This is a genomic window from Enterococcus dispar ATCC 51266 (assembly GCF_000406945.1).
Taxonomy (GTDB): domain Bacteria; phylum Bacillota; class Bacilli; order Lactobacillales; family Enterococcaceae; genus Enterococcus_C; species Enterococcus_C dispar.
Window position 1 is genome coordinate 2,068,632 of sequence record NZ_KE136354.1, and the last position, 115,343, is coordinate 2,183,974.

At 38.0% G+C, this 115,343-nt stretch carries 102 protein-coding genes and 1 other annotated feature (2 of these 103 cut by a window edge); of the genes, 27 read left to right on the top strand and 75 right to left on the bottom strand.

Features of this window, described 5'->3' with window-relative positions:
- Together RK01_RS09805 and RK01_RS09810 are read right to left on the bottom strand one after the other, a co-directional pair.
- Nucleotides 1–2,001 carry the 5' portion of an alpha-mannosidase gene (locus RK01_RS09805; protein ID WP_016173123.1) on the bottom strand. It extends 669 nt beyond the left edge of the window, so only the first 2,001 of its 2,670 coding nucleotides appear in the window; its start codon is at nucleotides 1,999–2,001; its stop codon lies beyond the left edge, outside the window.
- Between the two features lie 55 nt (nucleotides 2,002–2,056).
- Complete coding sequence (locus tag RK01_RS09810; RefSeq protein WP_016173124.1) at nucleotides 2,057–3,346, bottom strand: glycoside hydrolase family 125 protein; 1,290 nt, start codon at nucleotides 3,344–3,346, stop codon at nucleotides 2,057–2,059.
- Nucleotides 3,347–3,508: 162 nt separating this feature from the next.
- Here RK01_RS09810 and RK01_RS09815 point away from each other — a divergent pair, with 162 nt between their 5' ends.
- The 4 genes from RK01_RS09815 (at nucleotide 3,509) to RK01_RS09830 (ending at nucleotide 8,583) form a co-directional block, all read left to right on the top strand.
- Complete coding sequence (locus RK01_RS09815) at nucleotides 3,509–4,543, top strand: GntR family transcriptional regulator (RefSeq protein ID WP_016173125.1); 1,035 nt, start codon at nucleotides 3,509–3,511, stop codon at nucleotides 4,541–4,543.
- Nucleotides 4,540–6,684: a GH92 family glycosyl hydrolase gene (locus tag RK01_RS09820; RefSeq protein WP_016173126.1), complete on the top strand. Its 2,145-nt coding sequence runs from the start codon at nucleotides 4,540–4,542 to the stop codon at nucleotides 6,682–6,684. The genes RK01_RS09815 and RK01_RS09820 overlap by 4 nt, the downstream gene beginning before the upstream one ends.
- A 320-nt stretch (nucleotides 6,685–7,004) precedes the next feature.
- A complete protein-coding gene (locus RK01_RS09825) occupies nucleotides 7,005–7,199 on the top strand; it encodes a hypothetical protein (RefSeq protein ID WP_034864759.1) in 195 nt (64 codons plus the stop codon).
- 526 nt (nucleotides 7,200–7,725) lie between these two features.
- Complete coding sequence (locus RK01_RS09830; protein ID WP_016173127.1) at nucleotides 7,726–8,583, top strand: Rgg/GadR/MutR family transcriptional regulator; 858 nt, start codon at nucleotides 7,726–7,728, stop codon at nucleotides 8,581–8,583.
- Between the two features lie 58 nt (nucleotides 8,584–8,641).
- On the opposite strand, the gene RK01_RS09835 is transcribed toward RK01_RS09830, so the two are convergent.
- The 9 genes from RK01_RS09835 to RK01_RS09875 form a co-directional block, all read right to left on the bottom strand.
- Nucleotides 8,642–11,470 carry an endo-beta-N-acetylglucosaminidase gene (locus RK01_RS09835; RefSeq protein WP_374047472.1) on the bottom strand — a complete coding sequence of 943 codons (2,829 nt, stop codon included), beginning with the start codon at nucleotides 11,468–11,470 and terminating at the stop codon, nucleotides 8,642–8,644.
- Between the two features lie 389 nt (nucleotides 11,471–11,859).
- The gene (locus tag RK01_RS09840) at nucleotides 11,860–12,717 is read right to left on the bottom strand and encodes an ROK family protein (protein ID WP_016173129.1); all 858 of its coding nucleotides are present in this window, start codon (nucleotides 12,715–12,717) and stop codon (nucleotides 11,860–11,862) included.
- 110 nt (nucleotides 12,718–12,827) lie between these two features.
- Nucleotides 12,828–14,219, bottom strand: a complete 1,392-nt coding sequence (locus RK01_RS09845; protein ID WP_211212163.1) for a glycoside hydrolase family 1 protein — start codon at nucleotides 14,217–14,219, stop codon at nucleotides 12,828–12,830.
- Between the two features lie 70 nt (nucleotides 14,220–14,289).
- Nucleotides 14,290–15,774: a response regulator transcription factor gene (locus RK01_RS09850; protein ID WP_016173131.1), complete on the bottom strand. Its 1,485-nt coding sequence runs from the start codon at nucleotides 15,772–15,774 to the stop codon at nucleotides 14,290–14,292.
- Nucleotides 15,767–17,494, bottom strand: coding sequence for a sensor histidine kinase (locus RK01_RS09855; RefSeq protein WP_016173132.1), 1,728 nt, complete (start codon nucleotides 17,492–17,494; stop codon nucleotides 15,767–15,769). Before RK01_RS09855 ends, RK01_RS09850 begins: the two co-directional genes overlap by 8 nt.
- Nucleotides 17,487–18,101 carry a YesL family protein gene (locus RK01_RS09860; protein WP_016173133.1) on the bottom strand — a complete coding sequence of 205 codons (615 nt, stop codon included), beginning with the start codon at nucleotides 18,099–18,101 and terminating at the stop codon, nucleotides 17,487–17,489. The genes RK01_RS09855 and RK01_RS09860 overlap by 8 nt, the downstream gene beginning before the upstream one ends.
- A gap of 202 nt (nucleotides 18,102–18,303) precedes the next feature.
- Nucleotides 18,304–19,773: an ABC transporter substrate-binding protein gene (locus tag RK01_RS09865; protein ID WP_016173134.1), complete on the bottom strand. Its 1,470-nt coding sequence runs from the start codon at nucleotides 19,771–19,773 to the stop codon at nucleotides 18,304–18,306.
- Between the two features lie 18 nt (nucleotides 19,774–19,791).
- Nucleotides 19,792–20,718 carry a carbohydrate ABC transporter permease gene (locus RK01_RS09870; RefSeq protein WP_016173135.1) on the bottom strand — a complete coding sequence of 309 codons (927 nt, stop codon included), beginning with the start codon at nucleotides 20,716–20,718 and terminating at the stop codon, nucleotides 19,792–19,794.
- Nucleotides 20,719–20,731: 13 nt separating this feature from the next.
- Nucleotides 20,732–21,676 carry an ABC transporter permease gene (locus RK01_RS09875; RefSeq protein WP_016173136.1) on the bottom strand — a complete coding sequence of 315 codons (945 nt, stop codon included), beginning with the start codon at nucleotides 21,674–21,676 and terminating at the stop codon, nucleotides 20,732–20,734.
- Nucleotides 21,677–21,990: 314 nt separating this feature from the next.
- On the opposite strand from RK01_RS09875, the gene RK01_RS09880 reads away from it, so the two are divergent.
- Nucleotides 21,991–23,577: a C39 family peptidase gene (locus tag RK01_RS09880; protein ID WP_016173137.1), complete on the top strand. Its 1,587-nt coding sequence runs from the start codon at nucleotides 21,991–21,993 to the stop codon at nucleotides 23,575–23,577.
- 274 nt (nucleotides 23,578–23,851) lie between these two features.
- Here the strand turns inward: RK01_RS09880 and recA are convergent, their stop codons facing one another.
- From recA to yfmF, 7 genes are all read right to left on the bottom strand, one after another.
- On the bottom strand, nucleotides 23,852–24,889 hold the full coding sequence (recA, locus tag RK01_RS09885) for a recombinase RecA (RefSeq protein WP_016173138.1): 1,038 nt from the start codon (nucleotides 24,887–24,889) through the stop codon (nucleotides 23,852–23,854).
- 212 nt (nucleotides 24,890–25,101) lie between these two features.
- Entirely contained in the window at nucleotides 25,102–26,343 is a 1,242-nt protein-coding gene (locus RK01_RS09890; RefSeq protein WP_016173139.1) for a competence/damage-inducible protein A, read from the bottom strand.
- A 133-nt stretch (nucleotides 26,344–26,476) separates the two neighbouring features.
- Nucleotides 26,477–27,055, bottom strand: coding sequence for a CDP-diacylglycerol--glycerol-3-phosphate 3-phosphatidyltransferase (gene pgsA / locus RK01_RS09895; protein WP_016173140.1), 579 nt, complete (start codon nucleotides 27,053–27,055; stop codon nucleotides 26,477–26,479).
- Nucleotides 27,056–27,088: 33 nt separating this feature from the next.
- Entirely contained in the window at nucleotides 27,089–28,006 is a 918-nt protein-coding gene (locus tag RK01_RS09900; protein WP_016173141.1) for a helix-turn-helix domain-containing protein, read from the bottom strand.
- Nucleotides 28,007–28,026: 20 nt separating this feature from the next.
- Complete coding sequence (gene ymfI, locus RK01_RS09905; protein WP_016173142.1) at nucleotides 28,027–28,752, bottom strand: elongation factor P 5-aminopentanone reductase; 726 nt, start codon at nucleotides 28,750–28,752, stop codon at nucleotides 28,027–28,029.
- Between the two features lie 2 nt (nucleotides 28,753–28,754).
- Complete coding sequence (yfmH, locus tag RK01_RS09910; RefSeq protein WP_211212165.1) at nucleotides 28,755–30,053, bottom strand: EF-P 5-aminopentanol modification-associated protein YfmH; 1,299 nt, start codon at nucleotides 30,051–30,053, stop codon at nucleotides 28,755–28,757.
- Nucleotides 30,050–31,312, bottom strand: coding sequence for an EF-P 5-aminopentanol modification-associated protein YfmF (gene yfmF / locus RK01_RS09915; RefSeq protein WP_016173144.1), 1,263 nt, complete (start codon nucleotides 31,310–31,312; stop codon nucleotides 30,050–30,052). The genes yfmH and yfmF overlap by 4 nt, the downstream gene beginning before the upstream one ends.
- Before the next feature lie 339 nt (nucleotides 31,313–31,651).
- Between yfmF and mscL the strand changes: the two genes are divergently transcribed.
- On the top strand, nucleotides 31,652–32,101 hold the full coding sequence (mscL, locus tag RK01_RS09920; RefSeq protein ID WP_016173145.1) for a large conductance mechanosensitive channel protein MscL: 450 nt from the start codon (nucleotides 31,652–31,654) through the stop codon (nucleotides 32,099–32,101).
- Between the two features lie 208 nt (nucleotides 32,102–32,309).
- Here mscL and RK01_RS09925 read toward each other — a convergent pair whose 3' ends face one another.
- The 13 genes from RK01_RS09925 to RK01_RS09985 form a co-directional block, all read right to left on the bottom strand.
- Nucleotides 32,310–32,741, bottom strand: a complete 432-nt coding sequence (locus RK01_RS09925; protein ID WP_016173146.1) for a GNAT family N-acetyltransferase — start codon at nucleotides 32,739–32,741, stop codon at nucleotides 32,310–32,312.
- A 116-nt stretch (nucleotides 32,742–32,857) separates the two neighbouring features.
- Nucleotides 32,858–33,103: a Veg family protein gene (locus tag RK01_RS09930; protein WP_016173148.1), complete on the bottom strand. Its 246-nt coding sequence runs from the start codon at nucleotides 33,101–33,103 to the stop codon at nucleotides 32,858–32,860.
- A gap of 132 nt (nucleotides 33,104–33,235) precedes the next feature.
- On the bottom strand, nucleotides 33,236–33,811 hold the full coding sequence (locus tag RK01_RS09935) for a sigma-70 family RNA polymerase sigma factor (protein ID WP_016173149.1): 576 nt from the start codon (nucleotides 33,809–33,811) through the stop codon (nucleotides 33,236–33,238).
- A gap of 97 nt (nucleotides 33,812–33,908) precedes the next feature.
- Nucleotides 33,909–34,436 carry an NYN domain-containing protein gene (locus RK01_RS09940; protein ID WP_016173150.1) on the bottom strand — a complete coding sequence of 176 codons (528 nt, stop codon included), beginning with the start codon at nucleotides 34,434–34,436 and terminating at the stop codon, nucleotides 33,909–33,911.
- 1 nt (nucleotide 34,437) lies between these two features.
- Entirely contained in the window at nucleotides 34,438–35,346 is a 909-nt protein-coding gene (rlmB, locus tag RK01_RS09945; RefSeq protein WP_016173151.1) for a 23S rRNA (guanosine(2251)-2'-O)-methyltransferase RlmB, read from the bottom strand.
- Nucleotides 35,336–35,734, bottom strand: coding sequence for a Mini-ribonuclease 3 (locus RK01_RS09950; RefSeq protein WP_016173152.1), 399 nt, complete (start codon nucleotides 35,732–35,734; stop codon nucleotides 35,336–35,338). Before RK01_RS09950 ends, rlmB begins: the two co-directional genes overlap by 11 nt.
- Nucleotides 35,731–37,143, bottom strand: a complete 1,413-nt coding sequence (gene cysS / locus RK01_RS09955) for a cysteine--tRNA ligase (RefSeq protein ID WP_016173153.1) — start codon at nucleotides 37,141–37,143, stop codon at nucleotides 35,731–35,733. The genes RK01_RS09950 and cysS overlap by 4 nt, the downstream gene beginning before the upstream one ends.
- Nucleotides 37,140–37,670 carry a serine O-acetyltransferase EpsC gene (gene epsC / locus RK01_RS09960; protein ID WP_016173154.1) on the bottom strand — a complete coding sequence of 177 codons (531 nt, stop codon included), beginning with the start codon at nucleotides 37,668–37,670 and terminating at the stop codon, nucleotides 37,140–37,142. The genes cysS and epsC overlap by 4 nt, the downstream gene beginning before the upstream one ends.
- 365 nt (nucleotides 37,671–38,035) lie before the next feature.
- Nucleotides 38,036–38,233, bottom strand: a binding site (T-box leader).
- Between the two features lie 69 nt (nucleotides 38,234–38,302).
- Nucleotides 38,303–39,760, bottom strand: coding sequence for a glutamate--tRNA ligase (gene gltX / locus RK01_RS09965; protein WP_016173155.1), 1,458 nt, complete (start codon nucleotides 39,758–39,760; stop codon nucleotides 38,303–38,305).
- Complete coding sequence (ispF, locus tag RK01_RS09970) at nucleotides 39,757–40,257, bottom strand: 2-C-methyl-D-erythritol 2,4-cyclodiphosphate synthase (protein WP_016173156.1); 501 nt, start codon at nucleotides 40,255–40,257, stop codon at nucleotides 39,757–39,759. Before ispF ends, gltX begins: the two co-directional genes overlap by 4 nt.
- Nucleotides 40,250–41,485: a PIN/TRAM domain-containing protein gene (locus RK01_RS09975; protein WP_016173157.1), complete on the bottom strand. Its 1,236-nt coding sequence runs from the start codon at nucleotides 41,483–41,485 to the stop codon at nucleotides 40,250–40,252. The genes ispF and RK01_RS09975 overlap by 8 nt, the downstream gene beginning before the upstream one ends.
- A 138-nt stretch (nucleotides 41,486–41,623) precedes the next feature.
- A complete protein-coding gene (gene radA / locus RK01_RS09980) occupies nucleotides 41,624–42,994 on the bottom strand; it encodes a DNA repair protein RadA (protein WP_016173158.1) in 1,371 nt (456 codons plus the stop codon).
- A 63-nt stretch (nucleotides 42,995–43,057) separates the two neighbouring features.
- The gene (locus tag RK01_RS09985) at nucleotides 43,058–43,567 is read right to left on the bottom strand and encodes a dCTP deaminase/dUTPase family protein (protein WP_016173159.1); all 510 of its coding nucleotides are present in this window, start codon (nucleotides 43,565–43,567) and stop codon (nucleotides 43,058–43,060) included.
- Between the two features lie 604 nt (nucleotides 43,568–44,171).
- Between RK01_RS09985 and proB the strand changes: the two genes are divergently transcribed.
- Both proB and RK01_RS09995 read left to right on the top strand, forming a co-directional pair.
- Nucleotides 44,172–44,978 carry a glutamate 5-kinase gene (gene proB / locus RK01_RS09990; protein WP_016173160.1) on the top strand — a complete coding sequence of 269 codons (807 nt, stop codon included), beginning with the start codon at nucleotides 44,172–44,174 and terminating at the stop codon, nucleotides 44,976–44,978.
- A 230-nt stretch (nucleotides 44,979–45,208) separates the two neighbouring features.
- Complete coding sequence (locus RK01_RS09995) at nucleotides 45,209–46,456, top strand: glutamate-5-semialdehyde dehydrogenase (RefSeq protein WP_016173161.1); 1,248 nt, start codon at nucleotides 45,209–45,211, stop codon at nucleotides 46,454–46,456.
- Nucleotides 46,457–46,637: 181 nt separating this feature from the next.
- On the opposite strand, the gene RK01_RS10000 is transcribed toward RK01_RS09995, so the two are convergent.
- Entirely contained in the window at nucleotides 46,638–46,931 is a 294-nt protein-coding gene (locus RK01_RS10000) for a hypothetical protein (RefSeq protein WP_016173162.1), read from the bottom strand.
- Between the two features lie 261 nt (nucleotides 46,932–47,192).
- Here RK01_RS10000 and RK01_RS10005 point away from each other — a divergent pair, with 261 nt between their 5' ends.
- Nucleotides 47,193–47,498 carry a hypothetical protein gene (locus RK01_RS10005; protein WP_016173163.1) on the top strand — a complete coding sequence of 102 codons (306 nt, stop codon included), beginning with the start codon at nucleotides 47,193–47,195 and terminating at the stop codon, nucleotides 47,496–47,498.
- Nucleotides 47,499–47,519: 21 nt separating this feature from the next.
- Here RK01_RS10005 and RK01_RS10010 read toward each other — a convergent pair whose 3' ends face one another.
- Nucleotides 47,520–48,725 (bottom strand): MFS transporter, encoded by a 1,206-nt coding sequence (locus tag RK01_RS10010; protein WP_016173164.1) that lies wholly within the window; start codon nucleotides 48,723–48,725, stop codon nucleotides 47,520–47,522.
- A gap of 476 nt (nucleotides 48,726–49,201) precedes the next feature.
- Between RK01_RS10010 and RK01_RS10015 the strand changes: the two genes are divergently transcribed.
- Nucleotides 49,202–50,644, top strand: coding sequence for a global transcriptional activator MafR (locus RK01_RS10015; RefSeq protein ID WP_016173165.1), 1,443 nt, complete (start codon nucleotides 49,202–49,204; stop codon nucleotides 50,642–50,644).
- Here RK01_RS10015 and RK01_RS10020 read toward each other — a convergent pair whose 3' ends face one another.
- On the bottom strand, nucleotides 50,645–53,188 hold the full coding sequence (locus RK01_RS10020) for an HAD-IC family P-type ATPase (protein ID WP_016173166.1): 2,544 nt from the start codon (nucleotides 53,186–53,188) through the stop codon (nucleotides 50,645–50,647).
- 237 nt (nucleotides 53,189–53,425) lie between these two features.
- Here RK01_RS10020 and RK01_RS13765 point away from each other — a divergent pair, with 237 nt between their 5' ends.
- Entirely contained in the window at nucleotides 53,426–53,581 is a 156-nt protein-coding gene (locus tag RK01_RS13765; protein ID WP_016173167.1) for a hypothetical protein, read from the top strand.
- Between the two features lie 365 nt (nucleotides 53,582–53,946).
- Here RK01_RS13765 and RK01_RS10025 read toward each other — a convergent pair whose 3' ends face one another.
- Entirely contained in the window at nucleotides 53,947–54,354 is a 408-nt protein-coding gene (locus RK01_RS10025; protein ID WP_016173168.1) for a DUF4809 family protein, read from the bottom strand.
- 234 nt (nucleotides 54,355–54,588) lie between these two features.
- Between RK01_RS10025 and RK01_RS10030 the strand changes: the two genes are divergently transcribed.
- Nucleotides 54,589–55,551 carry a 2-hydroxyacid dehydrogenase family protein gene (locus RK01_RS10030; RefSeq protein ID WP_016173169.1) on the top strand — a complete coding sequence of 321 codons (963 nt, stop codon included), beginning with the start codon at nucleotides 54,589–54,591 and terminating at the stop codon, nucleotides 55,549–55,551.
- Nucleotides 55,552–55,633: 82 nt separating this feature from the next.
- Here the strand turns inward: RK01_RS10030 and RK01_RS10035 are convergent, their stop codons facing one another.
- The 4 genes from RK01_RS10035 to RK01_RS10050 all read right to left on the bottom strand — a co-directional run bounded on the left by RK01_RS10035 (nucleotide 55,634) and on the right by RK01_RS10050 (nucleotide 60,114).
- On the bottom strand, nucleotides 55,634–56,830 hold the full coding sequence (locus tag RK01_RS10035) for a MalY/PatB family protein (protein ID WP_016173170.1): 1,197 nt from the start codon (nucleotides 56,828–56,830) through the stop codon (nucleotides 55,634–55,636).
- Nucleotides 56,827–58,431, bottom strand: coding sequence for a maltose/glucose-specific PTS transporter subunit IIBC (malX, locus tag RK01_RS10040; RefSeq protein WP_016173171.1), 1,605 nt, complete (start codon nucleotides 58,429–58,431; stop codon nucleotides 56,827–56,829). Before malX ends, RK01_RS10035 begins: the two co-directional genes overlap by 4 nt.
- Nucleotides 58,432–58,716: 285 nt before the next feature.
- Nucleotides 58,717–59,550, bottom strand: a complete 834-nt coding sequence (locus RK01_RS10045) for a PRD domain-containing protein (protein WP_016173172.1) — start codon at nucleotides 59,548–59,550, stop codon at nucleotides 58,717–58,719.
- Nucleotides 59,551–59,634: 84 nt separating this feature from the next.
- Complete coding sequence (locus RK01_RS10050; RefSeq protein ID WP_016173173.1) at nucleotides 59,635–60,114, bottom strand: PTS sugar transporter subunit IIA; 480 nt, start codon at nucleotides 60,112–60,114, stop codon at nucleotides 59,635–59,637.
- Nucleotides 60,115–60,366: 252 nt separating this feature from the next.
- On the opposite strand from RK01_RS10050, the gene RK01_RS10055 reads away from it, so the two are divergent.
- The 3 genes from RK01_RS10055 to RK01_RS10060 are packed head-to-tail and all read left to right on the top strand — an operon-like array spanning nucleotide 60,367 to nucleotide 62,134.
- Complete coding sequence (locus RK01_RS10055; RefSeq protein WP_016173174.1) at nucleotides 60,367–61,392, top strand: YibE/F family protein; 1,026 nt, start codon at nucleotides 60,367–60,369, stop codon at nucleotides 61,390–61,392.
- Complete coding sequence (locus RK01_RS13770; RefSeq protein WP_016173175.1) at nucleotides 61,389–61,553, top strand: hypothetical protein; 165 nt, start codon at nucleotides 61,389–61,391, stop codon at nucleotides 61,551–61,553. Before RK01_RS10055 ends, RK01_RS13770 begins: the two co-directional genes overlap by 4 nt.
- On the top strand, nucleotides 61,553–62,134 hold the full coding sequence (locus RK01_RS10060; RefSeq protein WP_016173176.1) for a YibE/F family protein: 582 nt from the start codon (nucleotides 61,553–61,555) through the stop codon (nucleotides 62,132–62,134). The genes RK01_RS13770 and RK01_RS10060 overlap by 1 nt, the downstream gene beginning before the upstream one ends.
- A gap of 222 nt (nucleotides 62,135–62,356) precedes the next feature.
- On the opposite strand, the gene RK01_RS10065 is transcribed toward RK01_RS10060, so the two are convergent.
- Nucleotides 62,357–62,791: a GNAT family N-acetyltransferase gene (locus tag RK01_RS10065; RefSeq protein ID WP_016173177.1), complete on the bottom strand. Its 435-nt coding sequence runs from the start codon at nucleotides 62,789–62,791 to the stop codon at nucleotides 62,357–62,359.
- 310 nt (nucleotides 62,792–63,101) lie between these two features.
- Here RK01_RS10065 and RK01_RS10070 point away from each other — a divergent pair, with 310 nt between their 5' ends.
- Nucleotides 63,102–63,308, top strand: a complete 207-nt coding sequence (locus RK01_RS10070; RefSeq protein WP_016173178.1) for a hypothetical protein — start codon at nucleotides 63,102–63,104, stop codon at nucleotides 63,306–63,308.
- A gap of 262 nt (nucleotides 63,309–63,570) precedes the next feature.
- On the opposite strand, the gene RK01_RS10075 is transcribed toward RK01_RS10070, so the two are convergent.
- Nucleotides 63,571–64,392 (bottom strand): ZIP family metal transporter, encoded by an 822-nt coding sequence (locus RK01_RS10075; RefSeq protein ID WP_016173179.1) that lies wholly within the window; start codon nucleotides 64,390–64,392, stop codon nucleotides 63,571–63,573.
- 78 nt (nucleotides 64,393–64,470) lie between these two features.
- On the bottom strand, nucleotides 64,471–64,992 hold the full coding sequence (locus tag RK01_RS10080) for an HdeD family acid-resistance protein (RefSeq protein WP_016173180.1): 522 nt from the start codon (nucleotides 64,990–64,992) through the stop codon (nucleotides 64,471–64,473).
- 571 nt (nucleotides 64,993–65,563) lie between these two features.
- Between RK01_RS10080 and RK01_RS10085 the strand changes: the two genes are divergently transcribed.
- Nucleotides 65,564–67,186, top strand: coding sequence for an ABC-F family ATP-binding cassette domain-containing protein (locus RK01_RS10085; protein ID WP_016173181.1), 1,623 nt, complete (start codon nucleotides 65,564–65,566; stop codon nucleotides 67,184–67,186).
- A gap of 152 nt (nucleotides 67,187–67,338) precedes the next feature.
- On the opposite strand, the gene RK01_RS10090 is transcribed toward RK01_RS10085, so the two are convergent.
- Nucleotides 67,339–68,856, bottom strand: a complete 1,518-nt coding sequence (locus tag RK01_RS10090; protein ID WP_016173182.1) for a zinc ABC transporter substrate-binding protein AdcA — start codon at nucleotides 68,854–68,856, stop codon at nucleotides 67,339–67,341.
- Between the two features lie 295 nt (nucleotides 68,857–69,151).
- On the opposite strand from RK01_RS10090, the gene RK01_RS10095 reads away from it, so the two are divergent.
- On the top strand, nucleotides 69,152–69,448 hold the full coding sequence (locus tag RK01_RS10095) for a bacteriocin immunity family protein (RefSeq protein WP_016173183.1): 297 nt from the start codon (nucleotides 69,152–69,154) through the stop codon (nucleotides 69,446–69,448).
- Between the two features lie 435 nt (nucleotides 69,449–69,883).
- Here RK01_RS10095 and ade read toward each other — a convergent pair whose 3' ends face one another.
- From ade to RK01_RS10125, 6 genes are all read right to left on the bottom strand, one after another.
- Entirely contained in the window at nucleotides 69,884–71,620 is a 1,737-nt protein-coding gene (ade, locus tag RK01_RS10100) for an adenine deaminase (protein ID WP_016173184.1), read from the bottom strand.
- Between the two features lie 92 nt (nucleotides 71,621–71,712).
- Nucleotides 71,713–72,354 carry a DUF998 domain-containing protein gene (locus RK01_RS10105; RefSeq protein WP_016173185.1) on the bottom strand — a complete coding sequence of 214 codons (642 nt, stop codon included), beginning with the start codon at nucleotides 72,352–72,354 and terminating at the stop codon, nucleotides 71,713–71,715.
- 155 nt (nucleotides 72,355–72,509) lie between these two features.
- The gene (locus RK01_RS10110) at nucleotides 72,510–73,385 is read right to left on the bottom strand and encodes a DegV family protein (protein WP_016173186.1); all 876 of its coding nucleotides are present in this window, start codon (nucleotides 73,383–73,385) and stop codon (nucleotides 72,510–72,512) included.
- A 467-nt stretch (nucleotides 73,386–73,852) separates the two neighbouring features.
- Nucleotides 73,853–75,244, bottom strand: coding sequence for a dihydrolipoyl dehydrogenase family protein (locus tag RK01_RS10115; RefSeq protein WP_016173187.1), 1,392 nt, complete (start codon nucleotides 75,242–75,244; stop codon nucleotides 73,853–73,855).
- A 19-nt stretch (nucleotides 75,245–75,263) separates the two neighbouring features.
- Entirely contained in the window at nucleotides 75,264–76,205 is a 942-nt protein-coding gene (locus RK01_RS10120) for an ABC transporter ATP-binding protein (protein WP_016173188.1), read from the bottom strand.
- Nucleotides 76,202–77,734 carry an ABC transporter permease/substrate-binding protein gene (locus RK01_RS10125; RefSeq protein WP_016173189.1) on the bottom strand — a complete coding sequence of 511 codons (1,533 nt, stop codon included), beginning with the start codon at nucleotides 77,732–77,734 and terminating at the stop codon, nucleotides 76,202–76,204. Before RK01_RS10125 ends, RK01_RS10120 begins: the two co-directional genes overlap by 4 nt.
- Before the next feature lie 528 nt (nucleotides 77,735–78,262).
- Between RK01_RS10125 and RK01_RS10130 the strand changes: the two genes are divergently transcribed.
- Both RK01_RS10130 and RK01_RS10135 read left to right on the top strand, forming a co-directional pair.
- Nucleotides 78,263–79,258 carry an aldo/keto reductase gene (locus RK01_RS10130; protein WP_016173190.1) on the top strand — a complete coding sequence of 332 codons (996 nt, stop codon included), beginning with the start codon at nucleotides 78,263–78,265 and terminating at the stop codon, nucleotides 79,256–79,258.
- Nucleotides 79,259–79,680: 422 nt separating this feature from the next.
- Nucleotides 79,681–80,721: a DHH family phosphoesterase gene (locus RK01_RS10135; protein ID WP_016173191.1), complete on the top strand. Its 1,041-nt coding sequence runs from the start codon at nucleotides 79,681–79,683 to the stop codon at nucleotides 80,719–80,721.
- A 511-nt stretch (nucleotides 80,722–81,232) separates the two neighbouring features.
- Here the strand turns inward: RK01_RS10135 and RK01_RS10140 are convergent.
- The 9 genes from RK01_RS10140 to RK01_RS10180 all read right to left on the bottom strand — a co-directional run bounded on the left by RK01_RS10140 (nucleotide 81,233) and on the right by RK01_RS10180 (nucleotide 89,462).
- Nucleotides 81,233–81,613, bottom strand: coding sequence for a GNAT family N-acetyltransferase (locus RK01_RS10140; RefSeq protein WP_016173192.1), 381 nt, complete (start codon nucleotides 81,611–81,613; stop codon nucleotides 81,233–81,235).
- A 35-nt stretch (nucleotides 81,614–81,648) separates the two neighbouring features.
- Nucleotides 81,649–82,434: a sulfite exporter TauE/SafE family protein gene (locus tag RK01_RS10145; protein WP_016173193.1), complete on the bottom strand. Its 786-nt coding sequence runs from the start codon at nucleotides 82,432–82,434 to the stop codon at nucleotides 81,649–81,651.
- On the bottom strand, nucleotides 82,428–83,546 hold the full coding sequence (locus RK01_RS10150) for a radical SAM/SPASM domain-containing protein (protein WP_016173194.1): 1,119 nt from the start codon (nucleotides 83,544–83,546) through the stop codon (nucleotides 82,428–82,430). Before RK01_RS10150 ends, RK01_RS10145 begins: the two co-directional genes overlap by 7 nt.
- 156 nt (nucleotides 83,547–83,702) lie before the next feature.
- The gene (locus tag RK01_RS10155; protein WP_016173195.1) at nucleotides 83,703–84,122 is read right to left on the bottom strand and encodes a PTS sugar transporter subunit IIA; all 420 of its coding nucleotides are present in this window, start codon (nucleotides 84,120–84,122) and stop codon (nucleotides 83,703–83,705) included.
- Between the two features lie 4 nt (nucleotides 84,123–84,126).
- Nucleotides 84,127–85,581 (bottom strand): arylsulfatase, encoded by a 1,455-nt coding sequence (locus RK01_RS13840; protein WP_016173196.1) that lies wholly within the window; start codon nucleotides 85,579–85,581, stop codon nucleotides 84,127–84,129.
- 9 nt (nucleotides 85,582–85,590) lie between these two features.
- On the bottom strand, nucleotides 85,591–86,397 hold the full coding sequence (locus RK01_RS13845; protein ID WP_016173197.1) for a PTS system mannose/fructose/sorbose family transporter subunit IID: 807 nt from the start codon (nucleotides 86,395–86,397) through the stop codon (nucleotides 85,591–85,593).
- Nucleotides 86,387–87,199, bottom strand: coding sequence for a PTS mannose/fructose/sorbose/N-acetylgalactosamine transporter subunit IIC (locus tag RK01_RS10170; RefSeq protein WP_016173198.1), 813 nt, complete (start codon nucleotides 87,197–87,199; stop codon nucleotides 86,387–86,389). Before RK01_RS10170 ends, RK01_RS13845 begins: the two co-directional genes overlap by 11 nt.
- Entirely contained in the window at nucleotides 87,199–87,690 is a 492-nt protein-coding gene (locus RK01_RS10175) for a PTS sugar transporter subunit IIB (protein WP_016173199.1), read from the bottom strand. Before RK01_RS10175 ends, RK01_RS10170 begins: the two co-directional genes overlap by 1 nt.
- On the bottom strand, nucleotides 87,690–89,462 hold the full coding sequence (locus tag RK01_RS10180) for a glycoside hydrolase family 35 protein (protein ID WP_016173200.1): 1,773 nt from the start codon (nucleotides 89,460–89,462) through the stop codon (nucleotides 87,690–87,692). The genes RK01_RS10175 and RK01_RS10180 overlap by 1 nt, the downstream gene beginning before the upstream one ends.
- 170 nt (nucleotides 89,463–89,632) lie before the next feature.
- Between RK01_RS10180 and RK01_RS10185 the strand changes: the two genes are divergently transcribed.
- Nucleotides 89,633–90,334 (top strand): GntR family transcriptional regulator, encoded by a 702-nt coding sequence (locus RK01_RS10185; protein WP_016173201.1) that lies wholly within the window; start codon nucleotides 89,633–89,635, stop codon nucleotides 90,332–90,334.
- Nucleotides 90,335–90,476: 142 nt separating this feature from the next.
- On the opposite strand, the gene RK01_RS10190 is transcribed toward RK01_RS10185, so the two are convergent.
- Both RK01_RS10190 and RK01_RS10195 read right to left on the bottom strand, forming a co-directional pair.
- On the bottom strand, nucleotides 90,477–91,769 hold the full coding sequence (locus tag RK01_RS10190; RefSeq protein ID WP_016173202.1) for an adenylosuccinate synthase: 1,293 nt from the start codon (nucleotides 91,767–91,769) through the stop codon (nucleotides 90,477–90,479).
- Nucleotides 91,770–91,866: 97 nt separating this feature from the next.
- Nucleotides 91,867–92,301, bottom strand: a complete 435-nt coding sequence (locus RK01_RS10195; RefSeq protein WP_016173203.1) for a hypothetical protein — start codon at nucleotides 92,299–92,301, stop codon at nucleotides 91,867–91,869.
- A gap of 379 nt (nucleotides 92,302–92,680) precedes the next feature.
- On the opposite strand from RK01_RS10195, the gene RK01_RS10200 reads away from it, so the two are divergent.
- Nucleotides 92,681–93,007, top strand: a complete 327-nt coding sequence (locus tag RK01_RS10200; RefSeq protein ID WP_016173204.1) for a PadR family transcriptional regulator — start codon at nucleotides 92,681–92,683, stop codon at nucleotides 93,005–93,007.
- 204 nt (nucleotides 93,008–93,211) lie between these two features.
- A complete protein-coding gene (locus RK01_RS10205) occupies nucleotides 93,212–94,330 on the top strand; it encodes a permease prefix domain 1-containing protein (RefSeq protein ID WP_016173205.1) in 1,119 nt (372 codons plus the stop codon).
- Between the two features lie 224 nt (nucleotides 94,331–94,554).
- Here the strand turns inward: RK01_RS10205 and RK01_RS13775 are convergent, their stop codons facing one another.
- The 3 genes from RK01_RS13775 to RK01_RS10215 form a co-directional block, all read right to left on the bottom strand.
- A complete protein-coding gene (locus RK01_RS13775; protein WP_016173206.1) occupies nucleotides 94,555–94,722 on the bottom strand; it encodes a hypothetical protein in 168 nt (55 codons plus the stop codon).
- 19 nt (nucleotides 94,723–94,741) lie between these two features.
- On the bottom strand, nucleotides 94,742–95,950 hold the full coding sequence (locus tag RK01_RS10210; RefSeq protein WP_016173207.1) for an MFS transporter: 1,209 nt from the start codon (nucleotides 95,948–95,950) through the stop codon (nucleotides 94,742–94,744).
- 181 nt (nucleotides 95,951–96,131) lie between these two features.
- On the bottom strand, nucleotides 96,132–96,452 hold the full coding sequence (locus RK01_RS10215) for a hypothetical protein (RefSeq protein ID WP_016173208.1): 321 nt from the start codon (nucleotides 96,450–96,452) through the stop codon (nucleotides 96,132–96,134).
- Between the two features lie 224 nt (nucleotides 96,453–96,676).
- Between RK01_RS10215 and RK01_RS10220 the strand changes: the two genes are divergently transcribed.
- Nucleotides 96,677–97,333, top strand: coding sequence for a Crp/Fnr family transcriptional regulator (locus RK01_RS10220; RefSeq protein WP_016173209.1), 657 nt, complete (start codon nucleotides 96,677–96,679; stop codon nucleotides 97,331–97,333).
- Between the two features lie 232 nt (nucleotides 97,334–97,565).
- On the opposite strand, the gene RK01_RS10225 is transcribed toward RK01_RS10220, so the two are convergent.
- Nucleotides 97,566–97,970, bottom strand: coding sequence for a hypothetical protein (locus tag RK01_RS10225; RefSeq protein WP_016173210.1), 405 nt, complete (start codon nucleotides 97,968–97,970; stop codon nucleotides 97,566–97,568).
- Between the two features lie 263 nt (nucleotides 97,971–98,233).
- Here RK01_RS10225 and RK01_RS10230 point away from each other — a divergent pair, with 263 nt between their 5' ends.
- The gene (locus RK01_RS10230; protein ID WP_016173211.1) at nucleotides 98,234–98,470 is read left to right on the top strand and encodes a hypothetical protein; all 237 of its coding nucleotides are present in this window, start codon (nucleotides 98,234–98,236) and stop codon (nucleotides 98,468–98,470) included.
- A 35-nt stretch (nucleotides 98,471–98,505) separates the two neighbouring features.
- Entirely contained in the window at nucleotides 98,506–99,891 is a 1,386-nt protein-coding gene (locus RK01_RS10235; protein ID WP_016173212.1) for a M24 family metallopeptidase, read from the top strand.
- A 46-nt stretch (nucleotides 99,892–99,937) separates the two neighbouring features.
- Here RK01_RS10235 and RK01_RS10240 read toward each other — a convergent pair whose 3' ends face one another.
- From RK01_RS10240 to RK01_RS10270, 7 genes are all read right to left on the bottom strand, one after another.
- A complete protein-coding gene (locus tag RK01_RS10240) occupies nucleotides 99,938–100,708 on the bottom strand; it encodes an alpha/beta hydrolase (protein WP_016173213.1) in 771 nt (256 codons plus the stop codon).
- Between the two features lie 105 nt (nucleotides 100,709–100,813).
- Complete coding sequence (locus RK01_RS10245; RefSeq protein WP_016173214.1) at nucleotides 100,814–101,785, bottom strand: LacI family DNA-binding transcriptional regulator; 972 nt, start codon at nucleotides 101,783–101,785, stop codon at nucleotides 100,814–100,816.
- 134 nt (nucleotides 101,786–101,919) lie between these two features.
- Nucleotides 101,920–105,201, bottom strand: coding sequence for a GH36-type glycosyl hydrolase domain-containing protein (locus RK01_RS10250; protein ID WP_016173215.1), 3,282 nt, complete (start codon nucleotides 105,199–105,201; stop codon nucleotides 101,920–101,922).
- A 12-nt stretch (nucleotides 105,202–105,213) separates the two neighbouring features.
- The gene (locus RK01_RS10255; protein WP_016173216.1) at nucleotides 105,214–107,364 is read right to left on the bottom strand and encodes a glycoside hydrolase family 3 N-terminal domain-containing protein; all 2,151 of its coding nucleotides are present in this window, start codon (nucleotides 107,362–107,364) and stop codon (nucleotides 105,214–105,216) included.
- Nucleotides 107,365–107,400: 36 nt separating this feature from the next.
- Entirely contained in the window at nucleotides 107,401–108,231 is an 831-nt protein-coding gene (locus RK01_RS10260; protein ID WP_016173217.1) for a carbohydrate ABC transporter permease, read from the bottom strand.
- 15 nt (nucleotides 108,232–108,246) lie between these two features.
- Nucleotides 108,247–109,140 (bottom strand): carbohydrate ABC transporter permease, encoded by an 894-nt coding sequence (locus RK01_RS10265; RefSeq protein ID WP_016173218.1) that lies wholly within the window; start codon nucleotides 109,138–109,140, stop codon nucleotides 108,247–108,249.
- A gap of 151 nt (nucleotides 109,141–109,291) precedes the next feature.
- Entirely contained in the window at nucleotides 109,292–110,542 is a 1,251-nt protein-coding gene (locus RK01_RS10270) for a sugar ABC transporter substrate-binding protein (RefSeq protein ID WP_016173219.1), read from the bottom strand.
- Nucleotides 110,543–110,820: 278 nt separating this feature from the next.
- Here RK01_RS10270 and RK01_RS10275 point away from each other — a divergent pair, with 278 nt between their 5' ends.
- Entirely contained in the window at nucleotides 110,821–112,440 is a 1,620-nt protein-coding gene (locus RK01_RS10275) for a glycoside hydrolase family 13 protein (RefSeq protein ID WP_016173220.1), read from the top strand.
- 78 nt (nucleotides 112,441–112,518) lie between these two features.
- On the opposite strand, the gene RK01_RS10280 is transcribed toward RK01_RS10275, so the two are convergent.
- The 4 genes from RK01_RS10280 to RK01_RS10295 all read right to left on the bottom strand — a co-directional run.
- Nucleotides 112,519–113,226, bottom strand: coding sequence for a hypothetical protein (locus RK01_RS10280; protein ID WP_016173221.1), 708 nt, complete (start codon nucleotides 113,224–113,226; stop codon nucleotides 112,519–112,521).
- A gap of 371 nt (nucleotides 113,227–113,597) precedes the next feature.
- Nucleotides 113,598–113,843, bottom strand: a complete 246-nt coding sequence (locus RK01_RS10285; RefSeq protein ID WP_034864752.1) for a GlsB/YeaQ/YmgE family stress response membrane protein — start codon at nucleotides 113,841–113,843, stop codon at nucleotides 113,598–113,600.
- A 186-nt stretch (nucleotides 113,844–114,029) separates the two neighbouring features.
- Nucleotides 114,030–114,920 (bottom strand): SDR family oxidoreductase, encoded by an 891-nt coding sequence (locus RK01_RS10290; RefSeq protein WP_016173223.1) that lies wholly within the window; start codon nucleotides 114,918–114,920, stop codon nucleotides 114,030–114,032.
- 383 nt (nucleotides 114,921–115,303) lie between these two features.
- A protein-coding gene (locus RK01_RS10295; RefSeq protein WP_016173224.1) for an RNA-guided endonuclease TnpB family protein crosses the window boundary here: on the bottom strand, nucleotides 115,304–115,343 show its end. Its footprint extends 1,061 nt past the window's final position; only the last 40 of its 1,101 coding nucleotides appear in the window; its start codon lies beyond the right edge, outside the window; the stop codon is at nucleotides 115,304–115,306.

The window sequence follows — 115,343 nt, forward strand, 5'->3', positions numbered from 1 at the left end:
GTCTTTGGCTTGATTATTCACCGTGGTCGCAAATTCCACCATTTTACTGTTTTTGTTTAACGTAATTTCGGTCACGATTGGATAACGAATAGTTTCATTACTGCGTCCAGCTTTACGGAAGCGGAAGTCGACTACTTTCTTTTGTTCTAAATCTAACAAGGCTGCTGCAGATTTAGGAATTTCCATTTCATGAGTTAAGCGGACTTTTGCCACTAAAGTGTTGTCTTCTACTATTTCAACTTGATGTGGGAAAAAAGTCGATAAAATCGCGTGATCGCCTTCCGGTTGTTTAAAGATATATTCATTGGCAATATCGCCTACATCTTCAAAAACTAACAAATCTCTTAATGTTTTACCTGTTTGCTTATTGGTCAAAGTTAAACTACCGTCTGTTTGAATTTCTGCTTTGACAAAGTCGTTTTCTAAAACTCGTCCGTTTTTTGCCACTAAAGATATATCCATTTTGTTGTCTTGCCCCACCACTAAGGCAAAACTATCCCAAGAAAAACCTTTCATTGCTGCTACATCCAGTGTCACAGTGACATATTTTTCCATATAGGGAATGCGGAAACGATCTTTTGGTAAATCGTAATCAAAACGAATTTGTTCTTCACTAATCACAGCGGGTACAACTTCACCTTCTTGATTGATGACGTGATACGTCTGTGCCGGTTCTTTGGCTAATTTATCGTAGCCGTCAGCAGGATATAATTCAGCAAACGTCACCCGTTTCACTTCGATGTCAAAGCTAGCTACGCCACTTTTAGTTGTGCCGGCGGTATTGAAAACAACAAATGGAAAACTTTCTTTGGGAAATTTTGAAGTATCGATTGCACCTGTTAACGCTTCACTGGCTGCATCGGCCAAATATTTCCCAACTTCATTGGCTTTTTCAAAGCGCGGCATCATTTCCCGATGCACTTCATCAACAGAACAGCCACAAATGCTATCGTGGGGATGATTTTGCATCAACGTTTTCCAAGCATAATCCAATTCATCAAAAGGATAACTGCCGGCAACGTCATAGGCCATTGCCGCAAGAGGTTCTGTCACATTTTCCAATTGCCGACTAACCCGTGTATTCCATTGTTTTAAATAAACACGAGCCGAAGCGGTATTGGCTAAAGTAAACCAGCCATCGGTTTCTTGCGAAGTCAATTCGCCGGCAACTGTACCTAAATCTTTAGGCAAATCCTCTTTGACGGCGGCTAAATAATCGGTAAAATTCGAATGAATAAATTCATAATCAGGATATAATTCATTGGCTAATTTTATCGCTTGGGCCACATCCTTTTGAACCGGTTGATGATCGACCCCATTCATCATTAATAAATGATTTGTAGCCGCAAATTTTTCCGCGTCTGCTAATTTTTGATCCCAAAAAGTGCGCGCCGCTTGTTCCTCGGCGGGAATTTCATTCCCATTTGAATACCAATTGGCAAATAATAGCCCAAAAATATCAGTACCGTCTGGGCCTATCCAATTCATCTCAGAATATTGAGACGTGTAATTGTCGTCTGAAAGCACTTGGTTATCAAAGCCAATTGGTTTGACGCCTCGACCAAAAGCAGCAGCTTCTAAATTCGCTTGTTTCATCATCTGCGGCGTTTGCCCCATATTGCCAAAAGTATCTGGGAAATAGCCCAACATAACCGGCGTTCCCCATTTTTTACTATCTTCCATGCCGATTAACATGTTACGCACATTGGATTCAGAGCTGGTTAAAAAATCATCTTGCAAAATATAAAATGGTCCAATGCGTAATTTTCCGGCATCAATGGCTTTTTGCACCGCTTCTTTTTTCTCGGGACGAACTTGTAAATAGTCATCCAAAATAATGGTTTGACCATCTAAATGAAAGCTGTTAAAGTCCGGGTCAGTTTCAAATAATTCCAATAAATCGTCCATTAACGTAACCAGACGCATATGGTGTTGTTCATACGCCATGTACCATTCACGATCCCAATGACTATGGGAAATGATATATACTTTTTTCTTCATTACTATCGTCTCCTAAAAAATGGCGGCCAGCCATTACGACAGCCGCCTGTTCTGATTATTTTTTCACTTGAATATCAAAATAGTCCATGACCAACTCACAAAACATCATATTGGCCCAAGAAAACCATTCCCTTGTGTATTGATTGGGATCATCCACATCAAAACCTTCATGCATCAAGTGCGTACCAGCATCGGTTGCAACTAATTGATTTAAGATGCGTTCTTTTTCAGCTTTATCAGCCGTTGTCATGCCTTCCATTGCCATGGCGATCGGCCAAACATAATTTTCAGGTGTATGAGAAGAACCGATTCCTTTGGCAAACTTTCCTTCATAAAAATAAGGATTTTCTTTACTTAGTAAAGTTTGACGTGTTGCCAAATATTGGGGGTCATCCATCGTGCCGTAACCCAGATATGGCGCTGAAATCAAGTTGGGGACATTACTGTCATCTTGAATCGTCGCATTCCCTTTTCCGTCGACTTCATAGGCAAAAATAGTTTCGCCTGCTTGATTTGTGGTACGGCCGTACTCTTTAATGCCTGCTTCAATTTGAACTTTTAATTTATGCGCCCAGGCAACAACTTCCTCGTCTTTTAAAACCGTGCTGAAAATTTCTTCTAAATAACCTAAAATCACGACAGCAAACATATTAGAAGGAACTAAATAGCCATAATTACAAGCATCATCACTTGGACGAAATCCTGACCACGTCATGCCAGTTGGCACAACTTCAGCTCCTTTTCCTTCATTAATCAAAGTATCTTCTTTGCGGTCTGTATCGCGCACAAAAGTATAAGGAGAGTTACTGTGATCTTGTTCTGTTGTAAAGACCGTCAATATTTTATCTACTCCAGAAACAAAATCTTCATTGAATTGATCAGTTCTGCCAGTATTTTTATAAAGCAAGTAAGCCAATTGTACTGGATAGCATAAGGAATCGATTTCATATTTTCGTTCCCAAATCCAATCGTTCATTGTAGTATGGTCGCTTTGGTGCCCCGCCCCATTGGCTTCTTCGTTAAACGCGTTGGCATAAGGGTCGATATTAATATAATAAAATTGTTTTTTGACTAAACCGGAAATCATCGCTGCTAAATCTTCATCTTCTTTTGCCACTACTAGATAAGGTCGGACTTGGGCAGTAGAATCCCGTAACCACATCGCCGGAATATCACCCGTTAATAAAAAAGTGCTACCGTCATCATGGCGTTTGACCGTTGTTAGTAATGTGTTGGCAAATGCGGCATTAAAATTTTCCGCCCAGTCAGCATGTTCACTGCCACATTTGGTGGTGATTTCATCCATAAATTGTTGAATCGATTTTGGTATATCTTTATAAGTCATTTTTACTTTCTCCTCTAATAAATGATATATCTTTACTGATGAACTGATTATATAGTACTTATTCTTTTATGTCTACGCTTTCAAAAAAGTTTTTTTAATTATTTACAGCAGAAAAATATGTGCTAAACTACTATATATGATATACCAACTAAGGAGAAAAAAATGGAACCTTTATATTTAAAAATTTTACGAGACTTGGAGTATAACATCACCAGTGGTAAGTTTGCTGCTGGTGACCAATTACCCACGGAAAAAGAATTATCTGAGCAATATAACGTTAGCCGCATTACCTCTAAGCGCGCATTAAATGAATTAGAACAACAAGGCCTAATTAAGCGTACCCGAGGAAAAGGCAGTTTTGTGACTGGTGCAACTTCAGAAAATAATACCACCAATCGAATTTTACTCTTGCTGCCTTTTACAGACGATGTTGCCATTGGAAATTTATCCGGGAGTATTTTACCTGTTATGCAAAACGCGCAATATGAGTTGATGATGGTAACGTATGATTTTTTGAATACCCATACAGCCCAAGATATTAAAAATGAGTTCGATGGCTTAATTTACTACACAGAAGATGAAAATCAACATTTGGATGTGCTATTTGAATTGTCTTTTGCTGATTTTCCCATCGTGCTTTTAGATAAAGAAGTTCCTGATTTAAACTTACCGTCTTTTTTAGCAGATAACTTAGCAGGAGGCAAAGAGGCCTGTGACTATCTCATTAAAGCGGGACACAAAAAAATCGCCTATTTATTTGGGGATCACTATCACCCACAATCGACCCGGCAACGTTACTTAGGCTATATTCAAAGTTTAATGGAACATCACATTTCTTTTCATACATCATTTGAAGAAGACACAACCAGCGAGGAGCGTTTAATCGACTACGTTAAACAACATCAAATTACTGCTTTTGTGTGTGAAAATGACATCACGGCTATACAAGCGATGCGAACATTGCGACAAGCCGGATTTGCCATTCCTCAAGATATTTCTTTGGTGGGATTTGATAATATTCAAGCAGCCATTTTCGTTGATCCACCGCTTACTACCATTTCACAAAACTTTAAAGCTATTGGTGAAACAGCCGGTAAAGCTTTATTAAGTTGGATAAAAACCAAACAAAAACCACAAAGTCAAAAAATTCCCGTGACACTTTTTGTCCGGGAATCAACAAAGGAGATTAAAGCATGATTGAAACAATTGATACACGTCACGGTACCGCCAATCAACACAGCTTTTCAAACGGCAACTGCCTCCCTTACACTGGCGTTCCCTTTGGCATGAATTATTTTGCACCTCAAACAACAGATGCTAAGGGGAGTTGGTGGTTTCATCCAGAAGACCGCACCTTTCAAGGTTATCGTATTACCCATCAGCCAAGTCCGTGGATGGGGGATTTTTCCCATGTCCTTTTCACCCCTATCAGCGGTGACCTAGCAGATGTTTCTTTATTTCACGCCCAAAGTTCTTATCGACCAGAAGAAGCGCTTTTTCGTCCTTTTGAACTTTCTATTCGGCAATTGCGTTATAACATTGCTTCGACTGTAATTCCCAGTATGTATGGGGGCATTTTAGCTATTAATTATGAAAAAACGCAAAATGGGCTAATGCTTACTTTACCTGGTGCAAAAGAAATTACGCAGCCAAATGACCATGAATTACAAGTCAGTGTCGTGAATTTTTCTGGCGCAGAAGATGATAATTTCACTTTTTATCTTTCCATTCACTTTGAAAAACCCATTCACAGTCTAAAAAAAGTCACTGGTGAAAAAACTTTTATTGTCTTGGATTTTGGCAACGAAAAAACGCAAACGCTTCATTTGGGAACTTCATTTATCAGCTTTGAACAAGCAACACGTAATCGCCTGCGAGAACAAGAACTTTCCTTAGCTGATTTTCGCCAGGCTAGTCAGTCTGAATGGGAAAATTACTTTGAGCGGGTGCAAGTTGAACATACCAATCCTGCCCATACCAAAACGTTTTATCATAATTTGTATCGGATTTTCTTATTCCCGCAAACCTTTTATGAGTTAGACGAAAATGAGGAAAAAATTCATTACGATACCTTTAATAAAACTGTCAAACCTGGCGTTTTATACACCAATAACGGTTTTTGGGATACGTATAAAACTGTCTATCCGTTTTATTCTCTTGTGGCCAAAGAAAAATACGAAGAAATGCTGGAAGGTTTTTTAACCAGCTATGAAGAAACCGGCTTTTTACCAAAATGGTTATCACCAGATGAACGGGGGCTTATGCCTGGTACTTTAATTGATGCTGTGATTGCCGATGCAGCGGTTAAAGATATTCGTCCTGATTTGATGCCCCGCCTCTTAGAAGCGATGAAAAAGGGAGCGACAGTCCAAAGCGACAAACAAAACTACGGACGCCAAGGAACATTGGATTATTTAAAATATGGTTATGTGCCAAGTGATTACCACGAATCAGTTAACCACACACTGGATTATGCCTACAGTGATTTTTGTATCAGTCAAGTAGCACAAACATTAGCCGACGAACAAACCGCAACATATTATGCCCAACAAGCGCTGAATTATCAAAATATTTTTGATACCCAAACAGGCTTTATGCGGGCAAAAGACAAAGAAGGGAATTTCCGCGAAGGATTTTCGCCGATTTCTTGGGGTAAGGATTACGCAGAAGGCAGTACTTGGCAAAGTAGTTTTGCGGTCTATCAAGATTTCCAAGGTCTAATCAATCAAATGGGCGGCAACAAAGCCTTCACTGAAAAATTAATTGAATTATGTAACCAATCTCCTGATTTTGAAGTGACTGGTTATGGCTTTGAAATTCATGAGATGAGCGAAATGGCCGCCATTGAATTTGGCCAGTTGGCAATTTCCAACCAGCCAAGTTTTCACTATCCGTATCTTTTTAGTTACGTTGGCAAACCTGAAATGGCCCAACCACTGATTAAAAGTTTACTGACAGAATGTTTTAGCGCCGCCACAGACGGTTATCCCGGCGACGAAGACAACGGCAGTATGGCCGGTTGGTATATCTTTAATTCACTTGGTTTTTATCCTGTCAGCCCCGGTACTGGCGAATACGTAATTGGCATGCCTTTAGTCAAAAAAGCCACTCTAAAATTATCAAGTGGCAAGACATTGACGATTAATGCCACACCAAATCACCCGCAACAACTATTTTTACAAGAAACCAAATTCAATGGGGATGTAACAGAAAAACTTTTCTTCACCCATGAAGAATTAAGTCATGGTGGTACAATTGACTTTACGCTTGGTATCGTGCCAAATCCAAAAGAACATACTGCCTCAGATTTACCTTTTTCATTAAGTTCAAAAAAATAGCATTCACAAAAAAGCAAAGCTCGCCAGATTTTAGCGAACTTTGCTTTTTTATTATCCGTAAAGCTTTATAAACGCGCATAACTCGCTAGTATTAAGATCGAATTTCAATAAATTATCCTTCAAAATTCTCATAATTTCAGCTTATTGTCCCAGCGAGTTAGTTTGGAAAGCTAGACACGGTACACTAAGAAAAGTGGAACAAATTCGACCAACGCTCAAAAAATAGGGCGAAATCTTGATAAATCCCTCTTTGATTTCACCTGATTTTGACTTATTGCCCTAGAAAGCTGGTTTGTGAAGCTAGATCAAAGAAACGCTAAGTGCAGTGGGAACTCTTTGGCATTAAGGAGGAATTATACGAAATTATTCCGCAAATTTCGTATAATTTGGACTTCATGCCGCCAAAAGTTCATTGGCGCAACAAACCAGCAATCATCCCAGTCTATCGCTTTGTTCCTTCTGAAAATCCTATAATTCCTTTGCCTGCAAAAAAATCGCAAAAAGCCGATTTTTGAAAGTTGCCTTTACAGCAAAACACTTTCAAAATTGACGGCTTTTTGCGACCTGTAACAATTGCTGACATAAGATTAAAGTTGCCTGTTTTTTTTAATATAAACAGCGGTAATTCTTGATGCTGTTGAACTCTTTTTTCAGAAGAAAAAAGACAATGCGCAAAGCGCTATGGACAAAACAGCGAACTGTTTTATAACCTTATGTATGAAAAATCTGTGAATTTTGACTTTTACTTTAATCTGCCAGCTTAAAGGAGACTTTAAAATAAAAGTCCGTTTATTTTTATTTTCAGTAAAAAAATGAACCAGCATTTCTCTGCATTCCCACTGCATTGCTGATTTTTACCAAACCCTACTTTTTCATTTTCAATTAAAATACTTCAACTTCCCAAGGCGAATCAGGATACATGCTATTTCCTCCTTTTTTTGTACAAACCAAGACATTTCAACTTTTTCTTACAGTTCTAGTATAATCACATTTTTTGGGCTATACTGTTTGTGTACAAAAATGCGTCATAGGAGAAGCGACATGGAACAAGCACAATTAATCAAAAAATTACGTACCGAACGAGGCTACACCCAAAAGCAACTTTGCGAAGGCATCAGCTCGCGCACAACTCTTTCTTCTTTTGAAAATCGCGGCACTGAACTTTCAAGTGGTATTTTATTACAATATCTTGATCGTATGAACTTACGCGTGGAAGAATATCAACTTCTATTAGAAAATCAGGAAATTTCACCTAAGCGCCGCTTAGCGGCACAGTTTGTCAAAGAATACTATGCCGGACACTTTACTACTGAACTCAAATCAGAGATTTGGCAAAACTATTTAACAGCTCATGATTTTTACTATTATATTTTATGGTTTGAAACAGAAACGATTTTGACTTATAAAAACAATCAATTTGACCCTCAAAAATATCAAAAAGAAATTAACAAAATTTGTGATTATCTATTTAAAGTCGAAGTTTGGCAACATTTTGAAATGACCACCTTCATGAATCTGATGTTTGCTTTTTCGGATGACATGATTTTAGCTTTGTTTGAAAGCTCAAAAGAGACCATGGCCGAAAACGCCACGAATCCTTACTATACCTCTTTGACCACATCTTTTTTTATCAACGGAATTATTCTTGGCTTTCAACGAAAAAATGATCAAATTTTAACCCAATTTTTAACCGGCTTAACCACTGTCGCGAAAAAACCAAAATACATGTATGCCAAAATGATGGCCTTGTATTTTGAAAAGCTATTGCAAGCAAGAGATGCTTCTGACCCTGCAAGTGTTGACTTTACTGATTTTTATCATGCATTGGCGCTCTTTGGGATGATAGAAAAGGCACAAGAACTCCAAGAATTTTATACAGAGATTGTGGAAAATAATTAAATAGAACGCTCTTTTACAATAGTTAGTGTAAAAGAGCGTTTTATTATGGATAATTTTGCTAATTCAGCAAATCTTTCAAACCGTAAACACCTAATTCATATATTCGCACCGCACTATCAGAACCTTGTGTTGGTTTGTCCACTATGATTTTGACATATCGAGCGGAAACGACTTTAAAAGTATCTTGTGTTTCACCGTCGGTATTGGAAATTACCCGCGCAACTGACGTAAATTCCTTGCCATCTTCACTAACTAAAATACTATAAGCTTTTGTATTCATATCAGGTGCTTCTCCCCCAGCTTGGGCATGGGCCATGTGGACTTCACTAACGGTTTGGACAGAACCCAAATCAACTGTAATTTCATGAGGTGGATTGCCAGTAGCACACCATTTTGTTTTTAGATCTCCGTCTACAGCAAATTTTGGTGCCTCGCCATCATTAACAAAAGAAGAAGCTTGGGTTGTTGCATTTTTTGATAATAACGATAAGCCATCGGCAGCTTGTTCACTAACGGTAATAAAACCTTTTGTTTGGCTAGTATCTTCACCAGCTTCATTTTTGGCAACCAATTTTACCGTATAGGTTCCCGGTTTATCATAGGTCACCTTTTGTTCATCTTTTTTACTTTCAGTTATATTTGCGCCTTCAAATTCCCAGCTAACGGATTTTGTATTTGTTGAAGAGCTGTTCGTAAATGTGACTTCTTCTCCTGGTTTAATCAATGTTTTAGATGCTTTGAAGGCTGCTTTCGGAATAGCGTTATCCGGCCATTTGAGTGTGACTTTTTGCGATTCTTTTCCTTTATTGCCCCATATATCTACTGGAACTACAACAAAGTTGGTTTTGTTAGTGTCATCGTTTCGCTCTAAGGCATTAATATAATGATTGGCACTTGGCGTTGCACCAATAAATGAATAAGTTTCATCTTGATTAATACGATAAATTTCATAATGATCCAAATTGTTATCTTTCACTTTAGACCAAGTTAAACGAACACCGGCGTAGTTACTTTCTTCTTCATCAAATAGCTTATCCTCAATTTTTAAATTTTGAACTTGTTTGGAGAAATCTTTTTCCGGTGGGGTAATCGCTATTTGACCTAGTCGTAATTCATAAACATCCGAGCTCTTTTCAGCTGTTAAGTCATAACTAATAGCCTTAATTTCTTTACCCGCTGCTTTTTTGACATCATAAGTCACAGTTGTCCAGTCCGAACCGACTTTTTGATCGCCTTTAAAAGTTTGCTTTTTACCATCTGCGTAAGTTAATACTAATTGCAATGCTGTTTTCTCCGTTGCTTTGGCGGTTGTGGTGAACACGGTATCTGATGCTAATTGCATATCTGTCGCATAAAGTTTTATTTTGCTGGTCGCGTCTTTTTCCATTGTTCCCCGCATTTTTATTGAATTACCACCTTGGTAAGCATCGGCATAATCCATTGTAATGTTTAATTTATTTTCTTTTTCATGTTCTGTAATCCAACGATAAGTCGGCATAATATCTTGTAGACTACGGTTATTCCAATCCATATTGGAAACTTTTTTGCCTTTAATAAAATAATTATAGCCATTCCCTAAGTTGAAATTAGTAACAAAGGGCATTGTGGTAATAGCAGTTTGTTCTAAAGCGTAAGTGGAAACCCCTGGCCATTTGCCATCGGCAACGGGAACGCTTAATTGGGGATTGGCTTGGCTATTTACCCAAAAGGTATTTTCCATTGTTTGATTATCATCTGGTGTACTACTTGAATAGTATGTCCAATCTGGTACGTAAAGTCCTAATGAAGTGTAAGGTTTATTATTTTTATCTGCAAATAAACTCCAACGTACCGGCGTACTAAAGCCATTTTCTTGCACATCGATACCCGCATATAAATCATAAGGATTCACTTTAATTTTTTCCGCTTTTTCTTTTGAAGCTTTTAATAGATCTTTATTCGCTAATTCTTCCGTGTTCCACCAAAAATTTAAAAACATATTATCAGCGACGGGATTCATTTGGGCATCCACTAAATAGGCATCATTTTGATCCGTTAATGCATTTTGCCAATCCATTTTGCCTGCTTCAGTCATAGAGTCATACCACATGATGTCTTGTTTCTCTTTGACTTTTGCTTTGTAGGCTTTGATTAATTCTTGCATCAAAGTGGCGTGTTCTTTATTCAACCCATTTTTATCCGTAGTTTTTTTCGTCTCTTTGCCAGCAGCGACATCTTCAAAACTGGTAACTTCTGTATCGGTTTCTTGATTGATAAACCAGCCGTCAAAACCATAAGCATCTGCTACTGCAATCAATTTATCTACAATAGGAAAATTACCATTCCCATCTTTGGTTAAAAATTCATCTAACCACTCAATTTTACCCCCGTGAGCAGTTTGTGGGAAAAAGACAGTGCCTAAAATTGGGACACCATTTTTATGAGCTGCATCAATAACATCTGCGCTTGGCGGAACAATAATCCCTTCACCAGAAGAACCGCCCCAATAAACCATTTGATCGATGTATTGCCAAGATGAAAATGTATTGGCATCAAAGCTATTGATGCCCCGTGGCGCATTACCACTTGTACTGCTATTCATAATCGACAATGCCACAACTTTCATGTCCGCATCTTGAGTAGGATTACTTTTTACTAACTCCTTTTTAGCTTCTCTTTTTGCTAATGGAATAGTACTCACATTATATTTTGCATCCGGATCTTTTTTAAAATCCCATTTTAATAAGTCTGCTGGAAACCAATACGAGGATTGCGGCTGATTTTCCATACCACGATCCAGTTTACTTTCTTCCGTTACTTTATAATTGATTTTATCTTCTTTACCTGCAGCCATTCCTTTGCCACAGCCCGTACCAGCAATGGTGAGTGCTGCAAGCATTGCAATCATTGCCGCACTTTTGAATCGAATAAATTTCACTTTTTGTCCCCCTCTAAAACACTTTTTCACGTAATACGTCACTCCTAATTTACTCAAACTATAGTTTGAATTTTCCTAATTTGTTGCTTTTTCGCTATTTTTTTACTACTCTGCTATCTTTTTACAATACTTACGATAAAAATATATAATTTCTAATAAAAAATAGTAGTATTTACTTAGCGATAAAATTTTTACTCCTTTCGTTATTTTTATAGCCTATTTAAAGATATCGCTTTCAAATGCGGTTTTATATTAACAAACTATAGTTTTTTTTGAACAAACTAAATAATCACTATCGTTATTTAAATAGACAAAAAACAGCTCATCAAGAACGTGTATGTCTTTGATGAGCCGAGTGATTATCCTTTTAAAACTTCAAAATTCGCCGCAGCACCAATAAGATTGGCATCATTTTTAAATTTGCAGGCGACAACTTCTGGCATAATACTTTCGACACCTTCTGCTTTTAACAGCTCAAAAAGTCGCATTTTAATATTTTCAATCACATCTAGACGCACCGAGATTCCACCGCCAATAATCATAATCTCTGGGTCAATGGAAACTTGCACGTCGTATAAGGAGTGGGCAAGTGCATCGTACATCTCATTTAGATATTTTTGGGCTAACGCATCCCCTTGATCTGCCAACTCAAATAACCGCCGACCATCTACTTTTTGCCCCGTATCGGCGGTAAATTTTCTGGCGGTATTTACCGCTGTCCCAATCGGGCTTAAAATACTTTTACCAAAAGGTTTCATCAAACCGAGTTCTCCGCCGAATAAATGACTGCCTTGATAAATTTTGCGATTAATAAAAATGGAGCCCCCAATACCGGTGCCAATGACGACAAAAACCGCATTTTGCGCTTGTGTTCCTGCGCCTAATTCAATTTCGCTGATGCCCGCACAGTTGGCATCATTTTCAATTGTGACTGGCACTTTAAACTCCGCTTCCAATTGATCAAAAATGGGACGATTGTGTAAATATGTCACCGCACTAATCCCATCTATCCGACGTTCTTTAACGTTTACTGCACCAGGAGAGCTGATTGCCACACCGTCAATTGCACCAATCGTTGCAATAACATTCTTCATTTCGGCTACCATTTCTGCAAAAGTCGCCGGTGTAGCAAAGCTGCCTTGGTTATGTAGCGTTTTATCTTCCCATGTTCCATATTTTACGGCTGAACCGCCAATATCAAAAACTGCAAGTACCATCTAACTTCCTCCTTAGTTAAACTATCACCAATATTTTTAAACGGATTAAAAATAACAAAAAATTTTTATATGCTTGAGGCCATTTATTTTGTTGCCTTTGGCATTGGCAATCAATCCACGTTAATAACGTCATCATAGCCGTTGTTTTTACTCACTTCTTTAAACCATAAACCGCTTTTTTTCAAAGTCCGTTTGTAATGATCGTTTAAATCAACGCGGTAAAAACCGTAGCGGTTGCGATAACCATTAAGCCATGACCAACAGTCGATAAATGTCCATGTATGGTAGCCAAAACAATTACTTCCTTCAGCAATTCCTTGATGGAGATAATTCAAATGTTCCACCATAAATTCAATCCGATAGTCATCTTGAATCATGCCATTTTCGTCCATAAAGCGTTCTTCGTCAGCTACTCCCATCCCATTTTCAGAGACAAACCACGGAAGGTTCTTGTATTCATGTTTCATCATCATCGCCACATCATATAAAGCTTCGGGATAAATTTCCCACCCCCGATAAGGATTAATTCGTTTTTCAGGCCAGTCGTAAGGCGCATATAAATCTTCTGGCATGACCGCTGGAACATGAGGATTTTTTGGTGCTTGGACCCGCCGTGGATGGTAATAATTCAACCCGATAAAATCAACGGTATTTTGCAAAAGCACTTTATCTTCTGCTTGTGTTTCAGGCGTTAATTCGTTTTCAGCTAATAAATCAATCAACCCTTGCGGAATTGTGCCATGCACAGCTGGATCTAAGAAACTTTTGGTATTCAGTAAATCTGAAGCAAGTCCTGCTTTTTTATCCGCTTCAGCGTCACTGCGGGTATAAGTGGGGGTAATATTCAAAATAATTCCGATTTTACCTGTTGGTAATACTTGGCGAAACTCGCTTACTGCTGCCGCATGCGCCAAAAGGGTGTGATAGCCTACTTGTACCGCTTTTTTAAAATCGACAAGCGCAGGATAATGGTAACCGTATAAATACCCCATCTCTACGTGCACAATGGGTTCATTGAAAGTGGTCCAGTCAGTCACCAAATCGCCAAAAGTTTCAAAAGCGGTTTTCGCGTAAAAAGCAAAAGCGTCTACGGCTTCTCGAGCTTCCCAGCCGCCTTTATTCATTAACCACATGGGCATATCAAAGTGAAACAAGTTAATAATCGGCTTGACACCGTTGGCTTTTATTTGCTTAAAATAATCCCGATAAAAAGTGACGGCTTCTTTGTTGACCGTTTTACCGTCTGGCAACAGGCGCGCCCATGAAATAGAAGTTCGATACGAATTCAATCCGATGTCTTGCATTCGCTTACAATCTTCTACATACATTTCATACAAATTCGAGGTATTTTCCGGACCTTCATTGTCATTGAATTTTTCCGGTGCTGTTTCATACCAGTAATCCCATGTTGTCTTTGTCTTGCCGTTTTCTAAACTGTGCCCTTCTGTTTGAGGGGCAGACGTTGCTGCCCCCCACAAGAATCCTTTTGGAAATTGCTTTATTGTCATCGTATTTCCTCCTACTTTCTGGTTATGATACATTTTACTTTTTCTTGTAATGAGAAAAAGTGCTTTAGCTTTGTAAATCAGCATAATCCCCATGATACGCATCACGAAATTCTTTGGGGGTAATCCCATTTAGTTTTTTAAACATTTTGGAAAAATAATTGGTATTGTTATAGCCAATTTCATCGGCGATCTCATTAATATTCAGATTACTATGGAGTAGCAACTGCTGTGCCCGTTTAATCCGAATTTGATTTAAATATTGTGAAAAACTATTGTGCATTTCTTTTTTAAAAACTTGACCGAGATAAACGGCATTTAAGTGGAGCTGGTCGGCGACGAGTTTTAGCGTTAAATCTTGCCGATAGTGATTTTGCACGATGTCGATTACTTTTTGTGTCATTTCAGAAAATTGTTTTTCAACTGGTTGGCGCTTGGCCATCTGCAAAACATTTTCCAGCAGTTCTTTTAACTGATAAACAGTATGACTTTGCCGAATTTTTTCAATTGTTGCTTCATAAATGTCTTTGGTTGCTGTCGGGTATTGCCGCGAAATATCCGTAAAGAGTAAAAAGGCAATATAGCGGGTATTTTCCGGTTGTAATTGCCGCGCGACAGCATCTTCAAAAACGGCATCCAATTCTTGTTGAATCGTCTTTTGATCCCCAATCATTAGCGATTTATTAAAGGCCAAAAATGAAAATTTACTTTCTCTGATTTCTTCTGCCAAATCAGCGGCAAAAGTTGGCAATAAATCCGGATAAAAATCATTCAATTCTTCTATTTGTAAGACTTTTTCATAGCTTTCGTATAAATTTTCCCATTCTTCAATCGTTTCACCAACAAAAATCTTTAAAATTTTAGGATATTGGCGTTTTAAATAGGCCAAAAAGTGTAAAACATTTGCCGATGTCCCGTCAAAAATTAACGTGATTTGCTGGTACTGTTGGGGACCACCGGCAATAATCAGCGGTTGTCCAACTTTTTTGGCTTCTTTTACAATCGCTAGCAAAATGTCAGATTCACTTAAAATTTTAATGACCGTAAACGGACCAAAAGGATTGGTCCCAAAATGATCCATCAATTCATAAAAGTCTGTTTCGTTTAGTTCATCATTTAACCAACGACTCAAACTATTTTCCAACACCAATTGTTCTTGTTCTTGGCGATGAACGGTTTTATCCAGCTCTATCTTAATTTTTTCCACAATTGCTAAAAGTTCTTCTTGATCGACAGGTTTGACCAAGTAGTCTTTTACCCCTAGGCGAATGCCTTCTTTGACGTATTCAAATTCCTGATAACCGGATAAAAAAATTGCCGCAAACTTATCCCCCCGCTGATATGCTTTATCAATCATTTCAATTCCCGTCATTTCGGGCATGGTAATATCGCTGATGACCAAATCTACTGTCGCATCTTTTAAATACGCCAAAGCTTCGGTACCGGTACGGGCGGTCTTAACGATTTCAAACCCCAGTTCGTGCCAAGGTAAAATTTGTTTTAACCCTTCTAAAATCATATATTCATCATCCACTAGCATTACCTTATACAAAATGATGTCCCCCTTTGATTTTAATCGTCAGAGTTGTTCCTTTGCCTAACTTAGAATCGATTGCCATGCTAAACGCTATTCCAAAAGTATTTTGTAAACGAGCATAGACATTGTGCATCCCAATTGAATTTTGCGCTTCATTTTCAATTTGTTTCAGTTTATTTTGTACTTCTTGCAAACGTTCAGGTGTCATTCCTTTGCCGTTATCAATGACGTAAATAACAATATCATCATCAACAAAATGCGCTTTGACACTAATCGCATTATCATTTCTCGTATAGTCAATACCATGAACAAAATAATTTTCAATTAGTGGTTGAATGGTAAATTTCGGGATAACCAGTTCCTCTAAAGCCGGTTCAATCGTAAAGTTATAGGCCACCCGATCGGGGTAACGCATTTGATACAAGTAGACATATTTTTCACAAAAAGAGAGTTCTTTTTTTAATGTGGTCGTTTTTTCTTGCGTGGTATTATTACGCAAAAGGGCTGAAAAAGCGTAAACTACATCAGCTAATTCTTTTTGTTGTTTGCTCAAAGCATACATCCGAATATATTCTAAGGTGTTATATAAAAAGTGTGGATTAATTTGCGATTGTAACGCCTGCATATGGGCATCGCGTTGTTTAATCTCCAACTCATAATTATCCCGAATATATTGATCTAAGCTGGCGATCATAAAATTAATCGCTTCTGATAAATCATACAATTCATCTTGGACTTTGGAAACATCGATGCGCTCTTGTAAATTTCCTTCGGCGACACTGTGGGTAATGCCCACAATCGTTTCAATTTGTTGGAAATAGCGTCTAAAGGTCCGTTTTAATGTGATGAGTAAGACCGCAGCCAGCCCACTGCCGACTAAAATTGCAATCGCAAAAGTGCGCAGATTTTTTTGCCATAGCACCTTTTTGCTGGCCAATAAAACATAGGAAAGATCACGACTGGTTTTTCTTTGTAATACATAATATTTACGGCTGATTTTTTTAGGGATCGGCTGTTTATTTTCTACGGCCGAAACTAATTTTTGATAGCCTTTTGGACTCAATTGATTATGCGTAGTAAACATAGGATTATTGGCGTTATCAAATATATAGGCATCCATCCCATCCGAGACCATCGAATTTTCCAACATCCCCAACACAGCTGCTCGAGAAAAGACGGCGGAAACTTCTCCCACCATTTTGGAGCCATATTGATCTACAATCGGTCGTGTAATCACAAAGCCGCTTTTTGGCGGTATTTTCCCTTGTAGTTTACGGCCATTATGATTATTTTTATCCGCCATCAAATAACTAGATGAGCCATCCAGGGTCACATAAAGCTGCTCCAAATCATTAAAGGCATTAAAAAAACCGTTAATTGTTTCGGAGATACGAGTATCCCGTTGGTAAGCTAACCAAGAATCTTGGGTATACTCAAAATAATCAGCAGCAGATAAATTCAAGTATTGTCTTACATTATCAATGGCTGCATTGGAGCCTGCCAACTCCATGTAAATAAAACTCATCGTATCATTATTATCTTCCACTGAATTCATTACGCGATTTTCCAATCCCGCTAAATCACTGTTCATTTTCCGATAATTGCTATCTGCTGTATAAACGCACAAAGCAGCCACCGTCAGCAGGATAACTCCTACCAACAGAAGGCTGTAAATTTGCATCAAGCGATTCATTAAATATTTGCCTTTATCAAAACGAGCTAAGAATTTAGCCATGTTGCGCCAACTTTCGTGCTACCATAAAACGATTGTCCTTGGTTGCAAAGCCGCTCCAAACCGCGATAAGCGCAAAAGTGGCAAATAACAACAACCCTTTAAAGAACCAAGTAAGCACCAAAATGGAAATGAGTCCAAATAGCACTTTTAAGAAGGCACTGAAATTCAAAAAGACACTGACAAAAGCCAATTTGAATAAATTAAAATGCGTAATCTCATATTTTGTTTCATATTGGGTCACATATAAATAAAAAACAGTTGCTAATAACAAGACAAAGACCAAAACAAAATCAATGACTAACCACAGAAGCCCTTGAATTTGGGCGGATAAATATAAGTTATAGCCCAGGAAAAAACTAATCCCCGCAAAAATCAAAAACTGAACATTGCTTCGTTTAAAGTTTTTACGCCATTGTCCCATAAATCCTTTAAAGGTCACTTGTTGATAATCAATACCATGTTCCATCAACAAATCGGTCATCGTTTGAAAGGCTGGTCCCGCCCCCAAAAGCACACCACCCATTAAGGTAAATAAAACAAAATACAAATTTAATTTGATAATCATCCAGACTACGTAAAAAAGACGCTGAATTCCGCTACTTACCATGTTAAAAACTCCTTTATTCTCATTTTACAAATTCTTGCTTATTTGTAAAAACAACTTTTTTGATAATCACAGCTGAAACAACACGATGTTATTGCCTCAGCTTTAATCATCAATTTTACCATACTTTTCTTATGAGAAAAGCCAGCGACAGCAAATAATTACCGCCGCTGACAATTTCAAAATAAGAATATTTTCAAATTAATTATTTGTTATCTTTCACAAATTGATCCAATTGTTTTTGCATATCTTTTTGAGCGTCATCCCAACCTGCTTTTTTCAATTCAGAAACCATTTCTGGAATCGTTTTTTCTGGGTCGATTGAACCGGTATTTAAGTTTGCTTTGTAGCGGTTCATGACGTTCATGATGCTAGATAATTGGGTTTTGAAATTATCTGTTTTAACGTTGAAACCTAAGATTGGTGAAGTTTTAGCATTTTCAATACTTTCATCACGTTCTTTGATTTGTTCGTCTGTAATGGTATCTTGGGTGTATAAAATCATGTTGTTACCTGTATTCCAAGCGGCCATATGTTCATTTGGTTTGTAGCCATCTAGTAATTTCAACTTGTCATCGCCCACTTTTTCCCAGGCTTTGCCTTCCACACCGTAAACTAAACCATTTAATAATTCAGGGTCAGTGTTTAACAAGTTCAAGAATTCAACTGCTTTTTCTTTGTTTTTAGAAGTATTGGAAACAACAAAGTTTGCCATTTGCGCTTGGCTTGTTGTTTTCAATTGTTGTGTTAACGGACGTGAAGTTAAATCTTGTTGTGCAGCATTACGTAAAATTGTATCGCCGTAATCCATTGGTCCTTGGGTTTCTTCCCGCATAAACCAAGTGTTGCCTTCTAATGGGAAACCAGTTGTGTTAGTAGCTGCATCCGTTGGAATTAAACCTTCTTTGTACCATTCATGCAATGTTTTCAAATTGTCTTGGAATTCTTTGTCTTCGTATTGGTTAATGATTTTTGGTGCACCATCAGCATCTAAACGAACTGCAAAAGGATAATCTTTTCCTAATGGGAAGTCCATGTTAGAAGAAGCGTTAAAGCTTTGACCAATTGCAAAAGCAGCAATATTTGGTTCTTTTTCATGGAATTGCTTCAATACTTCAGTGGCAGATTGATAAGAGCCGTCTACTTTTGAAATATCCAAGTTATATTTTTTCACGTATTGATCGTTAAAAGTTAAAACTTGTTGTGCCCATGCATTGCCATAAACTGGAATTGCGTATAATTTGCCGTCTACTTCATTCCCTTTTTTGTACATTTCAGGTAATTGATCCATATAATCTTTGGCATATTTTTGTGACAATTCGGTTAAGTCAGCAAAAGCGCCTTTTTGGGCATTTGCAACATATTGATAAGCAAACGCAATATCATAACTTTCACCCGAGTTGATGATGGTTGGCATCTTCTTATCCCAATCGCCCCAACCAATATATTGTAAGTCAACTGTCACACCAATTTTTTCTTTGATGCGTTTGTTGGCAATCTTCATTAATTCATCGTAATTTTCTGGCTTGTCCCCAACTTGATACATTAATAATGTTTTTGAATCGCCACTTGTTCCTGAGTCTGTTGAGGCATCTTTTTGACTACCACAAGCAGCTAGCCCAGCTGTCATCAATGCCAATGCACTGACACCTAGCACTTTTTTCCACGTTTTCATTACTTCTCCTCCACTCTATTATTCTTTCACTCCGCCGATTGTCAATCCGCCGACAAAATATTTTTGGAAAAACGGATAGGTCAATGCGATCGGTAATGTTGAAACCACAACGATTGCCATGCGGGCAGATTCAGAAGGTAATGCGGCAAGTCCACCTTGGATTTGCGCTCCCATGCCCGCGTTTTTAGCTAGAAAATCCAAATTGCTTTGAATTTTCATCAATAAATATTGTAAAGGTACCAAGTTGTCATTTTGAATGTAAAGTAATGCGTTAAACCAGTCATTCCAATAACCTAATGCGGCAAATAAACTAATCGTCGCAATCCCTGGTACTGCTAAAGGTAAAACAATTTTTGTAAAAATTCGTAATTCTGTTGCCCCGTCAATCCGAGCAGATTCAATAATACTATCTGGCACTGTTTTAATAAAGAAGGTACGCATCACTAAAATATTAAAAGGTCCCAATGCCATTGGTAAAATCAATGCCCAAATTGTATCTTTCAAATACAGCATGTTGCTGACAATTAAGTACGTTGCTACCATCCCTGGTGTGAAAAGCATCGTCACTAAAGCAAAAACGGTAAAGAAACGGCGGAAAGGAAAATTTGACCGCGAAATCACATACGCATAAAGTGATGTCATGGTGGCATTTACCAGTGTCCCTAAAACCGTTACAAAAATCGTTACGCCAAAAGCACGGAAGATTTTTGAACTCATTTGGCCGGCAAAAATGTAAGAATACGCCGCGGTTGAAAATTCTTTGGGCCAAAAACGATAGCCCAATTCCGCTAGTGAATGTTCTTCTGTCAGTGAGATCATCACGACAAAGAAAAACGGTAACACACATGAAATCGCAAATAACGCAATCAAGATATTGAAGATAATATTAACTGTAGGACTAAAGGAACGAATTTCCACTTTTGAAACTTTTTCTTTTTTACCCATGTGTCGCTCCTCCTTAGAATAATGCTGAATCTGGTTCGATCCGACGAACCACAAAGTTTGTGCCTAATAATAAAATTGCTCCGACCACTGATTGATACAAACTAGCGGCTGAAGACATCCCAATGTCTCCGGTGGCGGTTAAGCCGTTATAGATGTAAGTATCCAAAACTGATGTTACTTGATACAAGGCGCCGTTATTTCGCGGCAAGTTATAAAACATCCCAAAGTCTGCTCTAAAAATACCGCCGATGTTTAAAATCAACAAGACCATCATCATTGGGACAATTTGCGGAATAGTAACATTTTTAATTTGTTGCCATTTGGAAGCTCCGTCCACCATTGCAGCTTCATAATACGTCGGGTCAATTCCCATCACAGAAGCATAGTAGATGATACTGTTATAACCTAAGCTCTTCCAGACATTCATCACGACAAAAATCAGCGGCCACCAGGTTGGATCTGTGTACCAGTTAACAGGATTCTTACCGTTATTGGTCAACCATAAATTGAAAATCCCTTTGTCTGGGCTTAAAAAGGCATATAAAAAGTAACCGATTACAACCCAAGATAAAAAATAAGGTAAAAGAGACATCGTATGGTAAACTTTCACCAATTTTTTATTGCGTAATTCACTCATAATAATTGCAAAAGCAATCGCAAAAAATAAATTGAATGCTAAGAAAACTACGTTGTAAGCAATAGTATTACGGGTAATTAACCACGCATCTTTTGAAGCAAATAAGAATTTAAAATTCTCAAAGCCAACCCACTTACTCGTTACCAAACTATCAATGAAACCATTGGGTGAAATGTGAAAATCTTTAAAAGCTACCACATTGGCAAACACCGGTATATAAAAGAAAAAGATAAACCAAACAAATCCTGGCAATGCCATTAAAATCAAAGCTTTATAACGCCACACATTTTGCCAAAAGCTCACTTTTTTTCTTTTCTTCATCTTTAAACCTCCTTTAATTTTTCTACTAACAGAAGACTTGGACTACGCCTCCCTGACGTAGTAATAATACCGCTTTCAATTGTCTGAAGTAAGAAACAAACTTTAGATAAGATGCAACAAATTTTAGAAATGGTATATCTTTTTTCATATTTTGTTCACAATAAGAAAAGCTAAATGAAGATATATCTTCATAAAGATATATCTTCTCTATAAATATAAAAACAACAAGTGAACGATTTTTATTTTCCGTCTTTTTAAAGCAGGTATATAATAACAATTGTTTTAAAAATAAAATAAAGGTTGGCGTTAAGAAAATGAAAAATAAGAAGATCTTTTTAGGAGGATTGGCGTTATTAATCCTGCTAAGTCTTGCTCCTATGTCAACTCAAGCAAAGACAACAGAACCAACCAGTAGCGATGCTCCCTCTATCCAATCTAGTACTACCGATTATAATGATACTTTTGAAAGTAGCGCTGTAGTAAGAAGCAGTTCTATCCCACAGGCTGTAATTTCTGCTACAGGACAAATGACAGAAAGTTCTATCAGTAAAGAAGAAGTCAGTCCACAAGGTAGAACAGCGACAGTAATAGAAAATGAACCACAAAAAACCAGTACTACAAAATCCGGTGCTAAAAAGACAGCGGCAAATACCCCCATCAAAGCAAAAAAAGCAAATTTTTATATTCAAATTACTAATAAAAACTACACTATTTGGTCAAATTTTTCTTGGCATAAGCGGGCTGTTAGTGCCATTTATATCAATACACTATTGCATGTAAAAGTGGTGTATCTCCACCAAAACGGAGCGACCTACTACTCTTTATATAATAATCAAGATAAATGGGTGGGCTATTTGAATGCTGGCGCAACCAAAACAGTCCCCATACAAGGTTTATGGCATGCTACCACAAAATACGTCACCGTCACGAAACCGTCTTGGACAATATGGAATAACTTTAACGGTCAAGCCAAATACAAAGCCGCTACACTTAATAATCGCGTCGTAAAAGTAAGTGGCTACTACAAACATTTTAACGGTGCAACTTACTACTCACTTTATGATAATAACAATAAGTGGTTAGGCTATTTGAATGCTGGCGGCGTGAAAGAAGTAGTACCGCAGGGTTATTATCATAGTTTAAATAAATACGTTAAAATTACTAAAAATTGGACAGTCTGGCGCAATTTTAGTTGGCAATTCAAAAGTTCGGCCAATAGTATTGCTAAGCAAACAATTCTCGCTAAAGGTTATTATCACCATTTTAATGGGTCAACATATTATTCTTTATACAATACAAAAGGAAGTTGGTTAGGCTATATCAATAGTGGTGCTACTGCAATTACAGCTGCTCCGAAGCCTGGTAAAGTAGTTTTATTGGGTGTCCCTTATATTAATCAAGGTAATACTATGTTATGCGAAGGCGCTTCACTGTTAGAATCCCTACATTATAAAGGGATCGCAACCAAACAAAATTTAATGACTTTTGTGAAGTCGATGCCAGTTTCTTCTAACAACAATCCCAATAATGGCTTTTCTGGCGAATGGCGGCATAACGTTAATGGTACGTATCAGGGAATGAATCCAGCACCCGTAGTTAAATGGGGCAATAAAAACGGTGGCAAATTAGTAAATCTGACAGGTGCTACCGTTCAAATGTTGAAAAATGAAGTAGCCAACGCAAATCCGGTTATCGTGTGGGTTACTTATGCTTTTGAACCAGCGGAACATAAACACTTGTTTTGGGGTGATGCGCTTTGGAATCGCCATGTTGTCACAATGGATGGTTATAAAAATGGCTTTTATCATGTCGTTGATCCCGTCTTCGGGCCAAGTTGGATTACGGCTAAAAACTTTGAAACTGCATATAACGTTTCACATTTAGCTGTTAGTGTACGCTAAATATCAGTATCTTTACCTGAACTATTTTTCATAAATAAATTCTACTAAAAAGATGTCATAAATATTTGAAACATCAAGACACACGTTCTTGAAAAATACTATTAAAGCCAAAAAAAGAGGTTGTGATAAAAATTTATCACAACCTCTTTTTTTCAAATAAACGGTGTTCCAGAAGCAAATTCTTCAGAAATAAGCCAAAAATTTGTACAGCAATTTTCTTAAATTCCTTCTTATTTCTTGAAACTAACTACTTCTGTCACAACCTCTTTTTTCATTAATCTAAAGGTAATTCTTCTTGCGCTTTTTCAGGAACTTCACTACCATCGCCAATCCCGTAAGCTTCTCTGACACGCGTTGAGATTTCAGCTTTCATTTCAGGATGTTCTTTCATGTAGTTCTTCGCGTTGTCACGACCTTGACCAATGCGATCGCCTTTATAAGAATACCAAGCACCACTTTTATCAACAATATCTTGTTCAGATGCCATATCCAACAGTTCGCCTTCTTGAGAGATACCTTGGCCATACATCAAGTCCACTTCAGCGACTTTAAATGGCGGAGCGACTTTGTTTTTAACAACTTTGATTTTTGTCCGGTTCCCAATAATATCGGTACCAGATTTTAATTGTTCTGCCCGGCGTACTTCTAAGCGAATGGTTGCGTAGAATTTCAGAGCCCGGCCCCCAGGAGTTGTTTCAGGGTTCCCAAACATGATACCAACTTTTTCACGAATTTGGTTAATAAAGACAGCAATTGTTTTGGTTTTATTAATAGAACCTGAAAGTTTACGCAACGCTTGAGACATCAAACGTGCTTGTAGCCCCACATGGGCATCTCCCATTTCGCCATCAATTTCTGCTCGTGGTACTAAAGCGGCAACAGAATCGATTACAACGATATCAATCGCACCACTGGAAACTAAAGCATCAGCAATTTCTAATCCTTGTTCTCCTGTATCTGGTTGCGATAATAGCAATTCATCAATATTAACGCCTAAGTTTTGTGCATATAACGGGTCTAAGGCATGTTCTGCATCAATAAAAGCAGCAGTTCCGCCATTTTTTTGCACTTCGGCAATAGCATGTAAAGCTACTGTTGTTTTACCAGAACTTTCAGGGCCGTAGATTTCAACAATTCGGCCGCGGGGATAGCCACCCACACCTAAAGCTACGTCTAACGCAAGTGAGCCACTTGGAATAGTCGAAATTTGTTGGTCGGCTTTTTCTCCTAATTTCATTACGGCACCTTTACCGTAGTTTTTCTCAATTTTTTTTAATGCAGCATCTAAAGCTGATTTGCGATCATCTGCCAAATAAATTCCCTCCATTATCTTTTCATCTATCTATCAAAAGCCTCATCTTTTGAAGCGAAACGGTATCCATCCATAAAAACATAGTGACTTCTTAAGAGAAATTATCTCCTAACTACTGTTTAATAATAGCCTTTCTAAGTCAAAAAAGCAAGAAAAAGCGAACGTATTTTCGCATGTTAAAAGATATTAATCTTTTGTTCGCTTTTCTACTTTTATTTTTTCAAAACAGCGTGGCGCAGTAGGTCTAGCCCCGCCATTACGGCACTATGGCGTACATAACTCCGGTCGCGGGTAAAGTGATACAAGTAGGCAACTACTTCTTTTTCGCTCGCTAAACCAATCCAAACAGTTCCTGCAGGCTGACCTTCCAATTCATTTGGACCAGCCACACCGGTGAAACTTAGGGCATAATCAGCGCCGATAATTTCTCTAGCATTTTGAGCCATGGCCTTGGCACAGGCTTCACTGACCACGCCATGTTCTGCCAATAAATTTGGATTAATTTGCAATAATTTTTCTTTTTGTTCTTTAGCATAAGTGACAAATCCGCCGCTAAAAATTTGGGAAGCGCCACTCACATTGGCAAGGGTGGCTTGAAAGAGTCCAGCAGTTAAACTTTCAGCAGCAGTTACAGTGCAGCCCTTGTCTTGTAATAATTTTACAACGACGGCTTCCAGAGAATTTTCCTCGCCGTAACCGTAAAAATATTCCCCCACCTCCTCTTTAATCGCAGCTTCTGTTTCATCCAATAATTTTTGGCCGCTCTTTTCATCTTGGGTCTTAACCGTTAATCGTAACGTCACCTCATTGGGTTTAGCATAAGGCGCAATTGTAGGATTCGTCTGATTTTCAATTAGTTGCGCCAATTGAGTGACTAATTTCGACTCCCCAATGCCATAAAAACGTAAGACGCGGGAAATTAATTGCTCTTGTTGGGGAAATTTTTCTTGTAATAACGCTTTGCCATGGTGTAAAAACATCGGCCGTAACTCAGATGGCGGTCCTGGCAAAAGTAAGAAAGCAGTGGTCGGGCTTTGGTAAAAAATACCAATTGCCAGCCCAGTTTCATTGGGCAAAGCATTCCCGTCTTCAAAAACCAGTACTTGTCTTAAATTATTGGCTGTCATTTCCCGCTTAGCGCGCGTGAAAAAAGTTTCTAATTCTTTACGCCCGGCTGCATCTTCGACTAAACGTTGACCAACATGAGCGGCGACAACATCTTTGGTTAAATCGTCTGTAGTAGGTCCCAACCCTCCACATAAAACCACTAAATCGCTCCGCTGATCAGCTGTTTTTAATAGACTTTCTAAACGTTCGGGATTATCTCCTACCACGCTATGGTAATAGACTTCAATCCCAAGATCTGCTAATTCTTCTGAAAGAAAAGTCGCATTGGTATTCACAACTTGACCCAATAAAATTTCTGTCCCAACCGCAATAATTTCTGCTTTCATTGTGTCTCCTCACTTTCATATACGCATTTAGGTAAAAAAACAACGAGGCACTGTAAAATAAAATTCATTTCACAGCACCTCATTTTGAAGGGGTTCAATTTGAAATAAAAATTTCCCCACTACTATTTCGCTTTTACATAGAACCTTTAAAGACAGCGGTATTTTTGGCAAAATAATCAATTCCTGAATAAATTGTAAAAATCAAGCAGGCATAAAGTAAAATTTGATCCACGGGAATACCGATTAGATTAAAGGGAATATTATTTAAAAATAAGAAAATAATCGCTAGCATTTGGGTAGCCGTTTTAACTTTTCCTGGCCACGCAGCAGCCATCACTTCGCCACCTTCAACCAGTAACAAACGTAAACCCGTGACTGCTAACTCGCGACAAACGATAATGGCCACAACCCAGCCTGGGGCTTTGTTCAAGTCTACTAATAAAATAAAAGCAGTCATTACCAACATCTTATCGGCCAAAGGATCGGCAAATTTGCCAAAGTTGGTCACTAAACCACGGGCACGGGCAATATGGCCATCTAACCAGTCGGTAAAACTTGCTACCGCAAAAATAATAGCAGCTACTAAATGCGTGGTTGGCAACATCGTGTCCCCTACTGTTAGCGTGCCAAAATCCAAAGGTAAAACTAAAATCAAGATAAAAATTGGAATCATACAGATTCTAATCACCGTCAACTTATTGGGTAAATTCAATTGAAAAAATCTCCTTTTCTAATTCAAGACTGTCTAATCCGCTTTTTGATACGCAATGTTCAACGTTACATTTTTACGTAAGGCCGGAATGTTAGGAACCGTATAATTTAAGTCTTTGCCGTTAGCCTTAATCGTCAAATTACCACTTGCTCCTAAGACGATAGTGGCATTGGTGGCGCCATCAGGTAACGTGGTTGACTGTGACTCACCCGCTTGCAGGGTATATTGGTAAACGTAACCATTATTCACTAAAACCCCGATCCAACAAGGTCCATTGGCACTACCGACAAAATCTAATTTAACGGGTGTTTTCGCATCGGTCAGACTAAAAACAGCATCACTTTGCGTATTGCTATCCAATTTAACCGCCATTTCTTTTTCTTTGGTGGACTCTTTCGTGGATTCTTTCGTCGTACTTTCTGTCTGCTTTTTTGACTCTGAGGTAGACTCTGACGCTTTGGTGGAACTTTGCGTTGCGACCTGTTCCACTGTGACAGAGGAATTGGCTGCAATCAGAGAATCTTGGTTGTTACGATCTTGCCATGTCATATAAAATACGATGACAACAATTACCAGGGCGACTAACCCAAAGAAAATAACCGGTAGTAGTCGCATAATCGGATTTCCGGTTTGTTCTTCAACATGTAGCGATTTTCTTGATCCTTGAACGGTTTCAGGCTGGGGTCTTTTGGGAGGCGGTGGTGTTAAAGATTCTTTGCCTGCTAAAACGGCAACCAGTTTTTCACCATCTTCACCAACTGCTTGGGCATATTGCCGCACAAAAGCCCGTTCGTAAAAAGAGCCCGGCAATGCATCTAAGTCCCCACTTTCAATGGCTTCTAAATAACGTTTTTGTATTTTAGTTATCTGTTGTAATTCATCTAATGAAATATTCTTATTTAAACGGGCTTGCCGTAATCTTGCGCCGATAGTTGTTGCTTCATTTGCCACTTACACATTCTCTCCAGTCTTTATTGCAGCCAGCCTCCTGTTACAGGGATAGTCGCACCAGTAATATACTGGGCGTCTGGTTGAAACAAAAAAGCTACGGCTGCCGCGATTTCCTTGGCGTATGCTAGTCTTCCTAGCGGGATTTCATCTGTTAATTGTTTTAACTCAGCAGGCGACCAACCTTCGTTCATCTTCGTTGCTACAGCTCCTGGTGCGATACAATTGACGGTACAACCATTAGCGGCGACCTCTTTTGCATAGGCATTCACAAAACTTTGTTGGGCCCCTTTAACTGCACTATAAACAGTCTCTAAGCTACTGCCAGACAAACCGTAAACAGAGCCGACAAAAACGATTCTTGGTCGGCTAGAACGCCGTAATTTTTCTTCCAAGCCCTGCAAAATCAGCAGCGGTGTTTCCAAATGAATTTGCCACAACTGACGCATATCTTGTTGTGTATGTTCACAAAGCAAACCATATTTGGTAAAACCGGCGGCAAAAACAATGCCATCTACTTGAAACAAATCCGCCAAAAATGACGGAATATCGGGGGTTTCTAGCATATCTAAGCATACCATAAAAAAATCTTGCTGGGGATAGGTTTCCTTTAAGTCGCTAACAAATTTTAATACTTTTTCTTCGTTGCGATAGTAGTGGCAATATAACGACCAGCCATCTTGGGCTAAAGCGCGGCAAATTGCCTCACCAATATCACCGCTAGCTCCCATAACAAGCGCACTTTTCATGATTAATCCTCCTTGGGATACATGAAAAATTCACTCATTGCGTCTTCATTTATCAAGCGCTGTCCGCAAACATAAATATCCTCTAAAGTAATCGACTGAATAATTTCAGGTAAATCAAAGAGCGTTAAATCACCAAATAAATTTTGATTGAATTGATTGGCAATGTATTCGAGAGAATTTAACGACTGGAAGAATTTTCCCATCATACGTTTTTTCAATAAAGTTAAATTAGCCTCATTGATTTCAGAATCTTCGCCGTAATTGATTAAAATAGTTTGTACAGCTTTTGTCAGTTCCTGTGGTTCATCACTATCCCCGCCAAAATCAGCAAAACAAAAAGTGCGGTCTAAATTAAACTCATACCCAAATGTATCGTCAATGATACCTGCGTCATATAAGCGCAAATAGTTTTTAGAAGTCGAACCTAAAAGCAGTTGCCAGAGCAAGCTGGTAGCAGTTTTAAAGCGCAATAATTCACGGTTATCTGCTGGTAAATCAGTGGTTAACATTTTGATCCCCAAAATTCCTTTAGCCCGTGTTACCGGCATTTCTAAACAATCAGATTTTTTAATATCCGTCAGTGTTTCAGCCGGAAATTCCCGTTTGATCGGTTGCGGAACAGGAAAATCTTTAGCAGCTTGATTTTCTTTAATAAGTGTCATCATCTCAGCAGGATCAATATTGCCTACCACAAATAATTTCATATTGCTGGGATGATAAAAAGTGTTGTAACAAGTATATAAATCTTCTGCTGTAATCTCATCAATACTTTCCACCGTTCCGGCAATATCGATGTGTAGCGGATGTTCGGGATATAAATTGTTAATAATACCAAAAAATTGCCGCCAATTGGGATCATCTTGATACATTTGAATTTCTTGACCGATAATTCCCTTTTCCTTATTGACACTTTCAGCGGTAAAATAAGGAGCTTGGACAAAATCCAGTAAGGTCGTCAGATTTAAATCAATATTATCCGTCGCAGAAAAAAGATAGCTCGTTTTGGTGAAACTTGTAAAAGCATTTGCTGAAGCACCTTGTTTACCAAAGTCTTGAAAAACATCCCCAGTTTCTTTTTCAAACATTTTGTGCTCCAAAAAGTGCGCTATGCCATCAGGTACCGTGATAAATTCTTTTTGTCCCCGCGGGATAAAGCGGTTGTCAATTGAGCCATAATCCGTGGTAAATAATCCATACGTTTTGTGAAATCCCGGTTTTGGCAATAAATAGACTGTCAAACCATTGGGTAAAACTTCGCTATATAAAGTCTCATTAATTTTTTTATATTCTTTTTTCATTATGCCTCACTCCTTTCCAAACAGTAAATGGCTTTTAATTCCATTGCCAGAGCAATTTTCTGCACAGACTCAACCGTTACTGTTTCAATGCCTGTAATAAACTGATCTTCAGACATTTTGGTGTGGGGCAACCACAAATTCAAATAAGCATTTTCCATCAAAGCTTGGGGATTATCGAGTGAAAGTAAAAATTGGTTTTTTAACATTGCTTTTGTTTGGGCCAATTCTTCTGTTGTCACTTCCCCTTTTCTTAAGCTTTCCAGTTGCGCGTTAATTAAACGCAAAACATCTTCTCTTTTTTCTTGGTCAATTCCGGTCTGGACCTTTAACATCCCCCGAAATGAGTCAAAAGAAGAAGAGGCGTAATAGGCCAAACTCTCTTTTTCTCTAACGTTCATAAATAATTTGGAGTGAGGAAAGCCGCCAAATAAACCATTAAAAACCATTAATGCAAACCGGCTGGGATCCCCATAATAAGTGTCTATCTGATAAGCTAAATTCAATTTTGCTTGAACAACTTGGTCATATTCGACATGCTCGTTGATAATATTGCTATGGTTTTGGGTAAAGAAAATTTCCGGTTTTACTCGCTCGCTATTTTCAAAGGGCAATTTAGCAAAAATTGCTTCCACGGATTCCGGTTGCACATCACCAATTACAAAAATATCAATCTGATCTTCTGTCATCATATTTTGATAAATAGAAACTAATTCTGTGGCTGTTAAATCTTGCGCTGTTGCCACTGTTCCAAAACTTGGTACTTTTTGATCGGCATCATTTTGGAAAAATAGTTCTTGGACACGTAAAGAAGCATAAGTTTGCTTATCTTCTTTCATACTCTTTAAATAAGCAATCAAATTTTCTTTTTCAGTAGCAAACGTTTTTTCATCAAAAGCACCTTCTTTAACATTGGGTGCAAATAAGATTTCTTGTAAAAAAGTTACGGCTTCATTTAAAAGATTTTCTTCGCCAACATAACTGCCGTTAACAATAGACATGCCCACATTCACTTGATGAATATTCCCTTTTTTAGCCACACTTACACCAAAACTAGCCCCATAAAGCTCAGCTAAACGGGTGCTCAAATCATTTTGGGTAGGATAATTTAAACTGTTGGTTTCTAACAAGCTAGTTAACAAGGTACGGGCTGCTGCCGTTTTTTCACTGTGGCGAGCAGAAAAACGGATTAAAATCCGGGTTGTCTTATACTTTTTGGTGGGTATCACTTCAAGATTGATACCTTTGCCTAATTCAAATGACATATAGATGCTCCTTAAAAAAATTTCAGCTCTTAAGCGCTGATACACTGCAATTTATTATTTTGATTCACTTTGTGATCAAAAAATTCCATATTTGCTTTTAAAAATGGAATGTTTAGCTCCACTGGGTGTCAATACGACATCATTATAATTATAGCATAGCCCTTAGATAACCATTGATTTTAAGCCTATTTGCTCCTTAGTTTCATATTATTTCAAATATTTAAAAATCTTCGTTATACTAATTTTAGTAATCCGCATTTTCATGCAGATTTTTCATGACAAGTGGAAATTTTTTTCCATCATTTTTGATGCGGGTAATAACAGAAAGGAGCAAAACAGATGATTAAAGAATTTAAAGAGTTTTTAATGCGTGGCAATGTCTTAGACTTAGCCGTTGGGGTAGTGATTGGAGGTGCTTTTACAAGCATCGTGAATCAGGTTGTGGAAGGTTTAATCACGCCACTTATTGGCCTGGTTGTTTCTTTATTTACTAAAAAAGGCGACTTGGATTCTGCTATGAATGTTCTAGATGTGAAAATTAACGGTGTCAAATTCGAATTTGGCAATGTCATCAGTGCTATTATTACCTTTATCATTACTGGTTTCGTTTTATTTATTATTGTAAAATTTGCCAACCGTGCCAAAGAGTTACGCCATACAGAAGACGTCGAAGAAGAACCAGAAATTACTGCAGAAGACTATCTAAAAGATATTCGCGATTTGTTAGAAGCTCAAAGCGGACCCGTTGCTAAAAAAGCGCAGGAAGATTTAAATAACTCGCAATATTAAGTCCTCTCAAAAAAGAAAGATACATCATATCTTTAAAAAAAGACTATCGAACGTTTCTCCAGCATAAAAAAAAACGCTTAGGAAGGAAAATGCAGTGGCACCGGTAAGTTAGATATCTTATCTAACTCTTGGTGTCGCTTCAAAATCCGTTTTAAGCGTTTTTTTCGCTATATAAGTTCACATTCGATGTTCCTGAAATGAAAAGTGCTTACAAGGCCATATCAATATGGGGAATATCGTCTTCTAAATACACTTCTGAAATTGCTTTAAAGCCAAAGCCGCCATAAAAGTCTTGTAAGTAAGCTTGCGCACCTATCACAATTTTTTGATCAGGAAATTTTTCATGGATTACTTCCAAGGTCTTTGCTACAATTTTTTTGCCTAAACCGGTGCCTCGAAATGCTGCCGTCACCAAGACACGTCCAAAATGGACCGTATCATTATCACTATAAATCCGCGTATATGCTGCAATTTCTCCTTTTTCATCAAGGAAATAGGTATGCAATGCAACTTCGTCTGTTTCATCGATTTCTTGATAAGGACAATTTTGTTCCACAACAAACACTGCTACGCGTTCTTTGGCCAATTGATAAAATTCTTTCGTACTTAATTCAGCAAAACTTTTCACAATATATTCCATTGGTAACCTCCTAATAATAAAAAATCTTTCATTTTACCCAGCGCTAATTTTTGAAACTCATTTTGTGTCTGCATATTAAAAAAAATACGAAAGCTCATCTGAGCCTCCGTAATTTTTTATATTGTTTCTCCTAAAAATTCGATTTCGACAGTTCGAGTTAAAACATCTGAATAGCTATATGAAACTCGTTCGAAGGAATTTTCTTCTGGATCTAAATCGACCACGAAGACAGAAGGGTATGTTTCAGTCAAAATCCCTTTGCGTTCAGTCTGACGTTTACGACCAGTTTGAGCTACCAGCATAATTTCACTGCCGATACGACATTCTAAATCTTTTTTGATAGAAGCTAAAGTTGTTGGCATCGCATTCACCTCATCCACCATTATATCACATTTTACCAAAAATATCAAGTTTATCATAATTTATTTGTCGTTTCAACAGTCAATTTTTCGTTATTTTTTTGTTTTTTAAAAAGTTCGCTTTCCCCAAAAAATTCACGGCATTACTTTTATTTGCTTCCGTATTTTTCTTCTGGACCGCTCTAACGCACAACGAATCTTTTGATAACTGAGGGTCGTTTTATAGGCATAATATTCCAATTGCTCACCGCTTAAATAAGCCCCTAATACATCCGCTTCCAATCCTGATAATAAACGAAAAGATGCCCACAGCTCTTCTTCTAAAAGAATCTGTTCTTCGGCCAAAACCATGCTGTAATTGTAGTCTACTAAAAAATCCGGCCCTTCTTGCGCGATTTTTTCTTCCAACGAGACGGCTTCGACCATACCTTTTCTTTTATAAGCGCCTTGTTTTCGCAGTTCGCTTTTTATTTTATTTTCAAAGTTATTTTTGAAGAAGGTACCAAAAGACACACCCCGACCTTCTTCATAAGAACACAAGGAATAAAAGAAACTAATGCGGCCTTCTTGCAACCAATCATCCGAATCGAAGTCACGTAAATAATAACGTCCCATTACTTTATAGATAACCGGTCGATAATCATAAAAAAGCCTTTCAAAAACTTCCATCTGGGTCAAAACTGCTTGGGGGTTAAAATCTGTCCAACTCATTTTAATGCCTCCTCCCAAATTCTCTTGCTTTTTGACTGTACCATGAAAAAAAGCCCAACCAGTTTCATCTGGTGGGCTAATTATCATTACAATTTTTTTAGTTCTTTTTACTTAGTTCTTGTAGTTTTTGCTGCAAATCAGAAAGTTGTTCTTCATTCCAAGGTGAGTTGCGGCGAAAATCACGAAATTTCAAATCTTCTTGATGTTCAGAAATTAATTTCTTCGTTTTTTGTACTGCCTTGTACAATTCTCGGGCGGAAGTGCGTAAAGCCCCTTGGGAAAAGACGACCCATTGTTCTGCTAAGTCACTTGTAGCTACCGTCACTTGCGTTAGCGCATTATTCAACTCACCGGCGACGCGTTCAATATAACTATCCGCTGTTTCCCCTTCTTCGGTGAAAATAACTTGTAATTGATATTTGGTATAGCGCTGGGTAATTCCAGGTACAAATTGGGCATCAAAAACGACGATAATTTCCAAACCTTCATATTTGGCATAATTAGACAATAGACTCAGCAAGGTTTCTCTGGCATCTTCTAGCTTTTCCGCGTTTTTTAAAGAGACTAATTCTGGCCAAGCTCCAATCATATTGTAGCCGTCAACAAGCAACAGTTGTTTTTTCACCCTATTCACCTGCCCGCTGGCTGAAAGCTTGGTAAATCAAAAGGCCACTGGCAACGCTGGCGTTTAAACTCTGAACGTGTCCCGTCATGGGAATTGTTAAAAGTTCATCCACGGCTTTCATTAAGCCTGCACTCATCCCTTTGCCTTCATTGCCAATAATTAAGGCAACTTTCCCTTTGGCGTTCCACTGGCGGTAATCCGTTCCTTCCATCGCAGTGCCGAAAATCCAAAAACCAGCATCTTTTAATTGTTGGACAGCTTGGCTTAAATTCGTGACACGCGCAATTGGCATATACTCCACTGCACCTGTCGAGGTTTTCACCACAATTGGCGTAATACCTACTGCACGATGTTTAGGAATAATCACCCCATCTACCCCGCCAGCGTCGGCTGTCCGTAAAATGGAACCAAAATTATGCGGATCTTCCAAGTTATCTAAAATCAGATAAAAAGGATTTTCTTTGGTTGTGGTTTCCAATAATTCTGGTAGAGACAGATATTCATAAGGTGTGATTGCTAAAACCATCCCTTGATGAACTCCGCTGTCACTCATGGTATCCAGCTTACTTTTGGGGACCCATTTCACTGGGACTGCTTGCTCTGTCGCTAATGTTTTCAATCCTTCGATTTTATCGCCTCTGGCATCTTCAGCTAAAAATAATTTGTTACCCCGTCCTGCTTTTAACGCTTCTACTACTGCATGATGTCCAAAAACAAAATTTTCATTTACTTCTGTTGCAGCTTCGTTTTCAACGTTATCCTTTTTTACAGGAGCTTTAAAATTATCGTGTTTTTTGTGACGGGGATTACTTTTTTCAGCGAAGTTTTTACCTCGACGATTTTTATCTTTTGCACCATAGTTCGTACGATTCTGATTTTTATCAGCTTTGTCTTCCCGTCTATTTGCCATTTGTGTCACCTACTTTCTTGATACACCAGTCTATTAGCTCTTCTAAGCGTTCTTGTCGTTTGGTTAGATGAAGATAACCCATCAACGCTTCAAAGCCTGTCGCAATCCGATACGTGGTAATATCGGCATTTTTGGCGCTGGTATGGCTTTTACTATTGCGTCCCCGGCGATAAAACAGTGCTTCATCTTCTGATAAAATCCCTGCAGTTAACATTTCATTCATTAAGAATGCTTGGGCTTTTGCTGAAACATAGTGGGTCGCCTGTTTGTGTAACTGATTGGGACGTGTCAGGCCAGTGGCAACCAAATAATCACGAATATAAACTTCGTAAATCGCATCGCCCACATATGCTAGTGCTAAACCGTTTAATTGTGTGTAATCTCTCATGCTTCTCGTCTCCAACGGGTACCTTGGGCTGTATCTTCCAAAATAATCCCTTGTTCTTTTAATTGATCGCGAATTTCATCACTACGGGCAAAATCTTTATTTTGGCGGGCAGTGATTCTTTCGGTAATTAATTTTTCAATTTCTTCGTCTAATAACTCATTGCTGACAAAATAAATACCAAAAACAGTTAGCCAAGCATGTAATTTTTCAATAGCAGCATTTAAAACCGCTTGAGATACTTCACTTTGTTCGGCATAAGTATTCAGCCATTTTGCCAATTCATAAAGTACAGTCACACCATTTGCTGCATTAAAATCATCATCCATTTCTGTAACGAAACGATTTTCCAACTCTGCTAATTCGGCTAACTTCACCTCATCATCTGACAGAGTCATTTGAGCGGTTGTTAAACGGAAGTTCGCATTTTCACTGGCTGTTTTTAAGCGTTGTAAGTTATTGGCGGCATCTTGTAATGTTGCTTCACTGTAACGAATCGGGCGCCGATATTGCGTGGTCGCCATAAAGAACCGCAAAACTTGTGGATCAACTTTTTGAATTAAGTCATGAACCGTCACAAAATTTCCCAAGGACTTACTCATTTTTTCATCGTCTTCTCCAATTGTCACGTAGCCGTTATGCATCCAATAATTGGCAAAGGTGTGTCCCGTTTTGGCTTCACTTTGGGCAATTTCATTTTCATGATGGGGAAATTCCAAATCTTGACCGCCCCCATGAATATCAATGGTATCTCCTAAATGTTTTGTCGCCATTACCGAACACTCGATATGCCACCCTGGACGTCCTAATCCCCAAGGAGAATCCCAAGCAATTTCTTCTGGCTTGGCGCTTTTCCATAAAGCAAAATCTAAAGGATCTTCTTTAATATCTTGCTCTGCACCTGTTCTTTGACTTGCCCCCACTTCTAATTCATCAATCGACTGATCACTTAGTTTACCGTAATTTTTAAACTTACGGGTTCGATAATAAACGTCGCCATTTGCTTCATAGGCAAACCCTTTTTCCACTAAAACGGAAATAAAGTCAATAATATCAGGAATATGGTCCATTACCCGTGGATGTAACGTAGCGGGTTCGATATTTAAAGCATTGGTATCTTCTTCAAAGGCATGGATAAAACGCTCTGCTACTTCTGGAGCAGTTACACCCAACTCTTTGGCAGCGCGGATAATTTTATCATCGACATCGGTAAAATTAGAAACGTAATTGACGAAAAAACCACGGTATTCAAAATAACGCCGAATCGTATCAAAAGCAATCGTACTTCTGGCATTGCCGATGTGGATGTAGTTGTAAACCGTAGGGCCACAAACATACATCCGTACCTTGCCCGCTTCAATTGGTTTAAACTCTTCTTTTTCTCGTGTCATCGTATTGTATATCTTAATCATGACTCAACCTTCTTTCCTGCAATTCGCACAACTTTGGCAGGAACGCCTACCGCGGTTGCTTCATCTGGGATATCTTTTAAAACAACAGCACCAGCACCAATCTTGGCATTTTTGCCAATCGTCACTGGCCCTAAAATTTGCGCATTGGCCGAAATCATCGCGCCGGTTTTCACCGTCGGATGACGCTTGCCTGCATGTTTACCGGTCCCCCCCAGCGTGACACCATGAAACAAAACGACATCATCGCCCACTTCAGCCGTTTCTCCGATCACAACCCCCATGCCGTGATCAATAAAAACTCCTTGACCGATTGTGGCGCCAGGATGAATCTCAATGCCCGTTAAAAAGCGCTGAAACTGGGAACTGATTCGTGCCCATAAAAACAGCTTGTGGTTGTATAAAAAATGTTCAAATCGATGCCAAAACAGCGCATGTATACCCGGGTATGTCAAAATAATTTCCAATGTGTGTCGGGCCGCCGGATCATTTTCCTTGGCCGCTTGAATTGCACGTTTCCCCCATCCCATTATGTCGTGTCCCTCCTATTTAAGATAGTTTAATAGAGCTTTAAAAAATGAGCTGCAAGACAAATAATTCTTAATGTCGTTTTTTTAATGTTGAACTATCAAATCATTTTGAACTCGTTTTATAAGTATTTACTAGCTCCTAATAAATTATTAATAAGAAAAGCTAAAGGCAGCGGTAGCTCTTTGGAAAAATCTCAGAAATTCGTCTGCTGGTGATCTTTACCAGAAACTAATTTTTAAATTTTTTCCGAAGAGTTGCTGCATGCGCCAGACATCAAAAAAAGCGGTATGCCGACCCTATTCCTTATAAAAATCAGATAATCCTTTTACCGATAAAAAAGCGCCCTTTAAATAAGTTTCCTTATTTAAAAGACGCTTTTGGCGTGGTTCCACTTTCATTTGAACCAATTCAAATTCCTTGGCTCCTCCTGAGTGGGTAACGTCCACAAAACGGCTTAAAGCTTGCTCATAGGTGCATTTCCTGCTTTGTTTCAGCCACTTTCCACCAACTGTAGCCTCTCTTTAGAAACATCCGCAGTACTTCGTCTAATCACCGCAATCATATTCAATTTGTAAAAATAATTCACTGTACGTATTATGACTGTTGCTAATCGCTTTAGTTTTATATTAATTTATAAAACTTGTTCCAAATGAGCCAATGCTTTTTCTTTACCTAAAAGTTCCACAGTTTCTGGTAATTCTGGGCCGTGGGTTTGGCCTGAAACAGCCACACGAATTGGCATAAATAAGTTTTTCCCTTTGACGCCAGTTTCTTTTTGTACTTCTTTAATTGCAGCTTTTACGCTTGGCGCTTCAACAGTATCCATTGCTTCTAGTTTTGCTTTAAAAGCAGCTAATACTTGTGGTACTGTTTCACCGGCTAAAACTTCTTTTGCGGCATCGTCTAAAACAGGATGTTCTGTAAAGAATAGTTCTGATAATTCAACGATTTGAGCAGCATAACTCATTTGTGGTTGATACAAGGCCACAATTTTTTTCACACGTTCTAACTCTTCGGCTGATAAATCTTCGGAGACGCGACCTGCTTTTTGTAAGTAAGGTAAGCACATTTCTACTAAAACATCCAAGTCCATCGCTTTGATGTAGTGGTTGTTTACCCATTCCAATTTCTTGGCATCAAAAGCAGCCGGTGACTTACTTAGCCGGTTTGGATCAAACATTTTAATCAATTCGTCTTGACTAAAGATTTCATCTTCTCCTACTGGTGACCAGCCTAATAAGGCAATAAAGTTGAACATAGCTTCTGGTAAGTAGCCTAATTCACGGTATTGTTCGATAAATTGCAGGATTGATTCATCCCGTTTACTTAATTTTTTACCAGTTTCTGAATTAATGATTAACGTCATATGGCCAAATTCTGGTGCTTGCCAACCAAATGCGTCATAAATCATTAATTGTTTTGGAGTGTTGGCAATATGGTCATCACCGCGCAAAACATGGGTGATTTTCATCATATGATCATCTACAGCCACTGCAAAATTGTACGTTGGCATGCCATCGCGTTTTTGAATAACAAAATCCCCACCGACATTATCTGATTCAAAAGAGATTTCGCCTTTGACCATGTCGTGGAATTTGAATTCCGTATTTTTTGGTACGCGGAAACGAATAACCGGTTCCAACCCTTGTGCTTCTTTTTGAGCTTGTTCTTCTGGTGTTAAATGTGAACATTTACCAGAGTAGTGCGGCATTTCGCCACGCGCCCGTTGCGCTTCCCGTTCTGCTTCTAATTCTTCTGGTGTGCAGTAACATTTATAAGCACGATTGGAAGCTAGTAATTGATCGATTAATGGTTGGTAGATATCAGCTCTTTCGGATTGACGATAAGGCCCATATTCACCAGGATTTGCTGGAGATTCATCCCAGTCCATTCCTAACCATTTCAAATTATCTAACTGGCTTTTTTCTCCATCTTCAATATTCCGTTTGGTATCCGTATCTTCAATGCGGATAATGAAATCTCCACCGTTGTGGCGGGCAAATAAATAGTTAAATAGCGCTGTTCTGGCATTACCAATGTGTAAATGTCCAGTTGGGCTTGGTGCATAACGCACGCGAATTTTCGTCATCTAATCGCTTCCTTCGAATTATTTTCAAGTAGGGTAACAGCCAGTGCCGCAATTGCTTCATTGCGACCAACAGGCCCTAAATGTTCCATTGTTGTGGCTTTAATACTAAGCAGATTTTCTTCTAATTGACAAATTTCACAAAGCACTTGCCGCATTTTGGGAATAGAGTCCGCAAGTTTCGGCTGTTCAGCTAGAATTGTACAATCAATATTGTGAATAGTAAAGCCAAGCGACCACGCTTTTTGTAAAACCGTGGCCAATAAGTGAGTAGAATTGGCATTTTGCACCGTTTCATCAGTAGCCGGAAACATTTGGCCAATATCCCCTAAGCCTGCGGCACCTAAAATGGCATCGATAATCGCATGGGTCAAACAATCGCCATCGGTTACCCCTGCTAAACCAAGTTTTTTAGGATGGGAAAGTGTAACACCTCCTAAAATCAAGGGGCGGTGCAACACTAAAGGATGCAAATCATAACCTTGACCAATTCTAAGCATGCTTACGGCCTTTATCTTTATTGCGATTTTTTGAATTGCCTGATGAATTGGTAGTGGATTGCGTTTGATTATTTTGAGGATGGTTATTTTCAGCATCCGCATCTTCTTCGGTTGGTACTTTCACATCATCAATACCACGACCAGAGTGGGCAGGTTTAGCAAAAATCATGCGGCCCGCTGCTGTTTGGAGAGCACTGGTCACCACAACTTTGATGCGTTCATTCATATAATGTTGCCCGTCTTCGACTACGACCATGGTGCCATCATCTAGATAGGCTACCCCTTGTTGACGCTCCGTGCCGGCTTTTACTAATAAAACATCCATTGTTTCTCCGGGAATTACGACAGGTTTTACAGCATTGGCTAAGGCATTAATATTTAAGACGGGAACGTTTTGAAACTCTGCGACTTTATTTAAGTTGTAATCATTCGTAACGACAACGCCATCTAAAAGTTTGGCCAACTTCAACAACTTACTATCTACTTCTTGAATATCTTCAAAATCACCTTCGTACATTTCGACGGAAATATCTTCTTCTTTTTGTAAAGCGTTTAAAATGTCGAGCCCGCGACGTCCCCGGACGCGTTTTAGACTATCACCAGAATCAGCAATATATTGTAATTCATACAAAACAAAATTTGGAATTAAAATGGTGCCTTCTAAAAAGCCGGTCTTGGCAATATCATAAATACGTCCGTCAATGATGACACTCGTATCTAAAATTTTGTAACGGTGAAAAGTGTCACCAGCTTTTCGTTCTAAAAGCTGTTGTTGGGTTTCTTCATTTTTTTTCGATTTTGGTGTGAAAATCTTCTTCCACTCATCAATGCGCGTCACCCCGACTTGAAAACCAAAATACCCCAGTAAAATCATTACAAAAAAGGGCATAAAGCTTGTCACAAAAGGAATGTTTAAATTGTACAATGGAATAGAGATAATCATCCCAATCATTAGACCAATAATGGTTCCAATCGCACCAAAGAGCAAATAGGTCAAACTAATTTCGCTCAGTTTTTTCTCAATATAAGACAATCCTGCTGAAATATAACGCTCCAATACCAACGCGAATAAAAAGAAAATAATTGCGCCAATCAAAATGTTGGTAAACGGATTGTTCAGCCACTGATTGCCAGTCAAGCCAATCGTATCCCACGCCATGGGTAAAAATGAAGCTCCCAAGCTTGCGCCGGCTACGACCATTAAAACAATAATGATCCGTCGTTGCATACAAAACTCCTCCGATTTTTTTGCTGCTAGAAGAAAAGATAACTTGGAAAATCGCTAAAATTTATAATTTTACCCAAGATATCTTATCTATTCCTAGCGCGGTAATCCTTTATAAAAACATCCGTGCTAACTTGCAAGTTAGCCAAAAACTTTTTTTAATGTTTCGGCCAGTGTCGCCACACCGACAACTTGGATGCCTTTTGGTGCCTGCCAGCCACTCAAATTATTTTTAGGCAAGTATACCTTTGTGAATCCCAATTTTTGTACTTCTTTAACTCGTTGTTCAATATTTGAGACGCGGCGAATTTCACCAGTTAAGCCGATTTCACCGATAAAACACTCGGTGGGACTGGTTCCTTTTTCTTTGTAACTAGACGCAATGGCTACCGCTACGGCTAAATCAATCGCCGGCTCATTTAATTTTACGCCACCAGCAGCTTTTAAATACGCATCTTGATTTTGCAAAAGCAGCCCCGCCCGTTTTTCCAAAACAGCCATAATCAGCGAAACCCGATTAAAATCAAGCCCTGTGGTCGTGCGTTTGGCGTTACCAAACATAGTTGGCGTGACCAGGGCCTGAATTTCGACTAAAATCGGCCGACTGCCTTCCATGGCAACGACAATGGCCGAACCCGTGGCCCCTGCTAAACGTTCTTCTAAAAAAACTTGAGAGGGATTAGCCACTTCATGGAGGCCATCTTCATGCATTTCAAAAATGCCAATTTCATTAGTGGAGCCAAAGCGGTTTTTTACTGCCCGTAAAATCCGGAAAGTATGGTGTTTTTCCCCTTCAAAATACAAAACAGTATCCACCATATGCTCTAACATCCGCGGTCCGGCAATGGAACCTTCTTTGGTCACATGACCGACAATAAAAATTGCAATACCATTTGATTTGGCAATCTTTAATAATTCAGCGGTGGTTTCTCTCACCTGTGAAACGCTGCCGGCCACACTGGTAACATCTGGCTGGGTCATAGTTTGAATGGAGTCGATAATGACATAGTCCGGCGCCAAATTTTCAATCGCGCGTGAGATTTCATGCATATCCGTTTCGGCATACAAATAAAACTCGGTTTTAATGGAGCCTAAGCGCTCAGCCCGCATTTTAATTTGTTCGGCGCTTTCTTCACCGGAAACATATAAAACTTTGCCGCCTGATTCTGCCAATTGTTGGGAAACTTGTAACAGCAAAGTTGATTTCCCAATCCCAGGATCTCCTCCGATTAACACCATTGAGCCAGGGACAACCCCGCCACCTAAAACACGATTTAATTCCGCGAGTTTGGTTTTAACGCGTGGTTCTTTTTTAGGAATGACATCGGCAATTTTTGTTGGCTTGGTTTTTTCACCAGTTAAACTCGTGCGGACGCGGCGGTCTGTTGTATCTTGAATCACCACTTCCACCATGGAATTCCAACTGCCACAGTTGGGACATTTCCCTAGATATTTTGGTGAGATATAGCCACAATGTTGACATTCAAATTGGACTTTTGGCTTTTTTGCCACAAATATCCCTTCCTTTATTTTAGCACACTGCCTGCATTTCTAAGCTGTGTAAACCGTGTACTTTTATTTATTCGATGAACCAAAACCACCCGTGCGCAGGGCATTTGTCGTATCTTGATCCGCTTTTAAAAATGGCAAGAAAATTCCTTGACCGATTCTCTCTCCTTTTTTAATCGTTACATCAGTTAACCCGAAGTTGGTAAATTGGAACATAATATGGCCTTCGTTATCTGGATTATCATAATAATCACTGTCGATAACGCCAACGCCATTGGTTAAAACTAAGAAACGTTTTAAAGGATTACTGGAACGATTAGCTAGTTGTAAAAATTCATCTTCTCCCATATAAGCTTTAATTCCTGTCGGCACGAGCACCGGTTTTAAAAACTTGCTCTCATCTTTTGCTTTTAATGCTTTTAAACCTGTCAGTAGTCCCTCATGCCAAATACTTGGAATGACCACGTCACACGCCGCTTCAAAATCATAACCAGCAGCATGATTGGTTGCACGTTTTGGTAAATGAATTTCTTGACTTAAAAATTGTGAAACGACTTCAAAACCTCGTGTTCGCAAACAAATACCTCCTAAAACAATTTCAAAAGAAAATTGTTATTTCACTAAACTTTAAAAAATTTTTTCCAGCATTTTTATATTAAAAATGTTTTCAAATAGCAGAAAATATACTTATTTATATAACACTATTTTAGCATAAGTACGCTTCTTTTTTGTGGATTCAAACTAATAATACGAAAAATTTCGTAAAATCCATACAATCTTCAAAAATCAGCAACTAAACTTACTTTTTTCTTATTTTTCATGACCAAAAGAAGTTACTTTAACAGCATCTCCTCCAATTTGTTTTTCTGTCACAAAATACGACAAAAAAACAAATTGAAACGCGCGCAAGTAGCTTTCTATCAATCAGTAGGTGAAAATTCTGCCAAAACCAAGTACAATGAAGGCAAACTACCGACAAATTCGTCCTATTAAACAGAAAGCCCCGCAAACCTTAAGAAACGGTGGCTTTTTCCGAAATTTTTCTAAAACTAATGAAACGAAAGCGTGTAGAGAGTAGAAAGGTCACAAATATCAGCCTCTCAAAATTTGACTGGGAAAAGTCAGAGTTGCTTTACTACTATTTGCCCTGTTGCTTACACGCCAAACGAGGAGTACAGATATGGAACGTGAATTTTTAAAAACAGCCCAACGCATTGTCATTAAAATTGGCACTAGCTCCCTTATTTACCCCAATGGCAATATCAACTTAGCGGGCATTGATCAACTGGCTTTTGTATTAACCGATTTAAAAAATCAGGGAAAAGAAATTGTATTGGTGTCTTCTGGCGCGATTGGTGTGGGCATGAACAAATTACACTTAGAAAGCCGCCCCGCCACTATCCCCGCCCAACAAGCCGTAGCTGCCGTAGGACAAGCAGAGTTGATGAATATTTATAATCAGCGCTTTTTAACCTACAGTCAACAAACTGCCCAAGTCTTATTAACTCGCGATATTGTGGAGTTTCCCGAAAGTCGCAAAAATGTAGTAAATACCTTGGAACAGTTGTTACAGATGGGGATTATTCCCATCATCAATGAAAATGATACCGTCGCAATTGATGAATTGGATCACCAAACCAAATTTGGTGATAACGATCAGCTTTCGGCTATCGTAACCCAGTTGGTCAAAGGTGATTTATTAATCATGCTATCTGATATCGACGGCTTTTATTCTGGTAATCCCGCCAAAAATAAAAATGCGATTTTGTTTCATGCTATCCATGAAATCACGCCCCAAATTTGGGACTATGCGGGAGATAAAGGCTCAAAATTTGGTACCGGCGGAATGGTTAGTAAATTAAATGCAGCCCAACGCATTTTAACAACAGATAGCGCGATGGTTTTAGCCAATGGCCAACAACCACAAGTTATTTTTGATATTTTAGCCGGCAAACAAATTGGCACTCTTTTTTGCCAAGAAAATTAAAAAAATTTTCTTAACACCGCTTCATAAAGTAAAAAAAAGTGCAAAACGCGGGCTATTTCATGAAAAGTTTAATGGAAAGTAAACTTTCTCGCGTTTTTAAAAAAACGTCCTATAATTAAAAAGAAATGTAGCCAAGTAAAGCATTCGTTATAGGTGAAAATTGGTAGGCTGCTTTATTGTATTTCATTGAGGAAAAGGTCTATTTAACCACAGCCATAAGGAGGAAAAATATGTTTGATTTAACAGTTTTAGGGCAACAAGCAAAAAAAAGTGCGCGTGAATTGGCATTAATGTCCACTACCCGCAAAAATGAATTATTAGCCTTAATGGCTCAAGCCCTTTTGGACAATGAAGAAAATATCTTAGTTGCCAATCAAAAAGACTTAGCTCAGGCTAATGACAACGGTATTTCGACTGTAATGCAAGATCGCTTACGGTTAACGCGTCAACGGATTGAAGAAATGGCAGTGGGAATGCGCCAAGTAATTCAATTAGCCGATCCGATCGGTGAAGTGGAAAAAATGTGGAAAAATCCAGATGGTTTAATGATTGGCCGTCAAAAAGTCCCATTAGGTGTGATTGGCATTATCTACGAATCTCGTCCCAATGTGACTACAGATGCTGCTAGTTTGTGTTTCAAAACAGGTAATGCTGTTATTTTACGTGGAGGAAAAGAAGCGTTTTATTCCAATCAAATTCTAGTTGCAATTTTGCAAAAAACGTTAAAAAGTGCTGGGGTGGATGAAAACGCCATTCAATTTGTCGCAGACACCAGCCATGAAGTTGCCAATCAAATGATGCGTCTCACCCAATACTTAGATGTTTTAATTCCCCGCGGTGGTGCCGGTTTAATTCGTCGCGTCAAAGAAACAGCAACTGTCCCTGTGATTGAAACAGGAACGGGCAATAATCACATTTACGTCGATAAAGATGCCCAATTGGAAATGGCAATCAGAATTACCGACAATGCAAAAACACAGCGCCCTTCTGTTTGTAATGCTGCGGAAACTTTATTAATTCATCAAGACGTAGCTGCGGAATTTTTACCAAAAATCGCGGAAAAATTAGCCGAACACAATGTCGAACTTCACGCTGATGAACGGGCAATGCAATATTTGCCAGATGCTGTGGCTGCAGTAGAAGAGGACTGGTCGACAGAATATTTGGATTACATCATGGCTGTAAAAGTAGTCGATTCCATCACCGAAGCCATTGCACATATCAATTTTTACAATACCAAACATTCAGAAGCGATTATTACTGACAATTATTTTGCTAGCCAAAAATTCTTAAACGAAGTGGATGCTGCGGCGGTTTACGTCAATGCTTCCACGCGCTTTACAGATGGCTTTGTTTTTGGCTTTGGTGCGGAAATTGGGATTTCCACTCAAAAACTCCATGCCCGCGGACCAATGGGGCTAGAAGAACTCACTTCGACAAAATATATTATTTATGGCGATGGTCAAATTCGTGAATAACAGAAGCGATAACAACACAAAAAACACAGAAATCCTGTCTTGGCGCGACAGGTATTTCTGTGTTTTTTGTGTTATCTAATTTTAGCTAAAAAAGCAGCAAACTGGAGTCGATTAGAGCAAATTCCCAACTTTTTCAACTTTCCTCGCCCACTGTCAGCAGCCCAGTCCTCAAAATCGTCATTTAATTTTTGCGCTGGCGCCACATTGCTAAAAATGCCAAAATACTTCCTAATCCAAAAGCAAAAATATTACGTATTCTTTTACTAAAAGTTTGATTATCTGTTTTTTGATTTAGATCGGGCTCAATATTTACGGCATTTGGAGCGGGAAGCTTGGTAACAGAACCCGTACCCTCTGTTTTTAATTCACTGGCGATTACAAAATTGGTTGGAGCAACAGAATTTTTATAAAAGACACCCGTTAGACTACTGCCAATTGCTAAGATAACCAACCATCTTATAACGAATTTTTTCATGCCACTCCCCCAATATTTTTTCTAAACAAATTATAACAAAACAATTAGATTTTTTCTAATAATAATACAGCTATTTTCACTTCGTTTTTTTTAAAGAAATAAAAAATATTGATTTATTCAACATCAACTGCAAAAAACTTATCCATATTTTTTTAATCCTATTTTTAAAAATTTTTATAGAAAATACTCTCTCTTCGTAAATTTACTTAAATTACGCTAAAATTGTTTCATGTGAAACATCTTTTAAGAAAGGAAATATCAATGACCTATTCTATCACTGAAGGTTTATTCGTTATTTTGCTAACTTTATCTGGTATGGGAGTGCTTTTATGGTTGACCCGCAAATATCCTTGGCGCAAAAGCGATACTTTTTTACTAATACTTACGGGAATTTTTTATCTTCTCGATACAGTGTGGTGGTGGTTTAATCTGCATTTTTGTTGGAGTGATGTCTATTTTACTTTTGGCAAGCATCGCGAACAATTGACCATCTTTTTTATTCTGGCTGGTATTAGCTTTGGTACATTGCTTTTTTTACGTATTAAAAGAAAAACCCGTCAGCACTAAAAACTGACGGGGTTAATTATTTTATTGTTGGGTTAAAACTTCTGATTGGGGGCGCATTTTCTTCAATCCAGGTAAAGTCAACATTACGACTAAACTAATCAGATAAATTGCCGATAAGAAAATAATGACGGTCATTAAAGAATAGTGATCCATCAAAAAACCGATGATAACGGAAGAAAAACCACCAATTGCCCGTCCGACATTCATAATGAAATTATTCGCTGTGGCACGAATGGTGGTGGGATAAAGGCTACTAATAATCGCACCATAACCACCATACATCCCGTTAATGAAATACCCTACAATAACGGCCGCACCTAGTAATGTCCATTTATCATGAGCCAGAACAATTAAGAAAACAGAGGCTGCAGAACAGATTAGAAAAACACCATAGGCTAAGCGTGGTCCTAATTTATCCATTACTGTCCCAAAAGTCATCATACCCAGACACATACCCAAAATGGTACTGATCATCCATAAAGAAGAACCTGAAACCGATAAATGCAATTGCTTTTGCATGATAGAAGGCAGCCAGTTCATTAAACCAAAATAGCCAGCAATTTGCACAGTCACCATTAAACTTAAACCAATTGTTTGCCACGCCGTCTGTTTATCGGCAAAGAGTAATGAAAATTTTCCGGCCAGTTTGTCATTATGATTTTTAGCAAAAGATTCTGGTTCTTTTAACCCGCGGCGAATATCTAAAACTAACAATACCGGAATTACACCGATAACATACAACATCTTCCAACCCAGTAATGGAATAATCAAGGAAGCTAAAATCGCAGCTAAAATTGCGCCCACTTGTGCGCCGATCGCCGCAGTAGACGTTGCGCGCCCCAAGTGTTTTTTTGAAAATGTTTCAGAGATTAAAGACATACATGCCCCATATTCCCCACCGGCGCCAATACCGGCAATAAAACGGAAAAGATAAACGAGATAAATGTTAGAGGCAAAAAACATTAATAAAGAAGCAATCGAGAAGATAATAACGGTTTGGGAGAAAACTTTTACTCGACCATATTTATCGGCTAAAATACCAAAAATAATCCCACCGACTAACATGCCAAGATTGGTAACAGTAGAAATAAAACCTGCCTGCGTTCCCGTAATGCCAAAGGTTGTGATAATAGTAGATAAGGAGAAAGATAAGAACATAATATCCATATTCTCAAGAGCAATCCCCGCTGAGGTAGAAACTAACACTTTGCGCTGATATTTTGACATAAAGAACACCTTTCTTCATCCCACGATTTTTTTCAGCCATTTTTAGTACAAAAACCAGTTTTTGGGCAAAAAAAATTTGGGACACTTTTTGGTGTCGGCAAATTTCCCTTCTCATACCTCAAATGGGCAAAAAATATTTCGTAGGATTTTTAAAAGATTTTACCCTTATCCAAAAGGAATTCAAGGAACTCCTGACATATTCATGTTAGGTTTCGTTTTTCTACGTAAATCAGTTTACGTCCTAACAGAGAAAACTTTCAGAAAATTATCGCAGATAACACATAGTAAAAATCTCATTAAACTTTTTTTCTTCTAATGAAAAAAACGGCAGTTATTTCTCAATTTGTGACAATTTGATCATTATTTTAATTTATCACTTTTCCCAGTGGTGCCCTTTCCTATTAGCTCACTAAATAACGGGTTGCTTGACGGGAACTTTTTTTCTCCGTATGCTAAAAATTAAAGGGGGGATCACAATGTATACGCTGCTAAAGAGAATTATCACAGAAAAAGATTTACATCGTCAAATACGTTTATTAGAACAATTGCTACACCAGCCACAAATTACCGCCAAAGAACTGGCCCACCAAATTCAAACGACGGAACGAACGGTTTTTTCCGATTTACAAATTATTAAAGAGCAGTTGCCAAAAAATTGGCAAATCAAAACCGACAGTAGCGGTATTGCTCTACTAAGAAAAAAAGATGCTTTAACCAATGATTTATGGGACGCTTTTTTGCCCCATTCTCTTAGCGTACAATTAATGAAAGCATTGCTGTTTCAACCAAATTTAGCCATTAAACCATTTTTAAACGCCACTGGTGTTTCTTTTGAAACACTAAAGCGTCATACCAAAAAGATAAATACCCAATTACTGGATTATCATTTACAAATTAAATTAACTGCCACTAACGCCAAAATAGTCGGATTAGAAAGCAATATCCGCATTTTTTATCATCGGCTCTTGGTCCCTTTCACCCATAACAATTACTTTTTTAGCGATTATGCGGTTCATGAGGTTCATTATTTTCAATTTTTAAAACAAATTCAAAAAGCGCAAATCCAAGCGGAGACAGAAGAGATTTTTGGTGTTTGTTGGTTTTTCATCAATACCATCCGCAATAAAACCCGCTGTTTACTGCCTGAATTTTCATTTAAAGAAGATGCTTTGTTTCAATTATACGCCCCTTATCTAAAGGCGCTTTATCAAAAAGAAGGAGTATATTTACAAGGAAACGAATTATTTTTTGCTTTTTTCTGTTTTTTAGAAAGCTGGAATTACAATAATCAATTTGGCCCGCAGTTAGAGCAGGTATTTGTCCACAATTATCATGATTTAACAGTCCGTACCCAACAGTTTGTCTTGCAATGGAGCCAAGATTTTCAACTGCCGGCTTTAGCAGATACCCATTTAGCAGAAAATTTAATGCTCTTACTTTTGAAATATAATGAATCCCCCGATTTGGCGGATAAATTTGAAGCGGATTATCAACAATCGCCCCCTCAAAAGGCCACCTTTGCAACCTTGCAAGAAGATAACTTGCGATTATTACAGCAAGATTTTGCTGAAACTAAGGAAAACAAGCCGGTTTATTTGCTTCATTTGATTATGTTATTGCAACAGCAAGCCTTTTTTTCACTGGAACAAAAAACACGCACTGTTTACTTTCTGTTTCAAAGTGAACCCGCCTGGAAAGCTTTTTTAGAACAAGAATTAAAAGACTACTTAGGCAAGCGCATTGCATTAAAGACGATTGAAGTTACGGATTTGCCCCACTTAAAAGCCAATCATAAAGATCTAATCGTTTCAAATTTTCCTTTAGATCAAAGTGACTTGCCTATTTTTTATATTTCTACTTTTCCAACTAAAAATGAGCTCCGCCAATTAGCCGAGCTCACGTTTGAAACTTATTTGTAATTAGTTTACTTTTTGAGCAGAAACTCTTTTAGAAAAGCGCCGTGTAACCCACTTTTCTGCTTCCACGATTGCAAACAAGATGGCTACATGTCCCAAGACCAGAAGTTGTTGCATCATATTTAAGGTTGTTGTGCCGATGAGATTTTGTGCAATCGGTGTGAATACCACAATTGTTTGCAGTAGCAGCAGCAATCCTAATGAAATGAACAACGCTTTGTTTTGTAACATCCCTTTATTTAACGCCGGCTTTAATAGTTCCCGACAATTTAGCATATAAACAGCTTGAGCCATCACGATTGTTTGTAGTAAAATTGTTTGCTGTAATGCCGTTCCTTCAAATTGTAATGCAATAAAGTAAGCTGGCAATACGGTAATTAACGAGACATAGACTATCCGAAACAAGCTATAGCCTGACAATATGCCTTCATTAACTGGTCGTGGTGGCCGCGTCATCGTATCTTTACTAGCCTTTTCAAACCCTAAAGCGTAAGAAAGCGTAATGGTTGTCACCATGTTGACCCATAAAATCTGCACCGGTGTTAGAGGCAAGGGACGATTTAATAATAGCGCAATCACTACAATCAAACCTTGTGCTAATGCTGATGGTAAGAAGAAGTTGATAGTTTTCTTTAAGTTATCAAAAATTCGACGTCCTTCTTTGACAGCTTTAGCAATCGTGTGGAAATTATCATCGGCTAAAACCATATCAGCAGCTTGTTTGGTTACTTCACTGCCTTTTATCCCCATCGCAATTCCGATATCGGCTTTTTTCAAAGCCGGCGCATCGTTCACCCCATCACCAGTCATACCGACTACTTCGCCATTATTTTGCAGTGCCGTGACAATTCTTAACTTGTGTGCAGGCGTGGTGCGGGCAAAAATATCTACTTTTTTAACCGCTTGCGCTAACTCGTCATCGCTTAATTGATCAATCTCAATTCCTTCTAAGACTTGGGCGGTATGCTTTAAACCAATTTCGCTTCCAATCGCTTGGGCTGTATCTTTGTGATCTCCGGTAATCATTTTCACAGCAATTCCTGCTGCTTGGGTTTCTTTTATCGCTTGAATTGCACTTTCTTTGGGTGGATCAATAATACCAACTAGTCCGATAAATTCCAAATCCGTTAAGATTTCTGGGCTAAGTGCTGTGTCAGAGGCAACCTTTTTAACCGCAAAGGCTAAGACGCGCTGTCCTTTTTTGGCAAAGCTTGAAGCACGTTGTTGCCAAGACTGCATTTCAGCAGCACTTAATTTAGCTTTTGCCAGTAAAACTTCCGGTGCTCCTTTAATGAAAATACTATTACCAGTGGCTTCCTTGTGCATCGTCGCCATATATTTCGTACTGGAACTAAAGGGAATTTTACCAATTTGTTTTTTTAATGGTAATTTTTCTTCTGCTACATAATGTAAGAGCGCCAACTCGGTCGGATTGCCCTTTAATGTAGTGACATCTTCGTTATCTTGCAATTTTAAATCTTGACAGTTATTCATAATTTCCATTAATAAGGCTTTATTTTCGGTGGCGGTATTCACAACTGTCATTTCATTTTTCGTTAACGTACCGGTTTTATCAGAGCAAATGACTGTCATCGAGCCTAATGTTTCAACAGAAGGCATACTTTTGATGATGGCATTTTCTGTCGCCATCTCTTTGACCCCAAGGGATAAAATCATCGTTAAAACCGCCGGCAAACCTTCTGGAATCATGGCAACAATTAAGGCAATCATGGCAGAAAACAGTAAGTTTAATTCCATACCATAACGGAACGTGGTAAAGAAAACTAAAAAGAGAATTAAAACGAGAATACCGCGAAAAATTTGCTTATTTAACTGATGCATTTTACGTACCAGTGGTGTAGTAGTTTCCGTTACTGTTTGCAGTGCCTGATTAATTTTCCCAATCTCTGTGTCACTCCCAGTTGCAACGACAACTCCTGTAGCAGAACCCGCTTGTACGAGTGTGCCGGAAAAAGCCATGTTTTTTTGATCGCCGGCCATTGCTTCTTGTAAAATTTCGGTGGTATTTTTTTCAACCGCCTCGGCTTCACCGGTTAAAATTGCCTCTTCCACCACCAAATCGTGAACTTCCACTAAGCGGACATCTGCTGCCACAACGTCCCCGGCTTTCAAATATAAAATATCCCCGGGAACAATGGAGGTTGTTGGGACTGTTTCTTTTTGCCCATTCGTTAAAATCACTGCTTCTTGACTCATCATCTGCTTTAAGCCATCCAGTGATTCCTCGGCTTTTCGTTCTTGCCAGTAGCTAACCAAGCCATTGACCACAACCACGAGTAAGATAATACCCCCTTCTACCAAGTCACCGGTCATAAATTTTAAAATAGCGGCAAAAAGTAAAACGAGCATTAATAAATCGGTAAAATGCTTTAAAAATTTGCGCCAAGGTTTCACCTGTTGTTTTTCGGCAATTTTATTTTCACCATTTTCCATTAAACGTTCTTGTCGTTGTGTTTTGTTTAAGCCATCTGTTTGGCTTACTAATTTTTGTAAAACTTGCGTTGTCTGTAACTGATACCATTTCATAAGCATGTCCTCCTAATTTGTTGATACCCTTATTATAGGGAGGATAATGTTTTAAAACGGCCGATAATTTCAGTGCACCCTGAAAAAAATGTGGCTACTAAAGCCGTTAAAGAATAAAAGACACTTGACGAGAAGCGTTACATTTGAAAATTTTCTGAAATAGCTGTATGCTAACAGTGGAATTTCGTTATCGACTTAGTTGCCTTTCGTCAGCAAAACAAAGAAAGGAGAATGAATATGACATTCTATAACACAAAAACAAACGTACCTTATCGGGTAACGTTGGACACCAAGTTGAACTTGTTTATCGTTTTTGACCAACGCAACAGTAATCACTTTGCTACCGGTGTAACGATTGAACAAGCGGTTCAAGAATTACAAAAATCTGCGTAAGGAGTAAACTCCCATGGAAGATTCCAGTTATTCTTAAAAAGCATCTGCGAAAATAGTCAGCAGATGCTTTTTTGTTGTCTTCATTTTTGATAACGCAAAAAATTAGCCGGACGCCTTCTGCTCTCAAGTAAGAAGATGAAATTTTAATAACCTGCGCTTACATTTCTTGCGATTTTAGCGTATTCTTGCAAAAAGCACGTACATGAAGCTTTTAGTCCTCAGGAAAATCATATAATTGATTTTCATACAAAAAAAACACGCCTGCACTTGTGAGGGGCAAACATGTTTTTTTATTCTATTAGTTTTTTTACCAATAACTATTACTGACAAGTCATAAACTTGGCTTCACTTACATAATGCTTTTCTTACTTTTCCAAAGGTTTGACTTCAAAATCTGTATTTTCTAAATGGAAAAGTTCTTTTGCAATTTCATTTACTCGTGCAAACAAAGCCGTTAAGTCACAATCTTTCTTATCAAAAGTTTGTTTTGTGCCCGCTTTTTCAAAAGTAATTTGGCGGGGTGTCTCTTTTACTGCAATCTTCGTCGTTTCTTTTTGGTAAATGAGAATATCATCAAAATCATCTTCTTCATAGGATTGCCGCCACTGATTTTTTTGGGCCAACGCCATAATTAAGGAAGGAATATCGAGTTCCTCTAATGAAGTTGTCGTTCCATCTTCAAAAGTTAAATCATATGTCGCCATCGTAAAAGGTTGGCATGCATTGCAGCCGCCTTCGGTATAAAATTCTTCACTGGTGATAATTGCTTTCATTTCTATTACTCCCTTTTTACAAATTTTCAATCCATAACCTATGTAATTTTGCTCTATTATACCGCCCATTAGCGAAATTGAACACAAAAAATTGGTACCGTTTTAATATTTTTCTTTATTAGACCAAGTTGCGGGAAAAAAGGGTGTAGCAATAAATTCCCAACATAAAATTCAAAGTTTTCGACTTATTTTAGCGAGAACTTTACAATTAGAGTAAAGATAGGAGGGAAGGATATGACACAAATTTATATTTCAGCCCAGATTCCCCAAAAAGGAGTCCAACTGTTAAAAGAGAATGGTGTAACCTTTGAAATGTACACCGGAAAAGATGTAATTGATCAAGCGACATTACAACAAAAAGTACCAGAGGTTGAAGTTTTAATTACCCCACTTTCGACAACTGTTGATGCAGCGATTATCGATGCGGCCCCAAAATTGAAATTAATTGCCAACTTTGGCGCCGGCTTTAATAATATTGCCACTGATTACGCCAAAGAAAAAGGAATCTTCGTTACCAACACACCATTTGTTTCTACTGATGCCACCGCAGAACTTACTGCCGGCTTGATCATTTCATTAAGTCGCCGTATTGTAGCAGGAGATCACTTAATGCGCACGACTGGTTTTTCCGGTTGGGCGCCCCTGTTCTTTTTAGGTCATGAATTAAAAGATAAAACATTGGGCATTATCGGAATGGGCCAAATCGGCCAAGGCGTAGCGACGCGCTTGAAAGCCTTTGGCATGAAAATCATTTACAGCCAGCGCCACCAGCTCCCAAAAGAAGTAGAAGAAACTTTAGGGGCAACTTATTTAACCCAAGCAGAAGTTTTAGCCCAAGCAGATATTATTAGTTTGCATACACCTTTAACCAATGGTACGTATCATTTAATTGACCAAACAGCCTTTGCGCAAATGAAGCCGGGCGCGTTTTTAGTCAATGCCTCTCGAGGTCCAATTGTATCAGAAGCGGATTTAATTACTGCCTTACAAACAGAAAAAATTGCCGGCGCCGCTTTGGATGTCTATGAATTTGAGCCAAAAGTTAGCGATACTTTAAAACAAATGCCCCAAGTGATTTTAACCCCTCACATTGGCAATGCAACCGTCGAAGCAAGAGATGCCATGGCTGTTATTGTGGCCAACAATGCCTTAGCCATCTTACAAAATAAAAAACCGGATTATATTGTTAATTTGTAACAATTTTTTTTACATTCCGGTAGAGAATTAGATAAAAAGCGCGTAAAAAAGCTGTGCCAATAATTGGACACAGCTTTTTTTGCTATTTGTTTTGATCGACAAAATTTTTAATTCGATTTAAAGCTTCGACTAGAATCGGCTTAGGGGTACCAATATTCAAGCGAACAAAGTTTTCACCGTCGCTGGCATAATTGGTGCCGGGTTCAATAATCACACCGCCTATTTTTGCCAATGGTTCGACAATCTCCATAGCCGTTTTACCGGTTTTTGAAATATCAATCCACGGCAGATAAGAAGCTGTCATGGCCATTAATTGCCAATGGGGCAGATTTTTTTCGATAAATTCTTGGGTATAACGATAGTTTTCCCGAATATACGCCGTCATAGCATCGAGCCAATCTTCACACTCGTTGTAGGCAGTAATAATTCCCACTACCCCAAATAGATTCGGTGAAGTAATTGAATTCATTTCCAAACGGTGGCGGAAAATCCGACGTAATGGTTCATGGGGAATAATTGAATAGGAAGTTTTTAAGCCGCCTAAATTAAAACCTTTATTAGGTGAAGTCAATACAATCAAATTCTCGTGGTATTTTTTAGGCAATTGCAGCGCCGAAACAAAATTTCCACTTAAGATAATTTCAGAATGGACTTCATCACAGACAAAAATTGTCCCGTATTGTTGACACAATTGCGCCACTTTTTCAATTTCTGCTAGCTGCCACACCCGACCCGAAGGATTGTGGGGGGAGCAAAATAGAAAGACCCGCGGCCGTTTTTTTCGTAACTGTTCTTCTAATAGTTCATAATCAATTTCGTATTGTCCGGCCACTATTTTAAGAGAATTGGCGACAACATTAAGCCCATTGTGTTCTGCAGCGTAACGAAACGGATCATAGACCGGTGTATTCATAATGACACAATCATTAGGCTGACAAAAAGCTTGGTACAAATAATGAATAGTTGAAACAGTCCCATATGATAACGTAATCCAATCTTTTTCTACCTGATTATTGTGACGCCGTTTATGCCAATGAATAACCGCTTCATAAAATTCATCATACGCATACGTATAGCCATATGCCCCATTTTGTGCAATTTTCATAAACGCTTCATTAATAGGCGGCGCTGCTGGAAAATCCATATCGGCAATCCACATCGGAATACAGTCTTTTGGTGTACCGGGATATTTGCTTTGAATAATTTTTTGATCCCATTTTCTGGCATGATCAATTCTTCGATCCGCCATTTGATCAAATTGATAGTCCACTTTCATCATGCCGGACTCACCATCATTTCTTCAATACCGTTTTTCACGGTTTGTACTTGTGCGCCGATAACGACTTGAACATTGTGTTCGTCTAATTCTACAATGGCTAACGCTCCAGCTTTTTTCAAAGTTGCTTTGTCCATTAAGCTCTTGTCTTTTAATTGTAAACGTAAACGCGTCACGCAATTGTCTAAGCTGGTAATATTGCTCGTTCCACCTAGCGCTTCTAAAATAATCCCTGGATCATAAATGCCATTGCCTTTTGTGAATGTTTTGGGTTTAGCAGTAACGCCATCAGCTAATGCCAATTCGTCTTCTTCTTCCCGTCCTGGTGTTTCCAAATTGTGTTTTAAAATATACCAACGGAAAACAAAGAAATAAGCTGCAAACCAGACAATCCCAACAGGAATCAACAAGTACCATTTTGTTTCATTTCCCTGCATAATACCAAAAATCAACCAGTCCAAAATCCCACCATCGGTATTACCGATATTAACTCCGATCAAGCTCATCACCATTAAGGCTGCGCCAGACATTACAGAGTGGAATAAGTATAAACTTGGTGCTAAGAATAAGAACAAGAACTCAGTCGGTTCTGAAATACCTGTCACCACTGCTACCAAGACTGCAGAAATTAAAATCCCTTTGATACCGGGACGGTTTTTCTTATAAGCAGTTAAGTAAATAGCTAAACAAATCGCTGGTAAACCAAACATGAAGGTAGGCATGAAACCTTGTGATAAAAAGGCAGTCGCTTGATGTGAAATTGGCGCGCCGGCATTTAATTCGGCATAAAAAATATTTAAAGCGCCAGAAATTGGTTTGCCGTCTACAACTTGTGTACCGCCAGCTTCAGTAAAACGAACCAACGCCAGTAAGATATGGTGCATCCCAAACGGTTTCAATAATAAAACGCCTAATCCATATAAAAATGGTCCAAAAATCCCCGCACCTTGAATACCATTGCCTAAAGCTTCAATACCAGATTGTAATACCGGCCAAGTAAAAGGTACGATCAAACCGACTAAGCCTAAAACCAACACACTAATAATTGGAATAAAACGAATCCCGCCAAAGAATGAAAAAGCATCTGGTAAGCGAATATCTTGGAATTTTTCTTGTAAAACATAGACGATCAAGCCCACGATAATTCCGCCTAAAACCCCCATCTCAATACTTTGAATTCCTAAAACCATGTTTTGGCCAGCAATTTTCATATTTTCAGCATCGGCTAGTTCTCCACGATAATTGAGTAAGAAATTAATCGATAAATTCATTGCTACATAACCGGCAAAAGCAGCGATTGCCCCTACCCCTTTGTTGCGTTTACACATACCAAATGGAATTGCCATCGCAAACATTACCGGTAAATAAGTAAAACCAAAGCCACCAACTGTGTTCATAAAACTAAAAATAAATTGAATAATATCATTGCCTAAAAATGGTAACTTTTCAATCATCGCTTCTGAAGTTACTGAACTCCCTAATCCAACTAAAATCCCCATAAATGCCAAAGTTGAAACAGGAAACATAAAGGTTTTTCCTAATTCTTGCAAAAAGCTCAAAACTTTTGTCCGTAGTGATCGTGATATTGTCGCTGCGTTGCTCATTTTCTTTCCTCCTAATTTAAGCTAGCCAAAAAGATGACGCCTGTGGCAATTTTCTCCATCTTTTTGCACTTTCTTTTGTGGTTGCACTTTTTCAATTTTTTGGTAATACCAAGTTTTTAACGGCTAAAGCTTCCCTTATAAAATGGCATGCAACAAGTTATAAGTAAACGCTTTAAAAATTAAAAAATATAAAAAGACCTAGTCAGAAGGTAGCCTAAAGACAGCAGTCGTCACTGCGTTTTAGAAACCCTTCTGACTAGATCTTGCCTACCGAATAGTAACACTCTAGTTTTGAAGAATACGATTAATATGAATGGTCAAAAAGACCTTTTCTTCTTTTGGTACCTGATGGCCAAAAAATGTCTCTAAGTAGATGGCAATTTTTTTTGCACCAGCATAAGCTTGCGGAAAATCTTGAATTACTTGGTCAAAGTAGCCGAAATCATCTACCCTTACTTGTTGCTGCATTCCAAATTCTCGCAAAAGAAAATACTTCAGATGCGTCACCAAGCGATGATAATTAATGCTATCTTGCTTGAAATCTCGTTGAAAAGTTTCGTTTAAAATCGCAATCAAGTCGTTGATAATCTTATTAAAATCCTGCTCAGAGTGTGTGTCTTCTCCACGCCAACGGGCATTAATGATGTGTAAGGCAATGAAACCTGCTTCATCTGCTTGTAAATTAACCTCTGCTCTTTCATTCAAAAGTAAAACCGCCCACTCGCCTAAGCGATATTCCGCCGGATAAAACATCTGAACTTCATGGAGCACCGCATTGGGAAGATAAACCCCTGTTTTGGCTCGTTCAATGGCAAAGCTGATATGGTCGGCTAAAGACAGATAAATCAAGTCATTTAGCGGATAATCCAAGTTTGCTTTGAAGTGTTCAATAATTTCAAACGCCAATGTCGACTCTTCATAACTAATTTTTTCAAAAAGTTTTTGAAATTTTTCATCGATTTGGTTGGTATTGGCAACAAACTTACGTTCAACTTTGATTGCGTCAATTTCATCACCGCTTTTTTTGCCAAAAGAAAGGCCATTGCCAATCACGATTGCTTCATGATCGCCGTCTGAGACGATTGCCGCACTATTATTTAGCACTTTAATAACTTTCATGATGGTCCCTTTCTTTGCTGCATGCTCAATTTAACAGATTTTGAAAACGGTGTCAACATTATTTTTATAACTATATTGGTATTTTTATTTTGTAACCACCGTGCCCAATTCTGTTGCGTGCAACGAGTCTCCTGTTATTTTTAAATCAATTGATTTAATTGCATCCATGTTGGTAAAGATAATCATAACATCACTTTCTTTTTCCTTTTCCGCTAAAAGGGGTAAATTGATGGTGGCTAATTGCGTTTCAGGAGTGACGGCATCGCCTTCTTTTACAAAAATTTCAAAAGGCGCTCCATTTAATTCTACTGTATCAATCCCAATGTGAATTAAAACATCTAAGCCCGTTTTAGTCGTAATACCTACTGCATGTTTAGTGGGAAAAACACTTGATACTGTGCCGTTGACAGGTGAATAAAGGACACCTTCTTTGGGAATTACAGCAAAGCCATCTCCCATCATTTTTTCTGAAAAAACCGGATCACTTACTTGTGCCAATTCTTTTAAAGTCCCGTTAATTGGGTTGTAAATTGTTTCGTTTTTTTTCTTTTTATTGAAAAACATTCCATTTCCCTACTTTCTTGAAAAGTTCGTAATCAGTATAGTATGCGGTTTCAGATTATGCAAGCTAAAAATGGTGTGTGTTTTTTAATTTTGTTAAATTTATCACAATATCGTTAAAATCATTTATAAAATAACTAATAATAAGTTCTGCATAATTCAAACTTCTCATCAAATGATAATGACCACATTTGTAACCTCCCAAAACGAGGTGTATATTTTTAATAACAGTTTAAAAGAATGAGGTACATTTTTGTGAAGAAAAAAAACATTTCTCTATTTCTACTCGTGATGGGCGCTATCCTGCTGGGCTTTGTCGTGCAGCGCTATAGTGGTATTTTGTATCAAACGCCCATTTTAACAGTCGAAAAAGTCCAAAAACAAGCAGATCAAATTACAATTGCGGGCAAATTAGTAAATCACCAGCAAGAAGCTGTCACCCTTAAAACGGATGCGCATAGTGTAGCCGCCCTGACAATTTCCTTTAAGGAAGGACAGCAACTTTTGCTTAATCCTACCAAAGAAGAAATCATCACTGAAAAACAAGATGGCGTGGTTTTTTCTATTATTTTTATCTTTTTGGGATTCGTATTATTGCTTGGCGGAAAAAGCGGCGCTATGGCACTTTGGGGGCTCGCATTAAATTTAGCACTTCTTTTTGCGTTGCTAAAACTAGCTGCCGTTTGGTCTGCACTCCCAACGCTTGGGTTAATGTTGATTTATGGTGCCGGCTCTATTATCATCACTTTTTTAGCCAACTATGGTATAAAATCTTTTCGGATTGATCTAATTTTAACGACTGGCGCTATCGTATTAGGCGGCTTTTTAATTTGTCTGGCAGCGCTAAAAGCATTTGAAAATAACGGCATTCGTTTTGAAGAAATGCAATTTCTAACCCGGCCTTATTTGGGGGTTTTTTATGGCAGTTTGCTAATTGGCGGTATTGGTGCGGCCGTCGATATGGTGGTGACACTAGTGTCTTCTTTAAAAGAACTCGTCTATCAACAGCCTACTATCACGCAAAAAGAATTGTTGCACTCTGGTCGCCGCATTGCCCAAGATGTAACTTCTTCCATGATGAATGTGTTATTACTTGCCTATTTAAGTGGGGCAATTCCAATGCTGATTTTCTATTTAAAAAACGGCTGGCCCTTTGTTGCAACCTTGCAATTACATTTATCATTGGAGTTATTGCGAGCTTTTTGTGGCGCCTTTACCATTTTACTTTCGATTCCCGCTAGTCTTTTATGCGTTATTTTAGAAAGGAGGAAACAGGCATGAATGTTTTGATCTTCCTTTTTTTCATTCTTTGCCTTTTAAGTTTCATTATTTTAGGCAAACCTGCTTTTTATTTCATTACCGGGCTTTTTATGACATTGGTGCTTTTTTTAGCAGCCATTTATTTCATCAGTCATAATTTTGCCGTAGCTCCGGTTTTTTAGTGGTACTCCTGGTACTCACAAGTATTATTTTATTTTATACCAATGGCTATAACGAAAAAACAAAACTCGCTTTTTTCTGCGCAATAATGACTTTTCTTTTAACGCTTTTCTTTGTCCCTTTTTTGACAAGAATAATTGCGATTGCAGGTTTTACACCTGAAGAAATTGACGAATTGGCGACGATGAATTTTTCAGTTGATGTACCTTTTCAGATGCTCACAACGATTTTAATTATTCTGAGTATGGCAGGCGCTGTGATTGATGCCAGTATAGCCGTGGCTAGCGGGCTATATGAACTGCGGTACAAAGGACAAGTTTTAAACACCAAAGACCTTTTTTACTCCAGTATGAAGGTAGTTCAAGAAATTTTAGTCTCGAGTATTCATACCCTCTTTTTTGCTTTTGTGGCAAATAATTTGGCCCTCATCTTTTGGTTTAGTGATTTGCACTACTCCTTTGAGACATTAATCAATGCCAAAGCTTTTGTGGCTGAAATTGTAGTGAGTTTTTTAGCTGGAATTATGACTGTGGCCACATTACCATTTACGGCTTATCTCGGAGCAAAATATTTTACCCGCTAAAAAAGGCTGTGGCTCAACTGTTCCACTTCTAAAAAGATAGCAGCTGTCTGCACAAAAGGCCGTGACAAAAAATTTGTCACGACCTTTTGTGGAATAGTCGGTGTTTTAGCAGCAACTTCTTCTTAAATACGCCAAAATTTTGCCAAAATTGGAGAAGTAATTTTTGGAAATTTCCGCTTATTTCTTGAAGCCAATCCCTTTGTCACACCCTCCTTTAGCCAATCATTTTACGAGCCTTTTTTCCAAAGATTGACAAGGAACGCCATCTTCATAATAGATATCTGAGCAAATAGTGTACCCAAGCTTTTGATAAAATCCTACTGCCGTTTGTTCCGCATGGACTAATGATTGAACATAGCCATTTTCTACGCCATAATTTTCAATTGCTGTCATAATTTTCGCGCCTAAATTTTGTTTGCGATACTCTTTTAACGTAGCAATACGCGTTGGCCGAATTGTTTTTTCATCTTCAATAAAAATCCGGCCGGTAGCTACTGGCAAATCCTCATCATAAATAACAGCATAAAACCGTTCAGGCGTATCCTGGGCATCAAATTCTTCTGCTAAAGGAATCCCCCTTTCCAAAACAAAGACCTCCATGCGAACATAACAACTAGCAGCTCGCTGAAAATTTTCATTGCCCATTTTTAATTCCATGAAATTCCCTTCTTTCTGTCCAGATTTTAAATTATTACCCACATACGCTAAAACAGAGCATCCTTTGATTAATTTAAGCATAGCAAAAAAGATGCTAATCACAAAATGGGAACCTGATTTTATCACTTCCTTTAAAAAATCTACCGCTAGGCGGAGAGAAATATCGGACTTGGGGCTGATTAAAACAGGCGTTATTCTTGTTATGATAGTTTTATAGAAAAAGCAGGCTACTTTTAAAACAGGAACAAAGGAGCATATACTGTTCCTTTTGGCAGCAGTCGTTGGCTTTTAAATAAATGGAGGAGTTATCATGGAAAATAATTCAATGTTAATGCGCATCTTGATGTTTATTGGGTTTCTTTTTGTCGCAGGGATCATTTTGAATTTAGTGTTGGGAATTGCAGGTTCCTTAATCGCGTTCGTCTTTCGCTTTGGGATTCCCCTATTAATCGCAATCGTACTTGTACGTTGGTTAACCGGCGCTTCAACAAAACGCAACAATCGTCGTTACTATTAATTCTCTAGCCAAAAATACCAGACGCAGCTGATAGTGTTAGTTTTTACTAATCTATCAGTACGTCTGGCTTTTTTTAGTTAGAAAAATTCTATTTTTTCACAAAGAATAAGTTTGATATCCCACGTTTCTTGCTGTCTAACACATATAGCAACTCTTCGGCAAAAGTTCAAAAGTTGGAGAAATTAAAGCGCAATTTATCAACATTCCGTCTTATTACTTGAGAGCGCAACGCGTTCATTCCCCTTTTTTCTCTACCGCCACATTAACCTAATGCCACGTCTAAAATCATCATAATCATAAAGCCCAGCATCGTACCAAAAACAGCAAAATGACGATGGCTCGAACTTTCTTGCTGGGCCTCTGGAATTAATTCTTCCACCACAACATAAATCATCGCACCGGCAGCAAAAGCTAACGCATAAGGTAAAATTGCGGTCATGCGTGAAACTAGAATTGCGCCGATAACACCGGCAATCGGTTCGACAATTCCGGAAGCTTGTCCGTACACAAAGGCTTTTGTCCGACTTAATCCTTCTTGGCGTAAGGGAATGGAAACAGCCGCACCTTCTGGAAAATTTTGAATACCGATTCCTAAAGCCACCGAAATAGCAGCTAATACTGCTGCGGTTGGATTATCTGCGCTAGCTGCCGCACCAAAAGCAACCCCTACTGCAAGTCCTTCTGGAATATTGTGTAACGTAATCGAAAATACCAATAGAATGGTCCGTTTCAAATGCGTTGGCAGCCCTTCTTGTTCATGGTCCGGGCCAAAGTGCATATGGGGGATCGTTTTATCCGCCAAATATAAAAATAATCCACCTGCCCCAAAGCCAATCGCCACTACTAGCCACGGAAATTGCGAACCATTTTCTTCTGCGCGAGCAATAGCAGGATCTAACAACGACCAAAAACTTGCCGCAATCATGACCCCTGACGCAAAGCCAAGCATTAAATTTAACACATCTTTTTTAATTTCCTTAAAGAAAAAAACTAATGCTGCACCAAGGGCTGTCATCAAATAAGTAAAAGCCGTCCCCGTCAGCGCCTGTTGCCACGGCTGCAACAGTAAAATCCAATCCAGCACAAAAAAACCTCCTGCTCTTTTTATTTAACTGTAGCATAAAAAGAACAAGAGGGCGACTATTTACTTAGGTGCACCTAATTATTTGCGGAAAGCATACACGATTTGGGTAATCCCCCACATCATGAAATAAAAACCGACTAAGAAACTTAGCGTTAAGGCTGAAGAAATTGGATTAAATAACAGCATAAATCCAACAATGATTCCCAATATATCAATAATTAATGAGAACCAGAAATAACCATTGCTGTGTTGACGGGCCAAATCCAAATTAAACAGACCAAAAATGGAGTCCACGATAAACCAAATCGCAAAGACAAATGGCAATGCCAAAACACTCGCATTCATATTCCAAAGTAAGAAAATCCCGATAATAATATCTAAAATCCCCACAACCAGCGGCATTTTTGCCTTATACCCCGTCAAATCTTTAAAACGATTGCGCAAGAAAATTTCAAAAATTCCTTTTAAAATTGCAAATACACCAAAGACAATCACAATTGCGACTAAATTCCCAACTGGATCTTGGAAAGACATCAGGGCTACAATCACAAATAAAATTCCTAAAATCAGCGAACCCCAGTCAAAACCTCTTTTTTCCATGATAAACCACCTTCTTATAATTTTTCGAAAATCTCATGCATTTTTTCATTCGGATAAATCATCCCCTGCATTCATTTTCATCTACACTCAATGGTACCCTCATGGTAAATTTTGGTCAAAAGTTACGCTTTTTTTTGAGTAGTTTGCTGATAATATTCATTTATTCCAATTAATAAGAAATTTAGTTGACTAGAATTCCTTTTGTCCATTTATCCTCCTTATTTCCTAACAAAATCTTTGATTTTGCATGAAATGTCCAGATAAGGTTGCAACTTCGCACAGAGGCCTATATAATGCTATAAGATTGCATATATTTTTAATATATATAGTAGGAAAAATTGAAAAAACGCGACCCCTTCTTTATTTTGTGTTCCTTTTGTGTGCAAAAAGTAGAAGTTATGTGGCCGCATCTTTTTTTGCCCGCCGAATTTTAGTTTGGCAGCTTTGAGAATTTATTTTAGTCCCTGCTTTTGCAAAAAAATTTTATCGCGTCTCACTTTTTCACAAGACTCATTTTTGTGAAGCACATTGTGAGAGTTAGTGGTAAGTAAATCAAGGAGGATTATTTTTTATGATTACAGTAAGTGACGTAAGTTTACATTTTTCAGACCGTAAACTTTTTGATGATGTGAATATTAAATTTACACCGGGAAATTGCTACGGCTTAATTGGAGCAAACGGTGCCGGAAAATCAACTTTTTTAAAAGTCTTATCGGGTGAATTGCAGCCCTCAACCGGAAATGTTTCTTTAGGTCCGGATGAACGGATGGCGGTATTAAAGCAAAATCACTTTGATTTTGAAGAAGTTACTGTCATTGAAACAGTGATTATGGGACATAAACGTTTGTATGATGTGATGAAAGAAAAAGATGCGATTTACATGAAAGAAGATTTCAGCGACGAAGACGGCATTAAAGCTGCCGAATTAGAAGGTGAATTTGCCGAGTTAAATGGTTGGGAAGCTGAACCAGAAGCCGCAGTCCTATTACAAGGTTTAAATATCCCGGATGAATTGCACCATCTGCAAATGAAAGAATTAACGGCTGGTCAAAAAGTGAAAGTATTGCTTGCTCAAGCTTTATTTGGAAAACCGGATGTACTTTTACTAGACGAACCTACCAACGGCTTAGATATTCAATCGATCAACTGGTTAGAAGAATTTTTAATTAACTTTGAAAATACAGTTATCGTCGTTTCCCATGACCGCCACTTTTTAAACAAAGTCTGCACCCACATGGCTGATTTGGACTTTGGCAAAATTCAACTGTATGTTGGGAATTACGATTTCTGGTTGGAGTCAAGCCAATTGGCAACAAAACTACAATCCCAACAAAATGCGAAAAAAGAAGAACAAATCAAAGAGTTACAAGACTTTATTGCCCGCTTTTCAGCGAACGCTTCAAAATCTAAACAAGCAACTTCAAGAAAGAAAATGTTGGAAAAAATCACATTGGATGATATTAAACCATCTAGCCGCCGCTATCCTTTTGTTGGTTTTAAACCGGAACGCGAAATTGGTAATGACTTATTACAAGTAGATAATGTCAGTGTGACGATTGATGGTAAGAAAATTTTAGACAATATCAGCTTTACGTTAAATAAAGATGATAAAGTGGCGTTTGTTGCCAACAACGATATAGTTACCACTACGTTATTTAAAGTTATTATGGGGGAAATTACGCCGGATACAGGTTCTGTCCGTTGGGGTGTAACAACCACCCAATCTTATTTACCAAAAGATAGTAGCAGTGAATTTGCCAGCAACTTAACAATTTTGGATTGGTTACGCCAATATGCTTCAAAAGAAGAAGACGACAATACTTTCCTACGTAGTTTCTTAGGTCGGATGTTGTTTTCTGGCGACGAAGTGTTAAAACCCGTCAATGTTTTATCCGGGGGAGAAAAAGTTCGTTGCATGCTTTCAAAATTAATGCTTTCAAAATCTAATGTCCTGGTACTAGATGATCCAACCAACCACTTGGACTTGGAATCAATCACAGCTTTAAATGATGGCTTAATGGCTTTCACTGGTTCATTACTCTTTGCTTCTCACGACCATCAATTTATTCAAACTTTGGCAAATCGCATCATTGCGATTTCAGATAAAGGGGTTGTGGATCGGGCTGAAACAACGTATGATGAATTTTTAGAAAATCCCGATGTCAAAAACCGGATGGCAGAAATTTTCGCTTAATTTTGAGTTATCGGACACCGGTAAGTTTATCCCATAGTCAAAAAGAAGCTATGACAAAAATTGTCATAGCTTCTTTTAACGTCTAAATCCTATTTTTCAATACATTATGCGCTTTATTTCTTCGTGCCACAACTTTTGTTACCGCTACTTTTTTAATGGGCCATCATCTCTTGGGCAATGGCATGATCTGATAAATTAGCGGGATAATAAGTCGGCCAGTTGTGCATTTCTTCTAGTAAAGTATTCTGACTTTCGCCTCCAAAATAAATATGAAAATGAGCCGTTTTAGTCGGTGCAATATTGTGATCGCTAAATTGTACATATTGGAAACGGCCGGCATCTTCTTTTGCTTCAAATAAAAAGCGTACCCCTCGATTGCCTTTATCATAGGTTAAAATCTGGTAACCTTTTGCAACGTATTCATATTTATGATGTTGACCATTCACTACAAAATCCATCGTATTAGCGGTAATATCAATTTTTTCCACATCGGTTTTGTAACCAGTCGTATAATATTCTTTGTATTGGGCTGCAGACATATCTTGATTTAGCTTGGCTTTGTAATCAAAGACTTGATCCAACGCACCTTCTGTTAGTAATGGATAGACCGACTGCCATTTACCAGTAAAATCACTTAATTGTCGCTCTTTGACTGCACTATTAGCAAAATAACCGTTCGCAACTGTCTTTTCTTCTGTGGCAGCAGCTTCTGGTTTGACTTCTTTTCCCGCCACCTCTGTTGTTTTTTCCAAAGCTTGCAAGTTTTCCTTCATGACAGAAAGATAACTTTCTCCGTTCGCAATTTGTTCTTTGGTTAAACTTTCCAATGGATTTAAAACCGCCATCTTCACATCTGCTTCATTAGCCAGTGTTTTAGCGATTTTATCGCTGGTATTTTCTTCAAAATAAATATAGTGGATGCCGTTATCTTTCACATATTCTTTCAATTCCCCTAAACGGCTGGCAGAAGGTTCCTGTTCTGGTGAAAGTCCCGAAATCGCAACTTGATTTAAGCCGTAATCTAATGCTAAATAACCAAAAGCCGCGTGCTGGGTAACAAAACTTTTTTGTTTGGCATTGTGTAGACTTTCACTGTATGTTTGATCCAACTTCTTTAATTCTGTTAAATACTTAGCGGCATTGGTTTCAAAGGCTTTTGCTTTTTTGGGATAAAGTTTTTGTAACTGTTCTTTAATAGATGTCACTTCTTGAATGGCACGATAAGGTGAGACCCACGTGTGGGGATCTAACTCGTGATGATGATCTTCTTCACTATGATCGTGATCATGTTCTTCATCGCCCCCAGGTAAAAGAACCATATTTTTGGTGCCTGCCACGACATGGGGTTTCTCTTTTGCAAAACTCTTCTGTGCTTTTGGTACCCACGTTTCCATATTTTCATTGTGATAAACAAAAACGTCTGCATCGTGAACAGCCGCCATATCCTTTGCGGAAGGTTCGTAGTCATGGGGTTCAGAACCGGCAGGAATCATTACCGTGACATTGGCTTCATCCCCGACAATATTTTTAGTAAAATCATACATCGGATAAAATGTGGTGACAATTTCTAACTTATCCTTTTTATTTTCAGTGGAATGCGCACTTGTGCCACAAGCACTCAACAATCCTAAAGCTACTAGAGTTGCTAATCCAATCCCAATTTTTTTCATTAATCTTATCCTTTCTCTTCGAACAAATTGCATACCAGCTTAAAACGAACAAAACGAAATAATTACGATTTACTCCATAAACAATAGCAAGTCTTTTTCTTCCTGTCAATATAAAAATAACATGAATTATAATTCAAATGAGCATGCATTCATTTAAACCGTTGCTATTAAACAACAAATACCATTTCTACAAATGAATAATAACAAAAAGGAGGAAGTGTTTTGTTTTAAACAACAAATGTCATTGCAAAGTAAAGCGGAAGCGTGTAGGCTGTGAAAAAGGGAGTGAAAAGAAATGAAAGAGATAAAATGGTTTAGTGGCGGTACCGAACGCGCAGAAGTCGCCTTAAGTGAAATTTCGATAATTTTAGGTTTGATTCCTGCAGAAACCAAGACCAATGAATTACGGCAACTACTTTTTGATTACGCCCAAGAAATTAACGAAGGTGTAACCGCCGTCCCATATATCTTAAGCCGCATGAGCATTGCGGTATCCAATTGTATGACAAAAAATAAAATTACAATTTCTCCTGAAGCCTCTGTGCATTTAAAAAAATTATTTGCTCTTGGGGAAATCCGATATGGGTATTGAGAAGTTTTTTTAACTTGTTAAATTCGCTGGTAAGAAAAGTGAAATAAATTAAATCAATTACCCACCAAGAACCAAATTATCGCAAATTGAAGTACACAACAAAAAACATCTTTCTTCAGCAAGTTTCCGTAATTTCTACGGTTACTGACTGAAAAAAGACGTTTTTATTTTTTTGTTTAAAGGAAACGTGAACAAGTAGTATGGGAACTCCAAAAACTACAAGTATACGTAAGAACTGATGACTCCCATTAAGCCAAGGTTTGAGCGTGAATAATAAGACGATGAACACACAACTATCTATAAAAAAAGCTGAAGACTTTAAATAGCTTTTTACTTTTTGATTTCGCATTTTATTGCCTGCCTTTTTCTGATATTTCTAATTTTTGCATTCAGCGTAAATCTTTTATTCATCGTAATTATAACTAAATCAAATAATTAGTCTGCTACTGAAACCGGCACAATTTCAAATTTAGTGACATCGACTAAGCCCAGATCCGTAATTTTCAAATTAGGAATCACCGCTAAAGACATAAAACTTAAAGTCATAATCGGATCTACTTTTGCTGAGATACCTAATTTTTCATGAGCTAATTGATTAAGGGCTTCTTCTTGTTGCGCTACTTCTTCACCGGTTAGTTCACTCATTAAACCGGCAATCGGGAGCGCCATACTACCAATTACTTGGCCTTCATCGACTAAAACGACGCCACCTTCCTGGTCTTTAAGTGCGTTTATCGCTACTGTCATATCGGCATCGTTTGTTCCGGCTATAATTAAATTATGGGAATCATGGGCAATCGAAATGCCAATTGCGCCTTTTTTCAACCCATAATCTTTCAAAAGTCCGACAAAAACATTCCCCGTATTTCGATGACGTTCCACGACGGCAATTTTGATTACATCTTGTGTTGGCTCATAGATAAATTCGTCATTTTCATCTCGTTTGATTGTAATGATGGCTTCGTTTGTCAACGCTTCTTGGGGAATGACTTCAATGGCACGGGCTTTATCACTCGTCAATTTTAGTTTTAATTGGTCTTTAGCAAACGCCTCAATATGAACACTGGACTGAACGGCGGTGGTAGACATCCGTTTTACTTCAGGCAAATAGACATTCTTCCTAGCGACTAATTGTCCGGCAATATAAGTGGCTTCAATTTCTGGTGCCGCTAAATCAGAGAAGACAACCAAATCGCCCCGCAGCCCTGGTGCAATTGCGCCCCGATCAGTTAGCTGGCAACATTTGGCCGCATTAATCGTTGCCATTTGAATGGCGCGAATTGGTGCAATTCCTTCTTCGATACAAATGCGAATACTATTATCCAAATGTCCTTTAGTCAGAATATCTTTTGCCTGTAAATCATCAGCAACTAATACACAGCGTTGGTAATTGTTGTCCGTGACACCTTTTAAAAGTGTGCGTAGATTTTGCGTGACAGTCCCTTCCCGTAATAATACGTACATACCACGGGCAATCCGCGCTTTTAATTCTGCCACTGTGGAACACTCATGATCATTTTTTATCCCGGCGGCCACATAAGCATTGAGCGCTTTACCTGAAACCATTGGCGCATGTCCATCAATTTGCAGGCCATAGTGTTTGGCTAGTAAGAGTTTATCTAAGACATCCTCTTTTGCTGCTATGATACCAGGAAAGTTCATAAATTCGGCCAGACCAGCTACCTGTTGCCTTTCAAATGCAGGCACCATATCTTCAGCAGTAACGACGGCACCGGAATTTTCCATGTCAGTCGCTGGCACACAAGAAGGCATCGTGTAGCGGATATCTAAGGCCGTTTCTTTTGCCGCTGCAATCATATAATCTAAGCCTGTCAGCCCTAACACATTTACAATTTCATGGGGGTCAGCAAGTACGGTTGTGGTGCCGTGGGGAACTAAAAGTCGACCAAATTCTTCTGGGGTCACATAAGCCGATTCGACATGAATGTGCGCATCAATAAAACCCGGCGCCACAAATTTTCCTTTTAAATCAATACTCTTTTTACCTTCGTATTCTCCTACACCTGCAATCAAACCATCTACAAGCGCAATATCGCCTTGGATAATTTCAGCTTGATAAACGTCAATGACTTGCGCATTTTTTAAAACAAGATCTGCCGGTTTGCGGCCAGCAGCTGTGTCAATCAGTCGTTTTAGCACCTCTTTATGCATAAATTCTCTCCTTTGGTGTCTTCTGGGTAACAACCATTCTAGTTCAAAATCTTGTGTTAAATTGTAACACGACTATCGTGTAATTTGTGGGGCTATTTTTTTCTTTTTTGTCGGATACTAACTGCCAATATAATTAAAGGTAAATATAAAAAAGCTAAAGAAATCCGCTGTACTACACCTTTATAAGTAAAAGCAAAGAGTTGTGCTAAGCCGTTAGCTGCCGAAGTAAGGAGTGCACCATAAAAAATGAACCAACAAATTTGGGCAATCTTTGGTTTTGATTTGGCAAAAATGCGCGCCATCAGCCACGGCGCAACAAGCATCCCGAAAATTCCAGCTCCTGAACCTAAGCCGTGGATAATCGTGTCCAAAGTCAAACCACTCGTTGTATGATTAATGGAAAAAACACCAGTAAAAATACAGTCACCAATTGCAAAAGCAGTAATACTAAAAAGCAGCAAATTAATTTCTTTGCGTTTCTCTTGGAAAATTTCACCTGCATTGAAAAAATAATATTGCACAGGTGGTAATGCGATTAATAACAAGCTTCCCGTCATGATTGACCCATGTTCGAAATAGGTTTTAACCGGACTTGTCACACTTCCCAAGTCACTGACAACCTGCTTGGTCTGACTAAATCCATCCCATAATGTTCCTAAAACATAGGGCATCCCCCCATCACAAAGAACAAATAAAATTAAGAGAAGCCAGCCATAATTGCGATAAAATTTCATTAATCTACCTCCACTCATCATAAATCTGTACGGGGTAATTCTAATCAATTAGCTGAATACCCCACCATAATTTATTTTCGCTGTGGCAAGTTTGCCAAACGAGTTAAAATTACAAAAAAACTCTAGCCTTTTTTAACAGGCTAAAGTTTTATTCATTATGCTTCTTCGTTACGATTTTTACCAAAAGTGAAAATCGCTACACAACCCAAACCGGTATGAGCTGAAATAGTCGGACCGAGGGGTAAACATGCAATATCTTCTATTGCAACTTCTTCTACAATTCCCGCTAAGACGGTTTCTGCTGCCGCAACATCACCGGAATAGGCAATATAAACAATTTGATCTTCCCGTGAAGTCAAATGGGCTAATGTTTCATCAATAATTTTTTGTAAGGATTTATTGCGTCCCCGCACTTTATCTACATTTTGCAATTTCCCATTTTTGTCGACATGAATAATTGGCTTGACCTTCAATAAACCACCTAAAGTCGCTTCCGATTTCGAAATCCGCCCACCGCGCTCTAAATGTTTCAAATCATCTACCGTTACCCAAGATTGCAATAACATTTTTTGCTCATCGACCCAAGCGATAACTTCTTCAAAATTCTTGCCTGCATCTTGTTGTTTTTTTGCTCCTAAAACCAATAAACCTTGGCCCAAACTAGCAGCCAATGTATCCACAACAGCCACTTTGGCATTGGGATAATCTTCTTTTAAGACTTCCACTGCTTGCAATGCACTATAATAAGAGCCACTCATACCAGAAGAAAAAGATAGATAAATAACAGGAATATCTTTTTTAGCATAGGGTTCAAAAAATTCTAAATAACGCCCCACATTAATTTGTGAAGTTGTTGGCATTTGTTTGTCTTTTAACGCTTTGTAAAAGAACTCCATATCAAATGTTTTCCCCAAATCATCTTGATATTCTTTGCCGTTGATCTCTACCAGCATTGGTAAAAATGCGATGCCTGCTTCATCTAAAAATTGAAACGGGATATCACAACAAGAATCCGTTACGATTTGAAACATGGCTTAACCCCCTAAATTTTTTCTTTCAAATTTCACAAAGTTTTTGTGACAGAAAAGTTTTAATTTTTTTCAAACTATCTACTTTGTTATTTTACCACAAGGGCAACAACTTTGAAAAATTAAAAAAATAGGTAAAAATAAAATAACGAATATTTGCATAAGAGAACGGAAATTTTCACAAAAAGAGGTCTCCACGCTCAATTTTCTCCTGTTAAACTAAAATTACCCTACATAGCTTTTACAATAATTAAAGTGAAAGTATTTGTATGAATAATAATAAAAATTGAACGAAATCTTTCAGCTCGCAAACATTAAGATCGATTTTTGGCTTAATGGCGTCAAGAGTTTGTTTAGATACTGAAATCAAAGAAAAGTATATCCGCTTTATTTTTTCTGTAAATTTTATAATTCTTTTGCCCATCGAAAAAAGCGTGCCGCAAGTTTTGCGGCACGCTTTTTTTAACTTTTTAATAGTAATACTGTAAATCGCTTCCCACAGAAGGATACGCCATAATGAGGTTTTGCAACTGCTCTTTTTTAACTCCTAAATTAATTACCAAGGTCATTATATTAATCCATTCATCGGCCTTTTGATTTAATGTTGCTGCACCGACAATTTCGCCGCTGTCTTTGTTGTAAATAATTTTAGCAAAGGCCACGGGATCGTTGGTACGAAAATAGTTATACCATTGGCTCATATCAAACCATTCTACTTTATAGCTAGCAGGATCTTTTTTAGCCTCGCTACTGCTTACGCCAACCTGGGCTAATGTTGGTAAGGTAAAAACAGAAGTAGGTACTTGTGGATACTTAATTTTTTCTGTTGTTTCCCCTAGTAGTAGTTGCTTCAAATACCGCCCTTCAAAACTTGCTACCGGGGTCATTTTCGGTTCTTTTTTTGCGATGCAATCACCCATGGCATAAATATTTTTTTGACTCGTTTTTAGGTGGTCGTCAACTGTAATGCCCCGTCCGCTAGCTTCAATACCGAGTTCTTCTAGACCTAAGTTTTCAACATTGGCAATGCGACCGGTAGCACAGACAACGCTGTTGGTTTCATAGCTTGCTTTATCGGTAGTAACCGTCAAAAGCTCTCCGTCATTTTTAGTAACACTTTGGATATTTTCATTAAAGACAAATGTGACGCCGCTTTTTGTAAGTTCTTGTACCAAATGCTGCGCTAAATCTTGATCAAAGCCCCGCAATGGTGTGTCATTATGATGTAAAATAGTGACTTCAGCGCCGCAGGCATTGGCAATTGCCGCCAATTCAAAGCTGATATACCCGGCACCAAGAAAAATCATTTTAGCTGGTAATTTTTCCAGTGCTAAAAAATCGGTACTCGTTAAGAAATACTCTTGCCCGGGAATGTCTAATAAGCGGGCTCTCTGGCCTGTGGCTAACACAATTTGCTCAGCTGTAAAGCACTGCTTTTTTTCTACCATGGATTGGGTGTCGTTATCCACCGTATTTTCCAGGCGGGCAGTGACAGCAATTTCATTAGCGGAAATCAGCTGCCCATGACCGTGAAAATGTTTGATACCACTGGCGTCAAAGCCGGCAATTTGTTCTTTTGAAACGGGATCTGTATACGTTTTTTTATAAGCCATTAAATCTGACCATACCACTTGCGGTACGCTGTTTTTTGCAAAACCTTTGCCAATTAATTGTGCTACTTGACTACGGGCTTGTTCGGCTGAAAATAAAATTTTCTTTGGATCACAACCGGCATTGGGACAGGTGCCGCCAAATAAATTTTCTTCTACTACGGCGACACTTTTGCCTGCTGCTTTTAGATCATACGCTAGTGACAAACAAGCAGGTCCGGCACCTAAAATCGCTACATCAAAATGTTCCATTATTTCCCCTCCATTGTCTTTATGCTTGACTATCGGCTAAAAAGCTTAATAAATTCGCCGCTGTTAAAATTTTATCTTTTGCCACACGGAAGTTACTTTTTGCTAACAGTGGCAAACTTTCTTCTACTGTCATGTTCAGGTTCATTTGGGGATAATCAGAAGATTGGTCTTCGGTATAAAATCCCGCTGCCAAAACTTCCGTGACAGGCACTTGTAATGGCTGCCAGGTGATCTCTGCTCCTTTAAAGAATTCAGCGACAAAATCATTTTCGGGATGGGCTGCAATTTCAGCGGGGGTATCACATTGAATGAGACGCCCTTCTTTCATCACCGCAATGCGATCGCCTAATTTCATCGCTTCTTTCATATCGTGGGTAACAAAAACAATCGTATTTTTCAAATCCTGGTGCAAACTTAACACCAGATTTTGCAACTGTTCTCTGGAGATTGGATCAAGGGCACTAAAAGGTTCATCCATTAACATGACATCGGGTTTCGCGGCTAATGCCCGTAATATCCCGACCCGTTGTTGCTCACCACCTGATAATTCACTGGGCATTCGATTGGCATACACTTCTGGATCTAATTCCACCGCTCTTAATAATTCAAAAGCACGTTCTTTGCGCTTTTCTTTGCTCCACCCTAACATTTCAGGAATAACTTCAATATTTTCCAACACCGTCATGGTAGGAAAAAGCGCAATCTGTTGTAAGACATAGCCAATTTGCCAGCGCAATTTTTGTGTATCATAGTCCTTGATTTTTTTATCTTTAAAATAGATGTCGCCACTGGTGGGAACATGTAAAGCATTTATCATTTTCAAAGAAGTGGTTTTGCCACTCCCAGAAGAGCCGACGAGGACAAAAATTTCACCCGTTTGGATGCTAAAAGAGACATCTTCTAGGGCCGTACTTGCGCCAAATTTTTTACCCACATGATCAAAGACGACTAATTCACTCATTTGTCCTCACCTCCTAAAAGCCCTTTTTGTTGTAGATATTCGCGGGCGACTGTGGCCGGTTTTTTCCCTTCCACGTTAACAGCATAGTTCATCGTCACCATTTCGGTTTCAGTGATTTTACCTTGCAATTGATTCAAGCTTTTCACTATCTCTGGGTGTTTGTCAGCAAAATCCTGCCGCATTAAAGGTGCCCCTTGATAAGGCGGGAACAGGTGTTGATCGTCTGCTAAGGTCATTAAATCATATTGCTTGATTTCACTGTCGGTAGAATAAGCATCAATCACATTGACATCCCCATTATTAATCGCGGTGTAGCGTAAGGCCGGTTCCATTTGGCTTACTTTCAAATTTAAGCCATATAATTTTTTCAACCCTTTATTGCCATCATTACGATCATTAAACTCTAAAGTAAAACCGGCGTGCACTTGGTTTTCAATTTTTTTCAAGTCACTGATTGTCTTTAAATCATGTTCTTTTGCAAATGTTTTTTTCACCGCCAAAGCATACGTATTTTGATATTCCATCGGCGGTAAAAATGCTAACTTTTCTTGTGTGGTCAATAATTCCTTGGCTAAAGTATAGGTTTTAGCCGCTGAATGCTGACCGGCATCTTCTTTGGGAACTTTAACCAATGATTCTAAAACTGTTCCCGTAAATTCGGGGTAAATATCAATTTGATCATTTTTTAAGGCGCTAAATAAGAATGTCGTTTTACCAAAGTTCGGTTTTAATTCCACATTGACGTCACTGTCTTTTTCAATCAGTTCTTTGTACATATTGATTAAAATTTCCGGCTCTGCTCCTAGTTTGCCGGCAATCGTCACCGTTTCCGGTTGGAAAAGAGAAGATTGCGCTAAGCCAATGCCGCCAATCACGAGAAAAACAGCCGCTAAACTCGCTAAAATAACCCGCGGCCGCACTTTTTGTAATAAACGAATCGCCGTACTAAAAATAATTGCCAATAAAGCCGAACTAATGGCACCAATCACAATTAAACTAGTATCATTGCGATCAATTCCCAATAAGATAAAAGTCCCCAATCCGCCGGCTCCGATTAAAGCCGCCAATGTCGCTGTCCCAATAATTAAAACTAACGCAGTTCGAATGCCTGAAATAATCACCGGTAATGCAATCGGCAACTCCACTTTTCGCAACTTGCGAAAACGGCTCATTCCAAAGGCATCTGCCGCTTCTTCTAGTGAAGGATCAATCTCACTTAACCCGATATAGGTACTTTGAAAAATCGGCAACAACGCATAAATAACCAATGCAATAATGGCCGGTACCGTGCCAATTCCCACTAAAGGAATCAATAATCCCAACAGTGCCAAAGACGGAATTGTTTGTAAAACCCCGGTAATTTGTAACATAATTTCGGCTAATTTTTTATATTTAACCAACCAAATGGCTAAGGGTATTGCAATCAACATCGCAAATAATAAAGCCACCAGCGAAATGCTAATATGTTCAATTAATGCTGAAACCAACTCGCTCTTTCTTTCCAAGAATGTTTGTCGCAACGCTTCCATAGATTCCCACCTTTCTGCTGCTAAAAATTGCCAAAACAATTTCTATCCAACAGTATTCTTCCTACTTTCATTGTAGCGTAAGGGGAAAAATAACTCGAAAGATACGCATAAAAGACGGAAAAATAATTTCTTGTCTGTCTTTTTTAGCTGTTTTAAATCAGGGGAAATTTGACGAGCAAGATAGCGTTTTTTGTTGCTGTTATGTTTTATTTATCTCTCTGCGATGCTTCTTCTCAGTAACGTTTTGTAAAAACAATTTTGGGATTAACGCAAGCAAGATGCTGGTATCCCATGACACAGACTCATTTCTTGAATACTCTAAGTTTTAGCATAAGTATAAGTAACATGATTTCTGAAAAAAATTATTTACCTGAAGCCGCCTTTAAATGGTATGCTTGAAGAAAGCCCTAACAAAACGTGTCTTAGTTTAGCTAATAGGACCGCTAATATTTTGAACCAGGTTGTATGCAACAACTGGTCATACTTTTTTCGCACTGAATTTGTTAGGAATGAAAGTGAGGTCTTTTCATGTATTGTGCAAATGAACACCGCTATGAAAAAATGCAGTATCGCCGTGTCGGACGCTCCGGTTTAAAATTGCCGGAAATTTCTTTGGGCTTTTGGCATAACTTTGGGGATGTCGACAACTTGGCCAACCAACGGGAAATTATGCACACCGCCTTTGACAATGGCATTACCCATTTTGACTTAGCCAACAATTATGGTCCACCCGCTGGATCGGCTGAAAAAAACTTTGGCCGTATCTTTAAAGAAGATTTTGCCAACTATCGCGATGAAATCATCGTTTCCTCCAAAGCAGGTTATTATATGTGGCCTGGTCCATATGGGGAGTGGGGTTCTAAGAAAAATCTGATTGCCAGTTGTGATCAAAGTTTGAAACGAACAGGATTGGATTATTTTGATATTTTTTACCATCATCGCCCAGATCCAGATACACCTCTGGTTGAAACAGCCCATGCCCTTGATTTATTGGTAAAACAAGGAAAAGCGTTGTATGTGGGTGTTTCTAATTATTCTCCTGCAGACACAGCCGCGATTGCCAAAATATTTAAGAACTGGCAGACACCTTTTATTATCCATCAACCTTCTTACAATATGTTTAATCGTAAAATAGAAGAAGGTTTAACCGATGTATTAGCCACAGAAGGTTTAGGTGCCATCGTCTTTAGTCCCTTGGCCCAAGGACTGTTAACCAATCGCTATCTAAAGGGTATCCCCGCTGACTCGCGAGCAAACCGCTCGGATAGTCCCTTTTTATCCTCTGAACAAGTGGAACAAACTTTAGCAAAAGTGCGCCAATTAAATGAAATTGCGTTAAAAAGAGGCCAAACATTAGCAGAAATGGCCCTCGCGTGGAACTTACGGCAGCCTACTGTTGCCAGTGTCCTGATTGGGGCTTCCCGCGTCAGCCAATTGGAAGATAATTTAAAAGCTTTGGATAATACCACATTTTCTAAAGCCGAATTATCAGCAATTGATACTGTTTTAAATAAAAAAAGCTAAAGGCAGTAGATAGCTATTTGGAAAAATCTTAGAAATTCGTTTTTGGTACTCTTTACCAGAAACGAATTTTTGAATTTTTCTCGAAGAGTTGCTGCATGTACAAGCTGAAGGAATGTGCTTAACCCTTTTTGTATTTGTATTAAGGAAGAATTGTACAAAATTTTTCGCCAAATTTCTTATAATTTTGACTTAACTTCATTTAAAAAGAACCACCTGAAAAATTTCAGGTGGTTCTTTCTTGCTATCAAAACTAGGCGCAATGGTGTAGTATTACTCTGATGAACAAAGGAAACGCCAGCAGCGAATTTCAATTTGTAAAAGACAAAATACAGTTCACAATTACGGCAATTACGCTAATTTTTCGCCAAATTTGTGATACCTGAATTTCATCACTACCAGCGATTAGAAAGTAGGCAACAAACATGGAAAACAGAAAAACACTAATCAAACAATTTTCTCATACCGACTTAGACGGTGTGGGCTCCGCTTTATTATTACAAGCGATCTTGCAAGAACAAAAAGGATACATGGCCGCAAATTATCTACCAGTGGGCTACTCTGAACCCGGAGTAGATGGTACCATTGACAAACACGTTTTGAACTTCATCCAAACCAATGAAGAAGACATAACCGAACTTTACATTACAGATATTTGTCCCTCCGATGAGGTAATTGAAAAACTTGCAGCTTATTGTGAAGAACGAAAAATCAATTGGCACATTTTTGACCACCATGTGACTTCTGTCCACGTCAATGAAAAGTATCCTAAAAATGCCGCTATTATCGTGGCAGATGATACAACTGGACTAAAACATTCCGCCACCAGTGTCTTATTTAAAATTTTAGTGGGAAAAATGCCTACTGCGTTATTTGACGATGAAAAATGGCAACGTTTGGCCAATGTCGCGGATATTATCCGCTGTTATGACTGTTGGGACTGGCAATTAAATCCCAATGCCGCTTACAAAGAATCAGCCGCTGAATTTAACAATCTTTTCTATTTTTATAGTTGGGATAAACGCATTGAACTAATGGGGAGCGTCATGGCAGCCGGGCTTTCTTTACTCGATGATTATGCAGAAATTATTGCCGCTTTAAACGAAAAAGAAGCGGATTATGTGCGCCGCAAAACCTTAAAAGCGCAATTTGGTACCCTCGACGGTAAAACTTTTGCCTATACTTTTGGGGAACAATACACTTCGGTTTTAGGCAATGCCTTGGCCCGCCTGGAACATCCTGAAACAAAAAAAGAAGTCGATTTTAGCCTAGTGCTAATTGGCAAAGGCGTTTCTTTACGAACAAACAATGACGCTATTGACCTTTCTGTCCTAGCCGCTCGCTATTTTAATGGCGGTGGCCACAAACGCGCTTCTGGCGGTGCTTTTGCCGAGATTCAATACTTCATTTCCGATAGTGAAAATCCCGAGCAGGAATCCACTCTCTTTTTAGATTTAAAACGGTAAATAAGAAAAGCTTCATGAACGTGCCCAACTCTTTAGCATTAAGGCGGAATTATACGAAATTGTTCTTCAAATTTCTTATAATTTCGACTTAATGTCGCTAAGAGTTCGTTCGTGAAGCTGGATTATAAGAAAAGCTAAACGAACTCGTTTAGCTCTCAAGTAATAAGATGGAATTTCAAGAAATTGCTCCTCAAATTTCTTCAAATTTCAGCTTATTACCGTAGAGAGTTAGTTCATTTTGCTAGACACCGAGAAAAGCTAAAGGCAGTGGGCAGCTCTTTGGAAAAATCTCAGAAATGCGTTTTCTGGTGTTCTTGACCAGAAACTAATTTTTGAATTTTTCCCGAAGAGTAGCTGCCTGTGCGAGACAATAAGAAAAGCTAAACGAACTCCTTTAGCTCTGCGGATAGCCAATTTTTCTAATCACGCAAATTATCGGCTGGTTCTTTGATGGGCAATTCCTTTCAAATTGGTATTTTAACTTGGTTCGGACAATGTATCCCACACAAGGTTAAAAATCCACTGAAAAAATGGACCCTTCGCGAGAAAATCCCTGCTTTTGATAATAAACGTCCACATCACTCATAACATACACGTCAGCTTCTGGATAATCATATTTTACTTGCTGCATCAATGCTCGACCATATTGCTTGCCGCGATACGCTTTTTCAATAAGCAAATCATAAATATAGATACCAAATCCGTCGTCATCTCGACAGCGACAGTATCCGCATAAATTTTCATCATATACCACATACGTAATCGAGTTGACTAGTGCTTTTTGGTAGTGCTCTTTACGAGTATCATAATATTCTGCCCAACCAGTACCTTCTTTTTCAATCAATTTAAATAAGGCCACTTCATCTTCTAATTCATATTTCTTTATAAACATCGGATTCTCCTTTGCCAGACGGTTTCACTATAAGTTTATTTTGCCAAGATTTGCCAACCATTATATACATTAATTAATAATACAAGTGCAATCACAGCTTGAAATACCAAAGTCACCTTTTTTGGTGAAAGCAAATGATTGAATCGACTGCCCAAAAGTCCCCCCAAAATTGCCGCCGGAATAACAAAAAATAACATTGTTAAATCATAACGGCCAAATCCCATACCAAATGCAATGGTTACAATTTTAGCAAGTTGTGAGAAAAAAATAGTCGCAATCGAATAGATTGTCGCTTCTTTAATAGGAAACGAAAACAGTAACATTAATAATGAAACATTAATAGGTCCGCCGCCAATACCGAGTAAGCTAGCCAAAAACCCTAAGACCAATCCCGCTAAAAAATAACTGATCAAAGAGTTAAAATGATAATTTTTCCAATCAAATCGGGAATATAAAAATGCAAATACGAGGGTTACAATAGTCAATGAAATTTGAATCAGCTGCACCAAACTTTCGTCAGCTAAAAATAAAAGCAATCTCTCAAAGACAACGTTTCCGCCAATGCCACCTAAAACTGATCCTGCTGAAATAAAAGCCACCAAGCGCCAATTTAACGAAATACCATCTTTTACTTGTCGCCAAGTCGAAACAAGGGACATTGTAAAGACGGCTACTGTTGAATAAAAGGAGATGGCTGCTACAGAATCTTTTGCCAACAGATCCAAGACAGGTTTAATGATAACGCCCCCGCCCATACCCGAAATTGCTCCAATTGTATTCGCCAATACAATGACTAGAAAATAGATAATTCCAATTAGCATACAGGCACTTTCCTCACTTCTTCTAAAATTTGCGGTATCTGTGGAATCAATGCCAGCAACAATTCTTTGTAACCACAACGATTACTTTTTTCATCCACATACATTGCATTTTTCATGCGTTTGCAACCACCACGACAAAATTTCTTCACTTCACAATTCTGACATTGCACAACTAATTGATCGGGTGTGCAAAGAAATGTCGCAGTAATTTCTTTTTCAAATAATTGTTTTAATGTTTCATCTTGAATATATCCCATCCGATATTCATCCAATACGTAAAAATCACATGGATAGACGCTACCATCAGCTTCAATGACATATTGCACTTGACAATTACCTAAGATCCCACAAGCTGTTAATTGTTGATTTACTAGTAGGTTGATTATATCATCAAATAATTTCACACTGATGTAGTTGCCGTTTGTTAACTCTTTTAGCCACAACTGTAATAACTCCTGATAAAAAAGGGAAAAATTATCTGGAGTTAAACTATAATAACTAGAGGCGGTTGCATTTAAATCATCCAGACAAGGAATGAACTGAATAAATTTGATAGATTCTTTCTTTAGAAAGCTAAAGACTTGTTTCGCTTCTTTTGCTAACTGGTTGGTTAACACACATAAGATATTGTATTCAATTTCAAACTTATCAAATAGCATCTTTGTTTGTAGCACCTTTTGAAAAGTTCCGCTCCCTAAATTATCAACACGATTTTGATCATGGTAAGCAGGTAGTCCGTCAATCGATAGTCCCACAAGAAAATTATTTTCTTTTAAAAATTCACACCACTGGCTATTAATTAAAATTCCATTGGTCTGCATTGCATAATGGACCTTAATATTTTTAGTCTGTCTATTTATCAGTGCGATAATTTCTTTGTAATATTTCAAACCAACTAACGTCGGCTCTCCTCCTTGAAAAGCTAGTGTTAACTCGTCCCCATCAGCTAAATCAACAAAAATATTGTGAATCATCTTTTCTGCAACTTCTTTTTTCATTCTGCCATAAGACCGAACTTCTCTTAATGAACTTACATTGGCATAAAAACAATACTTGCATCTTAAATTACATAAGGATGAGGCCGGTTTAATTAAAACTGAAATATGCTTCACATCTGAACCTTCTTTCACTTTACCTTTAAGCTATGTCAGTTATCTTTCCTCTTAGAACTATTCTACTATTGAAAATGTTGCAATAATCATTATTTTACAAATAGCTAAAAGGGAAAAAAGCCCATAGTGTTTTAAATAAACACTATGAAGCTTTTATCAGTCCATTTCGTCTTCAATATCATCTAAATTTTCAATATCAGCGCGCGTCAACTGTAACTCGGGCCGTAACAACCGCTGATAAACTTCTTCTTCTGTTTGACTGGAAAAGTCCCCCATTAATAATTCTAAAGCAGTAGGAACATTGACTCCGGCAAAAAGAAAAATATTCGTAGGATTATTCGATTTTATGCGATAAGCAACATTAAAAGGTGTTCCCCCCTTAATATCAGTCAAAATAATGACTTTTTCTCCTAGTTGAGCAATCTTTGATTCCATTTGCTCACTAAATTCCTCAAGAGAAATTGTCCCGTTAAAATCTAAAGCCGTTAAATCCGAATTTTCGCCTGCAATCAGAGCTAAATTTGACATTAGACCCGTGGCAAATTTACCATGTCCACTAATTAAAATTTTTGTCATTAATCTATTCCTCATTCTTTAGAAAGGAAAGTGTCAACATGGTTTCATTTAATTTAACCAACCGATTGTTTTGCACGAACCCTTCTTCTCGATTTTGTAATTCTTCAATAAGAATTTCGCGAAGCTCGCTAGTTTTCTTCTGTTCAACTTTACTAATCTCCCTATTCTCATGGGGATCTTCTTTTAAATAAAATAATTGTTCTTCTCCTCTAACCGGAAACCAGATATACTTCCAATCTTTGGTTAAAATATACTGACTAGAATCTTTCCCAAAACTATGTTCTCCATGAATATAGGATCTTAATGGATGAGTGGGATTGGTTAGCATTGGCTTTATACTTTTTCCATCAATCCCATCGACGTTTTCCGAAGCAGCAAAATCTATTAGTGATGGCAAGACGTCACGTAATTCTACGAGTTCTTCTATTTTTTTATTTGTCCCTTTTAGAATATTTGCAGGATCATATACAATAAACGGGATATGAATACTCCCTTGATATGGGTATGCTTTACGGAACAAATGATGTTCGCCCAGTTGATCGCCATGATCTGATAAAAATAAAATGATAGTGTTTTTATCCATCCGGTGTTCTTTTAAAGCGATTAAAAAACGGCCAATTTGATGGTCAATATGGGTTATCGCACCATAATAACCTGCACGCATTCTATTTAGTTCATGTTTTCCATATTGTCCTTTTACAGCAATGGTCGAGTAATCTTGATCAAGTCCAATATCTTGGGCCCATTCTCCCACCTGAATTTCAGGTAGGTCTTGGATTAAATCCATATACATATCAAAATAATATTGCGGTGGATCCAGTGGTGAATGGGGTCTGGTAAAGGACATTTTCAAGAAAAACGGAACGGTAGGATCATGTTTTTTTAGAAAATCAATTGACTTCGTTACTACCCAGTTAGTGGGATGCAGTTCTTCTTCATACATCCAAGGACGGGCTACCCAAGAATTACAGTCTAATCCATTATCCATCAAATCAGCATGAATCCCCTTATGCTCTTTAAACCAAGACAGATAGTCATCTGTATTTTCAAATTGCGTCCCATAAGGGTTATCATATTTTCTTGCTGCATGTAAATACCCGTCATGTAATTCTACGTGGTCAAACCCCAGCCGATTTCTTTCAGGGTAAACATGCATTTTTCCTATAACTTCTGTTTGATAGTCCAAGTTGGTAAATTCAGAACCCAAAGTTTTTTCGTATTTCCAAGGTACCCGATCTTCGTATCCAACTCTTCCATGATGAGACTGGGATAATCCAGTCATCAAGGCTGCCCGAGACGGGATACAACTTGGGACAGCAGTATAGGCATTTTCAAAATTGTAACTTTGTTCCGCCATCATATCTAGGTTTGGAGTGGAAATAATCTCGTTGCCGTTTGCCCCTAGAGCATCAAAGCGCATTTGATCGACCATCATTAATATAATATTAGGTTTTTCCATTTTATTCACCTATCCCAATAAGTGCAAATTATAAAGAATAATCGAAAGAATCATCATAAACCATATTACGCGGGTTGAATTCATCTTTTTGAGTCCAAGTAACCAATAAGCCAGAGCAACTAATAAAACGGGAATCATTGCTGGTAAGATTTGATCTAACATATCTTGCATCTTTAAGACTACATCACCAGATTTATATTCTAACGGCATTTTGGCAGAAACAACGGTAGGAATCAACGCGCCTACTACAGTAATACCCAACAGTGTTGCTGATTCTGTAATCGCTTTTAAAGTATCGCTCATAGTAGAGACTAACTTTGTTCCTTGCTTGTAGCCAATAAATAGTAATGGATAGCGTAGGAAAACAATCGCAATACTCAAAATGAGCCACATAATTGCTCCAATAGGACTACCTTCTAATCCCATATAAGCCGCCACAGATCCCATAATTGTTGGGATAATCGCACCAAATAGTGAATCGCCAATAGCCGCAAAAGGCCCCATTAAACCGGTTTTTAATCCAATAATGGTATCCTTTGATTTTATTCCTTCATCTTCTTCAATAGCTAAATCGATACCCATAATCAAAGTGGCCAAATGTGGACCCGTATTGAAAAATTGAAGTTGAGTTTCTAGCATCTCTTTTCTTTCGCTCTTATTCGGATATAACTTCTCTAATGCAGGTAACATCGCCCGAGTATAGGCAATACTCATCATTCTTTCGTAGTTCCAACCAATTTGTCCTGCTAGTAAATAACGCCAGTTGACTCTTTGCAAATCTTTTTTTGTTAATTTCTTTGTTGTATCAGAGTTCATCTTCATCATCTCCCACTTCAAACTCATTTTCTGCCATTTGAGATCCAGTAGTCACCACGTGTTGCGGCTTAGGAACAGAAATTACTTTGTAATAAATTAATGCCATCGCAGCACCCAAAATTGCTGCTCCCATCATAGGTACATTTATGTAGGCAGCTGTGAAAAAACCAACCAATAAGAATGGGAAAAATTTCTTAACAGGTAAATAACGTAACAAAATAGCGATCCCTACTACTGGCAACACGCCACCGGCAATTTTTAGCCCCCCCATCAACCAATCAGGAGCAAAATCAACAATTGTTTTTACTAAACTATCACCAAAAATCAACGCAAGTCCTACTGGTAATGCGCGTGATAAACCAAACGGAATCGTACTTAAAATTGCTTCTCGATTAATCGCTTTGATATTATCAGCTTCAACGTGTTTTTCAATTCGATGTAAAAAGAAAACCGTAACAAATCGTGCTAAAACATCTAATTGAACTAACATTAATCCTACGGGAACTGACAATCCAATCGCAAATTCTAGTCCTTTTCCACTCAAGACACCGAAAACTGTTCCGATAATGGCACCAGAAGCAAAATCTGGAATAGAAGCTCCACCATAAGTTCCAACACCTAAAACCATCAATTGCAACGTTGCACCAACTAAAAGACCCGTTTGAAGATCCCCCATGATAAGTCCAGCAAACATTCCAGCAATGATGGGTTTGTTGGTTTGTAACATCGCAAACAATGGATCAATTCCTGTAATATAAGAAAGCAAAACTAAAAGAATTAGCTGAACAACTGATAATTCCATTATTTACCTTCCCCCTTAATCAAAAGTTCATCAAAAGAATATTTGGGTTCATTGGGAACCATCTGAACGACTACCGTAATTTTTTCATCTTGGAGAGCCTTTAATGCTGTTATATCTGTTTCGCTAACATTTACGGATTTGGTAAGTTGTTTGGTATCGGCTTTTTTTGACATGTTTCCTACATTAACAGTTGGTAAGTTCACGCCCATTTTGACTAATTCCAGCAAAGTTTCTGGCTTTTTAACAATCAGAAAAACCCGTTGATTTTCATAACGTCCACTTTTAATATTTGCTGCTGCTTTTTCGATTGGTAGAACACTCAAAGCCACTCCTGCAGGTGTAGCTAATTTTAAGGAAGACTTCGCAATATCACTTTTTGCCGCCTCGTTATCGACTACCATTATGCGCGTTGCTTGCAAATAATTGGTCCACATATTTGCTACTTGACCATGTATCAATCTTTCATCGATTCTAGCATTTTCAATTCCCATTATTCTTTCTCTCCTATCTCAATATAGACTGGTTTGTTTGAAAACTTGAGTTGCGTGTTGAACTTGCCTTCTGTTTCAAATACTATAATTTCATTTATTCCCGCTTTTAAAAGTGGCGCTGGTACGTATAGATAGCCTGTTGGCCCCACTTCCCAGAAACGACCTAAATTAAATCCATTCACTAATACACAACCTTTACCCCAGTTGCGGCAATCAATAAAAGTATCCGCGGGACAATCCACATTTACTTCAAATTTATAAAAGGCAGGTCCTGTTACTGATGTTTGCTCATAATCCAATTGACTCGATTTTTCTAAATCAACACTATAATGTGTCCATTCGGAGTGAAAGTGTAAATCAAGCATAACACCACCACGAATACCTTTTCTTTGGGTTGGTGCTAATAATTTTGATCCATAATTCACCCGTCCCATATTTTCCACAAGAATTGCCAACTCATTATCCTTCTCGTAGGGTAGATCCAAAGACAATTCCGTTCCAATTTCTTTTTTATATTGTGTGGCTACCTCTTCATTATTGACGTAAACCTTTGCCCGATCACTTGCTTCAATTATTCTCACTTTGTCCACATGTCTTTTTTTGCCAATATTAGATTTATACACGATATAGCCGTAGCCTTGATTCAATTTCTCCATTGATAAAGGCCATTTATTTTTTGAAACTTTACTAACCTGTTCGAGATTTTGAAATAAAGCTGCAGCACCGATATATTCAACCTCTTCAAATGCTTTTTTAGGGTGATTCTCATTTACAGCGACTTTTTCCTGTTGGGAGAATACCGATTGCAATAGTTCAAACTTCTCTGTGGTATCACCCCACTCAGTTAAGACAGCATCATAATCATATGAAGTTATTTGATGTAAATCATTCGTTCCTCTTGCAGAACAGCCATTCATAAAGCCAAAGTTTGTGCCACCTTGAAACATATAAAGATTTAAGCTCCCAAGATTATACATTTCTTCTACTGCGTTTTTTAGCTCTTCGGGATTTCGACGAATGATTTTTTCGTTCCACCGATTAAACCAGCCATCCCAAAATTCCATACACATAACTGGCGCTTCAATTGCATTATTGCCCATAAATTCAACTAAATTATTCACGTTATCCGTTGCCTTTGATCCAAAGTTTCCGGTGGGAAAGATATTTTCACCAGATAAAAATCCAGCTGTTAAAGCTTCATCCCACGCTCCATCTGATGTAAAGATAGGTACATCAATATGCTTACGCATAATTCGCAATATCTCTGACAGATACTCTTTATCATTTCCATAGGAACCGTATTCATTTTCCAATTGCATCATAATCACGGGACCATTTTCCGTCCATTGATATTTTTTTAATTTTGGCAATAAAATATCAAAATATCTTTCAACATATTCAATAAATAACGGATCACTGGAACGAATTTTACAGTTTTTTTCCAATAACCAAAATGGTAATCCCCCAAATTCCCATTCTGCGCAAATATACGGAGAAGGCCTCAAAATGACAAATAGATTTCGTTTTGCTGCGGCTTCAATAAATTTGCTAATATCATGTCCATAAGATTCAAAATCATATTTTCCTTCGTTTGTTTCATGATAATTCCACGGAATATACGTTTCGACCGTATTACAACCAACTTCTTTTAAGCGATCTAATGCATAACCCCAGTATTCTTCTACAATTCTAAAATAATGGACTGCACCTGAAACAATTTTTATCTTTTCTCCATTTATTATAAAATCTTTTTTTATTTCAATAGAATTCATAAACTCTCCTTACTTCACATCTTAATATATTAAGATAATAACACGCGAATGAAACGTTTACAATATAAAAAAATAAAATAATGTATCTCCATTAAAGAATATGTTATAATCTTAATATATTAAGTTAATAAAAATAAATAAAATAACGAAATCTTGCGAGGTGAAAGCTTATGCAGCCTAAATATTTGAAAATTAAAAGTGATTTGCTTCAAAAAATTCGTCAAGGTGAATTTGAACCTGGCGAGCAATTTTATTCTGAATCTGAATTAATCAAAATGTATGATGTTAGTTCAATAACCGTTATACGTGCATTGAAAGAATTAGTTAGTGAAGGGTATCTATTTAGTATCCAAGGAAAAGGCCGATTTGTTTCAAAAGGAAAATTGGGTCAAAATGTGCACTTTACCGATATCGAGATGTTTCCTGATCAAGAAACAGCCGTAGAAGTGCTATCTATTTCAAAATCAAATGATGAAAAGATAAAGACAAGATTAAATGTTTCAGACACTGAAACTGTCTACTGTTTTGAACGGCTAAGAAAAAGCAACGGTGTTCCTTTTTTCTTACAATATTCCTACCTTTCGTCTCGCTACATCAGTGAAGATGATGTCAAACACCCAGAACGGTTTATTTCTATTTACGATAAAATGCGAGAAGATTATGATCTTCATTTAACGACAGCCCCATCGGTTGAATATTATAAAATATGTTTTCCTACACCCAATACGGTAGCGCAACTATTAAATATCGATACCAAAAGCCCAACTAGTTTTGTCGAGCGTACAACTTTTATGGAAAATGGTAAGCCCATTGAGTTCATTCAGTCTTACAAAAGATGGGATTATTATTGCAGTAAAATCGATTCTTTATAAAGATTAATTAGAAATAGATTATGTATTGAAATATTGGTAGTAAAACTTTTATATTCAAAGTTTCACTAAAACAAAACAAACCCTTCACTATACCTATCGACTAGGCTTAGTGAAGGGTTTGTTTAAGCGGTTAAACTCACTTTTAAATCTGAGCCCAAACACTTTCTAAAATATTGGTTTGGTTGCGGTCTGGACCGACAGAGAATGTTGAGATGCGAACGCCGACTAATTCTGAAATACGACGCACGTAATTACGCGCATTTTCTGGTAATTCACTTAAGTCTTTGCAATTTGTGATATCTTCAGACCAGCCTGGTAATTCTTCATAGACCGGTTTGCAACGGTTCAACTCTTTTAGGCTGGCTGGGTAATGATAGATTAATTCGCCATCTAATTCGTAAGCAGTACAAATTTTAACTGTTTCAAGTCCGCTCAATACGTCAATGGAGTTTAAGGATAGATTGGTGATCCCGGAAACGCGTTTGCTGTGACGCATCACCACAGAGTCAAACCAACCGACACGTCTTGGACGTCCTGTTGTCGTGCCATATTCACGACCAATCTTGCGAATTTGTTCGCCTGTTTCATCAAATAATTCAGTTGGGAATGGGCCATCACCGACACGAGAAGTGTAAGCTTTACATACGCCGACTACTTTATTAATTTTAGATGGGCCAACCCCTGAACCGATGGTAACGCCACCGGCAACTGGATTAGATGAAGTTACAAATGGATATGTTCCTTGGTCAATATCTAACATAACCCCTTGGGCACCTTCAAATAATACGCGTTTACCCGCATCTAAAGCATCATTTAAAATGACAGAAGTATCGGTCACATATTTTTTAATTTCTTGACCGTATTGGTAATATTCTTCAAAAATAGCATCAAAATCCATGGCTTCACTGTCAAACATTTTCGTAAATTGACGGTTTTTGTCTTCTAAATTAATCCGTAAACGTTCTGCAAAAATTTCTTTATCTAGTAAGTCGGCAATACGAATCCCCACTCGGGCTGCTTTGTCCATATAAGCTGGCCCAATACCTTTAATCGTGGTACCGATTTTATTATCGCCTTTTGCATCTTCTTGCAATTGGTCTAATTTAATATGATAAGGCAAAATTACATGAGCACGATCTGAAATACGTAAGTTATCGGTTGCTACCCCATGTTCTTTTAAATATGCTAGTTCTTGCACCAATGATTTCGGGTTGACGACAACGCCGTTTCCGATGACACTGATTTTTTCCCGATAAAAAATACCTGAGGGAATTAAATGTAATTTATAAGTCACACCATCAAATTTAATTGTATGACCTGCATTATCCCCGCCTTGGTAACGGGCAATAACTTCTGCATTTTCACTTAAAAAGTCAGTGATCTTTCCTTTTCCTTCGTCGCCCCATTGTGTTCCCACAACTACTACTGATGACATACGAACACCTCATTTTCTTTTATTCAATCCTGAACTATTGTATCAGGTTAATGGGAATTATTCAACTTATTCTCGAATAATGATTTTAATTTTTTCTTCAAATCGACCAAAACACGAACATTAAAATGGTGTTTGCCATTTTTAGTATTTTAATTACGGCATCATTCTTCACATTTTCATTTTTCTTCAAGCGACATAAAATCACGAACCCCAGCTGGCGAACTTTTGCCAAATAGCGCCTTTTTAATAGCAGCCACTGATGCAAGCTAAAAAAATGTTTCAAATCACCAAAAAAGCGTAATTGCCACAGGCTCCATTTTTCTTTTTGATAAATCTGCGTTAATTCTGCTTGAAAACAAGCACTTGGAAATTCAGCTGCTTGGTTTAAGCGTGCTCTTAATTGAAAACATTTCAATAGTTGTAAATAAATCGTTTCATCAAAACGTTCATCTTGATAATAGTTTTTCATGCGTTTGGTTAGCGTTTTAGCCGTTAAGCCAAAAACTTGTTTATCATTAAACGGAATATACATCGCTTTTTGCTCCTTTTTTTGATCTGTATTTCATCGTTTAGTGTAACGTTGTTGCGCTTTTTTTGCGTAATAAATATTACGCAAAAAAGCACACCAATGATTTTAACTATCTCCCACAAAAAGCTGACCCGATTTTCTAATCCTCACCTTAACAACGAAAAAAGCAGCAGTTGTGTCAAAAAACGCTATAAAAGAGGGCAACTTTTTAATGTCAAAGTAAAATTGCCGAAATTATTCCGCCAATTTATTCAAATTTCTTTCGTAAAAAATCAGCCTTGCGACTGATTTTTACTAAAATACTACTTTTTACTTCATCTGTCGTAGTAAACATGCTATTATTATTACGACAGATGAAGTAATTTTAAAAGGTGGTGACACAATGATTTCAAGCGATGGCATTCGCGGTTATAATGACGCGATTATTTTGACGATTTTGGCAGAAGGAGATTCTTATGGCTATGCGATTTCAAAAGAAATTAAGGCCCGCACCGATGAAATTTATGTCATCAAAGAAACGACGCTCTATTCCGCTTTTACCCGCTTGGAAAAACAAGGTCTCATTACCGCTTATCCCGGGGAAGTGACCCATGGCAAAAAGCGCACTTATTACGCGATTACTGCTGCCGGAAAAACGGCTTTAGCAGAAAAAATTGCCGAATGGAGTCAGACAAAAAAAGTAGTCGATCGCTTTTTAATTGGTTCATAACACAAGCACTGCCTAATTTTTAACACGTCTGAAAATATATTGTCACAAAATGACTTCAATTTGAGCTGGAAAATAAAAGGTCCCCTGACTTCACATCAGAAAAACTCCTTAAAATACAGCTTTAACTTGAAATATGTACCTTGTTGTTAGCCTGACAAAAATTTTTCATTCTAACTAACAACAATCAAACAAGGAGGAATAAAAATGAAAATTATCGTGGAATATTTAGATAGTTTGTTTTTAAATGTCCCCGTCACGCCGGAAACAAAAAAAGCAAAAGAAGATTTACTGGCATTGATGGAAGATCATTATAACGAATTAATTGCTGAAGGAAAAAATGAACATGAAGCAATCGGGGCGGTAATTACCGAATTTGGTTCAATCGATGAATTACTTGATGAGCTAGGTGTACAGCGGGAAATGCCACAAGCTACTTCAGAGAAAAAGATAGCCCAAGAACATGAGCAACCTCAAAATAGTTTAGATGACGATTTTAATTTTGATGAAGAAGATTTTTCAAAAGCAGCTTGGCGGGCCAACCACGAAAATTTCGACCAACAAGATTGGGACACTTCAGATTATGCCAAAGAAGATTACGCCAAAAATTACGCCGAGCCGATTACCCTAGACGAAGCTGAAGATTACTGGCGCATGATTCGCCAGTTTGCCGTTTTCATTGCCAGCGGGGTCTTATTGTGTGTCGTAGCGATTGCTTCACTGATTTTGTTAGCTAATAGAGGTGTAGAAGGTATAGGGTTAGCAAGTTTCTTCTTATTAGTGGCAGTAGCAGTCGGGATGTTTATCACTGCTGGGATGAAATTCACGCGTACCCATAAAGCATTAGATGATCGACCAATTAAAGAAGAAGTCCGTGCCACCGGTAAAATGTACGCTCAACAATATCATCGTAGTTTTAGCTTGTCACTTGTAGCTGGAATTTTTCTTTGTATTGTGTCGTTTATGCCGATTTTCATTTTACAATATGCCGAATATTTTGGCGTTGCCTTGTTTTTGATTATCGCCGGCTTAGGTGCTTTTCTAATTATTTATGGCAGTATCGTGCAAACTTATTACAAGCGCTTTGATAATGGTTCGATTTTCATTTCCGATGAAAAAGAACCCGGACCAAATGCTTGCCAACATCTGTATGGCAAAAATGCGCCCATTGTCGGAATGTTTTCAACCATTTACTGGCCGGTTGTCGTTGTGATTTATTTTATTTGGTCCTTTGTGTTTCATGGTTGGGGATATTCTTGGTTAATTTTTGTTATCGCTGGAATTTTTCAAGACAGCATTTTAAAATATTTCAAAAATAAACGGTAATGTTGCCTTCTTCTGAACTAAATTCTACATGAAAAAGCAAAATTATGTGAACTTACTTTTTATTTTCATTTTATTTTATTGTTTCATAGCGGTACAATTAAGCTTACTTCTGACAAACAAAAACAGTTACAGGTGCGCCTACCTCATTGCTAAAAGGGGTAATTTAGGCTAACACTTGCAACTGTTTTTTATTTTTAGCTACCTTTTTTTAAAAAAATGGGCAACTACATGACGTTATTGTTTTGAATTACTTCTTGAATGGCGCAAAGATATTTTTCAGTGCTTTTTACGTGGGCAGCTTCATGCGCTTTGATTTCAGCCAAACGTTGATCGGTTTCTTCTAATTTCACCAATACTTGTTGTAATAATGTTGTGATTTGTTCGTTGTTCATTTTTTTATCCCCCAGCTCTTTAGTCTTCCACCGGTAATTCGCTTTTTTTGCTTTCAACAGTTTTGACGCGGTAAAAAATCCCATATAAAATCGCACAGATAACTGGTAAAAAGCCTGCTACTAAATAAATCCCTTGGAAAGATAACATGCTGCGTAATTCCCCTAAAATAAATGGTCCAATCCCAAGCCCTAAGTCAAGACCAATAAAGTACGTTGATAATGAAATCCCGATACGGTGGTCTTCACTGACTTTTAGACAAATCGCTTGGCCATTTGACATGAATGTTCCATAGCCTAAGCCGATTAAAGCCCCCGCTACAAGCAACATCCAGCTGGCATTGGTAATGCTCAAAAGAAATAAGCCGCCAGTTAAAAATAAATAACTTGGATACATTACGTAGTTTTCCCCGCGTAAGTCAAAAATACGACCAGACATTGGACGCGTGAAAGTAATAATAAGAGCGTAAACCACAAAGAATAGAGAACTAGCACTCACTAAATGAATTTCTTTGGCATAAGAAGAAAGGAAAGCCAAGACACTTGAATAAGCCAAACCCATCAAAAAGCCAATAAATGAAATAAAGACTACTTTTCTTTCCACAAAACTATCAAATGTCCATTTTGTTAATTGTTCCCGATGTTCAGGGGTTAAGACAATATTTCTGACTGGAAAAGCAAAGCAGGCAATTGTCGTTAATAAAATTAAAACAATGGAGAAAATAATAATGAAATAGAAATTGGTTGTATTTAAAAGTACCATCCCGATTAATGGGCCAATCGCAGCCGCTAAACTAGTTGATAACCCATAATAATTAATACCTTCCCCATATTTTGATTTGGGAATATAGGCGGTCACAATTGCGTTAGTCGCGGTCGAAACAGTTCCATAAGCAAAACCGTTTAACAAGCGAATCAGATACATCATGCCAATAGTTGGCATATAAAGATACGCAATCATCGTAATCAAGTAAAATAATGCACCGTAGCGCAGTACCGCTTTACGTCCCCATAATTCAAGGGTTTTACCAATAATCAAACGGGCTAATAATGTACCCAAAATATAAATACCTGTTGCCATGCCTGCTTGCCCTAACGTCGCATGGAGATTGTCTTGGGCGATGACGGCCATAATAACCACTAACAAATAATAAACCAAATAAACAATAAAATTAATGAGGGTGATACTAATAAAGCCCTTATTGAATAATTTTTCTTCCTTGTGTTCCAATGAATTTCCTCCTAGAATTTTGCAGTCCAGTTATTGCTAAAGCGAAAAAACGACTGCCCGAAATGTTTATAGCATAATAGTTTTAGATGACTGTGACTATCCGCTACTGATAATGCCTGCTGCTGAAAAAAACAATCTTCCTGTTTATAATTGCTTTTAAAAAAATGCTTACGTAAATGAGTTAAGCAAAAGATTCTGCCAAATTGGGGGCAAATGCAACTTCTACTGAACTGCCATTCCGCAGATTTTCTAATTTTGCTTCTACTTCGCGATAATTTGAAGGGTAGCGATCAACCAAAAGACTAATAAATAAATCCCGTACCGCCATAAACTCTTGCATAAATGCCGTGAATTCTTGACTTTCTTCTTTACTCACTTCCATCTTCCAAAATAAAGCATCTTGATAAGCATCATTTAAGAAAATTAGCGCTTGATCTTTTTCAAACCGCGCATTATACGCTGCATCCAAGCGCTCAAAAATCATTTCTTTCCATTCTTTCATGAAAATTTCCTTCTTTCTTTTCCTTGTGGGACTTAGTATAGCCACCAAAGCCAGAGAAAAAATGCGAGTTTGTGGTAAAAAAAAGTTTAAATTATAGTGCAAAAACAAAAAACATTAACATTTGTTATTGTTTTTCTGTCTTTTTTCAGTTTAAATAAGTCTATCTGTGTTTTCTGAAAATAAATGAAAGTTACGCAAAAAGAGGGTAAGGAGCGTTTACTTAGATGGATAATCGCGTGTTGGAGGACTATTTACAAGCTCATGATTTTCCGGTAGTAGTCAAGGAAAAGAAAAAATATTTAACGTATGAAGGATTGCAAGATTCAAATGTCTACATTTTAAAAAGCGGCACAATTAAAACCAGCGTCATCTCCCGAGATGGCCGAGAATTTAATTTGCGCTACATCAATAGTTTGGAGATTGTTTCATTGTTAAAAGATGAGTATTCGCAATTTATTGACGCCCCTTTTAATATTCGCGTAGAATCATGCAAAGCCGAGCTTTATCAAATTGATCGGGTGCAATTTTGGAAAGATATCAACCAAAATTTAGATTTACAACTTTTTGTCAAAGATTATTACCGTGTGCGGCTGTTACACTCCATGAAACGAATGCAGCAAATGTTAATGAACGGCAAATTTGGGGCTGTATGTACGCAAATATATGAACTATACGATACTTTTGGTGTGAAAACGCCAGATGGTTTGCTGATTGATTTTGTCGTCACCAATGAAGAAATTGCCCACTTTTGCGGCATTGCTTCTGCCAGCAGTGTCAATCGCATGATGCAGCAACTCAAAGATATGGGCGCTATTACAATAAAAAAACGTAAAATCCTCATTTTAGATCTGGAAATCATTAAGGATAATATTATTTTTTAGCTCATTTATGGCGAACTTTAAGACATGGATAGATAAAAGCTGAAAGGAGCTGTTTTTCTTTCAAGCGATATACCCATAATATTGGTATATCAGACTTATTCCTTGTGAAAATTATATAATTTCTTTATCAATGCAAAATCCGCTAAACATCCATTTACTTGATGTTTAGCGGATTTTTATTTTGTTCCATTTTTTATCCATTATAAAACTCATAAAATCAGCAGCCTGCTTATTAGTTTTCTTGCAACTCTTTTGCGATTGCTTTTGTGTCGTCTTTTTTATCCCCGGCGTTTTCCGCTGCCCGCAAAGCTTCCAAGTGCTCCAACTTAACGTGCAATTCAGCAATTTTATCGGTTAATTCTTGATGCATGTCTTCATGACGCCGCTGCATTTTATCCATCCTGGAACGGACTACAACACCATTTCCCGCTGCAATTGAAGCCCCTACCGCACTTAAAACATTGGTATAATTGCCCAAAATCAGTTGCACATTATTATCAGGTGACAAGGAATGAACTGCTGGTACTACCTTTGTGATAAAGGCAAAAATAACCAGATAAAAAAACAAAAACAAATAAATAAAAATCGAAATTTTACTCGCTAATAATGCCGGAATTTTTTGCAATAATTTTTCCATCATACTCTCCTTTTATAGCTATATTTTAAGTTTAGCAGAAAATATTCCAACTGCTCTATTTGAACACTTTTTAAAAAGAACGAATGCACCCCTCTTTTAAAAATAGTATACTGAAGTGAAAGACTTGCTAGCACATTTTACTCGAAAAATATTTTTATTTTTAGCAAAACGTTTGGTGTTTAGTCCTAAAGTATTGGATGCTAGGAGATATTTTTTTACCAAATGGTGAGTAAGCCACGACAAAAATTGGAGCTGATTTTTTTATGTTATCGCTGGTACTTGGAATTCTGATATTATTTTATCCCCTTATTCAAATCCCCAAGATGATACAACGCAAACGCACAAACGGACACTATTTTTCAGAAGATAAGCGGATTCTTGTAGCCAAAAGTGAAAATATGGGCAACAACCTGAACATGCAAAACAAATATGGTTTTTTTATCAATCTTTTTGCTGCGTTATTTTTAATAGGCTATGGTCTTTATTTAATCCTGCACTAAATGACACTATTTAAACCTGAGAAAAGAGGTCTTCTATGCCAAAATTTAAATTAAAAAAAGTGACGCCGCCGCTACGAGACAATGAAGCCAAAATTTATCACCTAACAGATGAAACAATGGCCGGCCGCAAAGAAAAAGTCTTAGAAAAAATGCGGACAGAAAAAATCGACAGTATCGTTATTTATTGTGATTTGGAACACGGAGGGAATTTTGCTTATTTAACGGGCTTTGTGACCCGTTTTGAGGAAAGTTTACTCATTTTACATCAAGATGGCACTGCTTTTTTTGTGGCCGGCAATGAGAATTTGAAGATGAATCAACATAGTCGCATCCCAGCGACACTACTTCACTATCCTCAATTTTCCTTACCTGACCAACCAATGAAGGGTGAAAAAACACTGGCTGCTGTTTTACAAGAGGCAGAAATTTCTGATGAAAAACAAAACATTGGTCTCATCGGCTGGAAAATGTTTACCACCGAAAATGAAAATAATCGCAAAATTTTTGATGTCCCACATTTTATCGTGTCAGCAGTCACCGAAGTAGCTCCAAACAGTAAGATTGAGAATCGTAGCGATCTTTTTATTCATCCTGAAAATGGCGTGCGAGTAAAAAACAACGCCAACGAAATAGCCTATTATGAATTTGGGTCAAGTTTAGCCTCTGACTGTGTTTTAAACGCTCTCGATGCGGTTAAGATTGGCCAAAGTGAAATGGAAATTGGCAGCAAATTAACCCGCTACGGTCAAACACCAAACGTCATGCCAATTGCCGCCACCGGTGAACGTTTTTCCCACGCTTTTATTTCACCAACTGATAAAAAAGTGCACTTAGGCGATAAGATGTCGTTAACGACCGGTTTTAGAGGTGGGCTAGCTAGTCGCAGCGGCTACGCTGTTCATAACGAAACCGAATTACCCCAAGGACAAGCAGATTACTTAAAAAAAGTCGCGCAACCTTATTTCAACGCTGTGACAACTTGGCTAGAAAAAATTGAGTTAGAGATGACGGGCGGTCAGCTGTATCAAATAATTGCAGACGTCTTACCAAAAGAAATTTATCATTGGCATTTAAATCCCGGCCACTTAACTGCCGATGAAGAGTGGATGTCCTCGCCTATAAAGCCAAACGCCGCAGCGCCTCTTGTATCGGGTATGTTATTGCAAATAGACATTATCCCTTCTGTTCCAGGCTTTGCTGGTGCCAGTTGTGAAAACGGCATTGCCTTAGCTGACAGCACATTGCGCCAAGAATTAGCTGCAAAATATCCTGCTGTATGGCAGCGCATAAAAGTGCGGCAAGAATATATTCGTCAAGAACTTAATATTGCCTTGCCTGATCACGTCTTACCACTATCGAGTGGTGTTGCCTTTTATACACCTTTTTTCTTAGCCAAAGATTTGGCTTTTGTGAAAGAGTGAGAAAAGAAAAAAACAACTTATCTTTAAATGAAGATAGGTTGTTTTTTTAATACTTATTTTTAGTTTTCCTTGTATAAATCTCCGCGAAGCGTTGTAAAACGACAGCAATTGCTTTTTCCCAATAGGCCCAGTCATGATTTCCTGGGCTTTCTTGATATTCAAAGAAAGGCAATACATTTTGTGCTCTTTGTAAAAAATTTTGATTATCCTGATAAATAAAATCCTCTGTCCCACACATTTGCAAAAAGTAAGTTTCCTCAATAGATGCAGGCATTTCATGAGGCAATAGATTGAATAAGTTATTGTTGCTTTTTGATAGTATCCTGATGTCACCAAAAATTGCTGCCAGCTGTTTTTTTCGCTCTGATCTTCGCCACAAGTTAACAACATCCAGCGCTCCTGAAAGTGAAGCTGCGGCATTAAACTGATCTGGATATGTCAGCGCCCATTTAAAAGCGCCATATCCGCCCATGGAAAGCCCAGCGACAAACATTTTTTCTTTGACAGCCTCAATTTGGAACCATTGCTTCATTTTTTGTGGGAGCTCTTGGGTCAAAAAGGTAAAATAAGCACCGCCTGCGGCCATATCTGTATAATAACTTAGGCCCACTTGCGGCATCACAATAACAAAAGGATACTTTTGTGCCTGACGTGCTAAATTCGTCTGATTGAACCAGGCATTACAATCGTCTGACCATCCGTGGAGTAAATAAAGGACGGGTGCCTCAGAAATATCAACTGTATCTGGTAAATAAATTTTAACACTGGTACTTAAATCTAAAATTTGTGATTTAAAATTCAGCTGACAAATTGTCATTAACAACACTCCTTTATACACAAACCATCGTGCTATTCAACAATAAAAAAGCCAGCTCACAGTTGCTAAAACCTCATTCTTAGCAACTGCTCAACTGGAAGTTTTTCAATGTCCTAATGAGCTCCCGGGTACAAATGTTGTATAAATTGCTTCATCTTCCACCTTTTCGCCTTGGATTAGACGGATAATTTTTTCGGCAGCCACCATGCCCCAACGATGTTTGGAATAAGCAATTGTTGCCAGTCGCGGTGTTAAAAAGGAGCTGATTTCAATATTATCAAAACCGACAATACGAATATCTTGTCCAATTTTTTCTTTTCTTTTGGCAAAAAACTTATAAATCCCCACAGCCATTTCATCATTAAAGGAAAAAATATCCAAAGGAAATGTCGCCAAGCCCTGATCAATTTTTTCAGCAATTTTTTCAGCTGCGGCATAGCCGGAAGGTTCAGTAAAATTTCCCGCGATAATCTCGTACTCAATACCAAAACGGGTCAATTCTTTGGTACTAGCCGATAGTCTTTGGGCGTTATCATAGCCCATTGAACCGGTTACCAAATAGACGTGTTGCGTTTTTGCCGCTAGAAGTCGTTCTACCGCTAAAGTAGCGCCGCCTTTATTATCAAGTAAAACCCGTGAAATATTATCTTTGGCAATTTCACGATCTAAGACCACCATTTGATGTCCTCGATCCGCTAACATTTCGATTTCTTGAGTCTTAAACGTCCAATCTAAGATAATTGCACCGTCGACCATTCTTTCGGGAATGAATAAATGGGATTTTTGTCCACTGCAAACAATCATTTCATAATCATAGGCTGCTAATCCGCGTTTAATTCCATCCAATAGTTCACCATAAAAACTGCCGGCATAGTCGGCTAAATATACCCCGATAATATTTGTCTGTTGCTTTTTCAACGTGCGGGCAGCCATGTTGGGAACATAGTTTAACTCAGCGGCAATAGCCATGATACGTTGACGGGTTTGTTCAGTTACTTTAGTGCTGCCATTTAAAGCATATGAAACTGTTGAAATTGATACCCCTGCGGCTTTTGCTATATCTTTAATACCAACCATGTGCCTTACCCTCCTATTCTCATTCATTACTATCTAAGTTTGTTGCTATGTAAAATGCAACTTATCTTTTAAAATTTTGACAATGTGACCAAAATTGCTGTCACATCGTCAAAATCTTTATTCTTACTGTTTAATTAGCAATAAATATCAATTTGATTGCCATGTTTCAGATATTCTTTAAAGTCTGCTTTATTCAAGATAAAACCACCCTTACGATAAGGATTAGATTCTAATTTTGTTGCTACCACTTTACCATTGATTACCAATTTACGCTCCTCTTCTGTTGCAATATGAAAAGTAAGGGCCACAGGTATATCCCCTAATGCGTAAGTTACATTTAACCCGTCAAGTTCTGCAGGTAAAACAGGGTCCAAGACGATCGTTTTACTGTCTTCTCTTAGGCCCAAAACGTTTGTTAACAATTGATTTAAATAAATTCCCGGCCCGCTAGAATAGATGCGCCAGCCCCCTTTAACGTCAACGCTTCCATCTCTTAGTTTACCAAAATTTTCTTGGGCTTCATATCTTGTTTTGAAATCGCCATCAGAACTACTGAAATAAACGTTTGATTGACGTAATTTGGCATTTTGTACGCGTTCTTTTAAATTAATGGGATTAATCGTCTGCAAGGCACGCCATGTTTCCTCCGATTTACCTAATTTTGCCATTGCTTCGGTAAAACGAATATGGGCATGGACATACTGCAAGCCAATTTCACGCCCAAAATTAGCAGCTTGTTCAGCTCGTTTAAAATTGGTGCTAACGCCACCAGCGTAGTGGGCGGGGCGATTCATCAAGCGTACACCATCAGGAAATTGCAAATTTTCTTTAATAATAGCCAAGTGAGCTTGGGCTTGTTCTGGTGTTAATAATTCCGCAATCATACTTCGCGTCATTGGTAAGAGCCGATATTGAATGCCCGTCTTTTTATCCGTTGGATGAATCATCAACTCTGGCGTACCATCTTCTTCCATATAAACAAAGCCGGGAATAACATCTGTATCTAAGATATACTTATTAAAGTCTGCTTTAATGCCAGTGACAAGTTTTGCTAGATGCTGGCTGTAATCTTTATCTTCACCAGCTAAAACATCGCTAAGTTTTTTTAATACTTGGTAAGTTAATGCCACCGTCCAACTTGACGCCATGTGTTTTTTCAAGCGACTATCATAAGGTTGCAATGTATCATCCCAATCGCCATCACCATAACAAGACAAATAGGTGCCGGCTAAGAAATTATCTTCAATATACTGTACTTCTTTTTTCAAGTGTTCAAAAAGAGTATAGTTTTTGGTCGTTTTATGGAAATCACTCCGACGAGTGTATGGCAACTCTTCTTTTAAAACGCTATAATCACCTGTTTTGGCTAAATAATCAGCAATAATTTTCATGGGCCAAACAATCACATCGCCATGACTTTCGTCAGCTTTTTGTGTTTCATAGCGATCAAACATAAACCATTGTGGCCAGTTACCATCGTCATCAAATTGGTTGGCATAAACTTTTTTGATAATGTCTTTGACGACTTCAGGGCGATTGATGGCAAAGAAAAATTCGGTTGGTCCTTGGGAAACATCCCGCGTACCCCAAGCAGCGCCTCCATACTGTTCTAAACCATGAGGAGATAGATAATGCACCAACATGTTGTGCGCATACCAGCGGCTTAAATAATTCATGCTACTAACGTCCACTGTTTCATGATCCAATTTGAAATGATGCAATAAGCCATCAATAAAATCAAGATACGCTTCATCTTCTGCAATCAAATCCGTATTTGTTGCAACAAAATTCTCACCGGACAAAGTTCCTTGAATAACACTTTCAAATCCAGAAACATCTTCTATAACTAAAATATTTAATTCACTTGTCTCAACACCAAAAAGACGTTCATCAGTCATACTAAAACCAGTATCAACAGTCATATAATAAGTTAAATCAGGATATTCGCCATTTACAGGTGAATCTGCTGCTGGTTTGATTGTCATTTGATTTCCGACTTTACTTATTTGATAAGTCGGCGTTTCTGTGGCTCCCATCAAAAGCTGATTTGTTAACGCAAAAGTATAATTTTTACCAACCGCGCTATGACAATTTAAGCGAATCTCGCGACCATCTGCGACAGTATAAGTGGTAATCGTCAATAAATCATCAGCCAATTGATAATACCAAGTTGCTGAATTTAACCCCATTTCAAAAGCAGAAGGCATTGTCAACAGCCGCCAATTTTCCCCTTCTCTAACATATAAGCGTTGACCAGATTGTTTTAAAACATTCAAGGCATTACGGCTATTACTCATTAGTTTATTCATAGAGGTATTCCCTAATACCACTTGAGAGTTAAAAATACCATACATATAAACAGTAGTAGCAAGTAATGGCTTATCAACTGTTAAATCGGTTCCACTAAGTAAAATATGACCAGTTGCCCGTTCCATTTGTTTTTCTTTTTCTTGTAACACAACATGGTGATAATTCGTTGTAAAAAAAGATAACAGGCCATTTTCATCTGTTTCAACTTGTTCTTTTTCGGGGAAGAGTGCATTGATTTCTGTTGGTGTAAATTGGCGTCCTACTAAAGGTGCACCTAATTTTTTTTGACTCGTTTTTCCTTCACGGTTGGTTAAAACGGTCGGTTTAAGATATGCTTCTTCTATTTGTTGCTTATTAAAAATTGGGGCTGTTACCGCTTGGGGATGATTAGCTTTGAACCCGCCATAAAAAACAATTTCAGCGGAACCTTGTAAAGTTAATTTCTCCGATTGTAAAACAGGGTAAGCAAATTCATATTGATAGACTTCATTTTCAAATTGATCTTGTGCTAGAGCTTCAGGTACATTGGTTTTTTTGAAAGTTGTTCCAAAAAATTGATAACCGTCTGTCAAAAAGCCGCGATTTTTCGTTAAGCTGCCATGTTCGACTACTGGAAATTTTCCGTCTTGCGGTTGATTTTGACGTGAAGTAATCGTATAGCCATTTTCACCTTCTGTAATTTTGTGATCAACATATTGGGACATGTAAGCTTCATTAGACTGAACCGCACCTTTTGTTGCATTTCCCAAGTCTTGCGCAAAAACGACATCAACAATTTGCCCTTCTCCTTTTAATGTCACTGTCCAAAACCAGATATCCTTTTGACTTAAAGTAAAGTCTACTTGATAAGAAATATTCCCCACACTTCCTTGCCAAGTTACCCCTTTTTCATTTTTGGAAAAAGTGCTGTTACTATTTGAACCGATTAATGGTGTCGCCGTTATTTCGTGATCAAAATTTCGCAAATAAATTTGATTCACACTACCATCTAATGCATTGCCGTTTAATTGGTTAATCATGATCTCATTACTGGTTAGTTCGTATAAATCCCCAGTGGGTAAAAACGTCGCTTTGACATCTGTTCCTTTTAAAATAATTTGTGTCATTGTCTTAACTCCCTACTTCACTAAATTAAATCTTACTGCGGTTAAATCGCGACTATTGGGTCCTACCATTGCTAAGAAGGTGCCCTTATCACTAGTTACTGCTTGATTTTTATGGACATAACGCAACATATCTTCTGTAATGGTAAAAGAAACTTTACGACTTTCTTTCCCTGCTAATTCTACTTGTTGAAAAGCCTTCAATTCCTTAATTGGACGAACAACTTGTCCAACTAAATCTTGAATATATAATTGGACTGTTTCAGTCCCTGCTGTTTCACTGTTGTTGGTCAGCGTCACGGTAGCTTTAATTTGACTGTCCTTAGTTAATTCTGTTTGATCTAAGACAAAATCTTGGTATGAAAATTGACTATAACTTAAACCAAAGCCAAAAGGATATTTAGCATAATTGGAAACATCCAAATATTTTGAAACGTATTTCTCTTTTGGTGCGCTTTCATAAGGACGCCCGGTGTTATCACAGTTATAAAAAATTGGTACCTGACCGACACTTTCTGGAAATGACATGGATAAACGAGCAGATGGGTTATAATCCCCCCATAAAATAGCGGCCAAAGCATTACCGGTTTCGGTACCTCCAAACCAAGCTTCTACAAGCGCTTTTGCACTATCAATACCATTTAAATCTAGCGGCCGACCATTGTATAACGTCACAATAATCTGGTCATTTACTTTTTTGATATCTTCAAATAACGCAATTTGGGCGGCAGGCAACGTGATATCACTACGACTAGCAGCTTCTCCGCTCATCCACTCGGTTTCCCCTAATGCCAAGACTACTTTATCCGCTTTAGCTGCAAGTAAAATAGCTTCATTGATTGCCGCATCACTTGGTGCAAAATAATCAAAAACTTCTTTGCCTACTAATAAGTGTTGACTATAGACTTGCGCACCTTCTACCAGTGAAACTGCTTCTTCCATTTTTCCTTGCCAAGACCATGCCCCTAAAACATCGTGGCTATTTGCCGCAGGTCCAATAATCGCCACCGTTTCCGTCGCACTTAAAGGCAAAATATTTTCGTCATTTTTTAACAAGACCATCGATTTCTTGGCAATTTCTTGTGCAGCCTGACGATGCTCTGTCGATAAAATTACTTTTTCATCTGCGACGCTGGCCCCGCGATAGGGATTTTCAAAGAGACCCAAGTCATTTTTCAGCTCTAAAATACGTAAAACCGCTTCATCTAATAAAGATTCATCCACACTGCCTTCTGCAATTAGTTCAGCTAAATAATGCGTATAGCAAGTCGTCATCATTTCAATATCGACGCCAGCTTCAATTGCCAGCTGAGCAGCCTCTTTTTCATCAGCTGCCACACCGTGAGGGATTAATTCTTTTACTGCCCCCCAGTCTGAAATTACAACACCGTCAAAATCATATTCCTCTCTTAACACGTCACGAAAGAGCCATTTATTGCCCGTAGCCGGAATCCCGTCAATCGTATTAAAAGACGTCATCACTAATTTTGCACCAGCATCTAAAGCTGCTTTGTAACCTGGTAGGTAACTTTCTCTAAGCTGTCTTTCCGACATATTCACTGTATTGTAATCACGACCTGCTAATGCTGCGCCATAAGCGGCAAAGTGTTTGACACAAGCGGCCACACGGCTGAAGTCATTTTTTAAATCGTCCCCTTGATAACCTTTAACAAAACTCTCAGCAAAACGAGCGTTCAAGTAAGGATCTTCTCCTGTCGACTCCATTACTCTTCCCCAACGTGGATCGCGTACCAAATCAACCATAGGAGAAAAAGTTACATGTAGACCCGAAACTGCGGCTTCTTTAGCGGAAACCTGAGCCATTTCTTCGGCTGCTGCTAAATCCCAACTACTACCAAGTGCTAATGGAATCGGAAAAATTGTCCGAAATCCGTGGATAATGTCTGCCATTAATAAAGTTGGAATTCCCAAGCGGTTTTTTTCCATATATTCTTTTTGAATTCGCTTTGCTTCACTTGCACCTGACAACCCTAAAATAGTACCGGCATTTTGAATATTTTCATCTGTTAAGCCCATTTCTGTCATCGGACCGGTTTTTTCTTCGGCGGCCTGTGAGTAAAAATCGGCGGCTAATTGTAAAAGTTGATCGACTTTTTCTGTCAATGTCATTTCTTGTACCAATGCGGCTAATTTGCTTTGTTCCATTGCTGCATCCTCCTTTAACTGGTGTAAAATCTAACTTTATTTATTACCGGAAACGTTATATCCATCTAAAATATACTTTTGTAAAAACATGAATATGATTAAAATCGGTACAACCATGAACGTTGAACCTGCCATTTGTAAAGAATAGTTATTGGCATATTGACCCTTTAACAATTGAAGTCCCACTGATAAGGTGTAATATTTTTCATCATTTGCCATAATCAACGGCCATAAGAATGAGTTCCAGCCGCCGATAAATGTGGCAATACCTTGTACTGCCAATACTGGTTTAGAAATTGGTAAGACAATACGGGTAAAGATAAACCATTCACTAGCACCATCTAATCTCGCTGCTTCTAAAAGCTCATTGGAAATCGCAGAAGCAAATTGGCGAAATAAGAAAATGCCGTATGCACCAACTAATCCGGGTAAAATAATCCCCGCCATCGTGTTTGTTAATTTTAAAGAGTTCATAATTAAATAAACGGGAATCATTGTTACTTGTCCTGGAATCATCATAGTTGCTAATACCAAGTAAAATAATGGTTCACGACCTTTAAAGTTATACTTGGCAAAACCAAAACCTGCCATTGCATTAAAGAACATTCCTAAAAAGGAAAACGCCACTACAATTAATGTATTTTTCAAATAAACGATAAAGTTAAATGCCTCAAACAACTCTTTGAAATTATCCATAGAAAAATGTTCTGGTAAAATTTTTGGAGGAAATTGCATGATTTCGGCATCGGTTTTAAAAGAAGAAAGGATCATCCATACAAAAGGAATCATCCAAATAATCGCACCAATCGCTAAGGCAACCCCGATTGCAATTTTGGCACGACGGTTACTTTGCATTTCTTTTGTCATCTTTGATTACCTCACTTATAATTGATTTTCTGCATTTTTACGCTGCATTCTAAATTGCAACAATGTAACAATGATGATAGCTGCAAATAAAATGAATGAACCTGCTGCTGCATAACCAAATTTACTCAATTGGAAGCCGTTACGGTAAATAAATAGTGCCACTGAAGTCGTAGAGTCTAATGGTCCACCATTGGTTAAAACAAAAGGTTCTTCGAAGAATTGCAGCCAACCAATTAAAGTGGTTACGGTAACAAAGAATGTTGAAAACCGTAAAGATGGAATGGTAATGTACCAAATTTGTTGGCGTTTTGATGCGCCGTCTAAAGAAGCAGCTTCATATAATTCTTTAGGAATACCTTGAATAGCAGCTAGAAAAATTAACATATTGGCTCCAACTGCCCGCCATACTCCCAAAATGATTAAAGAGACTTTTGCCATTACTGGGTTGGTCAACCAGGGAACAGCATCAATATGTAGCAAAGACAGCAAATAGTTTAAGAATCCAAAACTTGGATTGTATAAATAAGCAAATACAACAGCCACTGCTACCACATTGGTAATTGCAGGTGTGTAAAAAATCATTCGAAAAGCAGAGAAAATTTTATTTTTTCCAAAGTTGATCATTAAAGCCAAGCCCATTGATAAAGCAATGACAACCGGCACCCCGAATACAACATAAAAAATGGTGTTTTTAATGCTCTTTAGAAAAACTGGATCTGAAACAATGTCTTGATAATTTTTAAAGGCAACAAATTTAATTTGTGACCAATCGGCGAGTCCAACCAGACTCATATCAGTAAAACTAATAAAAAATGCAACAAAAATAGGAATAATAGAAAATAGCAATAATAAAATCAACGCCGGAGCAATGAAAAGATAGGGTGCTTTGGTGGTTTTGGCTTTTCGCAATGGAAGCGCCTCCTTCAAAATAATTTTGTAAATTGGATTAATTGACAAAAGGAAGGAGTGGTTAAAAGTCCAAACTGGACTTTTGGACCACTCCTAGAAAATTGGTGGACACAATTTAACTCTTTTTAGATGTTAAATTTTTACACCACACTTATTTGTTTAAAGTAGCTTCTGATTCTTGATTGAAAGCGTCCATTTCTTTTTGAACGTCGGCGCCACCAAGATAGATTTGTTCGAAGTGTTTCAAGTAGTTTTGCGCGATTTCTTCAAATTCAGGAATTAAAGGCATTGGTTCAGAATTTTGCAATTGTTCATTAAAGACGCTGTAAACTGGATCAGATTTTAAAGAGTCATCTTCCCAAGCTTTTAAAGCTGTTGGTAGGGCATCTGTTAATTTCATCCATTCTAATTGATTTTCAGGACGTGCCATAAATTCGATGAATTTCGCTGCATCATCTTTTTTCTTAGAGTATTCAAAAATTGTTAAGTTTGAACCCCCCATTGAAGAAGTGTTATTTTCTTTTTTCGGTAATGTCGCGATTGCCCATTTACCCTCTACATCTTTCACTGTATCTTTCACTGTTTTTGCCATCCAAGGACCACTGATAAACATTGGTACCATAGCATCATCACCAGAGAATGTTTGCGATACATCTAAACCTAAATCTTCTTTTGGTGAGTAGCCTTTTTGGATAAAGTCATTTAAATAAGAAACAGCATCTACAAAAGGTTTTTTGTTAAAAACTGGTTTGCCATCTTCTAATAGTGGAGAGCCATTTTGACGAGCAAACATAAAACCTAGCGTTTGTTCTTTACTGTCAATGTTGATACCATATTTATCATCACCTCGAGCAGCTAATTTTTTTGCTGCATCTTCTAATTCTTCCCACGTTTTTGGTGCTTCCTTGTAACCAACTTTTTCTAAAACATCGGTACGGTAGAATAATACGCGGGTCTCAGCTGCCCACGGAATGCCGTAATATTTGTCGTCAAATTTTGTTGTTTCAACAGAACCATGATAGAAGTTTTCAGCTTTTAAGTTATCGTATTTTTCAATGTACTTGCTCATATCTGCTAGAGCGCCAGCTTTTTGGAATTCCGGCATCCAAGTTGTTCCCATTTGTAAAACATCTGGGCCACTTTTAGAAGCAACGGCTGTTAACAATTTGTCATGGGCATTTGACCATGGAATCGACTGTATTTTTACTTCAATTCCAGTTTCATCAGTGAATTTATCCGTCATTTTGGATAACTGTTTCACTTCTTCTCCCATGCCCCAAATATTTAAGACTTTGTCATCTTTAGCAGAATTTCCGCCTGAACCTGACCCACAGCCTGCTAGAACACCCAAAGTCATTGCTGCTGTTACACCCAATAAACAAAGCTTTTTCGAAATCTTCATCTTTCTTCCTCCGTATTTCATTTTTGGTGAAACGTTTCTACGAACAGAGTATATAACGCCATCGTTTAATTTGCAACCGTTTTCTACATTTTTCTATAAAAAAACTTTCTAATACGCTTATAAACGGCTTTAAATAAGCATTTATCAAAAGTTAAATGACAATATCTTAATAAATTTACACCTTTTAAACTTTTTCATGTTAAAATTTAGCTGAAAATATTTCACCGATCAAGAAAAACGTTTCACTAAATTTATATTTATTTGGAAGGAGTTTTATAATGACTTTAAAATGGTGGCAACAAAGTGTTTTTTATCAAATTTATCCCCGCAGTTTTCAAGACAGTAATCATGATGGCATTGGCGATCTTAACGGGATTACCGCGCGCTTACCTTATTTAAAAGAATTGGGTATCGATGCGATTTGGCTCTCACCCGTTTTTGCTTCACCCAATGTCGACAACGGTTATGACGTGAGTGATTACTGCGCTATTATGCCAGAATTTGGGACGATGGAAGATATGGAAGAATTAATTACAGCAGCTAATAACATGGGCATTAAGATCATCATGGACTTAGTGGTCAATCATACTTCCAGTGAGCATCCTTGGTTTAAAAAAGCTTTGGCAGGAGATCCACATTACAAAGACTATTATATTTTTCGCTCTGATAAAAAAGGTTTACCCAATGACTTAAATTCTTTTTTTGGAGGTTCTGCCTGGGAATACGTTCCTGAAAGAAAAGAATATTATTTTCATTTATTTGCAAAAGAGCAACCGGATTTAAATTGGGAAAATCCTGCGGTTAGAAAAGAAGTTTGGCAAATCATGAATTTTTGGCTGCAAAAAGGAGTTGGCGGCTTTCGTTTGGATGTGATTGAATTAATCGGCAAAATACCTGATCAAAAAATTATTGGCGATAGTCCTTTGCTACATCCTTATTTACAAGAAATGTATCGTGAAGTTTTAGCAGAAAAAGATGTCGTCACGATTGGAGAAACAGGGAGCGTCACCCCATTAACCGCCCCTTTGTACACTGATCCTAATCGCAAAGAATTGTCGATGGTTTTTCAATTTCAGCATATGGCACTAGATGAGGTTCCACAAACTTCAAAATGGAATTTGAAAAAACTCGACGTAAGCGAACTAAAAACCGTTTTATCCCGCTGGCAAACCCAATTGCCTGCCACAGCATGGAATAGTTTATTTTGGAGCAATCACGATCAACCTCGAATTTTATCTCGATGGGGCAATCCCGACTGCTATCCGGTTGAAAGTAGTAAAATGCTGGCAATTTTGCTTCACATGATGAAAGGAACACCTTTTATTTACCAAGGGGAAGAACTGGGGATGACCAACCAAGAAGTAAGTGACATCAAGCAATTAGACGATATTGAAAGTATAAACTACTATACAAAAGAACGAGCAAACAACACCAAAACAGCAAAAATTTGGCAGGCAATTAATACCAAGGGACGAGATAATGCGCGTACTCCAATGCAGTGGAGCGCAGCGCAACATGCGGGATTTACCACTGCAAACGTAACCCCGTGGTATCCTATTAACCCCAATTACACTACCATTAATGCCGCAGCGTGCTTGCAAGACAAAAACTCTATTTTTTATACGTACCAAAAGCTAATCCGCTTAAGAAAAGAGCAGCCATTAATTGTCTGGGGCGATTATCATTTACTGAATACCGCTGAGACTATTTTTGCGTATACGCGCAGCTATCAAGGTGAAACTTGGCTGATTTGTGCCAATTTTTCTGCTTCAGAGCAAACACTTTCTCTGCCTTATACAGCAAAACAAACAATTATCACAAACTATCCTTCTACGTATTGTAAATTAGAGCAATTAACACTGCGTCCATACGAAACTTTTGTTGTTAAATTACATTAAAAAAAAATGACCTCGGTTTAACACACGAGGTCATTTTTTACTTTTTATTTCATTTTTCCATTAATGAACTTGAACAAATTATTTATCAGAAACTTTTTTGTACAAATCATCACGGTGTCCAGATGTTGCGAGCGTAGACAATTCTTTTGAAGCCATGTGGTCAAAACCTTTTTCTTTGGTATCTGTTACTCCCCATACACCAGATGAAAATGGTGTTTCCATGTCTCCTGCAGAAATGTTTTTAATAGTTACAACATACATATCATCTTTCAATGCTACTGTTGCTTGCATAAATTTGTCGCTATCCCCATATTTCAAGGAACCGTCATCTTTTGAAACCATCATAGCAGTTGTTTCATTTGGTGCAGCAAACAATGCGACATCTTTAGTAATATCCATTGTCATATTATCTTTAAAGGTATCTTTATTTAATGAAATACCATCTTCAGATTTTGGTGCAAAATACCATCCTTTTTCACCTGAAGCTGCATGCATAAAGGCAAAGTGTAAGTATTCTTCTTTGTCAGAAACCGGAACTTTGAATTCTACTGTTTCACCTGGACGTGTTGCGCCAAGAACTTTTTTATCATCACTATTATAATTTCCAATAATTTCACCAGCTTGATATTGCATCTTAGCTGCACTAGACATTGAAGTACTTGAACTCATTGCCGTACTTTCATCTGCTTTTTGTTGGCTTGAATCTGTTTTAGTTGTGCCGCAACCTGCTAATAATAGACTCAATGAAACTGCCGCAAAACCACCAATAATTACTTTTTTGATCATAACGATCATCTCCCAATCTTGCTTATTTGGTAGTACTTCATGAGTCTATTCTTAAATATTTTTATCGTCAAAACATCCGCTTATAAAACCAAACCACATCAACACAAATAAGAAGCAACTGGGAGGAGATTCCCAACTGCTTCTTATTATTTCTGCATAAAGACTGCTTCTAAAAAGCTGTTCTCATCCAATTTAAAAGCAATTAAAGGCGGTATTGCCTCCGGTTTATAACAAAAGAAAACGCAGTTAACAAAAAAATACTAGCAGTCTGGCCTTAAGATAAACTTAAAATTTCAATCCGCGCCACACAAACTGACAAAAAGTAAAAATGCGTTAACTTTATGTTAACTTTATTATGAAGCTTTTTCACTTTAGGCTTTTCTACCAAAAAAGAATGATACAACTGCCACTAAGATCACTGCGCCAACAATAGAAGGAATAATTGCCATACCGGCTAAAGAAGGCCCCCAATTTCCCAAAATAGATTGCCCAAGGGCAGAACCTACCAAACCTGCTACAATATTTGCAATAATTCCCATTGAACCACCTTTATTTGTAATCGCTCCTGCGATTGCCCCAATGACACCACCAACGATTAATGACCAAATTAAACCCATTCTACTCACTTCTTTCCTTAAAATTTATGTTGCATTTAAATAATTGCATTTCTTTTCCTACTATTAGCATACCGTCTTCTGAGAAATTTTAAAAACAAAACGGCTTATTTTCATCTTTTTTCTGCAATCTATTTTTTATTTTAGAAAAAATGAGCAGTCTAGTAAGACTGCTCATTTGTTACTCGTTTATAAATTGATGGCTTGGCCACCTGTGACGCCATAAATTTGGGCTGTCACATAACTGGCTTCATTTGAAGCTAAAAAGACATAGACAGGCGCAAGTTCTACTGGCTGGCCAGGTCTTTCCAACAAGCTATCATCCCCAAAATCTGGTAAATCTTCTTGAGGTTGACCTTCGTCTAATTGTAGCGGGGTCCAAATAGGTCCAGGAGCTACACCATTTACACGAATCCCTTTTTTGGCTAATTGCTTAGCTAAACTAACAGTAAAACTTGCAATCGCCGCTTTCGTCGCTGCATAATCCATTAAATGTGGACTTGGGTCAAATGCTTGAACCGAAGTGGTGGTGATAATGGCACTACCAGCTTTTAAATGCGGTAGCGCCGCTTGCACGATAGCAAACATCGAAATAATATTCACTTGAAACGTATCATAAACTTGTTGCATTGGCATTTTTTCAATATCTTTTTCGTAGATTTGCTGTGCCGCATTTAAAACCAAAGTATCCAATCCTCCCAGGTCGGCCACAGCTTTTGCAATAATTTTTGCTGGAGCATTTTTATCCCGCAAATCATATGGCAGTAAGGTGATTTTTCGCCCAGCTTTTTTGACATAGGAAACAACTTCTTCAGCATCTTTTTCTTCCCCAGGGAGAAAATGCAGCGCAATATCTGCTCCCTCACGTGCGTAAGCAATCGCGGCTGCACGCCCGATACCTGAGTCTGCACCTGTGATTAAAACGCGACGATTCAATAAGCGGGCATGTCCAACATAGCTTTCTTCACCACAGTCGGGTTTTTCAGGCATATTCTTTTGCGTAGCAGGCGTCTTTTGATTATCAGCAGCTGTTTTACTAGAATAAATCAAACGTGGATCTTTTAAGTTAGGTTCTTGCATGTGTGTCCCTCCTTTTTCTTCCATATAAAAAGGATACGATACATTGCTATTTTTTTGAAATGATAAGCGGTTACAAATATTTCAGACTAGATTTGCCTTTTTATAAGCAAAATAAAAAGCCCTAAGCCAAGGTCTTCTCCCTTGTATTAGAGCTTTTATTGCTTCTTTAAAAGAAGCCGGAATGGTTAATCATAATTAGTGAGCGGATTCCTAGAAACAAAAGTGTCAACACTTTTTATATACCCAAGGCGAACCCTGGAGCTCCTTCCAGTTTTACAAAAATAGTTATTCTTTTTGTAACGTATTTCGCTGGCAAACACTTGATTAAATCAGTTTAAATCAATTCATTATAAAGAAAGTGCGCTAGAATTCCTGTGCCAGTTTTATTTTCCATTAGTAGGACAAATAAAAACCAGCTCTTTT

What these genes read in the sequence shown, in the direction of transcription:
- RK01_RS10270 (WP_016173219.1), bottom strand. Translation starts at nt 110,542, where the DNA reads ATGAAGATTTCGAAAAAGCTTTGTTTATTGGGTGTAACAGCAGCAATG.
- RK01_RS10120 (WP_016173188.1), bottom strand. Translation starts at nt 76,205, where the DNA reads ATGAGTGAATTAGTCGTCTTTGATCATGTGGGTAAAAAATTTGGCGCA.
- RK01_RS10250 (WP_016173215.1), bottom strand. Translation starts at nt 105,201, where the DNA reads ATGACACAAATTATTTTAAAAGGAACAGATGTCAAAGCGACGTTTTTA.
- RK01_RS10140 (WP_016173192.1), bottom strand. Translation starts at nt 81,613, where the DNA reads ATGTTTATAAAGAAATATGAATTAGAAGATGAAGTGGCCTTATTTAAA.
- RK01_RS10085 (WP_016173181.1), top strand. Translation starts at nt 65,564, where the DNA reads ATGATTACAGTAAGTGACGTAAGTTTACATTTTTCAGACCGTAAACTT.
- RK01_RS09860 (WP_016173133.1), bottom strand. Translation starts at nt 18,101, where the DNA reads ATGGTAAGTAGCGGAATTCAGCGTCTTTTTTACGTAGTCTGGATGATT.
- RK01_RS10130 (WP_016173190.1), top strand. Translation starts at nt 78,263, where the DNA reads ATGTATTGTGCAAATGAACACCGCTATGAAAAAATGCAGTATCGCCGT.
- ispF (WP_016173156.1), bottom strand. Translation starts at nt 40,257, where the DNA reads ATGCTTAGAATTGGTCAAGGTTATGATTTGCATCCTTTAGTGTTGCAC.
- RK01_RS09995 (WP_016173161.1), top strand. Translation starts at nt 45,209, where the DNA reads ATGTTTGATTTAACAGTTTTAGGGCAACAAGCAAAAAAAAGTGCGCGT.
- RK01_RS10230 (WP_016173211.1), top strand. Translation starts at nt 98,234, where the DNA reads ATGTTATCGCTGGTACTTGGAATTCTGATATTATTTTATCCCCTTATT.
- RK01_RS09930 (WP_016173148.1), bottom strand. Translation starts at nt 33,103, where the DNA reads ATGCCAACAACTTTAGCTTCTATCAAAAAAGATTTAGAATGTCGTATC.
- RK01_RS13770 (WP_016173175.1), top strand. Translation starts at nt 61,389, where the DNA reads ATGAATGTTTTGATCTTCCTTTTTTTCATTCTTTGCCTTTTAAGTTTC.
- RK01_RS09855 (WP_016173132.1), bottom strand. Translation starts at nt 17,494, where the DNA reads ATGGCTAAATTCTTAGCTCGTTTTGATAAAGGCAAATATTTAATGAAT.
- RK01_RS10015 (WP_016173165.1), top strand. Translation starts at nt 49,202, where the DNA reads ATGTATACGCTGCTAAAGAGAATTATCACAGAAAAAGATTTACATCGT.
- RK01_RS10290 (WP_016173223.1), bottom strand. Translation starts at nt 114,920, where the DNA reads ATGCAAGAACCTAACTTAAAAGATCCACGTTTGATTTATTCTAGTAAA.
- RK01_RS10035 (WP_016173170.1), bottom strand. Translation starts at nt 56,830, where the DNA reads ATGATGAAAGTGGACTATCAATTTGATCAAATGGCGGATCGAAGAATT.
- RK01_RS10255 (WP_016173216.1), bottom strand. Translation starts at nt 107,364, where the DNA reads ATGGAACAAAGCAAATTAGCCGCATTGGTACAAGAAATGACATTGACA.
- RK01_RS09865 (WP_016173134.1), bottom strand. Translation starts at nt 19,773, where the DNA reads ATGAAAACGTGGAAAAAAGTGCTAGGTGTCAGTGCATTGGCATTGATG.
- RK01_RS10115 (WP_016173187.1), bottom strand. Translation starts at nt 75,244, where the DNA reads ATGGAACATTTTGATGTAGCGATTTTAGGTGCCGGACCTGCTTGTTTG.
- RK01_RS10105 (WP_016173185.1), bottom strand. Translation starts at nt 72,354, where the DNA reads ATGAAATTTTATCGCAATTATGGCTGGCTTCTCTTAATTTTATTTGTT.
- RK01_RS10245 (WP_016173214.1), bottom strand. Translation starts at nt 101,785, where the DNA reads ATGGTTGGTATTAAAGATATAGCAAAAGCCGCAGGGGTATCAATTTCA.
- RK01_RS09890 (WP_016173139.1), bottom strand. Translation starts at nt 26,343, where the DNA reads ATGAAAGCAGAAATTATTGCGGTTGGGACAGAAATTTTATTGGGTCAA.
- RK01_RS10095 (WP_016173183.1), top strand. Translation starts at nt 69,152, where the DNA reads ATGAAAGAGATAAAATGGTTTAGTGGCGGTACCGAACGCGCAGAAGTC.
- RK01_RS10235 (WP_016173212.1), top strand. Translation starts at nt 98,506, where the DNA reads ATGCCAAAATTTAAATTAAAAAAAGTGACGCCGCCGCTACGAGACAAT.
- RK01_RS10125 (WP_016173189.1), bottom strand. Translation starts at nt 77,734, where the DNA reads ATGGAAGCGTTGCGACAAACATTCTTGGAAAGAAAGAGCGAGTTGGTT.
- RK01_RS09925 (WP_016173146.1), bottom strand. Translation starts at nt 32,741, where the DNA reads ATGGAATATATTGTGAAAAGTTTTGCTGAATTAAGTACGAAAGAATTT.
- RK01_RS09835 (WP_374047472.1), bottom strand. Translation starts at nt 11,470, where the DNA reads ATGATTGCAATGCTTGCAGCACTCACCATTGCTGGTACGGGCTGTGGC.
- RK01_RS10215 (WP_016173208.1), bottom strand. Translation starts at nt 96,452, where the DNA reads ATGAAAGAATGGAAAGAAATGATTTTTGAGCGCTTGGATGCAGCGTAT.
- RK01_RS10010 (WP_016173164.1), bottom strand. Translation starts at nt 48,725, where the DNA reads ATGTCAAAATATCAGCGCAAAGTGTTAGTTTCTACCTCAGCGGGGATT.
- mscL (WP_016173145.1), top strand. Translation starts at nt 31,652, where the DNA reads ATGATTAAAGAATTTAAAGAGTTTTTAATGCGTGGCAATGTCTTAGAC.
- RK01_RS10155 (WP_016173195.1), bottom strand. Translation starts at nt 84,122, where the DNA reads ATGACAAAAATTTTAATTAGTGGACATGGTAAATTTGCCACGGGTCTA.
- RK01_RS13845 (WP_016173197.1), bottom strand. Translation starts at nt 86,397, where the DNA reads ATGAACTCTGATACAACAAAGAAATTAACAAAAAAAGATTTGCAAAGA.
- RK01_RS10145 (WP_016173193.1), bottom strand. Translation starts at nt 82,434, where the DNA reads ATGCTAATTGGAATTATCTATTTTCTAGTCATTGTATTGGCGAATACA.
- rlmB (WP_016173151.1), bottom strand. Translation starts at nt 35,346, where the DNA reads ATGGCAAATAGACGGGAAGACAAAGCTGATAAAAATCAGAATCGTACG.
- RK01_RS10065 (WP_016173177.1), bottom strand. Translation starts at nt 62,791, where the DNA reads ATGGAATTAAAAATGGGCAATGAAAATTTTCAGCGAGCTGCTAGTTGT.
- RK01_RS10195 (WP_016173203.1), bottom strand. Translation starts at nt 92,301, where the DNA reads ATGTATATTCCGTTTAATGATAAACAAGTTTTTGGCTTAACGGCTAAA.
- RK01_RS10200 (WP_016173204.1), top strand. Translation starts at nt 92,681, where the DNA reads ATGATTTCAAGCGATGGCATTCGCGGTTATAATGACGCGATTATTTTG.
- RK01_RS10275 (WP_016173220.1), top strand. Translation starts at nt 110,821, where the DNA reads ATGACTTTAAAATGGTGGCAACAAAGTGTTTTTTATCAAATTTATCCC.
- RK01_RS10045 (WP_016173172.1), bottom strand. Translation starts at nt 59,550, where the DNA reads ATGAAAGTTATTAAAGTGCTAAATAATAGTGCGGCAATCGTCTCAGAC.
- RK01_RS10280 (WP_016173221.1), bottom strand. Translation starts at nt 113,226, where the DNA reads ATGATCAAAAAAGTAATTATTGGTGGTTTTGCGGCAGTTTCATTGAGT.
- RK01_RS13840 (WP_016173196.1), bottom strand. Translation starts at nt 85,581, where the DNA reads ATGGAAAAACCTAATATTATATTAATGATGGTCGATCAAATGCGCTTT.
- RK01_RS10180 (WP_016173200.1), bottom strand. Translation starts at nt 89,462, where the DNA reads ATGAATTCTATTGAAATAAAAAAAGATTTTATAATAAATGGAGAAAAG.
- RK01_RS13765 (WP_016173167.1), top strand. Translation starts at nt 53,426, where the DNA reads ATGACATTCTATAACACAAAAACAAACGTACCTTATCGGGTAACGTTG.
- gltX (WP_016173155.1), bottom strand. Translation starts at nt 39,760, where the DNA reads ATGACGAAAATTCGCGTGCGTTATGCACCAAGCCCAACTGGACATTTA.
- RK01_RS10090 (WP_016173182.1), bottom strand. Translation starts at nt 68,856, where the DNA reads ATGAAAAAAATTGGGATTGGATTAGCAACTCTAGTAGCTTTAGGATTG.
- RK01_RS10005 (WP_016173163.1), top strand. Translation starts at nt 47,193, where the DNA reads ATGACCTATTCTATCACTGAAGGTTTATTCGTTATTTTGCTAACTTTA.
- RK01_RS09810 (WP_016173124.1), bottom strand. Translation starts at nt 3,346, where the DNA reads ATGACTTATAAAGATATACCAAAATCGATTCAACAATTTATGGATGAA.
- RK01_RS09950 (WP_016173152.1), bottom strand. Translation starts at nt 35,734, where the DNA reads ATGAGAGATTACACACAATTAAACGGTTTAGCACTAGCATATGTGGGC.
- RK01_RS09935 (WP_016173149.1), bottom strand. Translation starts at nt 33,811, where the DNA reads ATGAGTTGGACAGATTTTAACCCCCAAGCAGTTTTGACCCAGATGGAA.
- RK01_RS10190 (WP_016173202.1), bottom strand. Translation starts at nt 91,769, where the DNA reads ATGTCATCAGTAGTAGTTGTGGGAACACAATGGGGCGACGAAGGAAAA.
- RK01_RS10080 (WP_016173180.1), bottom strand. Translation starts at nt 64,992, where the DNA reads ATGGAAAAAAGAGGTTTTGACTGGGGTTCGCTGATTTTAGGAATTTTA.
- epsC (WP_016173154.1), bottom strand. Translation starts at nt 37,670, where the DNA reads ATGGGATGGGGGAAACGTGCAATTCAAGCGGCCAAGGAAAATGATCCG.
- RK01_RS09870 (WP_016173135.1), bottom strand. Translation starts at nt 20,718, where the DNA reads ATGGGTAAAAAAGAAAAAGTTTCAAAAGTGGAAATTCGTTCCTTTAGT.
- RK01_RS10000 (WP_016173162.1), bottom strand. Translation starts at nt 46,931, where the DNA reads ATGAAAAAATTCGTTATAAGATGGTTGGTTATCTTAGCAATTGGCAGT.
- RK01_RS09815 (WP_016173125.1), top strand. Translation starts at nt 3,509, where the DNA reads ATGGAACCTTTATATTTAAAAATTTTACGAGACTTGGAGTATAACATC.
- ymfI (WP_016173142.1), bottom strand. Translation starts at nt 28,752, where the DNA reads ATGAAAAGTGCGCTTGTTATGGGAGCTAGCGGTGATATTGGTGAGGCA.
- RK01_RS10220 (WP_016173209.1), top strand. Translation starts at nt 96,677, where the DNA reads ATGGATAATCGCGTGTTGGAGGACTATTTACAAGCTCATGATTTTCCG.
- proB (WP_016173160.1), top strand. Translation starts at nt 44,172, where the DNA reads ATGGAACGTGAATTTTTAAAAACAGCCCAACGCATTGTCATTAAAATT.
- RK01_RS10025 (WP_016173168.1), bottom strand. Translation starts at nt 54,354, where the DNA reads ATGAAAGCAATTATCACCAGTGAAGAATTTTATACCGAAGGCGGCTGC.
- RK01_RS09975 (WP_016173157.1), bottom strand. Translation starts at nt 41,485, where the DNA reads ATGCAACGACGGATCATTATTGTTTTAATGGTCGTAGCCGGCGCAAGC.
- RK01_RS09875 (WP_016173136.1), bottom strand. Translation starts at nt 21,676, where the DNA reads ATGAAGAAAAGAAAAAAAGTGAGCTTTTGGCAAAATGTGTGGCGTTAT.
- RK01_RS10240 (WP_016173213.1), bottom strand. Translation starts at nt 100,708, where the DNA reads ATGACAATTTGTCAGCTGAATTTTAAATCACAAATTTTAGATTTAAGT.
- RK01_RS10205 (WP_016173205.1), top strand. Translation starts at nt 93,212, where the DNA reads ATGAAAATTATCGTGGAATATTTAGATAGTTTGTTTTTAAATGTCCCC.
- RK01_RS10135 (WP_016173191.1), top strand. Translation starts at nt 79,681, where the DNA reads ATGGAAAACAGAAAAACACTAATCAAACAATTTTCTCATACCGACTTA.
- RK01_RS10170 (WP_016173198.1), bottom strand. Translation starts at nt 87,199, where the DNA reads ATGGAATTATCAGTTGTTCAGCTAATTCTTTTAGTTTTGCTTTCTTAT.
- malX (WP_016173171.1), bottom strand. Translation starts at nt 58,431, where the DNA reads ATGAGCAACGCAGCGACAATATCACGATCACTACGGACAAAAGTTTTG.
- RK01_RS13775 (WP_016173206.1), bottom strand. Translation starts at nt 94,722, where the DNA reads ATGAACAACGAACAAATCACAACATTATTACAACAAGTATTGGTGAAA.
- RK01_RS10030 (WP_016173169.1), top strand. Translation starts at nt 54,589, where the DNA reads ATGACACAAATTTATATTTCAGCCCAGATTCCCCAAAAAGGAGTCCAA.
- RK01_RS09840 (WP_016173129.1), bottom strand. Translation starts at nt 12,717, where the DNA reads ATGGTACTTGCAGTTTTTGATATTGGCGGTTCAGCCGTAAAATATGGA.
- RK01_RS09820 (WP_016173126.1), top strand. Translation starts at nt 4,540, where the DNA reads ATGATTGAAACAATTGATACACGTCACGGTACCGCCAATCAACACAGC.
- RK01_RS10020 (WP_016173166.1), bottom strand. Translation starts at nt 53,188, where the DNA reads ATGAAATGGTATCAGTTACAGACAACGCAAGTTTTACAAAAATTAGTA.
- RK01_RS10175 (WP_016173199.1), bottom strand. Translation starts at nt 87,690, where the DNA reads ATGGGAATTGAAAATGCTAGAATCGATGAAAGATTGATACATGGTCAA.
- RK01_RS10050 (WP_016173173.1), bottom strand. Translation starts at nt 60,114, where the DNA reads ATGTTTTTCAATAAAAAGAAAAAAAACGAAACAATTTACAACCCAATT.
- yfmF (WP_016173144.1), bottom strand. Translation starts at nt 31,312, where the DNA reads ATGTCATTTGAATTAGGCAAAGGTATCAATCTTGAAGTGATACCCACC.
- RK01_RS10285 (WP_034864752.1), bottom strand. Translation starts at nt 113,843, where the DNA reads ATGGGTTTAATTTGGTCATTAATCGTTGGTGGTGTCATTGGGGCAATC.
- RK01_RS10225 (WP_016173210.1), bottom strand. Translation starts at nt 97,970, where the DNA reads ATGGAAAAATTATTGCAAAAAATTCCGGCATTATTAGCGAGTAAAATT.
- RK01_RS10110 (WP_016173186.1), bottom strand. Translation starts at nt 73,385, where the DNA reads ATGTTTCAAATCGTAACGGATTCTTGTTGTGATATCCCGTTTCAATTT.
- RK01_RS09880 (WP_016173137.1), top strand. Translation starts at nt 21,991, where the DNA reads ATGAAAAATAAGAAGATCTTTTTAGGAGGATTGGCGTTATTAATCCTG.
- RK01_RS09830 (WP_016173127.1), top strand. Translation starts at nt 7,726, where the DNA reads ATGGAACAAGCACAATTAATCAAAAAATTACGTACCGAACGAGGCTAC.
- cysS (WP_016173153.1), bottom strand. Translation starts at nt 37,143, where the DNA reads ATGATTAAGATATACAATACGATGACACGAGAAAAAGAAGAGTTTAAA.
- RK01_RS10260 (WP_016173217.1), bottom strand. Translation starts at nt 108,231, where the DNA reads ATGACAAAAGAAATGCAAAGTAACCGTCGTGCCAAAATTGCAATCGGG.
- ade (WP_016173184.1), bottom strand. Translation starts at nt 71,620, where the DNA reads ATGCATAAAGAGGTGCTAAAACGACTGATTGACACAGCTGCTGGCCGC.
- RK01_RS10070 (WP_016173178.1), top strand. Translation starts at nt 63,102, where the DNA reads ATGGAAAATAATTCAATGTTAATGCGCATCTTGATGTTTATTGGGTTT.
- RK01_RS10185 (WP_016173201.1), top strand. Translation starts at nt 89,633, where the DNA reads ATGCAGCCTAAATATTTGAAAATTAAAAGTGATTTGCTTCAAAAAATT.